The sequence below is a fragment of the Spirulina sp. LEGE 11439 genome (assembly GCF_059821285.1).
Map to the genome: position 1 here is coordinate 153,021 of NZ_JCAMRX010000002.1, position 115,343 is coordinate 268,363.

Genomic DNA, 115,343 nt, shown 5'->3' on the forward strand with positions numbered 1-115,343 from the left:
ACGGAGAAAAACTGCAAGCAATTTTAGAAGGAATTAAAACAGTAACAAATTTAAAAGAATTGCATCAAATCTATCATGTGAAATCATTATAAAGTTCACTTTTCTATTGATACAAATGCAATTCACGACAAAAAGAGGCAAAAAAACAAACTCACTTTTTTTAAATCAATTCAGTTTTATTAATCTAATTTCTCTTTTTTTGATTGCTGGCATTTTTTTAGGTGATTTTGGAAAAAAAGAGAAACTTGTTGCCCAAATTATTCCCGACAACACTCTCGATCGCGAAAGCTCGATTGCTAATCCTCAAGGCGGCCAAAATAATATCAACGTAACAGGAGGAGCAATTCGCGATACCGCTCTTTTTCACAGCTTTCAAGAATTCAATATCAATGCAGCGCAACAGGTTTATTTTGCCAATCCTAATGGAGTTTTTAATATTTTAACTCGGGTGACAGGCAATAACCTTTCCTATATTTTAGGAACATTAGGTGTGAGAGGAAATGCCAATTTTTTCTTGATGAATCCTAATGGTATTTACTTTGGAGAAAATGCTAAACTCGATCTTCGCGGTTCTTTTACGGCGACAACAGCCGATAGTATTTTTCTCGATAATTTTGAATTTAGTGCCGTACATCCTGAAATACCGCCACTCTTAAAAATTAATATCAATCCGGGGATTCAATATGGGAGCAATCCTCGCGATCGTGAAATCCAAAATACCGGGAATTTAAAAGTGGATTTTCAACAAAATTTAACTCTCTTTGGAGGCAGTATTATCAATACCGGAAATTTAACTGCACGAGAAGGAAAAATCGAAGTTTTAGGCGCAAAAATAAATTTATCTGATGGCAGCCAAATTGACGTTTCTGCATCAACAGAAGGAGGGATAATTCTGATCGGTGGAGACAGCCAAGGTATAGGTAATCTGCCTACAGCCGATCGCGTTTATATTGGAGAAGATGTTCTTATTAATGCTAATGCAGTGGGAGAAATTGGCAATGGAGGGAAGGTGATTATTTGGGCGAATGAAATGACAGGATTTTATGGCGAAATTAATGCGAGAGGAGGTTTCCAATCTGGTAATGGTGGATTTGTTGAAGTTTCTGGGAAAGAATATCTGATTTTTTCCGGTTTTGTTGATGTCAGTGCAGTCAATGGAATAAATGGAACAATTCTCCTCGATCCTCGAAATATTACTATTTCCAACGCGCCTAATTCTCCGTTAGTCATTCCAGCTTTAAGCGATAATCGCATCTTGGTTGGAGAACTTCCCAATACAGATATTAATATTCAGAAAAGCACTTTAGAGATGTTATTGGGAAACATTATTCTGGAAGCAACAGAAAATATTATCATTGAACCCGGAGTCGATCTGAACTTTACAATGGCTGATTCTATTGCTTTTAGAGCGAATGCAGACAATAATAACAGTGGCGATTTTGCAATGAATGCAAATAATAGTATTTCAACCCATGGAGAAAACTTAGAAATTCGAGGTAATAATCTCATTCTTGGCAATCTCAATACATCTGAAATAAGCGATAATGGAGGAGATATCTCTCTCATAGCAGCCGGTAATATTTCTACTCGAGATATTCGCTCTGGCTCAATTTTATCAGACGATGCAGGCGAAATTAATATCCTGAGTAATGGCGGTTCTATCGCTGTTTTAGGTACAATCAATGCCAATAGTCCAAACGATCGAGGGAATCAAGTTCAATTGGTCGCAGATGGCGATATTCGTATGATTAATCCTTCTCTTTTTGAACCGGCAATTGATACTCGGGGAGATGAAAAAGGAGGAGATATTAGCCTTGTTAGCCAAAATGGGACAATTTCTTTAACCAATGCAAATTTGATAAGCGGAACGCAAGAAGGAGATGCAGGCGATATTACAATTGTTGGTAATTCTCTTGAGTTAACGAATAGTATCATTGCCAGTCAGCTCGAAGGACAAGGAAAGACGGGAACAATTTCTCTAGAAGGGAATGAATCGATTTCACTTGAGAATTCATCCCTCATAACTAATATAGCACCGGGAAGCGTTGGAATGCCCGGAGATATCTTAATTAATGCCCCGCAAGTGACGCTTAATAATAGCAATGCGATCGCGCGATCGGGAGGATTACAAAATTCAGGAAATATTGAAATTACAGCAACTTCTTTCAACTTACAAAATGCTTCAACGATTGAAATTTTGAGTCCGAATAATGGCGGAAATATTAATATTACTGCTACCGATCTTGACTTGAGCGATCGCAGTCAATTAAGAACGCAAACTGGTGGTATTAATGACGGGGATATTAATATTAATGTAGAAAACTTGACAATGAGTAATAATAGTTCGATTTTTACAAACGTGCTATCGGCAACGGGAATCGGTGGTAATATTGAAATTAATGCCAGTGGCTTTATTGCTACCATTCTCTCGGAAAATAGTGATATTTTTACCAGTGGAGAACAAGGAAGACGAGGAGATTTAACCGTTACAGCGCGAACAATATTCGGTTTTAATATCGGAGACAATTTAACCGGAGACAGTGATATTTTAGGGACTGTCGAAGTCGTATTTAATGAATTGAGTAAATTTGATGAGTTTGATGATGAATTTGATGATGATTTCGATAATGATGATGCGAGAAATCCGCTAGCACTACGACAACCACGAGCAGAATTTGTTCAACAGTGTGGTATTAACGGGCAAAATGAGCTCGCGATCGCTGGACGCAATGGGACGAGAACAAACCCCAGTCAAATTCTGCGCGGAAGAGAAATTTGGGAAGATCGGCGAGATTTTTCTATTCCCCAAAATGCTCCAGAAACTGAGGAAATTGAAACGGATGAGACAAATAGCATGATTGAGTCATTAATCGAAGCACGAGGATGGAAAATCAACGCAAGTGGCAATCTTGAATTAATTGGCGACCAATTATCAATCAACAATTATCAATGCACAATGAATAATGCACAATAAGATTTTACCGATCGCATTGCATCTAAAGTATAGATTGTTTTAGTTTTTCAGTTTTATAACTTAATCCCTAAGACTTGGGTATGCGCCCCTCTCGCCTGCGTTACCCCAATTGTACGCTGTGCAGATTCGATCATGGGACGACGCAAACTTACCACAATAAACTGTGCTTGTTCTGCCTGTTTTTTAATCATTTTAGCCAACCGTTCTACATTTGACCCATCTAAAAACATATCCACTTCATCGAAAGCATAAAAAGGAGAAGGGCGATAGCGTTGCAGGGCGAAAATAAAGCTCAGGGCAGTTAAAGATTTCTCCCCGCCAGACATAGAACTGAGGCGTTGTACCGGCTTTCCTTTGGGATGAGCAATGAGGTTCAAACCTCCAGAAAAAGGGTCTTCTTCGTTATCTAAACCCAAATAACCATCTCCTTCTGAGAGGGTTGCAAAAATGCTTTGAAAGTTATCATTAACTGCATCAAAGGCTTCTCGAAAAGCGCGGAAACGCAGGGTTGTAAAATTCTCAATTCGCAGTAAGAGTTCCGTGCGTTCTCCTTCTAAGGTTGTCAGTTTTTCTGACAGTTCTTGTAAGCGTGCTTCCGTGCGTGCATGTTCCTCCAATGCCAACATATTAACTGGTTCCATCGCTTCGAGACGACGTTGGGCATTTTTGAGTTCTTTTTGCAATTGTTCGAGATGATTCGTATAAGTTTCTGCGGTGAGTTTTTCGCCTTCTAACGGAACGAGATCGGACACTTCCGGAAGCGGATCGGGAAGTTCTAATTCTTGTTCTTGACGCTGTTGTTGTAGAGTTATTAAAGATTCCTGTCGTTCTTGTTGATTCTCTTGGATTTTTTGCTGTTGCCAGATCGTTTTTTGTCGGCGATCTTGGAGACTGCGGAGAGTTTCTTCTGAGCGATCGCGTTCTTGTTTCGCTTCGATCAATTCACTGGATAAAAGTTGCAAAAGTCCTTCAGATTCTTGAATTTGTTCTTCAACTTTGGCTAAATCTTGAGTGACTTTAACTTGTTGTTGTTCTGATTCAATTTTCTTCTTTTCTTCGACAGCGAGAACTTCCCGCGATCGCTGAACTTTCTCTTGTAAGCGCAAGCATTGATTTTCCAGTTCTAAGAGTTTATTCTCTCCTTGTCGCAAAGATTGTTCTTTCCCTTGTAATTCTCGTTCTTGTTCCTTAATCAAGGTTTGAATTTCTTGCCATTCACTGGAAGTTTGGTTGGCTTCTAATTCAGCTAATTTTACTTGCTGTGCTTGCAATTGTTCTTCCAATTCAGGGAGAGTTTTTGCTAATTCTTGCAGGCGAATTTTCGCATTACCCGACTCTTGGCAATTATGGGTCAGTTGAACGGTTACTTGTTCCTTTTGTTTCGCGAGGCGATCTCGTTCTTTTTCTGCTTGTTCTTGACGTAAATTTTGTTCCCGTTGCTGCTGTCGAGTTTCCGTTAATTTTTGGCTCAATTCCTTGACAATTAAAGATTTATCAGATAGCGATCGCTCGCATTTTTCGAGAATAATTTCAATTTCATTTAAACGATTAGTTAGCGTATTAATCTCTTGAGATTTTTCTGGAACTGCTGTGCCAAAATGGAGAGAAGAGCGAGAATTAATGCTTCCTCCCGTCATTGCTCCACTACTTTCTAATAATTCTCCCTCTAAGGTGACAATGCGAGCTTTACCTAAATTCCCCCGAGCCTCTTCGAGAGTTTCAAAAACAACAGTAGTCCCGAAAACATAGGCAAAAACTCGCTGATATTGAGGAGCGCAATCAATTAAATTAAAGGCAAAATCGACAAATCCTCGTGCAAGATTCAAAGGTGAAGACTGTGGAATTTTTGGGGTTCTAATTTTATTTAACGGTAAAAAAGTTGCTCGTCCTCCTCGTTTTTGTTTTAGTAATTGAATTCCCAAAGAAGCAACCGTATCATCCTCAACGACAATATTAGCCAATCTCCCACCTGCAGCCGTTTCTAAAGCAAGTTTATAATGCGGTTCTACTTGTGCTAATTGTGCAACTAAACCGCAGACACCCGGAATATCGGCTTTGAGAATAATTTGAGATGCTTGAGTCCCTTGAGCTTCCTGCTGTGCTTGAACTTTGGCTTCTAATTTGTCTAGCGATCGCTGTTTTTCTCGCTGTTCGTTTAACAACCTTTTCTGCGTTTCTTCCGCAAGATTTCGCTCTTCCTCTGCCATAGATAGCTGTTGCGCGATCGCTTGAATTTCTATCGCTAATGATGTAGAATTAAAATTAGAGAAATCCTCATTTTGTGCCGTCAATTCTTCCTCAACCGATCGCAAAAGCTGAGTCTGTTCTTCTATCTTTTGTTCGAGTTGATTTTGGCGTTCTTGTAATTGCGCCCTTTCTGTCCGTTGTGGATCGATTAGTTTTTGCAAAGAGCCGATATGTTTACTTAAAGCAGCTTGTTGTTGTACCCAAATATCCGAAGCGGCGGCGAGTTCGTTGGCTTGTTCTTTATAAGCTGCTAAATTATTGCGATCGCGATCGCATTCTGCTGCTAACATCTCCATTGTTTCATTTTCCAGTACCGACTGCTCCTGACTGAGGCGATCGAAATCATTCCGAAATTTCTCGATCTCTTGAGTAGTGCGAGAAAGCGTTTCTTCAGTTTGTTGCAGAAGCGTTTTTAAATCTTGTTGACGTTGTTGTAATTGACTGCGTTTGAGTTTTTGACTGGCTAATTGAGAAGAGATAGAAAGTTGCTCATCTTCTCCTAATTCTTTTACTCGTGCATTGAGCTTCGTTAAATTTTCTGTGGCTTCAGCAATTTTTTCTATGAGTTTTTCTAATTTCTCCGCTAATTTCTCCAGTTCAGACTCTCCGGCGAAAATTTTCTCTTGTAATTCTCGTTCTTGTTGCTGTAAAGAACGCCAAAGAATAATAGCCTCCCATTGTTGCTTCTCGTGAATTTGCGCCTTGAGCTTTTTATATTTTTCTGCTTTAATACGATCGCCTGCCAATTTTTCGAGAGATTTCGTTAATTCCTGCTGAATAATATGACAGCGTTCTTCTTTTTCCTTAACTTCTTCTAGCGTTTTTTTCACCCGTTCTATTTTGCGATCGAATTCCGCAACCCCCGCCAACTCATCAATAATTTGCCGGCGTTCTTTGGAGTTCATACTAATAATACTGGTGACATCTCCTTGCAGCACAATGTTATAGCCTTCAGGATATATCCGCAGTTGTCGCAATTGTTCGTGTAAATCTCCTGCCGTAGCAGGCTCGTCATTGATAAAATAGTTTGAGGAATAACTTCCTCCCTTCGTCACCCGCAAACGCCGCGTTATTTTCCAATCTTTTTGAGTAATAGACAATGAGTTATTCTCTTCAGTTGCGAGAGAATTTTCACTATTTTCTGAAAACTCAGTCCCTCTATCTGTTTCTTGTTCTTCAACTGATGACTGATGACTGTTCACTGCTGACTGTTCGATCGCATCCGATAAATCAAACGTGACCGAAACGCTAACTTCTGAAGTCCCTTTTTGGTTAAGATAATTATGATTGACAAGATCGGGAAGCCGTTCTGCTCGCATTCCCTTAGAACTGGCTAACCCCAAACAAAACAGGAGTGCATCGAGAATATTGGACTTTCCCGACCCGTTGGGACCGGAAATTACCGTAAAACCTGTGAGTAATGGAACGTTCGTCGTCCCTCCAAATGACTTGAAATGAGACAGTTCGACGCTCTTAACATGAACCATTTATCAATGAGCAATTATCAATGAGCAATTATCGATTATCAATGCGATCGCACCTCAACGTACACAAGTATCGATCGATTTTAGCAAGGATAGTCGGGAAATGTGCGAATGACCAGGAAAATTTAGAGAATCTGTAGCGATCTGACTTGCTCTTGCTTATTTTAGTCGCGAGGGACTTTGCTAACGCGTCTTCAAGATTCAAGTTGTCATTGTTTGAATGTACTGGTGAAGAAAATTCATTTATCTTTATTCGATCTAATATGTTGACGGAGTTCTCTAGATCGTTCCAATAGTTTTTGAATATAGGTCTCTGTATTCCTCGACTCTTTTTCTTTTTGCTGCATTCCATCTAGAACATCTTGTAATTTTTGACGAAGACCTTGTTCGCGAGAGTAAACCACCTTAGCCATACGCTGGAAGATGCGAGCTAATTGTCCTAGCTCATCTCCGCGATCGGTGACGTTATTCAGTTGTTTGAATTCATGTTCATATTGTTGAGCAGATAGAGAACTAGAAGAATCATCTTCACTTAGATGCTTGGCGATTTTTGACATCGGTTGCAGAGGTTTAATAATAGTCCGTTTTAATAAGCTATTGAGAATAAATAAAGCGAGAGCAAAAATAGCCATAAAAATGCTAACAGCTAAGCGAGTATTTTGACCAGCACTTTGGAAGATTTGACTGGCTGGAACATAGATAATTTGAGCAGCAATAATTTCATTCAAATGCCAACCAAATCCTTTATCGGATCCATAAGTATTAATTAAACTTTTTGGCGCTTTTTCTGGGGTACTATGACAAACCAGACAACCTGATTCAGTAACGGCCAAAGGACGAGCTACATAAAAGAGAAGTTCTTGATTCAGAGTACGAAATCCTTCGAGCTCTTGCAAGTTAGAATCTTCTTTAAATTGGTTGACCAGTTGAGTTTCAAAATCATCAGATTGGTCGCGGGGATTAGTGGGATTTAAAGTCGCATCCTTGTAGAGATATTGTTGAAATTTGTCTTGTTGGCGGAATTTTTCAAACACTTGTCGAACAACATAACTAGGTACTAGTTCGGGAATAAATTCAGATGTTGCTTCTGTTTGCACGTCCATAAGAGGACGAATTTGGTTAACGTGATAAGTTCTCAGAGAGTTCAGCGTATTCATCAGGACAATAGCTTGTTTGTCCATAGTTTGTCTAGCTGTATTGGTTTGAATGTGGGCAAGAATAATATAGCTGAGCAAACTTCCACAAAGGAAAACTAAGCTAAGACCCAAGGTGAATTTAAGTCCGATTTTCAATTGTTTCCAAAACTTCTTCCAGCGTGCGATTATCATTATTTTTTCCTCTCGAATAAAGATTCAGATAAAGATCCAGATAAAGAGTTGATAGCAAGAATAATAAGATTGTCGATCGCATTCTCAACAAACTGTAACAAAACACCTTTAAGATTCTGTTAAGCTAATTTTGCAATATCTTTCACCTGTGGTGCGATCGCATCGGGAAGTACAAGGCAAATAGATGGGCTTCTGGGGAGCGACTGGATGAGTCCATCTCAGCTTATTATAAATCTTCTTTCTCTATTCGGCGAAATTTTTGGTTTCCTCGGGCGATCGCTGCGATTATCGAGAACCGATGCGATCGCTCTTGCTGCATCGTAACTGGTGGCGGTGTGCCAATTAATTGTCCCGCCACGACCGAATTGAACATTTTTCTGGTTCACAAATAGGTCTGCCCGGACATTTCCAACTCATCTTTGTTCCTCCTCAAGTTAAACAATATTGTAAGCGCGATCGCTGAAGAGTTGGGTAAGATGGAGAGCGAGCGAAAAAAAATGTTAAGCCTCTTGCCTTTTCAAGGATATCCCCAGAAAATCTTGCTGATGTTGAGCTTCCACCGTAAGCTATCGGTATTATTTGTTGTTCATCGTTTATTCTTCATTGCTTATTGAAATGACGGATATGTCTTCTGTTTCCTCCACAGATTTACGAAATCGCCGGGCGCAACTCAAGCGCCGTCGGCAGATCAAGTTTTGGCAAGGAACTTGGCGATCGCTATCGATCGTCGGTTTGACAGGGGCGATCGTCTGGGGGGTTTCTCTACCGGATTGGACGATCGACGCACCAGAAAAAGTTAAAGTAAAAGGGAATCAGCTGCTTTCGATCTCAGCAATTCGCTCGCTTTTACCGTTATCTTATCCGCAATCCATTCTCGAGATCGAACCGGAAAAACTCAGTCGCGAAATTGAAGCCAAAGCACCGATCGCCAAAGCCACAGTGACTCGCAAATTATTACCTCCCAGTTTAACGATTGAAGTCACCGAACGCAATCCCGTCGCGATCGCTTTGCCGGCTTTTTCTTCGCCAACTGCTAATAATCCAGAAGTGGGAATTGTGGACGAAAAAGGCTTTTGGATTCCTAAAAATAGCTATGCCGATCTCGAAAATACTCTCGAACTTCCCGAACTCATTGTTATTGGTTTGGACGAACAATTCCGACCCTATTGGCCAGACATTTATCGTGCGGTCAGTCGTGCGGGTGTTAAAGTTTTTGAAATTAATTTACAATCTCCCAGCAATCTCATTCTCAAAACAGAATTGGGTCAAGTTCATTTCGGATCGTATTCTTCATTTCATTTTCGCCGACAATTATGGATTTTAGCCAAGATGCGACAACTTCCCGATCGCGTTCGCACCAGTCAAATTGACTATATCGATCTCAGCAATCCTGATGACCCTTCGGTTCAATTAAAATAGTTATTGGGTCGTAGTTATTAATTATTGGTTTTTAGCCTTATTTTTCATTGTCAAGGTTTTGATTTGCCACGGGGAAATTGAGGAGATATTGCTATCATTTTGAGGCATTTCGAGGAGGTTAGTGGAAGAGGATATCTCAAACTTTAAATCTCCTTTAATTTTAATATCTGCCTTTTCTCCATGACATTCATAGCAGCGTAAAATATAGCTTTTATCATCGTCTTCGCTGGGCTTCAATGCCATGAGAATGATATTTTTTGCCGAGAAGTCTAACAAACTACTTTCAGTTGAAAGTGTCTTATACTTTTGGGTTTCCTCATTTTTACATTCTCCCACGATTAGCGGTAAATTTAATTCGTATCCCTTGCGAACAGTTTCAGCAACTTGCCAAGAATTACTGTGAGGATACAAGCAATAAGTAAAATGATGTTGACCGCGATCGGCTTGGGAGTCCGGCCAAACTGGACTTTTTAGTAAAGTCAAGCGCAAACAATTTGGGCTGCTATCATAGCCATATTTACAGTCATTTAATAAGCTTACGCCATAATTATCATCTCCTAAATCTACCCATTTTAAGGCAGGGACTTCCCATTTTGCTTTCTCGGCTGGAGTTTGGGGCTTAGTCGTGCGGGAAATTGCACCGCAAGGAATTTCATAAGTAGCGCGATCGGCTTCTAAATTAAGCGGAAACGCTGCTTTTACGAGAATGTGAGTTTCTTGCCAGTCTACATGAGTTTCTATGGTTAAATAGGGGGAATCAAGATCGAGAATATAATCTTGAGAGAATGTAGAGTTATTGATTTTCCGCACGACTCGGAGACGCGATCGAACTTTTCCATAATCTAACCATTCAATGGATTCGAGTTGGGTAGGAGGTAAAGGATTTTGTTGATAGTTAGGATCGATATTCCACGCATCCCAATATTGTCTCTCTTCCTGAAATGCTTGTAATTGATTGCCTTTTCCTTGTAATACTTCTCGTTGATTAATTTTGTCAAAAACGCGATCTAAATCCCCTGTTTTTGGTTCGACTTCAACGCGCAACATACTATTTTCTAAAATATATTCTTTCCTGTTGACTGTTTCTTGTTCCCTAACTGATGACTGATGTACGATCTCTTTTAGCCAAAATAAACGATAACCAATTGAAGGAATATTTTCAGCAAAGAAAAGTAAATCTGATTCGCTGGTCAATTGAGATTTCATGGGATTTCCTTCAAGATCGCAGATTTCCCAATCTTCCGAAGAAACCGAGAGTGAAACAACTTGCGATCGCGTCCAATTCAGAGAATTAAAAACCAGAATAGGTTGAGCATTGGGAAAAGGGGATGGGGGCAAAGAAATACAGCTTGCGATCGCGTCTAAAGCAGATGCTAAAATCTGCTCTCCTGTGGCGATCGCTTTTTGCCATTCCTGATTTGCCGTTACAAAGACTTCCGGAATCGAACTTCCGGGTAAAATATCGTGAAACTGATTGAATAATACTTTCTTCCAAGCGTTTTCTATTTCTTGCTGAGGATAGGTAAAATTAGCAATTATTTTTGCTAAAGTTGCAAACAATTCAGCTTGATATAACAACCCTTCGCATTGGCGGTTAAATTGCTTTTGATCGGCATGAGTCGTATAACTACCTCGATGCAATTCCAAATAGAGTTCGTCATTCCATGTCGGTAATGTTAGCTGAGAATCTTGCAGCGAATCTAGATATTTTTGTGCAGTTGTAAATTCAATTTTAGGAAAGAAAGGAGAACGATCCCAGCGTTGTTTGATCTCTAACATATCGCGAGTCGGACCGCCGCCATGATCTCCAACTCCGGGCAACCAAAAAATGTCTTGAATTCCGGTTTGCTTTTCCCAATCAATTGCAAAATTAGTCATGGTTATAGGATTGGTATCCATGACTCCTGTAAGATTGGGAGGAGACATTAAAGTTAATAGTTTTGTGCCATCGGGAGATTGCCACCAAAATACGCCGTAAGGAAATTCTGTACTATCATTCCAACGCAGTTTTTGCGTCACAAAATATTCAATTCCAGCTTGTTTAAAAATCTGAGGAAGTTGCCAACAAAACCCAAAACTATCGGTTAACCAAGCAACTTTGCTTATCTCGCCAAACTTTTCTCGGGTGTAATGCTGTCCGTAAAGGAGTTGCCGAATCAATGACTCTCCCGATGTCAAATTAACTTCTGGTTCGACCCACATCCCGCCCAAAGGTTCCCACAATCCGGCTTTTACCGCGTCTACAACGGCTGAAAATATCTCCGGATGATGTTTTTCTATCCATTCATAAAGAACGGGGCTGGTATGACAAAATGTTAAATCTGTAAAGTCTTTTTGTAAGTTTAAAACAGAGGCAAACGTTCTTTGAGCTACCTGATAAGTTTCTTGCTGTTCCCAAAGCCAAGCCATATCGAGATGAGCGTGACCCATTATTTTAAAACAGCGTTGTTTGAGAGAGTTTGCGAAGGGTTGTAAGTTGTTGCGAACAGAGAGAAGAGAAGTATGGAAGCGATCGCGATCGCTAACTCCGTCCCAATCTATTTTATTGCTTTCTTGGCGAATCGACGCGAAACGATCCGGCTCAAAATTCGCGATATATTTCTGCAATACAGCTAACTCATTGGCGACAAAACCCGGATCGATCGCATCGTAAGCAGATTCATAGAGACAATACGATCGCATCAAAGCACCGATATCGTGACCCGGACTAACTAAACGAATGGCCACCTGAAAAGTTTGACCCGGTGTAACCGAATGACTCAACAAGATGCGTGCGGAAGAATCAAATAAATCTCCTGCTTGGACAAACCTGCGATCGACAAAGATTTGCGTATCTTCACTCCACCACGTCAAACAGAGCCGCAAGGCTAAATTTTGTAACTGATAGCCATTGAGAGTGCGAGGAACAGTAATTTCTTGGATTAACCAGCGTATTTGTCGTCCTGCCGTCCAAACGAGATAACCTTTTTCATTGGGAGAAATTTTTTCACCCAACTCCGGATTAAGAGCGCCACAAATTCGATTTTCAGAATCATCAATCTCAAAATCTTCAGTAAAAACAGACCAATAATTCTGTACGTCAACTTGTACCAATTGCTGCAACTGCGTAATGATTTTCTCAATTTCTAAATTCATTATTGTCTTGTTGTTTAAGATTCACTGATAACTGATAACTGATAACTGTTCACCCGTTTGCGGTTAAAAACTGAATGCGGGGAATGAGAGGATCTTCAACTAAACCAACTCCAATAAAGCCCCAGCGCTTGATAATGCTTTTTAACTGCACATTGGAAACGGACTCAACACCAAAGCGATCGCGAATATTATCTCCATGAGCATGCAAATATCCGAGAGCTTCAAAATGTTCGCGAAACAGGAGTAAAAAGCCCGCCTCATCGCGATCGCCCCGAGGTCGAGCAACGAGATATTGACCGTCAAGATTAGAACGGATGAGATAATGTATTTCCACAAATCAACAGAATCGCAAAAAATGATTAACAGGTTGAGGGATGGCGAACTGAAATTGGCCCTTTCTTGACCTCGATTATCAACGAAGAATGAACAATTTTCAACAAAATCAACATTAAGTGTTATACAGGGAAAAATACCCGTTCTATATCTTGCAGCCAAAAGCATATGAGTTTTTCACGGACGATTCCGATCTATAATCTTAGGCGATCGCGATTTCTCTGATAGTGTTCGCTACTGAGAGCGCGATATTGAGAGCGAGATCGCTCGTTGCCCAACCCCGTGCCAAATTCCCAGAGGTTCAGTAAGCAAAATGTTGCAGTGGCTCAAAAATCTCTCTCAACAACTCAACCCGCAAACCGCGTCAACCAACGATTTTGTCCGAGATGGAGATGAAAGATTTGGAGACAAAGGAACGGAGTTCGGTCAACCTTTGACGGACAAAGATTATGAATTTTTATTTACCCAGTTATTGGAGGGGATCGCCCACGGTTGGCAAGCATCGAGAGTCGAACGCTTCATCGAGGCTCTCGGAAACCGAGGTACGAAAGAGCAATGGGTAGAATGGTTGCAGCGCTATGGGGCGCGAATTTTAGCCTCTCCTCCCCCAGATCCTGCCGTAGCAGAACGCATGGTCGCCTTGGGAGAAATTACGCGATCGCTTCCCTCTCTACAAAAATTGGGAGATACGGCAAGCGGAATCGGGCGCTTACTCATGGCTCGGGAAAAAGGCGGAGATAGCGATACGTGGTCTTATGAAGCCACTTCTCCCCCTGTCGTCCCCGCCAGTCCGACCCCGGAACCAAACGAACCCACTTCTTCCCGAGCAGAATCCCGCGAAGCAACAGAAGATTTATCTTTTCCCGTTTCCCCATCTCCCCCTGCTTCTCCCTCTCCCCCTGCTTCTCCCTCTGCCCCTGCTTCTCCCTCTGCCTCAGACTTCACTTGGGAAACCGCTCGGGAAAATGGCGCAAAAACCATTACCCTTGACGAACTTCTCGTGAAACTGCAACAAGATGAAAATCTGGTGCAGCAAGTGGCCCAACGTTTGGGGATCGAGAGTGAGGATCCCCAAGAAATCGTGCAGGAGTTGGTGCGACAAATCAATCAACGTCAGGTTTCTCGCCCTCCTGCGACCCCTCCTCCTCAAGAAGGCGATGAAGCGGAAGTCGCTTTTACCCAAGGGGTTCAACTCTACGAAACCGGGGAGTTTGAGAAGGCGATCTCGTCTTGGGACAAAGCCATCGAACTCAAACCCGATTATCATCAAGCTTGGGGCAATCGCGGCTTGGGGTTGAAAAATTTGGGACGCTACGAAGAGGCGATCGCTTCCTACGATCGCGCCATCGCCTTAAAACCGGATTTTCACAAGGCATGGTACAACCGAGGCTTGGCTCTCGACGAACTGGGACGCTATGAAGAAGCCGTGACTACTTACGATCGCGTTCTGGAATTGAAATCGGACTTTCACAAAGCATGGTACAGTCGCGGCAATAGTTTGGATGCCCTCGAAAAAAGCGAAGCCGCGATCGCCTGTTACGATCGCGCCATCGAATTGAAGCGAGATTTTTACAAGGCGTGGACGAGTCGCGGTAATAGCTTAAAAGCGATCGCCCGTTACTCGGAAGCCGTTGAAAGTTATGATGGGGCGTTAAATCTCAAACCCGACGACTACGATAGCTTATACAACCGAGGGGCCTGTCTGTTTCAGTTGAAGCGCTATGATGAGGCGATCGCTTCCTATGAAAGCGCCCTGCAACTCAAGCCCGAGGATTACGCATTGCTATGGTTGAGAGGCAATGCTCGCTTGGCTTTGGGAAATTATAGCGACAGTCTTGCCGACTTCGATCGCGCCGCCGCTATCAAACCCGATTTTGAGAAAATTTGGGAGTCTCGCGGGCAACTTTTTACGGAATTGGGACAAACGGAAGCCGCGATCGCCGCTTACGATAAAGCGATCGCCCTCAGTTCCAACCCCGAAGCTTGGCAAGGTCGCGGAGATTGCCTGAAAGCCGCCTATCGCTTCGCTGAAGCCCTCGAATGTTACGATCTCGCCCTGAGAATGGCTGCGGACTCTGCCGAACTTTGGGGCGCTCGCGGGTCGATTCTTTTAGAATTAGAGCGGGTGGAAGAAGCGATCGGCAGTTACGATCGCGCCCTGCAATTAAAGTCCGATCGCTGGGCGACTTGGCGCGATCGCGCTCGGGCCGTTCAACATTCGGGGGAAGCGGATTTACTTTTAAGTGCTTTAAGTCCCCTCGCCCGCGCTTGCCCCAAGCTCAATAAACGGAGAGAGGATGGCGTTCTCGCCAGCCTAGAGCGAGGATTGGAATGTTTGCCGCGCGATCGCTATCCGGAAGCTTGGGGCAGATTGCAGCAACATCTCGGACTCACTTACTATTATCAAGGCTTGGAGACGAACGAGCCGGGACGGTTTTGGCGTAAAGCCCTGCATTGTTATGAAGAAAGCCTCAGCGTTCTTACTCCCGAAGCCTTTCCCCTGCTCTATCCTCGCGTTCTGCAACAACAAATACAAACCTATTTGGGTTTAGAAGAAACTCAAACGGCCAAATCTCTTTACAAACAGAGCGTTAAACACCTGCAAAAGTATCTCGATACCGCCGATGAGAACAGCGATCGCCACCGGGATCTCGTACTGGCCCTCGGAGACTGCGATCGCTTGGGTGCAGATATTGCCTTACAACAAGGAGAACTCCTACAAGCCCTCGCTCGCTCCGAACGCAGTAAAAATAGCCTTTTCTCGTCCCGCCTCAATCTGCCTCGACTGCAAGAAGGAGGCTTTAAATGGAGCGAACTACAACAATTATTGAACCCTCGCACCGCAGCCATTGCTTGGCATTTAGGGTTTAACGGGCTAACCACCTTCATTCTCAAACCCAATACCCCCGAGCCGATCGTGCTGGGACATACCCCCAATGTCGTCTTAAATGTGGTGTTGAGTCCATCCTTGCGCTCGCGGGTGGAATTAGCCAAACAAAGCAGCGAAGAGTCTTTATCCATTCTCTTGGAACTTTTGGGACTGGACGAACACGATAATTCCTCTCCTGAGACGAACGGGAATGGCAGCGATCGCGCCAAATTAGAAGCCGTACCCCAACAACCAGAAGGTGGCACGGTAGATGAATCTGGCGCAGCCCGTCGGCGGGGACAGCGTTTTGAAACGTGGTGGCAAACTTGGCAGCAGCGATCGCGATCGAATGTGACCCTAACAGAACATTTAACCAACCTGCTCGAGGAATTAAGCGAAATCTTGCGAATTCCCGATTTGCTGCGAGAGTTCGAGAACGAAGAAATCGATACGCTGATTTTAGTTCCCGATCGCCAATTACACGCTCTCCCGCTTCATGCCCTCTTATCAGATCGTTTTAACATCACCTATCTACCTAGTCTCAAATTTGGCTCGATTTCTCCCTCTACTCCCGAGATGACCTTACCGGATCCTTGGCTCAAATCGGAGGGCGCAAAAGAAAACCCTGCCCCCATTGAGGCAGAAAATACAGCCAAATCGACCATTAACGCTATTCTCAGCGCCGGGATCGATGGGAATACACAGGAGAAAACAGAGGTATTAGCCACTTTACCTCATGCAGCATTAGAATCGGCAGCAATGTGTTATGGCTTTTCCGCCTCCCAGCACCTCACAAACCCGCAAACCGTCAAAGCAAGAATCCTTTCTGCCCTAACTAAAGGACAGCGATTTTGTCACTTTTCTGCCAATTTCACTTATAATCGAAAATCCCCCCAGCAATCTGCCATTTTGTTTCCAGGAAGCTCTCCTTTAACTTGGGGAGAATTACGCGAAGTATCCCTCTCCAACATTGAGTTATTGGGGTTGTCCGGCGTAGAAACCCCTTGTGGCGGTTTGGTTGCGCCGTCATCGCGGGACGATCTCGCGGGCTGGGGTGCCGCATTATTGGGCGCGGGAGTTGCCTATGTTCTCATGCCGCTTTGGTCTGTAGACTCCATCGCCCGCATTCTCTTCATGATTGAATTTTATCGCTGTCTCGCTCGTGGCTCGACTCCTCCCGTTGCCTTCAAACAAGCACAACTATGGTTGCGAACCGTTACCTATGCAGAATTAGTCGGCTGGTATGGCGATCGCCTCCAAGAACTAGGTAATACGAGCAGTTCCCATCGTGGGGTTTTCGAGGATGCGATCGCTCGTATCCAAAACGATCCCGCTAAACGAGAATCCACGAATCCACCTTATGCCCATCCCTATTATTGGGGGACATTTAAAATTTTTGGCAAACCCTCTCAATTATTAAGAAATTAACCAGAAACTGATAGCAAATTAAAGAGAACAATCTCAACCAGTAGCAGGATTATCAGATTCTCTTCAATCTGTAATGATAGGTTACAACAATAGATGATGTAGTTTTTCTCTCGATTCAAACCATGAGCGAAGTAAATTCCGGTATTGCTGAAGATCAACAACAGATGCCTCGCGAAATGCGGGTCACTCAACTGCAAAATCTCATAGAAACTCTTCGCATTGCCGAAGAAATTGCCAGTAAAGGCTATCTCATTAGCAGTTCTGAATTGGCAGATTTGATGGATGTCAATGCCAGTGCCGTGACCAGTCGCGGCGATAATTGGTCTTGGCGCAATTGGGTGATTTCCCGCGTGCGTCGAGAAGGAAATCAAATTCTCTGGCAATTAGAGCGGGTGGACTAGAAAAAAAGTAGGAGGCTTGAAACCTTACTTTTTGAGTCTGGCTTAAACCCAGATCTAGCCAGAGTTTTCCCATGACGAAGCGGGATAAACTCGCCCTCGCCATTGTCTCGGTTGTTGTATCGAAGAGAGGAAAATACGAAAAACAGCGAGGGGATCGGCCAAAGGGGAAAGCCAAAACAGCCAAGAAGAGAGAGTTTGCGTGACTCCCGCATAAGAGGGGGCGATCGCGATCGACATTAACCATCGCAGGAGGACAAGAAAGAAATTTAAAGCGATCGCGAGGGCAAGGACAAGGCTATGAGTGTCGAGGAGCCAAGCACTGGCAAAATAAAGGCATAAAGGCAATGGCAAGGCTTGTACCCCCGACAGCAGCCAGAGATCCCCCCAAATTTGACCTCGAGAAGACGCATCTTTGAGATCGAGCGATCGCCCCCACTCTCGCCATGTTTCCTTTGCCCCTTCATACATTCGTACTTGTAACACCCGCCGACCATCTAAAAAGCCGACTTTATAGCCTCGGGCGGCGATGAAACGGGCGAGGGTGACATCATCGCAAAATGACGCTTTCGCACTGTCATAACCGCCAACGGCTGCCAAGACGGAACGACGGCAAAAAAAACACTGTCCGTTCGCCATCACTCGTTCGGGGGAGGTTGCATCGCTCCCCGAAGGATGGAAACGATAGAGTAGGGTCATTAAAAGGGCGGGTTGCAACCACCATTCCCCGGGATATTGCAAGATAAATTGCGGTGAAAGAGAAATTAAATCATAATTTCCTTCCTCGGCAATGTCTAACAAACTCGCCACCAAACCGGGTTGCGGTCGAGTATCGGCATCGAGTCCTAAAACCCACTCACTTTCTGAGGAGCTTTGCAAAAATCCGTAATGCAATGCCCAAGGACGACCCACCCAGTCGGTGGGAAGGGGTGGATCGGTGACAAGGTGAAGTTTGGCAAAAGGGGTGGGGTGAGCCTCTGTTCCAGAAACGCGAATTTTTTCGACTAATTCCCGCGTCCCATCATGGGAATTGCTATCCACAACCAAAATTTCTCGCACAACTTCCCCTTGCTGGTTTGCCCCTGTCAAACAAGGGGCAATACGGCACACTTCATTGAGGGAGGGAATGACAATGCTCGCGGTTTGCGATCGCGCCACCGACTCCTGAGGAACGAGAGCCGGATGACGAAATGCGCCGGGTAACAAGCGCGACAACAAAATGAAAGTTGCCGGGAGAGTCCAAGCGAGGGATGCTAATGCGAGGGCGTTAATGAAGGGAAAGGGCATGGGGATGAGGGAGTGGGGAATGTACCTTGTTACTTGACGGCGAGAGGATCTTGGCTGCCCGTCATGCGGACTTCGGTGACGATGACATTTTGTTCGTTGTTCGCTTCGCGTAACTCGCTCTCAATTTGAACGCGAGATTTTGCCAAAGTGAAGAAAGCGATCGCGGGGATTGCCCCCACTAAAATCCCGAGACCGGCAGGAATCCAAAAACCGGCTCCCACGCTCATGACTAAGGCAAAGCCCAAATTCGTCAAATAAACTGTGAGGGGAAAAATTAATTGCGATCGCGACAACGAGATCGGCTCTTGCCGCCAAAATAGAGCGGCGACTGTCATAAATACCACCCCGGTTCCCAACCAACCGACAAAATTTTGATAGGGCATTCCGAAAAAGGCTCCCGGTTGTTCCCAAATCCAAAAGGGGACGCTCGTTTGACTCATGGCTGGGTCTAAAATAAAATCCCAAGAGGTTAAAAGGATGGAGCCAAAGGCGATCGCGCTCACCCAACGCAACCCCTCGGGAATCGCCAGTCCAGCCAATCCCGATCGCACCAGCAAGTAGGCAACAAAACCTAAATAAAACCAAGAGAGAGGGATGGTAAACGGCACTAAATCCGCGATTTTATAGCCTAAACCACTGAGATAGCGATAGTGGCCGAAGGGAAAACCGGTACTCGTGCCGAGGAGTTCGGCGCTTAAGGAAATCGCGATCGCCGGAATCATAAAGGTCAACCAACGTTTTACCCCCAGCAGGCGATAGGCATAAATCGCTACGGCTGTCGTTCCCAACAGCATATAAGTCACCCCGCCGTTAGCCATCGAAAAAGCAAAGGCTTTCTGACCGATCGGGGGCAAACTGACGATAAATTCCGTATTGGGGAGAACGAATAGCAAGCCTGCCAAACCAAAAACCATGGAAGCAATATGACCGATGAGAAGCGATCGCTCGATCGTTACCAATTTTTTCATGAATTCCAGCCCTCTTTAAGATATTGATGGCGATCGGAATCCTCGCAAGAATTTGACTCTTCGCGAGGCGATCGCGCCAGATGATAATTTTTTGCACAAGCACGCTAATCATCTAGTTTACATCTCTACACAATTTGTTTGAAGTTTTGTTGCTAAAAATGAGTAGATGGAGATAGGAATGGTAAAAAGCAAGGCTGTCAAGAGTAGATGATAGAATAGATTAAATCGATTGAAAGAACGAGAATCCCCCTGCTTCCTCGCCAAGTCGAGTAAAGATTTATGAACTTTTTCTCCCCCTCCAGCCACTCCTTCGTCATTCGTCCCTTGCAACTGCGTGATTTTGAAGCAGTACGAGAATTGATCGCGATGGCTTGGACCCGAGAGCGAGAGCGGGAATTGGTCGCTCTACAGGAAAAATTAGAGCAGTTTCAACAATGGTATGGAGTCTTAAAAATCCTGCGCTTATTGCCCAATCCCAGCCAGCACCAGTTTCATTTATACGTTGCCGAACGAGACGAAAAAGTGTGCGGATTAATTCGCGTTTCGCCGTTTAACCGCACGCGCAGTACGTGGCAAGTGCAGAATGTTCTCGTGAATTCTCTGGTGCAATGCCCCCAAGAAGCCTTAAATTTGAAGGATGTCGGTTCGCTATTGCTGCGCTATTGTTTCGAGACGATTTGGGAAGCGCGAACTTGGCTGCTGGAGGTAAATGTTAGCGATCGCGACACTTTGGCGCTTTATCGTCACAATGGCTTTCAACCCCTCGCACAATTAACGGCTTGGGAAATTGCGCCAGAAATTGTCGAGGAACTCGCTCAACACGAACCGACCCTTCCTAACTTGTTACCCGTCAGCAGTGCTGAGGCACAATTACTCTACCAATTGGATACGGTTTCCATGCCACCGTTGTTACGGCAAGTCTTCGATCGCCACGTCCAAGATTTTAAAACCCCGTTGCTCAAATCTGGTGCAACTAAGTTCGATCGCTTGGTCAATCACAAGGAAGTCATGAGCGCTTATGTCTTTGAACCTCAGCGCAAAGCTGCGATCGGCTATTTTAAACTCGAATCTTGTTTGGGGGATAAAAAAGCTCATAAAATCGATTTGACGGTTCATCCTGCTTATACGTGGCTGTATCCAGAACTCTTTTCTCATATGGCGCGTTTGGTGAAAGAGAAGATAAAAGAGGAATTTTTGCGATCGCTTTCAGTTGTTTCGGCGGATTATCAACCAGAACGGGAAGAGTATCTGGAAAAATTAGGAGCAGAAAGAAAGGAACATTCCTTGTTAATGTCGCGATCGGTCTGGCATAAGTTAAGAGAGACTCGTCGAGAAGGATTACAATTGTCCGATATGCTACAAGGTCTCAAACCCGCACGCACTCCGGTTGCCAGTCGCATTCACTGGTTAAAGTCTTTTCAGGTAAAATCCTCGGAGTCTCCTTCTCAGGAAAACAATAAACATAATCCTCCCGAAGCGACTTCTTAGCTATCTCTTTTCTATAACTCAACTTGCTAGTTATGAATCTCTATCAAGAACGACTAACGATGATGTTAAGCAACCAAGCTCTTGAAATGAGATTGCGGAATTTATAAGTGCGATCGCATTGTCTTCCCATAAAATGTCAAACAGTTGTCCTCAACAGAGTACAAATTAATGAAGATGAAGGTTAAAATTGCGATCGCATTAAATTAAGTATTTGCAACTATTCATCCCGAGGAACAATCGAACAGCAAGAGAGAAAAGGAGCTTGAGGAAGAGGGCTATTTTGACCGAATTCTCGTCTCAATGCTGTTTCCCAAACTTCTCGCAACTGTGGCGATCGCTGTTGCTCATCGGTTAGGAGCGCAAAAAAGTCATACCATAATCCTTCTTGACCGTAATATGTGAGTTGTGCGAGGGAAGAACTCGCACTAGCTTGAGCAGAAGAAGAAATACGTTCGATAATACCCACAGAAAGTGCATCTCCATGGCGATCGTTAATATCACAAATTAGGGCAAAATGCCATTCATAAGTTTTGCCTGCTTCTAAGGCAACGGGAAGGGAAAGACTAATAATTCCTGCTTCCTCGGGTAAAGGAAACTCCTGATAGTGAAGTTCTTTGCTCATACCGTCTTCAAGATGTTCGAGAAGGAGAAAATCAGCAGTTTCGGCAGTGGTTTCAGGAACATAAACGAACAGAGATGGAAAAGACTCTTGTGTGAATCCACCGCGTAGAATTTCCTGTTCGGACGATTGGGGTAATTTAGGCGCAAGAATGGTTAAGGGAGGACGATCTTGGGGATCTTTTAGGCATTGACCGCGACTGCCTCCGGCTCCAGTATTGCGAGGTTCCCCGATATGCTTGTCGGGAGGAGTAAATCCGATGGAGCTTTCAATTTGAGCGAGAAGGGGTAAGGAATGACCTAAAACTCCGCCGAAAAGGAGCAATGAGGCAATAATACCGTGAGAGAGACTACGAGGGAGACTACGAGAAAATTGACGCATGGTTCGTTAGAGGGAGATTCAGGCTATGTGGCCAAGAGTTGGGGTAGATGCAGCGATCGCAAGGTTAATGAGGCAAGGTTAACCAGATAAGATTGAAAATTGTGTTATTTTCTTTTCTATCTTAAACGCTTATTTGCTTTTGTGCTTTAATCCACGATCGCTTGCGGGAAGCTAGAATTAAAGAGTCAAGCAAGAATAATTTCTACCCGTTTATTTTTTGACGATAAGCCGCTTTTAATCGTTATCTGCGATCGCGCAACTTGATATTTTTTCGCCAAGACTTTAATTAATTCTTGATTGGCTTTACCATTCACGGGAGGAGATTTGAGATAGACGAACAAACTCCCATCGGTTTGTTCGATGATTTCTTGTCGTTTTGAGTTGGGCTTGACTTTAACTACTTTTTGCATGGGAAAAAAATCAAGAAAATATTTTTTTCATAGGAAAGAAATCAAGAAAAGGCTAAAATGGTCATTAGAGACCAATCAAGCCAATCTTAGATGAATCTTCCTACTCATTTTCATTCTCATCGCCTTCTAATCGTTGTCTCTCATCCTATTCCTTATATTATCCCTTTGTTTCGCCTCATGGTCAAACAAAAATGGGATTTTCGGGTGGCTTATTGTTCTCTGGAAGGGGCGAAATCTTACCGCGATCGCGATTTTGCTACGGAGGTAACATGGGATGTTCCTTTATTAGAAGGATATCCTTGGATTCATGTTCCTAATATCTCCCCTCAACCCGGATTGGGTAAATTTTTTGGCTTGGTTAACCCCAAATTAATGCAACTGGTTCGAGAAAGTGATGTCATTATTGTTTATGCGGGATATGCTTATGCGAGTTTTTGGCTGACGGTATTGGCTGCAAAATTGCAAGGAAAGGGGTTTATTTTTAGCACGGATACGAGTCGTTTATCCTCTCGAAGCGGTCAATCGTGGAAAGGAAAAATCAAGCCGTTTCTCCTCCCTAAAATTTACCATCTCGGCGATGCCATTTTAGTCTCGACTCGTTTTGGTCAAGAAGCGATCGCAGAGTTGGGAATTCCAGAGGAACGCATTTTTATCACGCCTTTTGTGGCGGATAATGATTGGTGGTTGACAAAGGCTGCCGAAATCGATGGCGCTAAGGTTCGTCAAAGTTGGCAAATTCCGATAGATGCAACGATTCTTGTTTTCTGTGCTAAGTTGCAACCGTGGAAGCGTCCGCAAGATATTCTCGAGGCATTTGCAAGGGCGAATGTTCCTCATAGCTATCTTTTGTATGTCGGCGATGGATCTCTGCGATCGCAACTCGAAGCACAGGTCAAAAAACTGGATATCTGCGATCGGGTAAGGTTCTTGGGCTTTTTAAATCAAAGTCAACTGCCTGCGGTTTATAAAGCAGCAGATCTACTTTGTTTGTGTTCTGAATACGAACCTTTTGGGGTCGTCGTCAATGAAGCGATGTTATGTGAATGTGCAGTCATTGTTAGCGATCGCGTCGGTGCGAGAACATTGGTCGAACCCGAAAAAACAGGATTTATTTATCCGTGGGGCAATATCGATAAGTTACGTGCCATACTACAATCTATTATACCTCAAAAGGAAAAATTAAAACAAATGGGGAAAAATGCAAAAAAAAGGATGGAAACATGGTCGCCAAAAGAGAATCTTCAAGCTCAACAAAAGGCAATTGATTTTATAATGGGTAATCGGGAATGAGTCATAGATTATTAATCAATAAACCAATAACAAAAATGCAGTTACTGACCTACTTAAATCGTCCCGAATATATTTTACAACCCCGACAAATTTATCGTCGTATTGGCCGTCCTCCCAATCAACCGATTGATGAATTTAAAAGCATTGAGTTACCTTGGGGAATACCTTTTCGCATTCGCCCCCATCCCAATGATAAAGTTGAATGGTCTCTGTGGATTATGGGGATTTACGATTTAGCTTTGAGTGAATCTCTATGGCGATTGACCACTCCCGGAGAGATAGCGATCGATATTGGTGCAAATATTGGCTATATGGCGGGAATTATGGCCGAAAAAGTCGGTAAATCTGGTCGAGTTATTGCCTTTGAACCCTGTCCGGGAATTTATGATGAATTAGAGTTTAATCTTCAAAGTTGGCGCGATCGCAAAGGTTGGAATTGTGTTGAAGTCAAAAAAATAGCATTGTCCAATAAAGTCGGCACGGGATTTTTAAGATTGCCGACTTATAATCGTGGAGAAGCAGCGATCGTTGAAACTCAGGAATCTATTGATGAAACAGAAACTTTAAATATTTATGAAGTCCAGTTAAATAAATTAGATAATATTCTCAATGATAACACAAAAATTGGTGTTTTAAAAATCGATATTGAAGGACACGAATTTCCAGCTTTTCAGGGTGCAGAAAATTTGCTCAGATCTCAACAGATTCGCGATATCTTCTTTGAATCTCATCAAGGCTATCCCACTCCTGCTTCAGAATTTCTAGAATCCTACGGCTATCAGATTTTTCGGCTATGGAAAGGCTTTTGGAAGCCTTTGCTCTATCCGGCTAATTATCCCGTTATTCACCCGTGGGAGCCGCCAAATTATTTAGCGACTTTAGAGAGCGATCGTGCCCAGAAACGCTTAAAACAAAGAGGCTGGTCGATCCTTACTGGAAAAACGAATCGATTTGCTTAAAAGAGAAAACAAGTCTAGCGATCGCATTTTTTGGCGATTGTGCTTTTTGAGGACAAAAGCCTGTAAAATCTTGAGATTCAAAGCACACAATTTAAACCCGAATATGAAAAAAGGATTTTTAGCCTTCCCTCCTTTGGGACGCTTTCTCAGTGTATTTTTCCTCTGTTTCTTCCTCGTTGTCGGTTGTAATACCACAACGCCAACTTCTCAAGAAAATCCCAATTCCCCTGCAACCAGAAATAGCGATCGCGTCACCCTCGGTACCACAGACAAACCTCGCACCCTCGATCCTGCCGATAGTTACGAAATTGCTGGCTCTGCGATTATTTATAACCTCTGTCAAACCCTCTATGCTTACGAACCTGGCACCACAGATTTAAAACCCCTCCTCGCTACAGAGATGCCAGAAATTAGCGAAAATGGGTTGACTTATACTATTTCTTTGCGAGATGATGTCACCTTCCATGACGGCACTGCTTTTAATGCCGAAGCGATGAAATTTTCCCTCGATCGCTTTATCAAAAATGGAGGAAAACCTTCTTTTCTCCTTGGAGATATTGTCGAAGCGATCGAGGTTTCTGACGAGACCACTTTAACGATTAAACTACAACAACCCTTTGCCGCTTTTCCAGCCTTATTAGGTTTTTCTGGAACCTGTGCAGTCTCTCCTGAAGCCTATGAAATTGGCGAAGGACAATTTAATCCCAGCGAATTGATCGGCTCGGGACCTTATACTCTTGCAGAATTTAATAGCGATACCATTCGTCTTGATGTCTTTAAAAAATACTGGGGAGATAAGCCCAAAAATAAAGGCATCGATATCCAAATCTATAATGATAATTCTGCCAATCTCTTCAATGCTGTCCGTACCTCTGCCATTGACATTGCTTCCCAATCTCTCGATCCCGACCAAATTTTCAGCCTATTAGAAGATACAGAAGCGGATAAATTACAAGTCATAGAAGCTCCCGGTACGGCAGTTGCTTTCATATCACTCAACCGCAACCAAGAACCGTTAGATAAACTAGAAGTTCGCCAAGCGATCGCGGCAATTGTCAATCGCCAATTGATTAAAGAACGGGTTCTTAAAGGTCAAGCGGATGAACTTTATAGCTTGATTCCCACTTCTTTTGATACCTACGAACCGACTTTTGAGAAAGCCTATGGGGATGCGAATGTTGACAAAGCCAAAGAACTCTTAGAAAAAGCCGGTTATTCCGCAGATAATCCCGCCGTAGTTCCCATTTGGTTTCCCGCTTCTTCTAATAGTCGTACCCTTGCCGCCCAAACCTTACAAGCCTTTGCCGAACAAGAGTTAGGCGGGGCATTAAAAATCGAACCAGAAACTGTAGACGGAGCGACTTTCTTTAAGAATGTTAAAGAAGGTATTTATCCAGCTACGATGGTCTTTTGGTATCCCGATTTTCTCGATGCCGATAACTACATGCAACCTTTTTTAAGCTGTGCGAAAGGGTCAGAAGAAGGCGGCTGTTCCGAAGGCGGATCCCAAACCCAAGGCTCGTTTTATTATAGCGATCGCGCCAATGAACTCATCGACGCACAACGTCAAGAAACCGATCCTGGTAAGCGCAAAGCAATTTTTAAAGAATTGCAAGAAACTCTCGCTGAAGATGTTCCTTACATTCCTCTCTGGCAAAACAAAGAATTTCTCTTTGCTCAAAATGGTATAGAGGGCGTGCAAATGGATGCAAGTCAAAATATTCCCTTCTGGGAAATTTCTAAAAGATAATACCTAAGACAAGGAGAAAGGAAAAAAGAAAGCGATCGCATCTGCAAACTTTTTAGCTAGAAATGCGATCGCTACAAAAAAATAGTACAATAACTCTAAGTTATTACGAGGTGCGATCGTGGTTATTGCTCCAACACATCCTCCCAATGTTATTCCAGATGCAACAGTACCTTGCATTACGCCAGATGAATACCGAGCAAGGGAAGAAATCGCAGAAGAACGCCATGAATATTGTAATGGAGAGATTATTGCTATGCCGGGGGGAACAGAAACTCACAGCGCGATCGCAACCAATATATTAATACATTTGGGATTTGTGCTGAGAGATACAGATTTTCGCTTGTATAATAGCGACTTGAGAATCTGGATCCCCCGTTTCAATTGTGGAACTTATGCCGATGTTTTTGTCCTTGATGGAGAACCGGAATTTAATAACAATCGTCAAGATGAAATTCTCAATCCTCGATTAATTGTTGAAGTGCTTTCTCCTTCAACAGAAGGATATGACCGAGGAGAAAAGTTCAGAAAATATCGATCGCTGGCCAGTTTTTGCGAATATCTTCTCGTCAGTCAAAGCGAAGCCTATGTAGAACGATATTACAACAGCGATCGCGCCAATGAAAATCGCTGGCAATGGCAGGTTTGCGATCGTCTTGAAGATGCGATCGTTTTACAAAGTTTGCATAATATTGAACTTCCGATGAGAGAAATTTATCGTCGCCTTGATTTTTAATTGAGCAAAAGACCGAGGTTTTTCGACCTTCTACGCATTCAAAATCAAAGAGGAATATCTTGCCAAGCCCGAGTAACTAAATCACTCAACCAACGTCTTTGGGTGCGATCGAGAACGCCCCGATCGCATAACACTTCCTCGGTTAGATCGTCTAAAGTTTGTCCCTGCGATCGCGCTACATTAACCACTCCTGCGATCGCTGTAGCGATTAATTCTTCATCAAGGGGACGTTTCTGCAAAGCGAGTATTTCTTCTGGACTTTTGGGGATGGAATAATTCATAATGCGATCGCGTTGAATAGTTTGGTTAAAATGTTAAGTTTATTAAAGAGTTTTAAGAATCGGTATCCGACAGTGTAGCGTAAATTGACCGCAACTCACTCCGTATTTTCCCTAAATTCAATTCCCGATAAAAAACAATGCGAGAACTTTTATATTTAGAGATTCCAACACCCAACAATCAAAAAGTTTGTGACTGGCTGCAACAGGAATGGCAACCTCGGGTTGGACAGAAAATAATAACACCCCAAGGAATTCGCTTGCAATTTACCAATAGGACTGAAAATAGTGCTTCACGACAACCCGTCTCAATTCCAGAAAGCGAACTGACAATTTTTACTTGGAGTCTTCAGCGTACCACTTATCTCAAAGTTTTTCGCTGGGGAGAAAAACCCGTTCCTTTAGAACGACAATTACAACAACAATTACAAACTGCGATCGAGACGCGCTTTCCCCAACAATATCCCCAACTTCCAGAAATTGATTTATCCCAACAGTCTATTTTTGAAGCTCTCACCCCCTATTATCCTCAAACTGTACGCTTTTTCCAAAAAATACCCCACGGAGAATACGATCTCAATCGTGCTTATTGGTGGGAAAAACGCTGGCGAGAAAGTGTCAAAAACCCTCAGCAACCTCAACAAGTTATCTTTCAAGATAATCAAAAATCAGAAAAGGAGCAACCCGAATACGATCTAATTTATATTGGCGGCGCATTGGGCGTTATTCATGCCGCAGTTATGGCACGATTGGGGTATCGCGTCCTTTTGGTGGAACGTTTAAAGTTTGGCCGCATGAACCGAGAATGGAATATTTCTCGCGGTGAATTTCAAAGTTTAATCGATTTGGGTTTATTTACGGTAGAGGAATTTGAATCGGTTATTGCACGGGAATACAAAGACGGATTTAATAAGTTTTTTGATGGTAATAATCCTGCTCATCTGAAGGCAAAAGTTTTGCATACGCCGACAGTATTAAATATTGCGATCGCTTCAGATAAGCTCCTGCACTTATGCGGGGAAAAATTAAAAGCAACCGGCGGAGAAATCTGGGATGAAACCGAGTTTATTCGCGCTAATATTGGCAAAAACAGCACGACGGTATGGCTCGAGAATCTCTCTACAGGAGAAGAAAAACAAGTCACAGGGCGCTTATTAATTGATGCGATGGGGACGGCTTCTCCGATCGCTTGGCAACTCAATGAGGGACGTGCTTTTGATAGCGTTTGTCCGACAGTTGGGGCAGTCATTGACAAGGGTTTTGCACCGGAGGTTTGGGATTCCACTTATGGGGACGTTCTCAATTCTCATGGGGATATTTCTCGAGGGCGACAGTTAATTTGGGAGTTGTTTCCGGGGGAAGGGGACGAATTAACTGTTTATCTTTTTCATTATCATCAGATTCATCCCGATAATCCCGGTTCTTTATTAGAGATGTATGAAGATTTCTTTACAATTCTGCCGGAGTATCGTCGTTGCAATCTGGATGAATTGGTGTGGAAAAAGGCGACGTTTGGTTATATTCCGGGGTACTTTAGCGTTGGCAGTCGCGATCGCGCCGTAGCTTTCGATCGCCTCCTTGCGATCGGCGACGCGGCATCCTTGCAATCCCCTCTCGTGTTCACCGGGTTTGGTTCTTTAGTGAGGAATCTGGGACGTTTGACGGATTTGCTCCATACCGCCTTAAAACACGATTTACTCACTCAAAAACATTTAAACCAAATCCGCGCTTATCAGAGTAATGTTGCCGTAACGTGGCTTTTTTCTAAGGGAATGATGGTACCGACGGGTAAAATTTTACCCCCTCAGCGAGTGAATGCGATGTTAAATACCTTCTTTGGTTTATTAGCCGAAGAACCGCCGGAAGTTGCCGATACTTTTATTAAAGATAAGTTTAATTGGCCAACTTTTAATCGTCTTGCCATAAAAGCAGCCTTGATGAATCCCTTATTAATTGTCTGGATTTGGAAACAAGCGGGTGCCAAAGATTTTCTACGTTGGATCGGCAGTTATTTGATCTTTACATTTGAGGCAATTTTAGGCTTTTGTTTTCAAGGTTTGCTGGCAAAATGGTTGCAGCGATCGCATCAGTGGTTAGAGTCAAAATATCCGGCTTTATGGTTGCGCTTGTCGAGTCTGAGCGATCGCTTATCGGCAGGAATGGGTTTATCTCCAGAAGTTGCCCGCAAACGACAACAAGCAGCTTTAAAACGTCAAAACAGTCTGCGATCGGCTTTAAAAACCACGTTAACTCATTAAAATTTGGCGATCGCTTCAATATCTTCCTCGCTAGACAATTCCCCCGAACGCGATCGCGACTGCCATAACTTCCTCCGATCCATTAAAATATGTAAAGCAAAAATTAACAGGATAAAGGGAATGCGGGTTGCGATCGTTGGCGCAGGACTGGCAGGAATGGCAACCGCGATCGATTTAGTCGATGCGGGTTGCGAGGTGGAAATCTTTGAATCTCGCCCGTTTGTGGGAGGAAAAGTAGGCAGTTGGGTCGATACCGAGGGCAATCATCTCGAAATGGGGCTGCACGTTTTCTTCGGCTGCTACTATAATTTGTTTGAACTCATGCAGAAAGTGGGAGCGATCGATAACCTGCGTCTCAAAGACCACGTACATACTTTTGTCAACACAGGGGGACGCATTGGGGAACTGGATTTTCGCTTCTTTACCGGAGCCCCTTTTCACGGTTTAAAAGCCTTTTTTACCACTTCTCAACTGAGTGCGATCGATAAAATTGCCAATTCCCTCGCCCTCGGAACCAGTCCTCTTGTCTGGGGTTTAATTGACTTTGAAGGGGCAATGAAAACTATCCGCGATCTCGACTCCATTAGTTTTGCCGATTGGTTTCGCAAACATGGCGGCAATAATGGCAGTTTAAAACGGATGTGGAACCCGATCGCCTATGCGTTAGGCTTCATCGACACGGAAAATATATCTGCAAGATGTATGCTAACCATTTTCCAATTTTTCGCGGCGAAAACCGAAGCCTCGATCCTGCGAATGCTAGAAGGTTCTCCCCAAGAATACCTGCACCAACCCATTCTCGACTATTTAGCAGCACATCACACCAAAATCCACACCCGTCGCCGCGTCCGAGAAATCCATTATACAGAAGGAGATTCCCCTCAAGTCACGGGAATAACCGTCGCTAACGGGGACACAGAAGAAACCATTACTGCCGATGCTTACGTCGCTGCTTGTGATGTCCCCGGCATTCAACGCCTTTTGCCTCAAGCGTGGCGAAAATGGTCGCAATTCGACAATATTTATCAGTTAGAAACGGTTCCTGTGGCAACGGTGCAACTGCGCTTTGATGGTTGGGTGACAGAAATGGGCGATCGCACTCAACGTCAACAACTCCAAAAAGCCGCCGGACTCGACAACCTTCTCTATACTGCCGATGCAGACTTTTCTTGTTTTGCCGATCTCGCCCTCACCAGTCCGGGAGACTATTACAAACAAGGACAAGGATCTTTAATGCAGTTGGTTTTGACCCCCGGAGATCCTTTTATTAAAAAGAGTAACGAGGAAATTGCTCACCATGTTCTCGAACAAGTGCGAGAATTGTTTCCGTCCGCGCGAGAACTCAATATGACTTGGTATAGCGTCGTTAAACTTGCTCAATCCCTTTATCGGGAAGCCCCCGGAATGGATGCCTACCGTCCCGATCAGAAGACTGCGATCGCTAACTTCTTCTTAGCCGGAAGTTATACCCAACAAGACTATATCGATAGCATGGAAGGTGCAACGATTTCTGGACGCAAAGCCGCCAAAGCAATCCTAGAAACAATTAAACAGTGAGGCAATAGGCAGCACTTCGGCAAAGCTCAGTGCAGACAACAAATAACCAACAATAAATAACTAACACAAATGACAGACTGGCTGGAACATAGCGTACAAATTGAAGTAGATGCCCCCATCGATCTCGTCTGGAGTTTATGGTCGGATTTAGAACAGATGCCTCGGTGGATGAAGTGGATCGACTCAGTGACCATTCAAAAAGATAATCCCGAACTCTCGCGGTGGAAATTGGCAACCACTGGCTTAGAATTTACATGGTTGTCTCGCATTCTCAAACTCGTTCCCGAGCAAATTATCCAATGGGAATCCGTCGATGGATTGCCCAATCGTGGCGCAATTCGCTTTTACGATCGCCATACCAGTAGTATCGTGCGTTTAACGATCGCTTACAGCATTCCGGGAATTGTCGGGCAAATTATGGATAATTTGTTTGTCGGTCGCGTGGTTGAGTCTACTATTAAGGCAGACTTAGAACGATTTCGAGAATATACCATTCGCGTTCGAGAAAACTCTTAATTTCGCAAACAATCTGGCGTTTACTGGCGTTTACTAAAAAGCTCATGGAATCACTGGCATATACCTATTCAGCACTGGCTTGGGAAGAAGAAACACCAGAATTGAGAAAGGTCAATTGGGTGGGGGCGACTTCTGCGTTAGCTGTTGTCGCTTCGGTTCATTCTGGGGTTGCTTATGGCAATGAAGTCCAGATTCCTCAAGCTTTTGATACGCCAGATTATACCCAGTTAGTCTCAGATTTTTCCGAGGATTTAGAGGCAGATTATTCCGCGTCAACATTTGCGGAAATGGCTGCACCAGAAGTATTTGAGCCAGAAGTACCCCAACAACCGCAAATTCAAGAGAATTTTACAGAAGCGATCGCGATCGCTCCTGAAACTATTCCTCCAGAAACCCTTTCTCCCGATTTTTCCTTAGAAAAACAAGCAAAACTCAACTCAGTTCAAATTCAAGAACAAACAACTCCAGAAGCGATCGAAGTTGCTAATAAAAGTTATGGCTATTATCCTCGCCCCTATTACAGCCGCACGAAAATTCCTGAAAAACTAAAAATTTCTCCGTTTAGTTTAGTTCACCGCGCTTATAATGGCGGCTTTCGAGATTCGGGGATTCCGGGTTACAACACTTTAATTCACTCTACTAAGTCGGGAAAAGTCAATGCAACGGATCTGATCCGGGCGGGCATTATTCAAGGACGATTGACAACACAAGATTTATACGATCCGGGCTATTTAAGTGCGGTTCGCGCTCATCTCAAGGATTTGGGGAGTAACTAGTAGATAAAATTGTTAAAATAACGTACATTTTGAATAAGTTAAGACTTGCAAATTCTTTCGATCGCGAACATTCTTAACTTCTCAACTGCATTGCTTCTTCATCAAATCTTTAATTTTCCTCTCGTCAATGTATTTTTTTCAATAAGATCGATCGCATCAATTTTCAAATCTAGAGGGAAATTCGTATAATTCATTCAGGGGTAGTAGTAATAAAGATGTAGCGATCTAGACACGCTATATCAAGGCTTACAGCTTCCAAAATCACTACTTATGTAACACTCCCATTCAACGGCATCCGAGGAGAGTTAATAGATGAGAGCCGACCAAAATTTCTTGTTTTTACGGAAAGCTAGCGATCGCGATCCTGAGTTCCCGACTGCATTTTCCAGTACATTCACTCCCATGCGGTATTCTAAGCTCCAAAATGTAACGCCTTTGCGCCCTCAGCACAAGAATTCTCTCGATCGCTCTGTTCGTCGCAACACAAAGGATTCTCAAACCGTAATTTGTAACTTTTTTACAGAAGTTGCCAGTAGCGAATCTCCCCAACGCGCGATCGATTACTTTAAAGATTTATTTATTCTTAAAAATAATCAAGTTGGTAAAGCGATCGAACAATCTTTATACGATTTAATCGTTCTCAATCGCGAAGAAGATTTCTTTACTCTTTTAGATCGGTGTTGCTGTATTTTAATCAAGCAATGGCTTGTGAGAAAACAAGAGAAATATATTGTCATTCTATTAAACCTATTAAAAAATGAGATAAATCCTTATAAAAATCTCCATCCCACTCGGAGAAGATTAAAAGAATGGGTTTTAGGGTTTAACCAAAGCAAATACTTTAAAAGTCTCCAGTTGTTTTTACCCTGCGATCGCCAAGAATTAGGAGAAAAAACGAGTTGGAAAAATCGTTACACTGCATATTTGTTAATGGCTCAATCTTTCAATTCCAACTATTCGAGAGAACATCGAGATGCAGCAAAATTGCTGGCTGCTAAATTTAATAAGCAATTTAAATTCAAATTGGCTTTGTGTTTAGCTCATGCCAATTTACCCAACTCTACCCAAAGAAGCGAGCGAAATCCGACACTTTTAAGCCTCCGTACTTTATGCCTGATTCAAAAAATTCTCGTCAAACGCAAAAATCACAATTATCGTGGAGTCGCCAACATTTTCCTCAAACAAACAGAAGGAATTATTTATCAAGATTTCAAACAAAGTCTTCTCAAGTATTTATTGTTTTCACTGAAACCCAGCAAAACATCAACATGGTTGCAAGCCAGTATTGCCAACTACTTAGAATCTCTTTATCCCCAATACAATGATAAAGTTGTCGATGGAAGTTTGTTGCTAAGAATCTGTAAGCGTTTAATTGCCTTCCTCCTCAAACCCGATTGGGAAAGTTCGAGCCATCCCTTTACACTTTTAACCAAATGTGGTAAGCATTTAACATTGGCAACCCTCTTACTCAAAATTATTCTGATCTGTCCGAGCAGTTACAAGCACCTCATCTTTTGTACGGTTGCCCTTATTAAAGAATGTGAGACCCAGCCCGAGGCAGAATGTCAATGGCTCATCGGTTTTCTCGAAACATTGCGGGTTGTTTTGACAATTACTCGCGACACGAAATTAGCCATAGAGAATGAATAAGCGATCGCTTGCCGTCCCTCTCTAGACTCGAAAAAAATAAAATTCTACAGATTGTCGAATTTCCTGATAAGATAATTCTTGCAGTTAAATTCGACACATTGTCAAAGATCATGTTCAAGAAACTTGGATTAGTTCTTTCTACCGTCCTTCTCGCGATCGCCGCCTTCGCCCTCTCCGCATCTCCGGCTGCGGCTGACTCTTACACCGTCAAAATGGGGACGGATACTTTCCAACTCAAATTCGATCCCGCCGAACTCAGCGTCAAACCGGGAGACACGGTAAAATTCCAAAACAATCAACTTGCCCCCCACAATATTATTTTTGACCAAGAACCCCTGACTTCCTTGGGAATGGCCCCAACGAAAACCTTAATTCGTCCCACAGATTCTCATTCCGTTACAATTCCCAACGATATTGCTGCCGGAACTTACACGTTCTACTGCTCTCCTCACAAGGGTGCCGGGATGACGGGTAAACTCGTTGTCGAGTAAAATTCATATCTTTCTCAGACAAAGGGAGGGGCATTCGATTGAATGCCCCTCCCTTTATATTTAAACTGTTGCAGCAGCCCCTAAAGCCTCTGATTTCAACAATTCAGCCTTATCGGTTCGTTCCCACGGTAGATCGAGATCCGTCCGTCCCAAATGACCGTAAGCGGCGATCTCTTGGTAAAAACGTCCGCCTCGTTCTTTGGGCAAACCACGTAAATTAAAGGTTTGGATGATACCAGCCGGGCGCAGTTCAAAATGTTTCTGTACTAATTGTAAAAGAATTTCTTCATCGACTTTACCCGTACCGAAAGTTTCCACCAAAACACTGACAGGACGCGCTACGCCGATCGCGTAACTGACCTGTACTTCGCATTTTTCTGCCAGTCCCGCCGCGATGATATTTTTGGCCGCATAACGACAAGCATAGGCCGCCGAGCGATCGACTTTGGTGGGATCTTTGCCGGAAAATGCCCCGCCGCCGTGACGAGAGTAACCGCCGTAAGTATCGACAATAATTTTCCGACCTGTCAAGCCCGCATCCCCTTGGGGTCCACCGATGACAAATTTGCCCGTAGGATTGACGAGAAAGCGAGTATTCCGATCGGGTTTGACCTCAATATCGGCAAAAACAGGTTTGACCACCGCTTCCATGAGATCGGTTTTAATTTTGGCTTGAATGGCTTCATTGTCCGTCAAATCGCCGATCGCGGGAGCGTGTTGGGTGGAAATCAAAATCGTATCGATGCCGACGGGTTTGCCATCTTCATAAATAACGCTCACTTGGGATTTGCCATCAGGACGGAGATAAGGGAGATCTCCGGTTTTGCGAACGGCGGCTAAGCGACGGCAGATCCGGTGTGCCAAACTAATCGGCATGGGCATCAATTCGGGAGTTTCGTTGCAAGCGTACCCGAACATTAGCCCCTGATCTCCCGCACCAATGCGATCGAGTTCATCATCGCTTAACTGATGCCGTTCTTCTTGGGCGCTAGTAACCCCCTGGGCAATATCGGGAGATTGTTCGTCGAGGGCGACGAGGACGGCACAACTATCAGCCGCAAAACCATTACTGGAATCAGTGTAGCCAATTTCAGCAATTTTTTTCCGCGCCAGATCGACAAAGTTAATGTGGGTCTGAGAGGTAATTTCGCCAGTGATCAGAACTAAACCCGTATTAACCACAACTTCGGCAGCAACGCGGCTGTATTCGTCTGCTGCCAGTAAAGTATCTAGGATCGTATCCGAAATTTGATCGCAAATTTTGTCGGGATGTCCTTCAGTGACGGATTCTGAGGTAAAAAGATAACGACGAGACAATATGTATTTCTCCTTTAGTTCATTAATTAAGATGCCAGCAAACACCATCATAATCTGAGTAGTCAATAATGACCTCTTCCCGATAATGAATGTTTAACGCTCTTCCTTTTGACAATATCATCCCCATATCTGAATTTTGTGACCATCGGTCAGAGAGGCGATCGCGATAATCCTTGGGGTTTATTCTCTTTAATCGCGGTTCTCTGTTTGTTGTTCCATTGATTGACAGACCTTCTCGCGATTTCATGACTCATTGATAATTATTCAACATTTCCGGATTAAACCGTTGCAAAATTGGGACGGCTTTGGTTTGGGTGGGTGTTGACCCTTGGACGACGACTAAATATTTACCTTCCTCCAAACGATTGCGATAGGGGAGTGCGTCCCCACCTCCTTGAGATAAGCCCACGCCGCCACCAACAAAAATACTGCCCATTGTTCCCCCCATTGCTCCCAAAAGTCCGCCGAGGATATTATTTCCTAACTGTCCCGTCCATGTAAAAACATTCGTGTGAGCGATCGCATTAAAGGTAAATCCTGCCGCAAAGCCAAAAGGAATCAGCCATGCCGCCATAAAAAGTGCTTGTTTCTTTGCCTGTTGCCCCGGGTCAATAAAGCCAAACTCATCAGCACTTTTGTAACCCCGACCTAAAATTGTGAGGAGATCCGTCGAGATGCCAACTTTTTCTAAAGCAGTATAAGCCTCTTCTGCTGAAATGCGATCGCGCAATACTGCGATTAAATAACTCATAAACCCTAGGAAATCCAAAATCTTTGCAATGAACTCCTTGATTATGGTGCATTTCTCGATACAATGCCTACTGCGTTACTGCAAAACTCATAACTCGTAGTTTCTTAAACTTGTTTTTATCGTTATGGCCAAAGTTCTTGTCTCCGACCCCATCGACCAAGCGGGAATTGACATTCTCTCCCAAGTCGCCCAAGTGGATGTCAAAACCAAACTCCCTCTAGAAGAACTCATAAAGATTATTCCCGAATACGATGCCCTGATGGTGCGATCGGGAACGAAGGCAACCCAAGAAGTCATTGATGCGGGAACGCAACTCAAAATTATCGGACGGGCGGGGGTAGGTGTTGATAATATTGATATTCCCGCCGCGACCCGTCGAGGAATTGTCGTGGTTAACTCTCCAGAAGGGAATACCACGGCCGCCGCCGAACACGCCCTAGCCATGATGCTCTCTCTGTCGCGCCATATTCCAGCTGCCAACCAATCCTTGAAGGAAGGACAATGGGATCGCAAGCGTTTCGTGGGGGCAGAGGTTTATAAAAAAATCCTCGGGGTCGTCGGTTTGGGGAAAATTGGTTCCCATGTGGCTACTGTGGCCAAGGCAATGGAGATGAAAATTCTCGCTTACGATCCATTTATTTCCTCCGAACGTGCCGAACAATTGGGCTGTCGTTTGGTGGATTTGGATTTTCTCTTTCGAGAGTCCGACTATATTACCCTCCACATTCCCAAAACTCCAGAAACGGCAAATTTAATCAATGCTGAAGCCCTCGCGAAAATGAAGCCCACCACCCGCATTATTAATTGCGCCCGAGGGGGAATTATTGATGAAGCGGCCTTGGCTGAAGCCTTACAAGCAGGCAAAATTGCCGGAGCCGCTTTGGATGTTTTTGATAGCGAACCGTTGGCAGAATCGCCGTTGCGAGATGTGGGAGAAAAAATCGTCCTCACTCCTCATTTGGGTGCTTCTACGGCTGAAGCTCAGGTCAATGTGGCGGTGGATGTGGCCGAACAAATTCGGGATGTTTTATTGGGACTTCAGGCGCGATCGGCGGTCAATATTCCGGGTTTAAATCCCAATGTGATGGAGAAACTCAAGCCTTATTTACAATTGGCGGAAACTTTGGGAAATTTGGTGGGACAACTGGCTGGTGGACGCATCGACCAGTTTACTGTCCGCTTACAAGGAGATTTAGCCACCGAACAAAGTCAGCCGATTATTGTGGCTTCCTTGAAAGGGTTGCTTTCCCAAGCGTTACGGGAACGGGTTAATTATGTCAATGCCAGTATTGAAGCTAAAGAAAGGGGCATTCGGGTGATTGAAACGAAAGATGCTTCGACTTCTGATTACTCTGGCTCTTTACATCTCGATGCCCACGGTTCTTTAGGAGAACATTCTGTAACTGGGGTCTTATTAGAAGATGGGGAAATTCGGGTAACCAATATTAATGGCTTCCCGATTAATTTACCGCCAAGTTCCCATATGCTCTTCACTTTGCATCGAGATATGCCCGGTATTATTGGCAGGTTGGGGATGTTGTTGGGGAATTTTAATGTCAATATTGCCAGTATGCAGGTGGGTCGCCAAATTGTGCGAGGTAATGCCATTATGGCCTTAAGTCTAGACGATCCTCTCCCGGATGGATTGTTACAAGAAATCACTGAGATTCCGGGAATTAGTGATGCCTATACGGTAATGCTTTAAAACAATGAATAGCGAACAATGAACAATTGGTGGGAAATTAATGTTCTGTGCGAGCCGATCTTAGAAGATCTGGTCTTTTGGCGGCTGGATGATTTTGGCTGTCAGGGGACGGCAAGCGAACGACAAGGGGAATCTTTGTCGGTGCGAGCATATTTCCCCCAAGAGTTGGCGCGTTCTTTGGATTTGGCGGCTTTGTCTCTCTGGTTGCGTCAAGATGCTCTCGCGATCGAGATGCCTCTGCCTTTGACTCAATGGAAGTTAATTGATGAGGAGGATTGGGGCAGCACTTGGAAACAATATTGGCAGGCGCAGGAGGTGGGCGATCGCTTGCTGATTTATCCGGTTTGGCTCACTCCTCCAGAAGATAGCGATCGCGCCATTATTCGCCTCGATCCAGGGGCTGCTTTTGGTACGGGAACTCATCCCACCACTCAACTCTGTTTGGAGGCTTTGGAAATGCGGCTCTCGGATGATGAGGATGCGATCGCGATCGCGGATATCGGTTGTGGTTCGGGGATTCTCTCCATTGGGGCAATTTTACTCGGTGCCAAGCAAGTCTATGCTGTAGATGTCGATCCCATGTCCGTTAAATCTACTACGGTTAACCGCGATCTCAATCAAATTGATGCCCAACAGTTAATTGTGCAAAAGGGAAGCATCGATCGCATTTCTCCATTGGCTGGCGGGCAAGTCGATGGTATTGTTTGTAATATTTTGGCGGAAATTATTATCGAAATGATTCCTCAAATGACAGAAATCACCAAACCCAAAGGCTGGGGCATTCTCAGTGGCATTCTTCTCGACCAAGCCAAGCCGATCGCCGATCGCCTCGAAGAACAAGGCTGGGTGGTGGCGACGCTCTGGAAGCGAGGAGAATGGTGCTGTTTTAATGTGAGGAAACCTTAATTGAATTTTTGAGAAGAGTCGCTCGACTCTTCTCTTTTTTTCCGCTCTATCTTGCCAAGTCGAAGTCATTATGACTATGATATAAAAAGCGAACTCGTTATGAGTTTGCTCTATGAGTTTGCTCTCATAGCCACAATTAATTTACGATTTCTGAAAAATTACAGACACTAACAAGGAGATGCGATCGTGACAGCAGCACAAGTCGTTCAGCCTCAAACCGATTTCTATCCCACGCGGATCGATCTCGCCGCCGATATTCGCACCACCGTGGTGAGTATTCTCAGTCAAACCCTCGCCAGCAGTTTGGATTTGAAAACCCAAACCAAGCAAGCACATTGGAATGTTAAAGGAATGGATTTTATTCAACTGCACGAAATGTTTGACGAAATGGCAGGCGAATTAGAAGAATTTGTTGATATGGTAGCAGAACGAATTACCGCCCTCGGAGCTATTGCGAAAGGGACGGCTCGCGTTGCTGCCGAAGCGTCAATCTTACCCGAATATCCTCTGAATGCCGTGAGTGGGAAAGAACATCTCGTTGCCCTCGCCGATCGCTATGCTGCCTATGGCAAACACCTGCGCGAGGCGATCGATAAAACCGATGCGGCAGGAGATGCAGATACGGCAGATCTGTATACAGAAATCTCCCGGGCGATCGATAAACGTCTCTGGTTTTTAGAAGCTCATTTGCTCGGGTAAAAAATCGGGTTAAAGAAAAAGTGAAGGAAGGCGATCGTCTTAAACTAGACTTTTGCCTTTCCCGAATTTGTCATGCTCGAATTTCTTATGGGGAACTGGTAATGGGTAATTCTTCGGCAAGATTGCCATCAAGTTCTGAACTTGTGTATTGACTGGCAGTTGTGGTTAAATTCTGAAAAGAATAACCCATTCCTCGTTCTGTGACTATAAATTCGGGTTGTTTGGGATCGGCTTCAATTTTGCCTCGCAACCGAGAAATATGAACGTCTACCAGCCGCAAATCTCCCGGTTGTCTGGGAGTATAGCCCCAAATGGCTTGCAAAATATTTGCACGAGAAATAGGCTCTCCAGATTGAGCAATAAGCAACTGCAAAATATTAAATTCAATTTCGGTTAAACGAATCGGTCGATCGCCAAGAGAAACCCTCCTTTTATTGGGATCGATCTGGAGAAGCCCCATTTGCGTGACACCGGGATCGCTACAATTTTGCCAGCCAATCTTTTTAAACCGACGCAAAATGGTTTGAATTCTTGCCTCTAATTCTTTGGGAGAAAAGGGTTTTACTAAATAATCATCTGCTCCAATTTGCAATCCTGCAATACGATCGGCTACATCAGCTAAAGCTGTTAGCATAATGATAGGAACTTCAGATTCTTTGCGAATTTCTTGACAAATATAATACCCATCTTTTTTGGGCATCATCACATCAAGAATTACGAGATCTGGCGTTTCTCGAACAAACAAAGCGAGTGCTTCTTCGCCATCAGAAGCGGTAACGACTTCGTAGCCTGCCATAGTCAGGCGAGTTGTAAGAATTCGTCTGACTGCTGGTTCGTCGTCTACCACTAGGATTTTCCCCTTGTGGTCTGTCACGTTTCGCAAGAATTAGTTAAACTAATTCAGATAATAAACTGAGTTTTTTACTATTCTGAATCATATCACGATCGCTAACCTTTAAGCAAACAAAATATTCCCTCTAAAACTCAAAAAATATTGTTTTTGTCTTTTTTCTGTCTGAGGAGAGAGATGAATTTTTCAGAAAGTTAACAAATATTTACATCAAAAGAATTGACAGGAGTTGAGAGGATGATTTATAGAAGTTATTTATAGTGATATTTTAGACGAAAGAGATAGATAGCTGCTATAAAACTCAGCAGAATATTTGTCAAGAAAATCATGATGATTTTTTTCAAGTCGTTTTTTCAAGTCAATTTTTTAGGTCTACAGAATGTTGGGTTTTCTCAACCTCAATAAATCTTCCGGATTCACATCCCATGATTGCGTGGCCAAGGTGCGGCGACTGCTCAAATTAAAGCGAGTCGGACATGGAGGGACTCTCGACCCCGCCGCAACAGGAGTCTTGCCGATCGCGATCGGCAAAGCAACTCGCTTATTACAATATCTACCGAAAGAGAAAGCCTACCATGCTAAAATTCGCTTGGGCATGCAAACGACAACAGACGATCTCGAAGGAGAAATTTTAGAACAGCGATCGCATTGTGCGATCGAGTTAGCACAAATTCGAGCAATATTACCGCAATTTATCGGCAATATTGAACAAATTCCTCCCATTTACAGTGCTATTAAACGAGACGGAAAGCGGATGTACGAATTAGCTAGAGCAGGGGAAAAGGTGGAAGTCCCAGCCAGAATCGTTGAAATTAACAGCATTGAGATTTTAAATTGGCATTTAGGAGAATTTCCCGAAGTTGAGTTAGCGATCGCTTGCGGAGGAGGAACTTATATTCGCTCAATTGCACGAGACTTAGGAAAATTACTCGAAGTGGGAGGGACTTTAGCAAAATTAGTGAGAGTGAAGAGTTGTGGTTTAGAATTAAAAGATAGCATAACTCTGGAAGATTTAGAAAATGCGATTCAAAAAGAACCATTTCAACCCATCGCCCCAGAAATTCCCCTCCAACATCTAGAGGCGATCGTTTTAGAAACAGATACTGCTAAACGATGGTGTCAGGGACAAAAAATTGACAGACAAGAGAAAGATCGAAAGCAAGAGAAAGTAGAAATATGTGTGCGAGTTTATGATGAAGAAAAGAACTTTCTTGGTATTGGTAAGCAAGTCAATCTTGATGGAGAATGGCAACTTATTCCCAAAACTGTTTTAGTTTAGCAAATAAAACAATTCTATATCCTTTCAAAGGAAAAGAAAGAAGAAAACCAATAACAAACAACTAATAACTAATAACCAATATGAAAAATCTTCTGATTATTTTCTTTTCTGGTGGACTGGGAAGTACGAGTCGGTATCTTGTCGGCACTTGGATCGGCGATCGCTGGCAAAGTAACTTGCCTCTTGGTACATTTACCGTTAATATTATCGGCTGTTTTTTGATTAGTTTTTTTATCGGCGCGATCGAAAGATATAATTTACCGCGCGAATGGAGTTTATTATTAGTAACGGGTTTTTGTGGCGGTTTTACAACTTTTTCTTCGTTTATTTACGAACAAAGTCTCTCTCTGAAAGATAAAGCTCATATCGATTTAATGCTCTACTTGATGTTGAGTATTTTTACAGGTTTGACAGCAGCATTATTAGGATTTGAGTTGGCTAAAAGATAAACTCGCTGATAATTGCTATATCAAGATGTTCTTTCATTATTTCTATCTTGCCATTGTTGTTCAAGAGTTTCGAGTTTCCATCTAATTTGTTTTATTTCTGTTTCTTTCATTTCCAACCATTGTTTTTCCTTTTTTTTATCACTGTAAATTGAATCTAGTTTAGAAATAATCAAGCAGATTATCATAAAAACAAAACATAATGTATACTGTTTTAAAAATAGAGCGATCAAATAAATTATCGTTAGTAAATCAATAATAACTATCGAGTGTTCCTGTAAACTGTTCAAGATGGATTTTGGTGTTTTTTTCTCTACTTCGATCGCTTTTTTCTGATTCATTTGACTTTCTTTTTTCTAGACTATTCTGTTGGTTTAGAATGGTGTTCTATTTTTTCTATTTGAATCTTTAGTTCCTGAATTTTTTCTTCCAATTGAACGCGATTTTCTCCATTTTTGACAATCCGAATGATATTAATAATCACGTCAGCAGCCAATAAAGAAAATAGGCTATACGCTCCTACTGTTTCCAAATTCATTAGACTTGAATTCCTTTTTTCTTAAATCTTAAAGTTTTATTTTTGCTTCATCTTTATCGTTGTCTGTTATTCTAACATAATAGACAATACCCCGATCGCGATCGCGCCACCGCTCCTGATGTCGATCTCTGGTTTAATGGAAATATTGTCATGACTCAACTCATAGTTGGTAATGCGTAATCGATCGTTGAGAGCAATAGCAAAAAAGGAGGGAAAATGCGAATTTTAATCATGGGTGGAACTCGTTTTATCGGGGTGTCGCTGACCAAGATTCTCGTCGATCGCGGTCATGAAGTTGTATTATTCAATCGAGGTAGCAAACCCGCACCCGTAGACGGAATTACACAAATTCACGGCGATCGCAAAAACGCCAGTGAGTTAAAAGATAAACTGAAAAACGAGAATTTTGCGGCTATTTTTGACAATAACGGGCGAGAAGTAAGCGATACGCAACCGCTTGTAGAATTATTTAAAGATAAAGTCCAGCATTTTGTTTATGTTAGTTCTGCTGGCGTTTATTTGAAATCTCAACAAATGCCCCATATTGAGGGCGATCCCGTAGACCCGAAAAGCCGTCATAAAGGCAAGCATGAAACAGAAAGCTACCTCGAAGAAATGGGACTCCCGTGGACTTCCGTGCGTCCGGTTTATATTTACGGACCCGGCAATTATAACGATGTCGAAGCTTGGTTTTTCGATCGCATTGTCCGAGATCGCCCCATTCCTATTCCGGGAGATGGTTTAGCCATCACGCAATTGGGTCACGTCCAAGATTTAGCAATGGCAATGGCGGCAATTTTAGGCAACGAAAAAGCAAAAGGACAGATTTATAATATTTCTGGCGATCGCTATATCACATTCAAAGGTTTGGCTTTAGCTTGCGCTGAAGCGGCTGGAAAATCGCCAGAAGACATTAAACTCGTTCATTTTGACCCGAAACAATTTGATTTTGGCAAGCGCAAGGCTTTTCCATTACGAGTCCAGCATTTCTTTACCGATATTCATAAAGCCAAAATAGAATTGAATTGGCAACCGAAATTTGACCTTGTTTCCGGCTTAAAAGACTCCTTTACTCATGATTATCTGGTCTCGGGACGCGATAAGAAAGAGATTGATTTCTCAATTGACGATGAAATTTTAAACGCAAATTAGCCGATCTGGCGATCGCATTTTCTGAACTCAGGGAATGCGATCCCTCAATAAAAGGATGAGAATTCATTAATATTTTGAGAATGTAATTTCCCCAAAAAGAGCGCAAAAAATGAGTAATTTAGTTTATTATGTGGCGACCAGTCTAGATGGCTTCATTGCCCGAAAAGATGGTTCTTTTAATGATTTTGAATGGGACGAGCAAGTTATCGCCGACTTTTTTTCGGATTTGGAAAGTTTTGGGACTGTACTGATGGGTCGCAAGACGTATGAAGTGGGGCTTCGCGAAGGAAAAACAAGTCCTTACCCTCATTTAAGACAAATCGTATTTTCACAAACTATGAAAATAAGCCCAGATAAAGCAGTTGAGTTAATTCAGAAAGATATCCCCAATTTTGTGCGGGATTTGAAGGCCACATCTGAAAAACCACTTTGGTTATGTGGAGGCTCCCATCTTGCCTCAACTCTCATGAATGAAGCATTAATCGATCGCGTAATTATTAAACTCAATCCTCTCGTTTTGGGATCTGGTATTCCTTTATTTCAAGAATATATTAACCCGTACAAATTAGCCTTATCGGATATGAAAAAATATGATTGCGGAATCGTTAAACTCTCTTACAATGTCGTTCCAAAGAATAACAAATAGTGAACGGAGAAAAAGAAATAGTACCGATCGCTCACAATTGATACTTGATAATTAATTACAATGCCTGCGCTCTCAACCATGCGATCGGGAGGTAGCACATTTTTGTCCATTTGGGAACAAAAGCACGCTGACTAAACACATCATAATCATTGCGCTCGATAATATCCAAAATCCCTTGATAGAGCATCAGCGCCGACCAAACCGGCCAGCGTGCATCCCGCGTCAGGGCGCTAATTCCTCGCTCTGCCGAGCGATAAAACTTGCGAGCGCGTTGAATCTCAAAACGCATTAACTCCCGCCAGCGATCGTCCACGACTCCATTCAATAAATCCTCTTCCGTATAATCAAATAACGCCAAATCTTCCAAGGGTAAGTAAATGCGCCCTCGTCCAGCATCTTCCCCGACATCTCGCAGGATATTAGTGAGTTGATTGGCAATCCCGAGAGCGATCGCTTCTTCGGTTGCCGTTTCTGTTATTTCACCTGTTATTTCGCCCACTTTGTTTTGATTCCAAGGACACAAAGCGCGATCGCTGGCAAAACCCAACACCGGACTCGTCATGAGTCCAACGGTTCCTGCGACGCGATAGCAATAAAGCTCTAATTCTTGAAATGTTTCGTAACGACAGCGATACAAATCCATGTGCTGTCCGGCGATCATATCGCGAAAAGGTTGAATTTCCACCGGAAAGCGCTCGATCGTATCGACAAGGGCTACATCGGGCAATTCTACTGGATTTCCCGCAAAGACCGATTCTAAATTTTTCTCCCAGCGCTCGAGAGTATCGGGAGTCGTCAACCGTGCCTTCGGACCATCGACTAACTCATCAGTGCGGCGACACCATTCATAAATTGCCCAAATTGCTCGACGTTTTGCCATCGGCATCAGTAAAGTACCGAGATAAAACGTTTTGGAATAAGTGGCCGTCACTTGGCGGCAGTATTCATAAGCCTCCGCGAGGGATGCGAGAGAACTTTGCGTTTTTTGTTCGGGTCTAGGCAGTTGCAGCATTCATCCGGTGAAACGTTTCCGAGGGAAGAGTGGGTGAGATTTTATTGACCGAAGGCAATTGGCCATTAGGATTGTCCCATTCAAGGGGGACTGAGGGAAATTTTAATTTCCAATCCAAGAAAGGTCAACGATTAAGGGGTTTATCCTTTCACGAGCAAACTGTTAAGAGTTTGCCAAAGAAAATTGAGGATTTCCCCGGGTTGTGGCATCTGTGGCGATCGCAGCCGCCGTCAGTTTGCCGGATAGGGTCGCGCCTTCCATACTTCCCAAATATTGTTGCATGGTATAGTCCCCACTCAAATAAAAATTTGCAATTGGGGTCACTTGAGAAGGACGATAGCTTTGGCGACCCGGGGTGGCTTTATAAACCGAGCGCGGAGTTTTGACGACATGGGATTTCAGCAACTGCGCCGGATTTTCCCCGGTAAAATGTTGTGGGAAAAGTTTTTCTAACTCCAACATTGTCGCGGCAATAATCTCCTTGTCCGGTTGGGAAATCCAATCTTTGGCCGGGGCGAGAACCAATTCCAACATGGAGCGATCGTCATTGGCATAAGCCTTACAGGTGTTGCTCATATCCGCATAAACACTCAGCAGAGGCGATCGCGAGAAAAGCAGGTGATCGATATCTGTGAGCTTGCGATCGAACCAGAGGTGCAGGTTAATCACTGGAACCCCTTCTAATTCTTCAAGCTGCTGGAAATAATCCATTTCTCGCCACGCTGAGGGCAAAATGACCTTGAGAGGGTCTACCGGCATGGCCGAGACATAGGCATCTGCCTCCAATGTCCAATCGGCTTGCCCGTTTATCCCCCGTAGGAGGAAGCCTTGTACCGAACCCGCTTCATTGAGGAGAATTTCCTTTAAAGGGGAATTTAACTTCACCTCACCGCCGCGATCGCTAATATAATCCACAATCGGCTGGCAAAGGCGCTCGGTAGGAGAACCATCGAGAAAAGCCATTTTCGAGCCTTCTTTCTCTTGCAAAAAGCGATTTAATGCCGTGAGCAGAATTGTGGCAGAAATTTCATCGGGATTAATAAAATTTAACGCCTTCGACATGGCAATAAAGACTTCTTTTTCCACCCGAGGCGGCACATTTTGTTTCTGCAACCATTCTGAAAAGCTATATCGATCCATTTCCTCCACATAGGATTGACCGCGAATCATCGCTGGAATTAAGCCAATACCAAAGCGAATTTTTTCTGCCCAAGTCAACATATCGTTGTTGCGAAGAATGGCAATTACCCCATTCCAAGGGGCGGGAAGATCGGGAAAATTAAAACGGGAGTAAGTTCCCGGGGCGTTGGGTTGATTGAAGATCATCGCATGCTCTTTCCATTGCAAGCGGTCTTCAATGCCCAATTCCCGAAACAATTGCAGAAGATTGGGATATGCGCCAAAAAAGATATGTAGACCGGTTTCGTACCAGTCCCCTTCTTCATCTTGCCAAGCCGCAATTTTCCCCCCCAAAACGTCCCGACGTTCGAGGACGATTGGGATATGCCCGGCATCCGTTAAATACTTCGCGCAGGATAATCCCGCCAAACCTGCTCCGGCGATCGCAACTCGCATTTGAGGATAATTCTTAAAATTTGTTTACATTTTTTTCATCTAGCCATTATACGTTGCAATTTGTTACATTTGCTCATTCTTCGGGGAATTTTCCTGAAAATGCGTTAAAAGCGCCTGCAATCGCATCCGCTCGATATAAGGCCAACCGCCAGTTTCTTCAATATCGCGTAAAACCCGAGCCAACTCTCGACGATTATCTGGCAAAGCCGCCAAAAATAACTCCTCGCGAATTTGGCGATGGATAGACTCGAGCGATCGCAAGATTGAAAGTAAAGCGCAAGCGTCACCGCGATAGTCTTGCGCTAAAGACCCAATCGCCTCTTGAATTTCCGCCAGTTGAGCCGCAAGCTGCTGCAATTCTAAATTCTCTGATTCGTTCATGGGTCTCCAATTCGGTTTCAGTTCTAGATTGCGCGAAAACGTCTCGGATTCCAAGGGGATATCGCCTGCGCTAGGGAAAAGCGGCGCTCCCGTGTACAATTCTCTATCAGTAGCTCAATAAAGCAATTTGAAATTTAAGAAACCCTGCTCGAATAGGAAACGAATCCTGTCGAGCTTACTTTTCGGGTTTCATTTTTGGAGTTATGGAGAAATCTTAAGACGCGATCGCATCTTGTTTCCCCATTATTCCCCAAACTTTTTCGACATTCGAGATTGACAAAAAAGAGGTTGATTATTATGAGATATTATCGGGCATTTATGGCTGCTTTCCTAGCCCTTTGTTTGGGTTTTCTCACAGCTTGTAGCGAACCCCCCAGCGCTGCCGATGCGACTTCGGGACGGCTGACCTACGATGAAATCCTGAATACTGGATTGGCAAATTTATGCCCCGCACTCGATGAAACCGCTCGAGGTTCCATTCCTCTCGAAGTCGGTCAAACCTATAACATTTCTGGAATGTGCGTGGAACCCCAAATCTATTTTGTAGAAGAGGAAGGTGCCAATCGCCGCAAAAAATCTGAATTCGTTCAGGGTAAAGTGCTAACGCGCTATACCTCCAGCCTCGATCAAATATCAGGAACTCTCGTCGTTGATTCAGAGGGAGTATTAACGTTTACAGAAGAAGACGGGATTGACTTCCAGCCCATTACCGTACAACTCCCCGGTGGCGAACAAGTTCCTTTCATGTTTACCATGAAAAAACTCGTTGCCAAGAGCGGGCCGGGATACGATTCCCTTAATGCTTCAACGGATTTAGAAGGCGAATTTTTCGTTCCTTCTTACCGAGGCTCAGTTTTCCTCGATCCCAAAGGTCGTGGGGTTGCTAGTGGTTACGACAATGCCGTTGCGCTTCCGGCTGGAGCCGATTCGGAAGAGTTTGAACGTGCCAACGTCAAGCGTTATGAAACTGGAACCGGGGAAATGTCTTTGCAAGTGACCCAAGTTGATGGGCGAACTGGAGAAATTGCCGGTAATTTCGTCAGCTATCAACCTTCGGATACGGATTTGGGAGCCGACGATCCTGAAGAAGTGAAAATCCAAGGCATATTTTACGCACGGGTTCAACCCTCCTTTGAGTAATCTGAGGGATTAGGATTCGGTTGAGGGTGTCGGATTTAGAGGGGCTCGATCGCCGCCAAAATCTGACACCCTCAATTATTGAGATTTTAAAGTTGTCATAAATCGTGTTGAGAGAATAAACTTGAAAAGCAGAAAAATAATTTTGAGTTCACTTCTTTTTGATGTTCGATCGGTGTTAACTGGGTGACTCTATCATGTCAACTTCTCTTTCCGATAATCTGAAATGCCAGAGTTTGCAGTTACTGCACGACTACAGTCAGCAACCGCAAACCCCCCCCATGCGCAATCAAATCCGCAACCAACTCGTAAAAATTAATTTGGGTCTCGTCCGCAAAGAGGCGCATCACTGGGTCGATCGCTGTAACGAAAGTTATGAAGATCTCCTACAGGTGGGATGTTTGGGATTAATTCGCGCCATCGAACGATTTAATCTCGATCGCGGTCATGCTTTTAGTTCTTTTGCCATTCCTTATATTCGCGGTGAGATTCAACACTATCTCAGAGATAAAGGATCTTTTGTTCGCATTCCTCGACGCTGGTTAGAGTTACGCCAACAATCGATCGGGATTGCCCGCAAAATGCGATCGCAACTCAACCGCCAGCCGAGCGATCGAGAATTAGCCGAGGCACTGAAAATCTCCCTAGAAGAATGGCAGGATATTAAACTCGCCCATCAAAATCGAGAACCCCTCAGCTTAGATCTTCCGATTGGCAATGAAGGAGAAGGCCGCACGAGTTTGGGAGACCTCGTTCCCGATCGCCGATATTACAGTTTTCAACTGGCAGAAGAAGACCGAATTCGCCTGCAACAAGCCCTCGTCCAACTCGAGACTAAAACCCGAGATGCGCTTGAATTTGTGTTTCTCCACGATTTAACCCACAAGGAGGCGGCAGAAATATTGGGAGTTAGTGTCGTGACTGTTTCGCGTCGCCTTAAAAAAGGACTGAACGCTCTCAAACAATTAATGGGAAAAGGATAAGATAATCGTAATGCCATCTAACAAGATCGCATTTTGCTCTCGCGATTTTTAGCTAAGATTGAAGTGTAAATGATTCTTTAATAATAATTTGCATCGTTGTTGGTCAAACGGGGAATGAATGATGAAGAAATTATCGATTTTGCTGGGTTTAACGTTCTTAGCTTTTGGCTTAGAGGGGTGCGAAACCTTATCTTCATTACCTTTTTTAGGAGGAGGATCGGAAGATGCTGGGGACGTTTCTGTTAGTCCGGTAACGACAGCCCCCAATACACTGCCCGCAAATCCTTCTGGAGAGAACGCTCCCGATGGTCAAGATCCTAATAATCCCGAAGCCGGCGATCCTGAATTTGAAGATCCCGTGGTTGAAGGAGAAGATGCAGAATTACCCGCCCCAGATGGTTTGATCCCCATCACCGATCGCGATACTGCTATCAAAATTCTCGAACAAAATCAAGGCCGACAAAATCCTTTTGCGACGCTTCCCGTTCCCGCAGAAGTTGCTCGGAGTTTTGCGGGAACCCTCAACCCCAAACTCCCTATTTTTCCCTATCCTCCGAGATCCCCTCGGGCTCAAAAGCGAACGCAGCCTTTTAATACACCAGGAGCAGGCTCTCAAACTCCCTTTAACACCCCACCACAAGAACCGCAGACTCCCGAACCACCGAAATTGCCAGTTTTTCCTTACCCTCCCATTCCACCTCAAGCTGAAGAACGCCCAGTCCCACTTCCACCTCAAGCTGAAGAACCTCCAGTCCCGCAAAGTCCCAGCAATACACCTTTGGAGTGGACTGGAGAAGATGAAGAATTCAACCCCGACGATCTTCCCGCTTTACCAGAACCGACGATTGCCAATGGTTTAACCGTGACGGGGGTGGTCAATCTCGGTGGGAGTGTTAAAGCAATTGTTCAAGATGGTGAGGGGAAAAGTCGCTATGTCAGTCCGGGGGAGTATTTAGGGAGTGGACAAGTACTCGTCAAGCGCATTGAAATGAATCGAGGACCGCAACCCGTTGTTATTTTTGAAGAGTTGGGAATTGAAGTCACGCGAGCGGTTGGAGAGCCTCCAGCCAATAATACGAATGCCTAAACGAGAAATAATCTCTTGTCAAAAGATGTCTCTTGCTATTTATCGCGAAGTCGCAGCGCACTTGCAGCAAGTTTTAGGTATGAAAGTTGAAATCTTATCTCAGTCTTCGCAAACTTTTGCGTATTCTCAGAGTCAAATTGAAGGATTATTGCTCGCCTATCCCCAGAGTTTCCCTGACAATTCTCCAGCCAAGACACCTTGCGATCTCCAAGAGCAAAATTGCCAAGATCGAGTTGAGGCCATTTTAGCTTATTACGCAAAGCGTCATGGCCAATGGGAACGTAATGAGGAGGAAGTTCAGAGAGAAAATTGAGCTTGTTATGAGGATTAATTGCTGCCCAAATTACCAATCGGATTCCCTTCACGAAATTCACCGTTATAGGTTCGTCCGTCAGCATAACGTATGGTTCCCATGCCGTGAGGCTGACCGTCTCGAAGTTCTCCAGAATAGCGATTGCCATTACTATAAGTACAATTAGCGCGACCACTTAGGGTCAAATCGTTAAATTGTCCCTGACAGCGATCGCCATTGGCAAACAGTAAAGTCCCGTTCCCATTGGGTTGACCTTTAAAAAACTGCCCCGACCACCGCTTGCAGCGTACTTGTTGTCCGACGACCGCACATTCGGAATAAGTAAAGGTTCCTTGACCGTGGGGCAAACCATTGCGAAATTGTCCATCGTAGCGATCGCAATGCGGAGAATCTCGATAAATTTCACAAGTTGCATAAACAAACGAACCTCGTCCGCTTGCTAATCCTTGGTTTATTTGCCCGTAATAACGATAGGAATATTCTCCTTCAGAGCCATAGATAAATAGACCCGTCCCGTGGGGCAAACCATTTTTAACTTCGCCATCGTAACGCATATCGTTGCCATAAATAAAACTGCCTCGTCCGTTGGGAAGACCGTCGCGAAAATCTCCTTCGTAAACGTCCGCATAAATTTCCGAAGGTAGAGGAAACGCAAAAATTGTCGAACCTTCCAGTGTATTTTCTATTTCAGGAACATTGAGTTCGGCTTCGGCATTATCGCGATCTCGAAAGTAGAATACCCCTCTCCCGTGGCGCTGACCGTTCAAAACCTGTCCTCGATAATAAGAACCATCTGTATACTCGCAGATACCTTGACCTGTATAGCCTTGAAATTGACCTTCGCAGCGCGTTCCATCGGGAAGGGTAATGATATACTGCGCTTGGACAGGACGGGACGCTTCCAAAGCGATCGCGCTGGATAAGCCAGCGATCGCAATTCCCAAACTCAGTTTCCGAATAGCGTTTAACATGGCTCGATGCAAGATGAATTAAAATTGACGGGAATTTAATTTCGCCCTGATTTTAACATCGATCGCGGCGAGGGAAGGTGAAGGGATATTTTTATCCCATGGCAAACTCAGTATAATGTCTCAGGTTAGGCGGATCGAATGCCAACACGATTTCTTGTGGAGAAACACCTAACTCGACTAATTGATTGGCAATTCCCACTTCAGTCCCATCTTGCTGTACCCAAATTTTGCCCTCAATGATATCGACATGAAGCACTACGCCATAAAACCGTTTTCCATCGCGCCAGCCCACATAAACCAATTGGTAGCGATCGCTTTGCAGATCGAAAATAGTTTCAGCTTGAATGCGTTTATCCCAAACTAACTCTGCTTGTTGAACGAGCAAGGTTTGGATATACTGCCGATAAGTTTCTAGGGTATCCATTCTTCAATTGTCTCCTGTTCGACATCATAAGTGAGAAGATAAAGCTGATTTTCTTGAATGAGCTTTTGAATAAAAAGGGTCAGAAAAAATTTTTCATAGATATCGTTAGAAACGGCCAAATAAAGCGATCGTTCTGGTTCTTGAAGACTCAAGGCAGAACGATAGGCGATAAATTGTCCTAACGCACTACAAAACTCAGAAATCTTTGAAGCTCCCAAAAAACTTTTAATTTTAACAGCAATTTTTTTGTCTTCTCGTTCGGCTGCAATAACTTTCTCTGCTCCTAGATCAATGGCTAAATTAAAACCTCCTGCTTGAAGTGGATAGGGATCGTGGGTAATGTTCCATCCATCCTTATTCAGTGCAGTTTTAACAACTTGATGAAAAGTATCTCTAGCCGACATTACTCTCTTCTTTTGCTACGAGCGATTGAGTTCTTCAAATCGTACCCGATCGCTTTACCTTTTCTAATTTTAACACAAAATGGCTCATTCTTTCGATTCGTTGCTTTTTCTTGATATATAACACTTCTCAATCAGAAATTTCTTTGTATTGTTTTCAAGCAGTGTATTCTAAATATCGACTGACCGTTTCTTCTGGCTCTCCTTCAAACATCAACTTTCCTCGATCCAACCAAATCACTCGCTCGCAATACTGTCGGATAAAATCCAAATCGTGAGAGACGACTAAAATCGTGGTATTTCCTTGCCAAAAGTTATTAATACGCTTTTTGCATTTCATTTTAAAATGTTCATCTCCCACGGATAAAACCTCATCGAGAATGAGAATATCTGGTTGTACGTCTGTCGCGATCGCAAATCCCAATCGGGCTTTCATTCCTGAAGATAGTCCTTTGACTGGCAGTAATTTAAACTCCTCTATCTCCGCAAATTCTAAGATTTCTTGCGCCCTTTGTTTCATTTCCGTGCGAGAAAATCCTAATAAAACCCCGTAGAGAATAATATTGTCATAAACAGAAATATCTTTATCAAATCCTGCTTCGAGTTCCAATAAGGGTGCAATGCTTCCTTTCACACGAACCTTTCCTTTTGTCGGCTCTAATATACCGCAAATTAATTTTAAGAGCGTCGATTTTCCCGAGCCATTAGAGCCAATAATCCCCACCTTTTCGTGAGCGCTCACCGTCAAATTAACGCGATCTAAAACCAAGCGTTTGACGGGTTTGCGATATTTTCCTTCTAAAATCGAAAAGAAGGTCTTTTTCAGATCGTAAGAGAATTCCTCTTGTGTCCGTCGCAATAGCGATATATTATCTAAACGAATTAACTCCATTGATTACAGAAGATCCATAAACTGCGATCGCCACCGTTGAAAACACAACCAGCCGACACTCAACACTAACATCCCATTGAGTAAAGAATGCACGATCGGGTACGGTGCGGGCAGCGTACCCGAAATAGCAATATCTCGCAGACTCTCTAAAATGGGATAAAGGGGATTGAAAACGAGAAATTGACGCAAATTTGCAGGCACGATTGTGGCAGGATAAAAGATTGGCGTACTCAATCCTAAAACAAAAACAATCACCTCGTAAAAATTGGGTAAATCTCGGAAAAAAACATAGAGTGCGCTGACTAAGAAAGCAACTCCCACACAGAGCAGGAAAAGCGATAAAACGGGGAAGACAAGTAATAAAACATTCAGAGGATTTTTGGAGGTAAAAAGAGTAACGATCGCCAGTAAAGGGACTACTCCCGCAACAAATTGAAACATATTCGCCATAACCATTGACACGGGAAAGACGCTGACAGGAAGGCGAATTTTATTGAGTAGTGGACTTCCCCAGACGACAATATTAACACTTTGGATTGTTGCTGAGGAATATAAATTAATCACCGTCAATCCTGTAAAGGCGGCGAGCATATAGTTTAATAACGAATTATCGTAATAGGAGGCAAAAACATTGCCGAAAATGGCGGCGTATAAACCCGTCATCACGAGAGGATTCAAAACCGACCAATATATTCCCAAAAAAGAGCCTCGATATCGCACCTTTAAATGTCGCGCTGACAGGACGTAAACTAAATCCCAGTAGCGGCGAAAATCTTCCCAAGTTGCATTGCGAGGAAGGGAAAGAGCCATGAACTTACCATAAACAGTTAACTCTCAACAATAAACAGTTAGCTGTCAACCGTCAACATGATTCAGTCACCTGTCACTCGTTAAGGAGGAAAGAAGCCTTGTATCCTTATATTTTTAATTCTTTATCCTTGCCAAAGTTATGAGTTTAGCTGACAAGTTAGAAACGCTGAAGTCTATCCAGAAAGAACAAGGGACGCTGAGGGCGATCGCTTTTCTGGGCGATCGCTTGTTTGCCAAGTTACGCGGGAAGATGAGCTATCAGCAATGGCGAAAACAGCATCGTATCACAGAGACAGATCGGCAAATCGCCCGAAAGGAAATCGCAACATGGTCTCATTTGCCCTTATTTTCCATTTTGCTGCCTGTTTATGATGTAGAAGAGGTTTGGCTCAAAAAAGCGATTCAATCGGTTAGAGCGCAAATTTATCCCCATTGGGAGCTTTGTATTGCTGATGATGCCTCCCCTGCTTCCCACATCCATCCCCTTTTGGAGCAATATCGGCAGTGCGATCGCCGAATTAAAGTGATTTTCCGCGAAACAAATGGGAATATTTCTGCGGCGAGTAATTCTGCTTTGACATTGGCGACGGGAGAATATATAGGGTTATTAGATCACGATGATGAGTTGGCGATCGATGCTTTATTTGCAGTCGCTAAACTGATTCAATCTCATCCTGATGCTGATTTGATTTACACGGATGAAGATCATATTGATACAAAAGGAAGACATTTCGATCCGGCGTTTAAACCCGATTGGTCTCCCGAATATTTTCATACTCAGATGTATACTTGCCATTTTGGGGTCTATCGCACGCAATTAGTTCGAGAAATTGGCGGTTTTAGAAGCGAATTTGATGGGGCGCAAGATTACGATTTGGTTTTGCGTTTAAGCGAGAAAACCAAGAATATTTATCATCTCCCTAAAATTCTCTATCATTGGCGTGCGATCGCTTCTTCTTCTGCATCTGGGGTAGAAGGAAAACCTCAAGCCTTTCAAAAAGGAAAAAAAGTATTAGAATCCATGTTAGCACGAAATAAATATTCGGGTTTTGTCGAAGAAACGGATATGGCGGGGGTGTTTCGCGTGCGCCGTCAGTTACAGGAAGAATATAAAGTTAGTATTATTATTCCCAGTGCGGGAAAACAAGTACAGGAAGTAGAAAAGACAGTTTGTTTATTAGAAAAGTGTATTCAGAGCATTTTAGCAAAAAGCACTTATCGCAATTTTGAGATTGTTGTTGTCGATGGGTTTGATATTCCTGATGAGATTTTACTGCGTTTGGCTGGAAAGATCGAATTAGTCCGCGATCGCGATCCTTTTAATTTCTCGACTCGCATTAATCTTGGTGCGGAAAATGCCCGAGGAGATATGCTGTTAATTCTCAATGACGATACGGAAATTATAACTCCGGATTGGTTAGAATCGATGTTAGAGTTTGCCCAACAAGAGGAAATTGGTGCGGTGGGAGCAAAACTATTGTTTCCCGATGGTAAAATCCAACATTCAGGGGTCGTTATTGTTGAAGAAGTTCACCCGATGCACGTTTTTTACGGTTATGAGGGAGCGCATCAAGGTTATAGTTTTTCTAATGTGGTGAATCGTAATTATATTGCTGTCACGGGTGCTTGTCTGATGATGAGAAAGGCACTTTTTGAACAATTAGGAGGGTTCGAAGAAGAATTTGCCTTAAACTATAATGATGTCGATTTATGTTTAAAAGCACATCAAGCAGGATATCGCAATCTCGTTACGCCTTATGCTCAATTAAGTCACTATGGATCCGCCAGTCGCAGCGATCGCAAAGTCAGACCGGAAGAGCGTCATAAACTCGCTGAGAAATGGGGGGAATACTTGCAAAAAATCGGCGGCGATCCTTATTATAATCCTAATTTTGCCCCCAATAATCCTAATTTTGAATTATAGGACAGTAAGAGATTCTCAGGCTTTTTACACGATTAGCCTTCTCCCGAATTTTCAAACAAAGAATTTTTCTTATGCTGCTTTACAAGTTGTTGGTTTTGGCAGACTTTCCCCAGTCGCTTCATATGCAATAACAAGAGATTCTAGGGCTTCAATTCCGTTTTGTATTGCTTCCTCGTAGGTTTCACCATGCGATCGCCACTTTTGACCCGGAAAATCAGGAAAACCAACTAAAAAGCAGTTATCTTCTTCTGACCATTGAATGAGGATGGGGTATTTAAGGTTCTTCATCATTTTGTTTGTCCTCAATTTCTGCGATCGCGTCATCCACGATCTTTTCTTGATAGGGTTTTGCATCCGATCCATCTTTGCCAGAAATAGTTAATTTCCCAGCATATAATGGGTGTATCCAGTTAGTGTGACTTCCTTTTCCCGGAAGTTCTGTAAAACCTATTTTACGGAGTATTTTTTTTAATTCCCGTATCTTTTTAGGCATCGTATTAATTGTAACTTGGTTAATCAAAAAGGGCGCAATTGCTTGCGCCCCTACGAACTATTCTGCCCCTTCAATAGGTGCAAAACCCTGACGTTGAATATTTTCCGTTACCGATCGCGGTTCCAAAAACTGCAATAAATAATCGGGACCTCCTGCTTTTGACCCCACCCCAGATAACTTAAAGCCTCCAAAAGGTTGACGGGCGACAATGGCTCCGGTAATATTACGATTCACGTACAAATTCCCGACTTCAAACTCCTCAGTTGCTTGTTGAATATGAGAAGGAGTGCGGGAATATAAACCCCCAGTTAAGGCGTAATTTGTGCCGTTAGCAATGTCCAATGCTTCAGCAAAATTTTTGGTTTTAATCACTGCAACCACGGGTCCGAAAATTTCCTCTTGAGCAATAGTTGCATCCGGTGCAACCTCGGTGAAAATGGTGGGAGGAATGAAAAAACCCGTTTCTGGAATTGTCCCCTCAAAGGCTAATTTCGCCTCCTGTTTGCCCTTCTCGATATATTCGCGAATGCGATCGCGTGCCTTTTCATCTACCACAGGTCCCACGGTGGTGCTGGGAATATCCGCAGCCCCAACATTAAGAGATTTTGTCGCCTCAACTAAGCGACTCACAAAAGCATTATGTACGGGTTCGAGAACGACAACTCGCGAACAAGCCGAGCATTTTTGTCCCGTATAACCAAAAGCCGAAGAAACAACCCCTGCTACAGCTTGATCTAAATCTGCACTTTCATCGACGATAATGGCATTTTTGCCCCCCATCTCGGCAATGACTCGTTTGAGATGCTTCTGTCCCGGTTGTAACTTAGCTGCCTCTGCATAGATATGACAGCCGACTTCCTGCGACCCGGTAAAAGCAATTAAGTGAACGTCGGGATGAGTCACTAAATGATTGCCGACCGTTGAGCCACGTCCGGGAACATATTGGAATATACCTTTAGGAATGCCAGCCTCGACCAGAATTTCGGCAATTTTGGCAGCAATAACGGAGGATGGGGCGGCGGGTTTAAGTAAGGCACAATTACCCGTGACTAAGGCAGCAACTGTCATTCCCAATGCGATCGCGATCGGGAAATTCCAAGGCGAAATAATGACGGCAATTCCTCGAGGTTGATAGAAATAACGGTTAGTTTCTCCTGCTAAATCATAACTTGTTCCCTCATCTAATCGCTCCATTTCATCGGCATAATAGCGACAAAAATCGATCGCTTCTGAGACTTCTCCATCGGCTTGTGGCAGAATTTTTCCGACTTCAAAACAGAGCCAAGCATTTAACTCGTGACGGCGAGATTCCATGATTTCCGCAGCTTTTCGCAGGACTCCAGCCCGTTCTCGTACTGAGGTTTTCTTCCATGCAGGAAAGGCATTTTTTGCAGCTTTTAATGCCTCTTCTGCTTGTTCAATGGAAATCTGCCCAATCTTGCCTACAACCTCCCTTGGATTGGCAGGATTGACCGAATCCAATAACTCAGAAGTTTGCAGGTATTCCCCATTAATTAACGGCAAATAAGTTTTACCCAAACTATTGCGAACTTTGGTTAATTCTTGTTTGGCTTTTACGCGTAAATCCGTATTCGCATAGTCAGTATTGGACGCATTCGGCCAAGCAGATTTGGCAATTAAAGGACGTTCTGATGCTATTTTAGGCAGGGAAATTAACTCTTCAATGGGGCGTTCCTCCATATTTTGTCGCAGGAAAGAACTATTTGCTGTATTTTCCAATAAACGACGGATTAAATAGGACATTCCGGGTAGTAAATCCCCATAAGGTGCATAAACTCGCACTCGATGTCCGCGTTTAACTAATGCTTTTGCGAGTTGGTCGCCCATCCCGTATAAAACCTGCATTTCAAAACAACGAGAAGGAACGTTTAACGTCTCTGCGATCGCGATCGCTCGTGCTTGCGTGCGAACATTATGAGACCCGATCGCAGCATATAAATGCTCGTGATTTTCTAGCAATAGCTGCATTAAGTTTTCATAATTGCGATCGGTTGCCGCTTTCTGGTTGAAAACCGGTTGCGGCCAGCGCTCTTGTATGGCGATAATAGTTTCTTGATCCCAATATGCTCCCTTTACTAAACGAATGGTTATTGGTTTTCCTCGCTGTTTTGCCCAGTCGATAATTCCTTTTAAATCTGCTTCCGAGTCTTGCAAGTAACCTTGAATTGTCATACCGATATCCGTGCGATCGCAAAACTCTTCTTCCATTAACAATTCTTTCAAAATGGCGAGCGTAATATCTTTATAACGATATTGTTCCATATCGAAATGAATAGCAGCACCGACTTCTTTAGCACGACGCAAGAGGGTGCGAATGCGATCGCAAACTTTAGCTTTACTTCCTTCAGGATCGAGGGGATCGAATTGGGAATAAAATGCAGTTAATTTAACCGAAACTTGAACCTTCGCTAAAGCTTCGCCGTCTGCTGCATCAATTTGAGGAATAGAAGACCATTTTTTCGCCGCTTCTCCTAACTCTTGAATCAGATCGAGATAGCTTTGTAAATACTTCTCTGCCTCAGACTCGGTTATCACGGCTTCTCCGAGGAGATCGAGAGTAAATGCCATCTTATCTTTTCGCAGGCGATCGATGGTTTTCAAGACTTTAGGAACAGTCTCTCCGGCAATATATTTATAAGCAAGGGTTTTTACAGACTGTTCTACTGTTGTCGCTGCAATTTGTGCGGGAGGAGAGTTCGCATCGGCAAAATTCATCATTTTTTTGAGCATTTCCGGCAATTCTACGGATTCAACGCTCATATACTCTTGAAAATGACGGGCAATCTCGCTTTTACTCCGCAATGCGGGCAAACAGTCGATAAAGCTAAAGAGTTGATAGCGCAATCCCGGATTGGCCATTGCCCAGTCTAGGAGCTTATCATCGAGACGCATCTGGTCTTGCATCCGTGCGAAAAAAGAACGTTTTTCGCGGGTTGCAGCGATGAGTTCTTTGGCAATTTCTTGGGTTTTGCTTTCGTACTGAGTTTGAGGAATTTCGATAACCACGGCTTGTTTAACTCCTGAATCTTGCATGGTAGAATGCGAAAACTGCATATTAAGATAGTGGAATTATTTTCTTGATTTTGGAGTTGCACTCTACACAAACTTCCTAGCTTATCTTCTATTGTCGGTTCTGAAAAGAATATTATGCAGAATAATGGATAAAATGTTACGATGTTTAACTTTTGTTCAAAAAATAAAAGAATTTCGGTTTTATTCGGTTAGTTCTATGTTAAGAGTTTTTCTGACCCAATCAAAATGCTCTTTAATGAATATTGATGAAAGAATATATTTTTTGAACCTTTTTTCTACAAATTGTTTCAGATATTTTTTACAACGATATTTTGTTTTTTTATGATGAGTGTTCCCAAAACGAAGAGTCTCAGCCAAAGAACTTATCAATGCCTAAAACTTCATCGCGAATAACGCAGGGCTAAATATTTATTGAAGGCTTACTGAAGGCTTTAGGACTAGCACTAAGATATAGTGGGGTGCATAAAAATCAATGTCAGAGGAGAGAAAGCCCTCTGCATTGGATTGGGGTCGAGGGACGGTGAATCGAATTCAGCATCCCTCGCGCTCATGTCCCATCGCCATCTTTCTCTGCATCTTCATCGTTCCGAGAGCCAGACTAATATTAATATAGATAAGTCGCTTTGTTCTGGGGAGCCAACCGTGCGAATTCCGCTCGACTACTATAGGATTTTAGGGGTATCCATTCAGGCAACCGCCCCCCAACTCGGTCAAGCCTACCACGATCGCGCTTTGCAATTGCCGCGTCGGGAGTACAGCGATATTGCAATTAATTCTCGCAAGCAGCTACTCGACGAAGCCTATTCGATCTTGTCCGATGCAGAAGGGCGATCGGAATACGATGCGAGTTTTTTGGCCAAAACCCAACCCCTTTCTACTCAACCCCTTCCCCAAGATTTGGCTTGGGAAAATGAAAGAAACGCCCCGACAGCATGGCTGGAAATTAACAACGAGCAATTTATCGGTGCCTTATTAATTCTCCAAGAACTCGGAGAATACGAACTGGTTATCAGTCTGGGAACCCCTTTACTCGATCGCGAGAATTTGGCCCCAGAACAAGAACGGCTGATTAGTTCCGAACTGGTTCGCGCCGATATCGTTTTGACCATTGCCCTCGCCTGTTTAGAATTGGGACGGGAACAATGGCAGCAAGGGCAGTCGGAACGCGCGGCCGCCTCGGGACGCGTAGGACAGGAGTTATTGCTACGAGAGGGGGTATTCCCCAGCATTCGCGGCGAAATTCAGGCGGATATCTATAAACTCCGTCCCTACCGCGTTTTAGAATTACTCTCTCACGAAGAAACCGCCGTCAACGATCGCCTCAAAGGGGTACAACTCCTACAAGAAATGCTCCAAGAACGCGGCGGCATTGATGGCAATGGCGACGATCGCTCCGGGTTGAGCGTTGACGACTTTTTACGCTTCATTCAGCAAATTCGCGGCTATTTAACCGCCGCCGAACAACAAGAAATTTTTGAACTCGAAGCGCGGCGACCTTCTGCCGTCGCGACATATTTAGCCGTTTATGCGCTGGTGGCACGAGGATTTGCTCAATTCCAACCCTATCTCGTCACCCGTGCCAAGGAAATGCTACAAGTCTTGGGGCGGCGACAGGATGTTTATCTCGAACAAGCCGTCTGCGCCCTGTTATTGGGTCAAACCGAAGAAGCCAGCCGCGCTTTAGAGTTAAGTCAAGAATACGAACCCCTCGCCTTTATTCGCGAACATTCTCAAGGATCGCCGGATCTGCTGCCAGGATTGTGTCTTTATGGAGAACGATGGCTGCAAACAGAAGTCTTTCCTCATTTTCGCGACTTGGCCGAGTTGCAAGCTTCCCTGAAAGATTATTTTGCCGACGAACAAGTGCAAAGTTATTTAGAGCAACTTCCCAGCGAAACGGAAAATCCCGATCGCTGGTCCGTGGTCGATCCTCACCCTGTTGAAGTTTCTCCCTCCCAGCAAGGGAATATAGGGACAACGGCCGCAGAACGTACTCTTAAAGGGAGAACCGCTACAGGAGCAGCAACCTTGACCCCTCCTTTAGCCGCCGAACGCATTTCCCCACCCTCTCAACCCCATTCCCCGAGATCGCGTAGCGTCTCCAGAGGAGAATCGCAATCTGCACCCACCGCCCAACGTCAAACCCTTTCTCAACCTCCGCGACGACGAGGACGAGAACGACAAGAAGAAGGAGAAACGGGAACGCCTCCCGTAGCACGGCGCAGCAACCGACGGAGATCGCGTTCTGCGAGCAATTCTCAATGGGTTCGCTGGCTCTTATTTGGTGCAGGGGGCATTGTGGCAATTTTTCTGTTGTGGTTGGCGATCGCGCAAGTTCTCAAAGTCTTAGTGGGTACAACAGATAATGTACCGGGGTTAGAGGCCGAGCAACCGTCTATCTCTCTCAACAGTCCTATCGTTGCCATTCCTGAAGAAACTGAGGAAATTGCCCCTAATGCCGCACAAGGCGCATTAACCGAAGAACGGGCCCGCGACATTGTGGCCATGTGGTTATCGGTTAAGAAAAAGGCATTGGGAGAAGAGCATCAGATCGCTTTGCTGGAAACTATTCTTGCCGAACCCACATTAGGAACTTGGCAGGATACGGCACAATCTCTTCAACAAGAAAATGCTCATCGAGAATACGATCATAACGTTCGCGTAGAAAATGTGGATTTTAACGCCGATAACCCCAATGTGGCGAAAGTTGATGTTGCTGTGCGAGAAACAGCCCGTGCTTTTCGGGGTGGACAGCCAGATACAGGTAAATCTTACGATGATAATTTACGGGTTCGCTATGAGCTAGTCCGCCAAAACGATCTTTGGCGCATTCGCAGCATGACAGTGCTTTAAGATGTTGCGATTCACAAACCTCTGAGATGAAAATGAAAGAGCGATCGCGAGAACTGGCTCGGTTCTTTTTTAAGTTAGGTGTTATGGGTTTGGCTGTGGTGATTTTTTTATCGCCTCAGCAGTCCTGACGACAGGAATTTTAGGAATTCTGAGGGCAACGGTGGCGATATTAGGGATTTTTCTGCCTTCTTTCCTCTTAGTCGCAATTTTAAATCCCATCGTTCCCCTCTTACGGCGATCGCCTTGGAGTGCTGCTTTTTTGGATGCCGTGAATGCCAGTGCCGTTGCCTTGATGGTCGCAGTCGCGATAAGATTGGTGCTGGCCATTGTGGGGCAACCGAATTTAGGACTGCCTTTCGATCCAGTGGCTTTATTCATTGTTGGCTTGAGTGCGATCGCCCTCTTTCGCTTTCGACTGAAGGCGATTTGGTTGGTCATGGGAGGGGCTGCGATCGGATTTCTCTCCTCATTAATTCTCTGAGTTTTGCGGTTTCCAGACTGTGAAAATAGCGATCGCAAGCTAAAATTGCAAATTAAAGTTAAAAGTGTTCGTAATGTTTGGAAAAATTCCCCTCGCTTTACTCGGTCTCTCAGTCGGCGGTCTCTTAACAATTATGGGATTTGTGGCTTACGCACTCGGAAAACCTACCCTAAACTTAATTGGCTTTTTTTACGGACTGCCTTTATTACTCGGGGGTTTAGCGCTGAAAGCCTCAGAACTCAAACCCACGCCCTACAGCCAACCAACTTCCCCGGAAGTGTTAGCTTTGCGCGAGGAACAAGCAACAGAAATTCAAACTAAACTTCGCAAAGATGTCACCCGTTACCGCTACGGCCAGCAAGTTCATCTCGACTATTCCCTAACCAAACTCGCGATCGCCCCTTCTGATGACGAACTCCCCAACCTTCAGGCATTACGAGAAGAAGCGATCGACGGCAACTATACATTAATTTTAGAATTTTACTCCCCTTTTGTCACCTTAGAGCAGTGGCAAGACAAACAAGAAAAAATCGAAAAATTCTTTGGTCCCGGCATCCGGACTACCCTGACTCAAGCCCAAGAAGAATGGATCGAACTCGCACTCATTAATACAACGAAAGAGATTGAATAATTAATACTCGTTTTCTGTTCGCTGTTTACTTTTTTTCTAATCTTGTCACGTACCATTGTAAGTATTGACCGGGAGCAACATCAAATTCGCAAGCCGTATCTAATAAATATTGCGCTTGTTCTGCAAAAGAATTAAACTTTTGCAGATCTCGTGGTAACTCTTCCTGTTGTCGTAGAATGTCCTGCAATTTTTCTAATAACTCTTCTTTTGAGAGAAATTTTTCCGGGCGATCGGGTTCGAGGATAACATAACAATCCTCTTGATACATAATTGAATCTGCCATCTTTTTCAGTAAATAGTTATCAGTAAACAGTAAGCAGTGAATAATGTTATTATTCTATTAAACTATAAAGGAAATTTGCCTCCACACGATCGCTAATTTTTCATCTTTCACCATTCATTCTTCCTATGAATCCTTTTCTCAACCTTAAGTACGAAACTGCGATCGAAGACTTAGGCGACGATTATAGCGATCGTGTCTCTGCGGCTTCCTTTCCTGAATATACTTTGCGCTTTAGAGGCGATCGCCTTCTCCCTCTCATTGATTTAGATCCCCAAAATGTTAGCGATGATGACTTTATCGAAGCATTTGGCTTATTCCAAGGGGTACGTCCCTTTCTCGCCTTACGTTATCACGGTTATCAATTTGGTGAATACAATCCCTTTCTCGGGGATGGAAGAGGTTTTCTCTACGGACAAGTCAGAGGGACGGATGGGGAGTTATACGATTTTGGCACGAAAGGTTCTGGGAGAACGCCGTATTCAAGAACCGCAGACGGACGCTTGACCCTCAAAGGCGGGGTTAGAGAAATTTTAGCCGCAGAAACTTTACATCAACTCGGGGTAAAAACGTCCCGATGTTTGAGTTTAATTGAAACCGGAGAATCTCTATGGCGAGGGGATGAACCCTCTCCGACTCGCTCTTCCGTGATGGTGAGATTCAGTCTTTCTCATATTCGTTTCGGTACATTTGAGCGACTGCATCATATCAAGCGTCCCGATTTAATTAAGAAACTCCTCGATCGCGCGATCGAAATTTACTATCCAAATATTGCTCAAACTGAAGAGAAATATGCTCGATTTTATACTGAATTAGTACAACGTATTGCAACTTTAGCAGCACAATGGATGGCAGCCGGATTTTGTCATGGGGTATTGAATACAGATAATATGTCAATTACCGGAGAAAGCTTTGATTACGGTCCCTATGCTTTTATCTCAACCTATAATCCTCGTTTTACTGCTGCTTATTTTGATTATGGCGGACTCTATTGTTATGCCAATCAACCGGGAATTTGCAAGTTGAATTTAGAAAGATTGCAAACTCCTTTAGCAATGGTGATGGAGAAATCAGATCTTGAAGCCAGCTTAGCTCGATTTGAGGACTATTATTACAATGAATATTATCGTTTGATGGCGAGCAAGCTGGGTTTTACTTCATTACCGCGCCCTCAAGCACAAGAATTAGTGTGGCAAACGGTTAAGGTTTTAGAAGAAACACAAATCGGTTATCATGCTTTTTTTAGCGAGTTAGCTGAATTATTTTCGACCTACTGGCGCAAAGATGTCGATGAAGTGTTCAAAAATGCTTCTTTTTTTTTAGAACCTTGGGAAATCTGGCGAAAGTTATATTATCAACTCTTAAATGATTTCCCGACCGAAGAAATGAACAAGATCAAAAGTCATCTCCAATATCAAAATCCTAGAACTGCATTACTCAGACCGATTATTGAGTCCGTTTGGGAATCCATTACTCAGGAAGATAATTGGCAACCTTTTGCAGATTTACTGGAGACAATTTGGGCACGAGAATAAGTTAATTCAGAAATATTTTAGGTTCAGACTAAGCTTGGCCTTCGATAAGCCTTTTTTAAGTTTTCTGGGATATAAGGCAGAATTTCGTCAATGGAACAATTCAGTCTTTTGGAAGCAGTGATGAGGGTCTCATCAAGCTGTTTGGGATCGTCGGGAATGTAGATCATAACATCCCAAACTTGCCTTCCCATTGCTTGACAGATTTGGTTAAGAGTCTCAAAACCTACTCCTCTGGCTTTACCTTGTTCGAGTTTGCCAATAAGTTGCTGAGAGCGATCGCTCAACTCGGCTAACCTTTCTTGAGTTAGTCCGCATTTTCTTCTAGCAATGGGTAAAACAATAATAATCGGCATTTTTGTACTGGTTTTTATAATGAGTAATTCGTCTGGAGAGGCGATCGCCGGACAATCTCGGAGCGGTCAAATATTTCGCCCAAATACGCGGCTGCTCGCTGCTGATTTAAATTTAAACCAAAAAGAATTATTTTGCAATCCTTGTCAGAAAAAATTTATCAAGTATTCTGGTAGAAAGTGGTTTAAATTGAAACGATGGCAACCGTGGAATCAGAAAATTTCCCGCACCCGATTTGCGAACGGACTTACCAATTCATCAATAAAAAGCGTGGCGATCGCGGACTCAATGCGTTTATGAGAGAATGTGGCTTAAGCAAAAGCCGCTATCATAACTTAAAGCGATCGATTCCAACAACAGATTTGTTGTTGGACTTGCTGAAAAAACTCGGTGCAACTCAGCTAGAAATCATGGAAGTACTCGGTCTGACTGAAGAGAATATAAATGAGTCCGGCAACGGAAAGAAAAGTGAGGGACATGAAGGGGGGGAAGCGATGCTGAAAATGATGACCATCCTTTTAGAAGTTCGCAATGATATCAAAACTCTAAAGGAGGCCAATGTAAACAATCGCGTATCGGAAACAGCAAGCAGTAGATTGACGGAAATGATTTCTGAATGTATCGTCGGTAAAACTGATGATGATTTAAAGGCACAAATGGATTTCCTCTGTCTTAAAAAAATTAATTGGGAAACCTTTCAGGCAATAGCGATAGGCAAAAAACAGCCTGACAATATAACAGAAATTGAGGAAATTAAAGCAATAGTAGATCCTGAAAATCCCGGAAAATATGCACTCCGTGAGTGGTTTTGTGCATTGGTGACCAATAATAAATAGATATAGCAGTTCTATTGATTTTGTGCAGCTACTTAGCTTGCTCCGCATTCACGTATCATTTAAGATTGCTATAGCCAGATTTTTATGGGCAGATAACATTTAGCCCGCAAAGCACTTTGATTAATCCAAAAAACGTCTGGTTTCTTCAGCCCTTAAGTCGATACCTATTCGACACTCAACATTACCAAAATCTATCTTTTGGTAATTTGCAACAAAGTTCATTTCTTTTCGCCGCCATATCCCATCATCATTATACCAATTCATTGCTTTGTATTCATAGTTCGTTAATTTCCCATCCAATCGGAGCATCCGATGCCGATACTCTAATTCATCTGGATAGCTTAGAGCCGCAACATTCTCCCCAATAAACTCATCGGGTTTTTTTTGATTCGCTAATAATGCAGCCGGGTTGGCGAACAGAAGTTTATGATTGTGCATTGCTACGATGAAAACAGGATCTGTACAATGATACAAACTGTTTAAATCTATCTCTAGATTACTCATGGCCTCAAGAATAAAAATATAGTTTGAAAATACTCGAAAAAACCGATTTCTAACATTGATTTGTATTTCTGCTAGATTTAATCTTTGCATTGCCGCAATAAAGATACTGTAATGCAAGATTATTTTGTTCGCAAGAAAAGAATCCGAGCAATCAATTATAACTCCATAGTAACAGGGATCGATAGAGGTTATTTCGAGTGTTATCGTATTCGTATCGATTCCTGCATACATTTCGGGAATCTCGCACAAATCAATAAATGTTTGGATGAGAGCGCTAAAGAGCTTCATTTCTATTTTAAGGAAGGATTGATAAGCAGCTATTTACCAGTATACTTCTTTTGGTTGTTATTTTACGTGATATTTATCTAAAGTGGTAGCGCGTCTGACCCAAATTTAGTCTGAACTGACTCAAGGTTAATCCGATCGCATGAAATTGTCAAACAAATCGATGTATTATTCTCAGTAGCCACTTCTAGATGTTTAGTAACTTCCCTAGGAACATAAAGTTTTACGTCCCTACGGATAAAAACAAGAAAAAAGGGGAAATTGGTTATGATTTTTCTCTATCACTTAATTTTCAGATTGAACTTGCATCGCTTCTTCGATCCAACTGTCAAAGATTTCTTGATTCTTTTCAATCCACTCGTCTGCATGACGAGAAATATCTTCCGGTTTGTCTTCTCCTTCCCGCATTCGTAAGTTTTGAGCACTAATATCTTCAATGGGAATTTCAATGAGTTCAAATACTTTTTTTGCGGCAGGATTGGCGGCAATAAATTCTTTATTGGCAGTAATCCGAATGCGATCGATGGCAAAACCGAGATTTTTACCTTGGGCTGTGGTGTCTTTTGTTGAGATATCTCCTTGTTCTTGTGGTAAGTCTGTATAGGGAACTTCCAACCAAAGAGTATCTTCACCCGGTTTTAAGACTTGTCCTAACCACATGGGAATCCAAGTGTAAAATAAAACTGATTCTTCTTGTCGGTACCGAGCGATCGCATCGGCAATTAAAACAGCATAAGTTCCTTGATCGAGTTCTACGGTATCGCGCAAATCGTAAGCATCTAAATGATGCTCGACAACTACCTCACAGCCCCAACCTAGAGGACATCCAGTTAAATTGGCTTTGCCATTGCCATCGCTGTCGAAAAGTTTAGCAATTTCAGGATCTTTGAACTGGTCTAAATGAGTAATGTTATATTCCTCAGCCGTTTTTTTATCAATTTGATATCCTTGTATTGTATTGGAAACGATAACACCTATTTTTGCTAATTTTTCATCACCACCACTCTTCTCATAAAACTTGGTGAAGATTCGTTCCCAATGAACTGGTGTATAATCTACATCTCCGTTAGTAAGGGCAGTAAATAGGAGAGACGGTGAGGAAACTTCGGCGGTTTCTTCGATCTTGTAACCTAATTTTGCTAAGGCTTTGTTGACAACTTCGGTTTGAAAGTGATCTTCCGGTACGCTGATACGAATGGGTTTCACGGTTATCCCTTCTCCTGGAAGTTCTTTTGAGGAGGGTGAAGAAATTTTGTTGTTAGAAGCTGTAGGTTGACAAGCGATCGCGCCCGATAGCAAACTAGCAAAAAGAACTGTAAGTGTGAGTTTTTTCATGATGCCCTAGGTTATAAATTATAAATATATTCCCTTGCTTTTCTCCTTATTGTCAATTCTTAAATATTTTCTCGCTTCTTCAACCTAAGCCTCACCATTTTCTTGATTCTTTTCGATTGACTCGTCTGCGTGATGAGAAATATCCTCGAAAGTTCTGTCTCACTTTTGTAATCGAAAGGATAAAGCCAACGAAGCCGCGCTTTTGCCAAGGAAGGGCATGGGGTTTACCTAGGGCTTGAGTAAAGCGATCGAGTAGAATTGCGATCGCGACGATACCGATCCCTCCGACAACAGCCAATCCGACATCCAATTGCCCAATTCCTCTCAATACTGTCAATCCTAAGCCTCTAACGGAAATCATGGAAGTTACGACAACCATAGCAAGGGCTTGCATGATCGTTTGGTTCACTCCGACCAGAATAATGGGCATTGCGAGGGGAATTTGTATTTCCCAAAGAACTTGGTTAGAGTTTGCACCAAAGTCAAGGGCTGCTTCGACGACTTCAGGAGAAACTTGGCGAATGCCAACACTGGTTAAGCGAATCAAGGGGGGAAGGGCAACAACCAAGGTGACAATCACTCCAGGAACTTCTCCGATGCCAAATAACATCACAACGGGGACGAGATAAACAAAGGAAGGAAGGGTTTGCATTGCGTCGAGAAAAGGACGCAAGATTTGTTCAAAGCGATCGCTCTTTGCCGCGATAATCCCCAAAGGAATGCCGAGAACAAGACAAAAAATAACTGCGGTGGTGACAAGAGAAAGGGTGGTCATGGCTTCTGGCCAGACTCCGATAAATCCCACAAAGCTGAGCGCTGATATACTGTAAATCGCGATCGCCCAGCCGACGAGTTGCCATGTTAATAATCCCAAGACGCTCAGAAATATCAGAGGAGGTATTCCTCGCAAGCAGGATTCAATTCCCTCGAGAACAAAGCCAACAGGAATACTCACTGTTGTTTGCAGGAAGGGACGAAAGCGATCGACAAGAACATCAATGAGCGGTTCGATCCAGTCTGCTAATGGAATGGTGTAGAGTTCAAATGGGTTCAACATCATGCGGGATTTTCGATCGCTGATTATCCATTTGAGTTCTAACACAATTCTGTGATTTTTGTCAACAAATACAACTTAAGATATATTTGCAAAAAAAATCAAAAATTCTTTTTTTGAGAGCAAAAGTTGCCATAAAAATTATCTCTCCCCTTGCTGTCGCACTCGTTCTTTGGTTCGCTGAATAATACTATCTTTATACCAATTGAGTCGGATGTGACATTCTCTGAATATTCTTATTTTTTCTTCTCGTGATAGATGGTGCAAAAACAGATGTTTTTGAGTTAATTGTTCAGTACGATCGCTCATTATCCAACAATATTAAATAACATTTTAAACATGAAAAAAGGCGAGCATTGCTCGCCCTCTAAGATTATTTCCAGCCAGCACGATCCATGACTTTAACTGCATCGGCATTCTTTTCACCGTAACTTTCTACGTCAAGTTCTGACTCTTTGAAATCCCCTAATGCTTTGACGATTTCATTTTCGGAAACCCCTGCAACAGCAGGATATTCATTATTACCATCAGCAAAGATCTCTTGTGCTTCCGGAGTCGTCAAATATTCAATAAAGGCGATCGCATTTTCTTTATTGGGAGCATTGGTTGTGACTCCTGCACCGCTAATATTAATATGAGCGCCTCCTGATTTTTGGTTGGGAAAAAATGCGCCAATATTGGCAACAATTTCTTGTTTTTTGGCATCGTCAGAACGCTGCAAGCGGGCAACATAATAACTATTAACTAACGCTACATCGCATTCTCCAGAAGCAACAGCTTCAATTTGCGCCGTGTCGTTTCCTTCGGGTTCGCGTGCAAAGTTTTCTACCACTCCTTTCACCCATGTTTCGGCTTCTTCTTCGCCCAATTCAGCAACTTTTGAAGCAACAAGAGATTGATTGTAAATATTACTCGAACTGCGAATACAAATCCGTCCCTTCCATTTCGGATCGGCTAAGTCTTCATAAGTCGATAATTCTTCAGCTTTGACTTTATCTTTGTTATACACGATCAGTCTTGCCCGTTTGGTTAACCCAAACCAATGCCCTTCATCTTCTCGTAAATTGGCTGGGATATTCTCTTCTAAAACATCTGAAGAAACGGATTGTAAAATTCCTTCTTCTTGTGCCCGCCATAAATTGCCAACATCAACTGTAATGAGAAGATCGGCAGGGCTATTTTCACCTTCACTTTTAATCCGTTCGATTAATTCATTTGCTTTTCCTTCAATGAGATTAACTTTAATCCCTGTTTCTTTTGTGAAGTTATCATAGAGTGCATCGTCAGTATCGTAATGGCGAGAAGAGTAAAGATTAATTTCTCCACCTTGACTAGAGTTACTATCCGTGCTGACAGGTTCGCTGCTGCTGCAACCCACAGCGATGAGCAAACTCAGTCCGGTAGCAAGGGATAATAGAGTACGGGTTTTAGGGATCATTAACGTTGTCTCCAAGGTTATTCAGTATTGCGATTTCCTATTGTACGTTTAATGCAACTAATTCTCAATTGAAAAACAAAATTTTTTCTAAAATTTCTCGTTAAGGAGTGAAAAGCATTGGAGAAAGAACGCGCCTACTGGGTGGCTTGGTCGCAAATTTCAGGAGTGGGTCCAACTTCCCTCAAACGCATCCAAGAACATTTCGGCAGCATGGAAATAGCATGGAATGCTCCCACACAAGCCTTTTGGGAGATTAATAACTTTGGCGAAAAATCCACCCAAGGGATTGCCACGGAGCGATCGCGCCTTCATCCAGAAGAATTGTTAGAAAGATATCTCGCCAAAGGCTTTACATTTTGGACTCCTGCAGATCTGGATTATCCTTCCTTATTGCTAGAGATTCCTAGCCCACCGCCAGTGTTGTATTATCGCGGACAAAAGGAGATTTTGGGTTCTAGCCAACCCGCGATCGCGATGGTCGGGACGCGCAACGCCAGTGAATACGGGAAGCGATGGACGCGAAAAATTAGCCGCGCTTTAACGCAACATGGATTTGCGATCGCCTCGGGGTTAGCGGCGGGGATCGACACTGAAGCCCATAAAGCCTGTTTGGTTGCAGGGGGAAAAACGATCGCTGTTTTGGGAACCGGGATCGATGTTATCTACCCCCAACGCAATACCGGCCTTTATCACAAAATTTGCGAACAAGGCTTAATTCTCAGCGATTATCCTCCCGGAACTCAACCCGACGGGAGAAACTTTCCCCCGCGCAACCGCATTATTGCCGGCATCAGTCGTGCCATTTTAGTGATGGAAGCCGCAAGGCGATCGGGGGCTTTAATTACCTCCCGCTACGCGAATGAATTCGGGCGGGATGTTTATGCCTTACCGGGATCTCTCGATAGCCCTCAATCCTCCGGCTGCCTGCATTTAGCCAACCAAGGAGCGCATCTGATTTTAGGAGAAGAAGCCCTATTAGCCATGCTGGGGACAATTCCTCAATTGGATCGCAGCGATCGCCAACCTCCTGCCGATCTCAGTCCCGAATTAAAACAAATTTGGGATAATATCGCCCTGCAACCGACTCCCTTTGATGCGATCGTGCAAAATTGCGGACGGCCACCGGGAGACGTATCCAGTGACTTATTAACCTTAGAATTGCAAGGATTGGTAACGCAATTACCCGGAATGCAATATCAGAGATTATGATAAAAAATAGTGCTTCTCAAAAGCGGAGTTGTTGAACGATGACCCAATCCCGTCCCCCGGCCCCTCCTCGCCGTCCCCCGGCCCCTCCTCCCGGACGACCTCCCGGTGCAAAAGCCGCTCCTACTGATGCCACTCAACAAATGTCGAGAAGACCCTCTGTCCCTCCTCGTTCTAGTGGCATGCAACAGGCCAAACCTAAAGGGCCTCAACGTTCCCCCGGACAACCCAGTATGGAGGAAATTATTAACCGCGCTCACGAGGATGGCTATTCAGATATTCACTTGGGAGTTGGCGAACAACCTCGGGTTCGCGATCGCGGCGAAATGAGCAATCTAGAGGATTATCCCGTCACCGACGAGCCTACGTTTTGGAGTTGGATGCACGAGATCGTCAGCGAGCAAGAAATTCAGCAATTTAAGGATACAAAAGAACTCGACACGGCAAAACAATACGACTTTGCCCGGGTACGGATCAACGTTTTTGACAGTCTCACAGGTCCTTCCATTGTCATGCGGTTGATCCCGTTGAAAATTCTGACAATGGAACAATTGCGAGCGCCGGAAGTGCTGCGAGATATTTCGGATGCTCATAAAGGTTTGGTTTTAGTGACAGGTCCAACGGGATCGGGAAAATCAACGACGATGGCAGCCATGATTGACTATATCAATAAGGAACACGCCAAGCACATTATTACGATTGAAGACCCGATCGAATTCATTCACAAAAGTCGTAAATCTCTGGTCAAACACCGGGAAGTGGGAACGCATACTTTGCTATTTGATAATGCCCTCAAAGCGGCGTTGCGGGAAGATCCGGATTTGATTCTGGTGGGGGAAATGCGCGATCGCGGCACCGTCAATACAGCCCTGAAAGCAGCACAAACCGGTCACTTGGTTATGGGAACGCTCCACACCAATAGTGCGGTCAAAACCATCGAACGGATTCTCAACCTTTATTCTGCGGAAGAACAGCATTCTATGCGTATTGCTTTAGCAGAATCCCTCGTCGCAATTATTGCTCAAGGTTTGTGCCGAACAACAGATGGCAAACGGGCTGCCTTTCACGATATTCTCATTAATACGGAAACTATGAAGGAATATATCGGGAAAGGGCAGTATGAAGAGATGCACGAACTGATGAATCAAAGTGAATATGATGGCATGACCACAATGAATAAATCCCTTTACAATCTCTATGAAGAAGGTCGCATTACGGAAGAAACAGCGTTGGAAAAATCCCCCACACCCAATGAAATGGCACAAATGTTACGCGGTCGGATTTAGCATAATTTCCGAGAATCCCTCTATCGTAATCTTTGATTCGATAGGGGATGAATCGGATAAAAAATTGGGTTCGATGCCCAATTTTTTATGGAAAACTCTTGTATTTAACCCTGAATTTCGTTAAAATATTGCTCAGACAGTTCGATTGATAAAATGCTGAAAGCAATCAAAGTTCGATTATATCCAAATCCAGCACAAAAAGAGGCTTTGTCTCGGTCTTTTGGTTGTGCGCGTTGGTATTGGAATTTTGCGCTTAACGCTTGTATTCAGTATTATCAAGAAACAGGTAAAACCTTAAAATTATCTGTCTACAAAGGAATGCTGCCTCAACTAAAAAAAGAGTATCCTTGGCTAAAAACAGACTGTTACTCTGCTGTTCTTCAGTGTGTAGCCATTAATTTAAACAAGGCTTACAAAAATTTCTTTGAAGGGAGAGCCAAATTTCCTCGATTCAAATCCAAACATCACAAGCAATCTCTTCAATATCCTCAAAATGTTGTTATTGTCAACAATTGCTTAAAAGTTCCGAAAATCGGTGAAATCAAAGCAGTCTTTCACCGAGACATTGTTGGCAAAATCAAAACGGTGACAATTAGCCAAACCCCATCAGGCAAGTATTACGCATCTCTCTTACTTGAAGTAGAAAAAGAAACCCCAACAACTAGCACTGATGGAAAAGTGGCAGGAATTGACCTTGGATTAAAAGATTTTGCGATTGTCAATGATGGAGAAAAAACAGAAAAGTACTCTAATCCTAAACACTTAGCCAAACATGAAAAGAATCTCAAACGCAAGCAAAGAAAACTTTCTCGAAAGAAGAAAGGCTCTAAATCGAGACAGAAAGCGCGTAAAATTGTAGCCAAAGTTCATGAGCGAGTCAGCAATTCCCGCCAAGATTTTCTGCATAAACTTAGCAGAAAACTGGTAGACGAAAACCAAGTCATTGTCGTTGAAAATCTCAATGTGAAGGGGATGGTAAAAAATCACAAACTCGCTAAAGCTATCTCTGATGTCGGTTGGGGAATGTTCGTTAATTTCCTCGATTACAAACTTGCCAAAGAAGGCAAAGTATTAATCGAGATTGACCGATGGTTTCCGAGTTCTAAAACTTGTTCTGAATGCGTTCATCAAATGGACTCAATGCCCTTAGATGTAAGAGAATGGACTTGTCCAGAATGTAAAACTTTGCACGATAGGGATGAGAATGCCAGCAAAAATATCAGAGCCGAAGGCATCAGACAATTATTATCCTGTGGAACGCAGGATACTGCGGATGGAGGGGATGTAAGACTTGCTATCAATTCTGTTGATGGACAGCAATCCCCTATGAATTCCGAAGCCGCTCATCTATCCGTAGGATGATGAGTGGTAGTTCACTTAACGATCGGTTATCGGTTAACAGTTATCAGCTATCAGTTAAATATAGTTTGATAGCTGAGACTATTCCTAGCCAAACAACACCTAATAATGACAACTAACCCATAAAAACTTTGTCAAAACTGTTCAAAGGAATTGCTTTATTTACCCCGGCTGGGGATTTGATCTATGCGATCGATCCTTCTAAACAAGATCAATGGCACGCACATCTCTGCGTCGGTTTGCAGGAGTTATTGGGATTAACTGAACCCCCTCATTTTTTGGTACCGGCTTATACGGCAACTGTCGATCGCTGGTTCGATCCCAAAACCCAAACAGTACAGACAATCGCAGAGGCATACCCTACAGTAATGCGCTATCGGACTTTCCTCAATGCTGTTTTTGACATCCAAGAAGTCGGATGGCAGACAGCAGAATGGCGGGAGGAAAGTTGCGAACCGATGATTGTGGAAAGTTACCGCGATCGCTTTCCGCAACTCTGGGAAGAACAGGATCTCGTGGTGGCTTACGATCGCTGGCAACAGAAGAATGGCAATGGCGGTGGGAGAGAAAACGACGCGATCGCCTCGGACGATCCGAGTATTAATTACGTCCTGCGCTTATTTGTTTCCGGAAATACCCCCGCAACGGAACAGACGTTAAAAACTCTCCATCAACTCTTAGAAAATCGTCTCCATTCGCCCTATACTCTCAAAGTTATTGATATTTTTAAACATCCCGAACAAGCAGAAATCAATCATGTTTCGGCTACTCCTACGTTAGTTCGGGCTTGGCCGCATCCGGTACGCCGCATTGTGGGCGAGTGGGGAGATTTGGATCGGGTGCTGCAAGCGATTCGGATCGGGTGAATTTTCTCCCCTTGAACCCTCAACAATCCCTACTTCTGAGCCGAAAACTCAAGCAAAAGCATTGAGCGATCGCTTTAATGTTCCTCTCTGTATATTTATTTAGAGGTAAAGAAGAAGAAACGCAAAAATACTGGATTTAAATGCCCAAAATCACTTCAATTAATTCCACAAAAATTTTAAATTCAGGGAAAACCCAGAAAGAACATCGTCTCCCAAAAGAAAATTAGGAGTCTTGAGAATGGTCACTGACTTTCCTCGTTGATACACTTCTACTTCTTGGTTGTGAATATCGATTAACCATCCTAAGCGTAATTGGTTGGCAACGTATTCATCCATTTTTCCTCGTAAAACCACCACACTATCCGTACAAGTACAAAATTCTACAACGCAATCCGGACACAAAGGCGGAAAATTTTGTTGTTGTTCCGGACTGAGAAAATTCCAGCGATCGAGACTAACCCAAGCGATACTGGTAGAACGTTGAGAACCATTAGGTAATTGAAAAACCGTTGGGGAACTAAAAACAACCCCTAGCCCGGTCTTGTCATTCCAATTGACGAATTGCGCCAGCAGTTTTGCCGTGTACTGTCCAACATTTCCTCCCGTGGGAGCCATAATGATTAATTCTCCTGCTTGAGTCCGTTCTAAACGTAAACTTTGGTTAACTTGCGTTAGCCTAGAAAATTGTTCTTGGGTGAGTTGAAATCCGTCAGGTAAGTACAATGAAGCTAAATTCATGATTAGAAATATTAAGTGCTTTAATTAATATTATCTGTTGATTTTTGTACAAACCGCATCACTTCAGTCAATAAAAGTGGTGATCTCCCTCACCTCTCTCCTTTTTTGAGACTTTTTGCATCACTTTTTAGGTTAATTCAAGGAAGAAAAGAGAAATTTAATTTTATAAAAAGGAGAAGACACAAAAAAATAAGTTTTGTAAAAAAAAATCGAAGTAGAAACTGAGTAAAATATCTACTTCGACTATCTATAGCGATTGCTATTTTGAGTATGAGTTAAGCAGCATCGGCAAGAATGGATTTTACATTGAGTAGTTCGATAGCTGCTTGATATTGAAGGTCGCTTTCACTGCCGATTTCAACAACAGAAATCGGCTCTTGGGGAACAATTCGATCGGGAGTAATGCCCAACTTATTAATATCGTGATGGCTGGGGGTTTCATATTTCGCCACCGTGACCGCCAAACCCGAATCATCGGGGAGTTCAAAGAGAGACTGAATTAACCCTTTGCCAAAGGTTTGTTCTCCGAGTAATTGAGCGCGATGGTTGTCTTGCAATGCCCCGGCTAAAATTTCACTGGCACTGGCAGAACCTTTATTCACTAAAACCACAAGAGGGGAATTAACGAGAGCGCGATCGCCAGCCTCAAAACTGCCTAACATTCCCCGACGATTGACGGTATAAACGATGGGAGCATCCTCGAGCCAAAGACGTGCGACCCCAACACCTGCTTGCAAAAGTCCCCCCGGATTGTTGCGTAAATCGAGAATATAAGCGGCAGCCCCTTGCGCTTCGAGATCTGCGATCGCATGAGCCAATTCTGCGGTCGCATTGGCGTTAAATTGAGCGAGACGCAGATAGCCGATCGGAAGCGTTCCACGGGTATCGAGATGAGCGGTGACGGGGTTGAGGGCAATGCGATCGCGGACGATTTCTACAGTTTCTCCTTGAGGTTCGCTATCTCGTTCGAGAGTCAGTTGTACCCGCGTCCCGATTTCTCCGCGCATTTTCATCGCCGCTTCATCCAAAGAAATCGCTTGAGTAGAAACACCATCAATTTCGAGAATGCGATCGCCCGCACGAATTCCGGCTCGTTCTGCCGGAGAACCTGCGATGGGGCTAATCACCTGCAATTGCAGGGTTTTGGGTTCGAGATTGATTTGCACGCCAATTCCGGTTAATTCCCCCGAAGTACTCACCTGCAAACTGCGATACTCTTCCGGACGCAGCAAGCGCGTATAGGGATCGTCCAAACTGGCCAGCATTTCGTCAATCGCTTCGTAAGCGTCAGGGCGATCGCGAAAGGGACGGCGCAAATACCGTTGGCGCATAAACCACCAATTTTGCCCGTTAAAACTGTCATCGACATAAGCCTGATTGACGATCCGCCATGCTTGCAAAAAGACCTTCTGATCCTCCGTAAACGCGAATGCGGTTGGAGACCAAGCCAACCCAGACACCAACACGGCGATCGCCATCAACCATCCCAACCAAAATCTTTGTTTCCCCATGAGTCATCTTTAAACTAATTTCTTACATTTTAGTCATGAAGCTCAGAACGGGTGACGGGTGACTGCATAACTGGTGACGGGTGACTGCATAAATCGTGTTACATTTTTTAAAAGGGAGTTTAAGAATTCTTGCTCCTCGGCGATCGGGGCCTTGTTCCCCAGTCATTTATACTTTTTTCATCTCGTTCCAACGTCCTCAAGTGGTAGGAATTGGACGAACAACATTTTTCCTTAAGGAATTCGGATTTCATGTTTATTAAGCAAGCAAGAGAATCAAAAACCTATCAGTGGTTTCAAGAACGCTTGGACATTCAGGCGATTGAAGATGATATTGCCGGCAAATACGTTCCCCCTCATGTAAATATCTTCTACTGTTTGGGCGGCGTGACGTTGGTTTGCTTCGTCATCCAGTTTGCCACGGGTTTCGCCATGACCTTTTACTACAAGCCTACGGTCACGGAAGCCTTTAACTCCATTCAGTACATTATGACTGAGGTTAACTTCGGTTGGCTCATCCGTTCCGTTCACCGTTGGTCTGCCAGCATGATGGTATTGATGATGATTCTCCACGTTTTCCGGGTTTATTTAACGGGAGGTTTCAAAAAACCTCGGGAATTAACTTGGGTGACGGGAGTTGTCCTCGCTGTGATTACCGTTAGTTTTGGCGTAACCGGCTACTCTCTCCCTTGGGATCAAATGGGATTCTGGGCGGTTAATATTGTCTCTGGCGTTCCTGCTGCTATCCCCGTTGTGGGCGATCAATTGGTCGAACTCATGCGCGGTGGTGTATCCGTTGGACAAGCAACCCTCACTCGCTTCTACAGCTTGCACACTTTTGTTTTGCCTTGGTCGATCGCGGTCTTCATGTTGGCTCACTTCTTAATGATCCGCAAGCAAGGTATTTCCGGACCTCTCTAAACCTCGGTAAAACTGGCGATCGGGTGAGAATTTCCCTACAAGCGGCCAATCTGACCCGGACTCGTCTTAGTTCTTAAATGCAAACTCGCGATCGCAATATTGCGTGAATTCAGGAGACACCTATTCATCATGTCAACCCTTAAAAAACCGGATCTCAGCGATCCCAAACTCCGTGCCAAATTGGCCCAAGGTATGGGTCATAACTATTATGGCGAACCTGCATGGCCGAATGATTTACTTTATGTGTTCCCCATCGTGATTATGGGAACCATTGCGTTAAATATCGGTTTAGCAGTTCTCGATCCTGCAACCGTTGGCGAGCCTGCAAATCCTTTCGCAACGCCATTAGAAATTTTACCTGAATGGTATCTCTATCCTACATTCCAAATTTTGCGGATTTTACCCAATAAATTATTAGGAATTGCCGGTATGGCGGCTGTTCCTTTAGGTTTGATATTGATTCCTTTCATCGAAAACGTCAACAAGTTCCAAAATCCCTTCCGTCGTCCTTTAGCAACGACTGTTTTCTTATTTGGTACTGCTGTTACCCTCTGGTTGGGTGCTGGAGCGATTTTCCCTTTGGATAAGTCTTTAACCTTGGGTTTGTTCTAAATCATAACAATTGAAGCATTAAAAAAACACCTGCAATTTCTCGCAGGTGTTTTTTTTGCGATCGTTTGAGATCGTCCCGAGCGAAATTTTCGCTACTTTAATTCTATTTTTTCTACTTGGGATGACAAAAGCAAGATAAAAAATGCAATAGATTTGGGAATTAAATCTCAAAACTAACTATTCAACCCAATTTTTTATCTCAGCATCCGCTAAAGGGGTTTCTAATTTGAGATATTCATTTTGGGTTGCTTTTAAAATATGCTTCATGGTGACAGGGTTGCGATCGCCTTTTTCATTAATGGCTAAAAAGACAGCATTAATGGCAATATTACGAATCGTTCCCCCGGCTACATTTAATTGTGCCAATCGGCGATAATTTAATCCTAATGTTGGTGTTTCTGAGGGAAAAACGCGCTGCCAAATGGCACTTCTTTGTTTTAAATTGGGAAAGGGAAATTTAACAATAAAACGAATTCGGCGCAGAAAGGCATTGTCGATCGCATCTTTTAAATTCGTCGTTAAAATCGCTAAACCTTGGTATTCTTCCATGCGCTGTAAGAGATAACTCACTTCTAAATTAGCATAGCGATCGCGGCTATCTTTAACTTCACTGCGCTTACCAAATAAAGCATCGGCTTCATCAAACAATAAAATTGCCCCTCCTGTTTCTGCAACATCAAAAATACGGCGTAAATTCTTCTCGGTTTCCCCAATGTATTTACTCACCACGCGACTGATATCGATCCGATATAAATCTACGCCTAATTCCTTCGCTAAAACCTCCGCAGCCATCGTTTTTCCGGTGCCGCTAGTTCCGGCAAATAAAGCGCTAATTCCTAACCCTCGCGCACCCTTGCCTGCAAATCCTAAATCATAATAAACTGTAGTGCGATGGCGAATTTGTCCGGCAATTTCTTTGAGGGTTTCTTGTTGGGAAGGAGGAAGAATTAAATCCTCCCAAATAGCAGTTGATTCAATACGCTGAGCTAAATCTTCTAACTGGGGGCGTGCTTGAATACGACAGCTTTCCCAGATTTGTTGTTGCAATTCTTTTTGCGGAAGAGAAAGATTTCCTTTCGCGATCGTGCCGACAGATTCAATAGTATTTAAATTCAGATTAAATTGCGCTGTGATGGCTTTGACAATGGGTTCGCGATCGCGTTCTTCAATATGACCTAAAATATGATGCCAGTTTTCTCTTTGCTCTTCTAAGGTTGCGGTTTGAACTTCAAAGGTTAATAAATAACGTCTGCGCGGAGAAAAGCGATCGCGAGTCGCAATGATAAGCGGGGTGTCAATGCGATCGATTAACAGAGAAATTGCTTGTTGTCTTGCTGCATCTTCCCCGCGAATATCGTCGATTTCCAACAACAAAACTGAGCCTTGGAGTTGTGATTCTCTCTCCCACAGTCGTAAAAAATTTGCAAATTCTACGCCGTCGGTTGGCAGTAAATGAGAAGCGATCGCATAGAGTTTTCGCCCTTCTTTCTCGCAAAATTTTCCTGCGATCGCTCTTAAATGTCCTAAATTTTGTCCGCAAAGCTGCACGACAGGAATATTAGGATATTCTTCTTCTTGCCAAATATGCAATAATTGTTCGACAAGCTGTTGATGGGATTTGACTAAGGAATTTTTAGCGGAAACTGGCTCTAATAAATGCTCTAATCGTTCATCTAAGAAAGATGAACCGAGTAGATAATGAAACACCCATTCATCAATTTTCAAAGGACTTTGCGTAAATATCATTCTCTTTTCGACTGCGATTAATTGCCAGTATCGTAGAGGAGAATCTGGTCTTAAAGCGCCCATGTGGGGCTTTTTAAAGAGTATCAATGCTAGATTAAAAGTTGGATAGTTTTGTTTCTGATTTTCCTGTGCGATCGCACATAATCCCGCCCATTTTGACTTGACTTCCATCCCCAAACAAAACAGTAAAATATCGCGCTCAAAAGAGGTTAGCTGAAACTGTTGGCAAATTCGAGCTAAATGAAGGTGTTGCGGCAATTGGTTATGAAGATGGAGGAGTTTCTCACGTGCCGATGCGACATCTGGATTGGTCATTTCAGTAAACAGTTATCAGTAAACAGTGAGGCTTGAAATCTTAATTATTATTTTGGTCATGGGAATTTTCTGGAGTTAAACTTCACACATACACCCGACTGGTGCAATTATTCTAGTATCGAAGCGCGATCGCCTACAATAAGTTCAGATCGATATCGACTCTAAAGAAATTTTGCGATATACTGAGCGGATGCGATCGCGGGTCGGCAAGTGTAACAGTTTGTGAAATTCTCTGGAGATCTCGAAAAAGAGAAGGAGAGGCTAGACAGATGGTAAAGGCTTTGGTGCAACCGAAAAAAGCGGGCGTTCTTCCGGCTAAGGGCAAGTCGTCTAAGTCTCCTTTTGCTCGTCGTCCCGTTTCTACGGGTAATGACGAATTTTCGAGGGATGAGCCTTTCCCGGTTTCTGAGTCGGTACAGCCGGACTGGGGATCAATTCCGATTGATGCGCCTGATTCTACGCCACCAGTACAAACGCAAGAAGAGACGGAAGAAAAGGAAATTCAAGAGAAAGAGGATAAGGAAGAAGTTCAATTGAAGGAGAATGCGATCGAGTCTTCTGAGGAAGATGAGGAGAAGATTCAAGCAAAAGAAGATGAAGAGGTTCAGTTAAAATCTGATGAGGAGGAGAAAGTTCAAGCTAAGCAAGATGAAGAGGAGAGAATTCAGGCCAAGGAAGAGGAAGAAGAGGTTCAGTTAAAAGTGGAAGATGAGGAGAAGGTTCAAACGAAGGAAGATGAAGAAGTTCAATTGAAAGCTGAGGATGAGGAAAAAATTCAGGCTAAGGAAGATGAGGGAGATGTGCAACTAAAAGCTGAAGAAGAGGAAAAAGTTCAAACAAAAGAGGAAGAGAAGGAAGTTCAGTTAAAGAAAATTAATGATGAGGAATCGATTCAAACAAAGCTGAGTATCGGGAAACCAGGAGACCAATACGAGCAGGAAGCCGATCGCGTCGCCAGAAAAGTCATAGAAATGCCCGATCCTGCGCCTAAAGAGTCGGTGCAGAGACAGCCAGAAGCCTCTAAAGAGAAAGAAAAACCGGAAATTCAGGCAAAAGGACAATCTGCTAGTGCAAACGCTGATTTCGAGCAGAATCTCTCGCAGGGTCAAGGGGGCGGCTTTCCTCTCGGCAATGAGACCAAAGGTTTTATGGAGTCTCGCTTCGGGACGGATTTTAGTAGCGTGCGAGTGCATACGGACTCAAATGCCGTGCAGATGAACAAGCAAATCGGCGCACAGGCATTTACTCACGGGAAGGATGTTTATTTTAATGCCGGAAAATTCAATCCGGGGTCGAGTTCGGGGAAAGAGTTGCTGGCTCACGAGTTGACCCACACGATTCAACAGACGGGGGGTACGCCTCGAGCTAAGTCTTTAGATGCTTCAGAAAAGAAGGAAAATAAGGTACAGGCAAAGGCGCTTTCTTCTCTGTCTGGGGGGTTGAGTGCGATCGTTCAGAGGAGAGAAGACGCGATCGCGGCTCAACCCGTCGAGGCTGCTCCCGCACCGGAACAAAATGCCCCTACATCTACTGAGGAAGGTTCGGGAGGAGGTGGAGAAACCGCTCAAAATGCTCCAGAAGCCCCGCAACAAGAGGCGGCTGCTCCTGCACCCCAAGCACCTCAAGAAAAAGCTGCACCTCAAAGGAATGCGCCCCAAGCAGCTGCTCCCGCACTGTCAGGAGGAGAAACTTCCGCACCAGCCTCCCCAGAAGCCGATCCGGATTTTCAGGCAGTTGTCACTAAGACTCAGGGGGTTGCAGAGGAGAAAAAACAACATAATCCCGCCGAATCTGAGGCAAAAGCGGCGCAAGAAGCGGCGGAATCTCCGGCAAATGAGGTGGAGAGTCAAGCGCAAGATGTGAAAGTGGAGGAAATGGAACAAGAACCCACGGGAAGTTTTAATGGGGAGAAGTTTAAGCAAGATTTGCTGGCTAAGATTAAAGCAGTTTTGCCCGATACAGAAGAGAAAGCAGAAAATTTCAAAAACAGCAATCAACTTGATTCGGTTAAAAATGATGTGGCTTCTGGGGTGAAACAGGAGCAGGAACAAGCCGGGGCATCCCTCGAACAAAAGACCCAAGAAGCACCGGATACGGGCAGTATTGAACCCCGCGTCGCAATGCCCCTAGAACCCAGTCTGGCGAGTCCCTCACCCGGAGATTTGGGCGGAGAAAAGGCTGTTCCCAAACCCAAGAGCGAGAGTGAGGTTTCTGCACCCCTTCAGGGGAATAGCCAAGCCCTCGATACTCAAATGGCGGAAGCTGGGGTGACGGAAGAACAACTGGAAAACTCCAATGAACCGCAGTTTGTCGGTGCTTTGGCGGCAAAACGGGAAACGCAGGCACATGGATCGACTGCGCCTGCAACTTATCGCCAACAGGAGCAGGGGGTTATTACTCAGGCTCAAGGACAGGCAAAAGCGACGGTAGATACGCAAACCCAAGCCATGCACGGAGAGCAAGAACAGGCTCTCGCTCAGGTGACGGGGCTACAAGGGACGACGAAAGGAAAGGATGAAGGGAAGCGATCGGAAATTGCCGGACAAATTAATCAGATTTATGAAGATACCAAGGACAAGGTTGACACAGCGCTCAATGGTTTGGAAGGAGATGTTTCGAGTAAGTTTGATACGGCTGCGAGTACCGCCAAGCAAAAGTTTGAGAATTATGTTGATGCCAAAATGACAGCGTATAAGGAAGAACGCTACGGCTCTTGGTACAACGTGGGTGGCTGGGGAAAACGCTTGAAAGATTCTTTTGTGGGTTTACCCCCCGAGGTCAATCAGTTCTTTGTGGATGGGCGACAGTTGTATCTTGATGAGATGGATATTGCTCTGACAGATATTTCTAATTTGGTGGCGGAGCGTTTAAATGAGGCGAAAACTGCTATTAGCGAGGGCAAACAGGAGATTCAAGATTATATTGCCGGTTTGCCGGAAGAACAACGACAAATGGGAGAGGAAGCGGCGCAAAATATCCAAGGAAAGTTTGACCAACTGGAAGCAAATGTCAATAGCAAGCGAGAGGAACTTCTCAATAGCCTAACCCAGCAATATAGCACCAGTTTGCAGGCGGTTGACCAGCGTATTGAGGAGATGAAGGAGGCGAATAAGGGACTGTACGACAAGGCGAAAGATATGATGTCTGGGGTGTTTGAGACAATTAAACAAATACGGGATATGATTAGCGGCGCTCTTGCGAGTGCGGCGAGTGCGATCGGGGCAATTATAAGCGATCCGATTGGCTTTTTGAGTAATTTGATTGATGGAATACGCCAAGGATTTAATAATTTCAGTGCAAATATCGTTAAGCATTTACAAACGGGTCTGATTAGTTGGTTAACTGGGACGATGAGTTCGACGGGAATTCAAATTCCAGAAGATGTGATGAGTCTCAAAGGGATTTTTAGCCTTGTCACGCAGGTTTTGGGGCTGACTTGGGATTATGTCCGAGGTAAAGCGGTGAAAATGTTTGGCGAACCCGTCGTGAATGCGATGGAAACAGGGGTAGAGATTTTTCAGGTCTTGCGATCTGAAGGTTTGTCGGGAGTTTGGCAATACATGCAAGAAGAGTTTACCGATTTGAAAGAGTCGGTAATGGGATCGATTAGGGAAATGGTGATTACGGAGGTTATCAAAGCAGGAATTACTTGGATTTTCAGTTTGTTGAATCCTGCGAGTGCGTTTTTGAAGGCGGCTAAGGCGATTTATGATATTGTCATGTTCTTTATCAATCGCGGTAGTCAGATTGCGGCTTTGATACAGGCAATTTCTCAATCAATTAGTGCGATCGCGAGTGGTGCTTTAGGTCAAGCAGCAAAATTCATTGAAGATGCTTTAGCGAAGTCGATCCCGGTAGTGATAGGTTTATTAGCTTCTCTAGCGGGTTTGGGCAGTTTGACAACTAAGGTTCAGAAGATTATCGGGAAGATTCGCAAGCGGGTTGATAAGGCGATTAATAAGTTATTGAAGAAAGCTAAAAAAGCAGCAGGAAAACTATTGAAAAAACTCGGTTTGCGTGGTGAACAAGATGAAAATGCTGAGACTGAAGATCCAGAACATGACGCGAAAGTTAACAAAGGATTGCAGGAAATTGATGTAGAAGAAAAGAAATATATGAAGAATGGTAATAAAATCACGAAAGAGGATGCAGGAAAAGTTGCCACCACTGTTAAACAAAAACATCCAGTTTTCAAGAGTATCAAAGTCAGTGATGGAGGTGATACATGGGATTATAAGTATGTTGCCAGTAAAGGAGAAAAGAAAGCTCAAACTAAAATGAAGCAGGCGAGTTTGATTTTCAAGTGTAATACTAAATATTTTGATAGTCAAGAGTTTGCAAGGCAACTGAAAAATCAAGAGAAAGGTTTGAACAAAATGAAAGTAAGTGATTGGGAGAAAAATCGATACTTGTACGAGGAGCGAAAATCACAAGGAAAATCTGGACGTTCTAAAGCTGGAACTAAAGCACAAAAGGCTTTTAGAGCGCAAAAAAGACTCGAGCTAATAGACAAAGAAGTTAAGGAACAAGAAAAACAAGGTCTTTCTCTTGAGCAAGCGAAAATAATTGCTACAGAAAAAGTCGATAAGTTTATGAAAACACAAGCTGCTTTACATGACCCCGATCAAGTAGCTGGTGGGGATTCAACAAAAATCACAGGTCTTGGAGATGCTAGGACAAATAGCTCAATTGGTGCTCAATGGAGAGGTCAAGTAAAAATACTTGAACCGAAAGTTAAAGAAATTAAAGGAGATAAAACAAAGCTATATATGAATGTAAAATTAAAAATGGAGCTATTTGGGAAATAGAAAGTAGCAAATTTAATTCTTAGATAAAGTTCTGATAAAATATCTATGATTTCATTTGCAATCTAGGAAACACAAAAATGACCAATTTCAGTGCATTTAAAGAAAAACATGGCTTACCAGAACAATATCAGAAAGTTCCTTCTGTTATTGTAGAACAATATAAAAATTTATTGCCAGAAATGCTCCTGAGCGAATGGAGTGAAATAGGTTGGTGTAGTTATGGGAAAGGATTAATTTGGATAGTTCATCCTTACGACTTCCAAGATATTTTAAAAGAATGGATCGATGATTTTGAGTCATCGTTTGTATTTGCACGCACATCGTTTGGAGATATGATTATATGGAATGGAGAAACAATTAAGTACATTTCCGTATTATACAAAAATGTATTTAATATTTCAGACGACTTAAGAGTATTTTTTGATGTTGCTTTGTGCGATCAAAACTATCTTGAAGATGCTTTAGATATCGAACTACATCAAGAAGCTATTAAAAAGTTGGGAGGACTGAAATATGATGAATGTTATGCATTTGAACCTGCTTTAGCATTGGGTGGATCGGGTGAGATCGAAACTGTTCAAAAAGCAAAATTTCGTGAGCATTTATATTTTCTGTCCCAACTTTAAGTCAACATAATTAATTCAAGCGACGGATTTTTTGCTGTTGTCCTTCGAGAGACGCGATCGCCATTACAAAGTATCCGGATCGACCCCTAATTCAATTAAGCGATCGCGCATTTTTTGCTGTTGTTCTTCCAGAGATGCGATCGCCTCTTCCTTCTCCTGTCGTTCTTGTTCTAAAGTAGACTCAGCGAGTTCTGCTCTTTCTCGTTCCTGTTCTGCTTGTTCCGTCCCCAATAAAATCAAATTCCCGTCGGGATCGTAAAACCGTACCCAAGTCGCCACCTCTCGCAAAATCTCTCCTTCCCACAGTCCCATCCATAACCCCAACGTCTCGCACCACAACCAGCCGCGATCGTCCAGTGCGATCGCATCATAACGTCCATTCGATCCCAAATGCCATCCTTGCAAAGACTCGCGATCGAACGGATCGTAAACAAAATAATCTCGCGTCTGAAAAGTTTGTTCGTAAAGCCTTTTTTTCGCTCCCGTATCCTGACTTGCTGTCGAAGAAGACATTAGCTCAACAATAACATTGGGATAGCGTCCCATCTCTTCCCACAATATCCAACTGCGGCGTTCTCGTTGTCCATCCACATTCAACGTTACAAAAAAATCAGGACTGCGAAAATCCCGAGTGGGTTGTTCTTGGACGAGTTTGGCTGACATGGTGAAGTCTTCCCAATATATTGAGTATAAGTGTATTGTAGCTCTCAACTCTTGTCAACTCAGATTGCAGAAAAATTCATAAATCCTTGCAAGTGGATAAAAAGGGCAATGAGATCGCGCCTTTGGTAAAAACAGAATAGGTTAAGAGTGCGATCGCGTTTCTGGTGAAAATAAGATAGGTTGGAAGTGCGATCGCTTCTCTAAAAACTCTTTATTTCTTAATTTGTTTTTATGACATCCGAAATCATATTCTCAACTCCAACCAGTGAAACGCTTTCCCTGTTAGTCGTCAAATTAGATCTCAATCGTCAAGGCGATCGCCTCATCGAATGCTGTTTAACTGGAGAAATTGCCCCTCAAACCTACGAAAAAATTGACACAGAAGAACTCTTTAATCTCAAAACAGCCGTCCGTACACCCATCGAAAATGGAGAATTTCAAAGCGATCGCACCTTGCAAATTAAACTTTCCCTCAAACCCGATCTGCTTCCTGAATTTGGCGATGACTCTATCGATGAAACAAGAGCATTAAACAGACTCGCAGAACCCAGCAGCGATCTAAAAAATCTCCTCAATACTGACAGTTGGCTTTGTCTCCACGTCAGTCAACAACAAGATACAAAAGAAGTCGGCTATCGTACCTTCTGGTCTTATATTAGTCCCGAAGCACTCATTAACGGACTGCCAGACCAAGAGAAAATTTCTCAAGGAATTGTTGACTTTTTCTCCGAACTGACAGAAACCAATCTCAACGAAATTACCAAAAACTTTTCTGATGGGGCTGTGGGTGCGATCGGTGCATTTTTCCAAGAATTGGATCGCGAATTTCAAGAACCCGAAGAAGAGACCACTCTACGCACTCTCCTCGAAACTACAATTCAATTTTTTCTCGAAGATGATTGGTCATTTCAGCGTATTGAAGGAGAAAATGTTTTACGCTTGGGTTTTGAAGGAAATAACGGTCAATGGACTTGCTTTTTGCAAACGAGAGAAGAACGCCAACAACTTATTTTTTACTCTAGTTGTCCCCTTCCCGCTCCTGAAGAGAAACGCTTCGAACTGGCTGAATTTATTACTCGTGCTAATTATGGAACGATTTTAGGCAATTTTGAGTTAGATTTCGATGACGGAGAAATTCGCTACAAAACCAGTATCGATGTAGAAGGCGATCGCCTCACCCCCGCTCTTGTGGAACGAGTTGTTTACCCCAACGTAATGATGATGGATGAATACCTCCCCGGAATACTCGCCGTTATGAATGGAGAAAAAACACCCCGAGAAGCGATCGCGCAAATCGAAGGCTAACTAACTAAGTATCGCGCGATTTCTTCCCATTCGCCGCAATGCGATCGCGTTGCATTGCCCGAGTCCGTAATATTGAAGAATGGAGAAAACCTCTCCCCCCATAACAAAGTACAATTATTCTTAGTGAATGTCGCGATCGCAATTCTTTCTTTATGACTGATACTTTCCTCACTATCGACGAAAAACCCATTCCTCTCAAGCAAACTCTCGGCTATCTTCAAGCCGCCGGAAAGCTCCAGAGTTTTATCGTTGAGATTCTCCGACAATACATTCTCGAAAAAACCCTCAAAGAGGAAGAACTTCCCGACAGTACCGCGATCGTCGAACAAGCTGTCATTAACTTTCGCCTGCAAAATCAACTCAGCGAACCGAAAACTTTTAATGAATGGCTGGTTAAAAATAATCTAACTTACGATAGATTTCACGGGCAAGTGGCTGGGGGCGTGCGAATGGCGCAACTGAAGGTGAAAATAGCCGAACCCAAATTGCAAGAGCATTTTATCGATCGCAAACTCACCCTCGATCGCGTCGTTCTCTCTCGAATTATCGTCGAAAATCGAGAACTGGCCGAAGAACTACACCTACAAATTTTGGAAGGGATTTCCTTTGAACAGTTGGCGAAAAAGCATTCTTTAGGGGAAGATCGTATCGTAAACGGAATGCTGGGACCCGTCAGCCGCGCGACTTTGCCCGATCGCCTTCGCGCTGCGATCGATGATGCCAACCCGGGAGATATTGTCGGACCGTTAAGTTTAGAAGAACGTTGGTTGATCTTCCGTATCGAACAATTTCTTCCCGCCTCCCTCGAGGATAATCAGATCAAAGAAACCCTGCAAAATGAGATTTTCGAGCAATGGTTAGCGGAAAAAGTCCGGGCGTTGAAAGTCAAGATCGAGGCCGAATAGCGCCAGAAAAACCGCCGTTTTGCTGGCTCGATCTCCAACAACAGCAACGCATTGAGGAACAACTAGAAGTTCGCGAGTATACCATTGGCGAGAAAATTTGGGAAAGCGACGGTGTTGATACAGTTTCTCTAGGAGAGAAGCGCGATCGGGCAATCTATCTTTTAGTTTCTGGTAAGGTGCGCTTGCGACGCGAAGATCCCCCCCAACCCCTCTTTACTTTAATGGAAGGGGACTGGTTTGGGGATCTGCTGGCATTGGGGGAAGATTGCAAAGCAGTTGCCTCGGGAGAAGTGACGGTATGGCGGTGGAATGCAGCTTTATGGGACAACAAAAATGAGGAACTCAAAGACTTTTGGCAAGCAACAACTGCTCGTTACTTAGGAGAAACACCTCAAGATTCTCCTCGGGATAACCTCCCTGTTATTGCTCAACCGCGTCAAATTCTGCACAACTCTTCCGTAGAAAGTGAAGATGCCGTTACGCCAGAAGTTGAGGAAACTAAAGATGCAGGAGCGATCGTCAAAGCCTTAAAAGGGGTGTTATGGGAAGGATCGGAAGCGGAAGCCGGAGAGACTTTAGCACGGGTACAGGAAATTTTGCGCGATCGCCCGTTAGTTCCTTTTGAACCCTCGGAACCCAGCCGACAACCCAAACTCATTCAACAGGATATTTCCCCTTATTCTAAATATCCTTTTCTTTCCAGTAAAAACTCGGCGGCGGCTTGTTTGTCGATGGTGGCACAGTATTTTAACGCCCCAGCAGCTTTGGAATGGGTGCAAAGACAGTTGCGAAGCGATCGCCCCCATCATCTCGTGGATGCAGGAGAAAAGTTGGGGTTGCAACTACGAGGGTTAAAGGTGCGTTGGGTCAATTTAGCCCGCCTCTCGACTCCTCTCCTGCTGCAATGGCAACCGCCTTATGTGAAAAGCGATCGCAAGTTTGATATTCGTCACAAGGTATTTTGGGCGGGACGCAAACAATTGCAACCATCGGATAGCGATCGGTCTCAACGATGGATCGTCCTCTACGAAATCAAAGGTAGTAAAGCCATTATCGGCGATCCGCTTAACCCCCGTCTCTGTTGCGAACCCATCTCTCGCAAGCAGTTAGAAATGGGTTGGAAAGGGCGCATCTGGCAAGTAGAACCCATTCGCAAGCAAGAAACTTTCAATCTCAGTTGGTTTTTACCTGCGGTTTGGCGCTATCGAGGACTTTTACAAGAAGTTTTACTCGCTTCTTTTACCTTACAGCTTTTAGGTCTGGGAACGCCAATTATCACGCAAGTCATTATCGACAAAGTGATGGTACAAGAGAGTCTGGCGACCTTGGATGTCATGGCGATCGCAATGGTTAGTATTGCAGGTTTTGAGTCTATTTTAGGCATTTTGCGCCTTTATATCTTCACCCACACCGCCCGTCGCTTAGATTTGTCCCTGTCCGGACAAGTATTTCGCCATCTTATGCGCCTTCCTCTCGCTTATTTCGAGTCCCGTCGGGTGGGGGATACTGTGGCAAGGGTACAAGAGTTAGAAAATATTCGCCAGTTTCTCACGGGAACAGCCCTCACAGTGGTTCTTGATAGTATTTTCGCCGTCGTTTATTTGGCGTTAATGTTTTATTACAGCGTAGAACTTACTTGGGTTGCCCTTGCTATTCTGCCTTTATTTGCCCTGTTAACCTTGCTTTCTACCCCCATTTTACGCCATTGGCTCAACGAAACCTTTAATCGCAATGCTGACAGTCAATCGTTTTTAGTCGAGACGATTACCGGAATTCGGGCAGTCAAGGCACATGCTGCAGAAGGGAAGGCTCGCGATCGCTGGGAAGGGTTATTTGCTCGCTACATTCGCACGGGATTTCGCGCTTCGACGACTTCTAATATTAGCAATAATATCGGTAGTTTTTTCACCAATCTTTCGACTTTATTAATCCTATGGTTTGGAGCAAAATTAGTCATTAATCGTGAACCGGGGAGCGAATTTACCATCGGAATGCTTATCGCTTTTCAAATGCTTTCCGGGCGCGTTACTGCTCCTTTATTGCGCCTCGTGCAGTTATGGCAGAACTTACAACAAGTTTTACTTTCTGTAGACCGCATTGGCGATATTTTAAATGTTGCCCCAGAAGCCGAACCGGGATCGGGTTTAGTATTGCCTAGATTACGAGGTCAAGTCGTTTTCGATCGTGTCTTTTTTCGCTACAAAGAAGAGCAAGAACCGATTATTCGCGGGATTTCTTTTACGGTACAACCGGGAATGTTTGTGGGAATTGTAGGACGAAGCGGCTCGGGAAAAAGTACCTTGTCTAAACTCTTACAGCGATTATATAATGTAGAATCGGGACGAATTTTGCTCGATGGATTTGATGTTAAAAGCGCGGATCTGGCTTCTTTAAGACAACAAATTAATGTCGTTTTGCAAGATGATTTCTTATTTAATGCCTCCATCTTAGAAAACATCACTTTCGGACATCCCGATATTAGCGCCGAACAAGTCGTAGAAGCAGCCAGAAAAGCCGCCGCTCACGATTTTATCAGCGAACTGCCTCACGGTTACGAAACCAATGTCGGAGAGCGAGGAACGGCATTATCGGGAGGACAAAAACAGCGTATTACTTTGGCGCGTTTGTTTCTCTCTCAAGCTCCAATTGTGATCTTAGATGAAGCAACAAGTGCGTTAGATGCAGAAACAGAACAACAGGTCTTGACAAATTTACAAGAGTTTGCAAGGAATCGCACGGTTTTTATGATCGCTCATCGTTTTGACCCGTTAAAAGATGCAAATTTAATTTTAGTGATGGAAAAGGGAATTTTAGTGGAAAAAGGAACTCACGCAGAATTATTAAATATGAAAGGATTATATTTTTCTCTTTATGAAAGACAGAAAAATAATGAAAGCTAAAGTCATTTCAGTTATCAGTTATCATTATTTTGGTCATATGAGAATCCCATTAGTTTTCTCTTGTTTCTACTGCAAGTCGAAAGAGCAATAAGCGGACTGCATTATCTTCTGAATTTTGCTGTTGCAATTCTTGAAGAATGGCTCGGGCTTCGTGAGTTTTGGCGCGATCGCATAAATTAACGGCTTTTTCAAATAATGGTTTAGTTTCCGTTTTAAAATCTTTTAATTCGGGTGGATCGGCTTCGTAAATTTCATAAATTTTAATCGGTTCTTTTTTTCCTTTGACTAAAATCTGTCCCAGAAAACGATAAGCATATTCATGAGTATTTGGCAAGCGATTTAAAGTCTCTTCGCTCATCAAAATACTCGCACCACATTGCTTGGTTGCTGTCTCTAAACGAGAAGCTAAATTGACAGCATCAGCAATCACTGTTGTATCCATCCGTTGCTTTTCGCCTACGGTTCCTAGCATTAAATGACCGCAATGCAAGCCGATACCGATTTGAATAGCGGGATAGCCTTTTTCGTGACAGTCTTGATTAAAGAGTTTGACTTGATTTTGCATTGCGATCGCGGCTTTAACGGCGTTTTCTGGAGTATGATAAAATAAAGCCATAATGGCATCGCCGATATATTTATCAATGAAACCGTGATGTTCGCGAATAATCGGGCTAACTTGACAAAGATAAGCGTTGAGAAAGTTGAAATTTTGTTCGGGGGACATTCTTTCGGAAATACTGGTGAAAGAGCGAATATCAGAAAATAACACTGTCATTTCTTGATGAATGCGATCGCCGAGTTGAATGTCAATAATGCTCTTTTTTCCTAAGAAATTGACAAATTCATGAGGAATAAAGCGACTCGATGCTAAGTTATAAGCCTTAAGATAGTTTTGTGCTTCCGTAAAACGACGTTCGAGAATAAAAGCCAAACATAGTAAAAAGGCTAACATTCCCCAATAATAAAGCTGAATATTCCAAAGTGGAAAAGGTGAAATATAGATAAAAATATCATGAATTGACAATAATAAAAACAGAGAAAATCCGAAAGTAAAAACTTTTGCATCCTGTCTTCCTCCGAAAGACTGTTGTACCGCGATCGCAATTAAAACGATCGCGCTAATAATGCCTAAAATTTGGGTCGGATAAGCAGCATCAGCCCATGTCACGATCTGATTTCCTGCTAGAATTAAAGCTAAGGTTGCGTAACTCAGATGAATTTGCCAAAGACGGCGGGGAATGGCAAAACGCCCAACTCCAAAAAGATGTTCAAAAAAGAGGCAAATACTAACAGGGATTAAATGAAAAGCCGCATGATGAAGATAAGTCCAACTGACTTGATAGTCAAAGAGAAGACGGATGATTTGTGTGGGAGTTATAGTATAGATTCCAATTAATAAGGAAACTAAGCCAAAGGAGAGATAAATATCAAATGTCTTTTTGAAAATGGCGATCGCGATCGGTAATAACCCACAAAATACAAATAATAATCCGAGGGCAATTTTGATACTATCTCCAAGGATTAGTGTTTTTATCAAATCGGGTTTATTGCCAATGGTTAAAACCCCATTTAATCCTAAAGGAATGGGTAAATTATTTTTAATATAAACTTTGAGAAAAATGTTTTGATTTTGCCAGTTAGACTTGAGCGGAATAATAGGAAATTCTCCTTCTTTTTCTTTGAGTTGACCAAGATCGTTTAACTCATCGAAAATATAGATTAATTCGCCTTGAAAATAAACTTCTAAGAGATTAGGAATTCCTCGAACATAAAGGCTGGGAAATGTCCAATTTCCTTGCGGTAAAGGGACAGTTAACCAAAATATCTTCTCTTTAGGAGGTGGAGATAGTTTACTAGGAAATTTTAAAGATTGCCAGTTTGAAATTTGAGGGTTTTCTAAGACCCATAACGGAAAACCATATTCATTTTGAGGAGAATCTCCCCAATGAACTTGCCATCCTTGTTTTATCTCAATCGGAGGCGAATTGGTGTGATAAAATTTTGCTTGGACAGGGATTGCGAAAAGGAGTAAGAAGATTCCCAGACACAATAACAGTCGGACGGGGGTTAAAAATCTAAACCTCATTCGGAAGTCCTCCTCATGCAAAATGTGCCTGAATTGCGTTATTTTTAAGCTCGCTAATTTCCTTTCAAAGTGCGAAAATTGAGAGTTACTATTTTAATATACCCTCGCGATAGAAAAAAAGTAGATACGATCGCAAAAAGATAAGCGATCGCGATCGCCGGACGAATGGTAATTGCGATAATCTCTCAATAACCATTGAACTACACACCCTGATTCTAGAAAGGCGATCGCGAATTAACTATTTGCAGCTTGAGTTTGGGTTAAGTTTATTTATGTTCAAAAATTCCTTGAAATTGCCGTAAATCTAGTTCTACAAATACGGGCAAGCAAGCAAAACAACGCAGTGCTAATTCTAATCTTTCTTCTCTTGCTAACATCTCAATGAGTTTTTGTCGCGCACCAATTAAATAGCGTACATCGTTGGCAGCATAGCTCAATTGTTCTTCAGTGAGATTCTTAGGATTCCCCCAGTCAGAGCTTTGAGAAGATTTGTCAAGTTCTATTCCTTCTACTTCTTGAATTAATGCTTTTAAGCCATGAGATTGAGTATAAGTGCGAGCGAGTTTACTGGCAATTTTAGTGCAGAAAACAGGCTTTACATCAATAGCAAATGTATTTTTTAATTGTGCCAGATCGAAGCGGGCATAATGAAAAATTTTGACAACATTGGCATTCTCCATCAACATTTTCAGGTGAGGGGCTTCTGTTTGACCGCGATCGATGCGAAGGACGGTAACAAGTCCGCGATCGTCGCATAACTGCACCAAACAAAGGCGATCGCGGTGAGGAATTAATCCCATTGTCTCTGTATCTACTGCGATCGCTTCGGCCTGAAGATATCGTGTTAAAGTTTCCTCATCGAGATCGCGATCGCAGATTTGAAAGTCATTGATCATAAGTCATTGGTAATAAGTAATGGGTCATTGATGAAAAAATGCTCTTTATTTTTGATAGGTATCCAAGAATTTTGCCACGGTTTGCACATCTTTGTCGCCGCGTCCCGAACAATTGATAACGATGCGCGGACTCCCTTCTAATTGGGGGCAAAGGGTTTCGAGATAAGCGATCGCGTGGGAGGTTTCCAAAGCTGGAATAATCCCTTCTAAGCGAGATAAACGTTGAAAAGCGTCTACGGCTTCGGCATCAGTCACATTATAATATTCCGCTCTTTTTGTCTCTTTTAAATAGCTATGTTCGGGACCCACTCCGGGGTAATCTAAGCCCGCACTAATGGAATGCGCTTCAATGATTTGCCCTTCCTCATCTTGCAGGACGTAACTCATGGCACCGTGCAGCACGCCCGGAATTCCTTTTGTGAGAGTCGCTGCGTGTTTTTCTGTCTCTGCCCCTTCTCCGGCTGCTTCGACCCCGATCAAGCGTACAGAAGTATTCGGAAGAAACTCATAAAATAATCCCATTGCATTCGATCCACCTCCGATACAAGCCAACAAAATATCTGGGAGTCCGCCCCATTTTTCCTGGCATTGTTGGCGGGTTTCGCGACCGATGACTGCGTGAAAATCTCGGACCATCATGGGATAAGGATGGGGACCCGCGACGGAACCTAAAATATAGTGGGTGGTTTCTACATTTGTTACCCAGTCCCGGATCGCCTCTGAGGTGGCATCTTTGAGCGTTCCCGTCCCTGCTTCTACTGGTTGCACTGTCGCCCCTAACAAGCGCATCCGAAAGACGTTCAAGGATTGGCGTTCCATGTCGCACACGCCCATATAAATGACGCATTCTAGCCCAAAGCGGGCGCACACTGTAGCGGTGGCAACCCCGTGTTGTCCCGCCCCGGTTTCGGCAATGATGCGGCCTTTCCCCATACGCTTTGCTAGTAACACTTGAGCGAGGGCATTATTGATTTTGTGCGCCCCGGTGTGATTCAAGTCCTCTCTTTTGAGATAGATCTGCGCTCCCGTGCCGTCGGGCTTGGCGTAATGTTGGGTTAGGCGTTCGGCAAAATATAGAGGGGAAGGTCGTCCCACGTAGTCTTTCAATAAGCCGTCGAGTTCTTGCTGAAAGTCCGGATCTTCCTTATATTGAGCGATCGCGTCTTCTAATTCGCTTAAAGCGGGCATGAGGGTCTCGGGGACGTATTTACCGCCAAAGGTGCCGAAACGGCCAAGGCGATCGGGTTGGGTGGAGGAGGGGCGTAAGGGAGTTGCGGTCACGGTAACAGGGATTTTACGTTCGACAAGATTTTTATTATAGGTCAAGGGGTCGAGGAAGTGCGATCGCATCTCAATTATTTTCGGCTTTGCAACCAATTTGACAAGGCTTCTAAGTTGGTAAAGTCCAAACTTGCTGTTACTAATGCGTCTAATTCTGAGAGAGAAAGTTGTGCGATCTCTCCTTCAATTTCTGCTGAAAGCTGTCCCAACCTTGCGAGAATTTGGAAAATCACGCTTAATTGTCCTTCTTTTCTACCTTCTTCTCGCGCGAGAATAATAGAACCGCGTTGATCTTCAATAAACATTTCTCGTTTATCTAGCTTTTCTAATTCTTCAATACTTAAATTAGCTTGATTGGCAATATTAAGCGCTCTTTCCATTTCAGGGATTTCACTCAATGTGGGCGGGATGAGTTCTAATGAAGGAGCTTCCTTCATAAAGAATATCCATTTTTCCGTTAAGTTTTGCAATTCTGCGAGTTTTTTCTTGAATTTGGGCAACTCAACGAAAATCATTTCTAATTCACGATCGCGATACTCAAAGCCTTCTCCTTTTTCTCGAAAACTAAATTCTGTAATAATTTTTTCTGTATTCTCAAAGAGTTTAAAGTCGGTTATCGTCAAGGCAATGACAGGTTTAAGATAGGTATAGCCTTGACCAGCTTTTAATTGATTGCTGTAGGTTTTGGCTAAGTTATAAATCACTCGTTTTTCAAAAGCCGCGACATTTAAAACTTGCATTTCGATAATTACTGTCATCCCATCAACAAGAACGGCTTTGACATCTAAATAACTATCTTTTAGATCGACAGTATTTCCGCCGGTATAGGGATCGAGAATTTCTAAATCTTGGATCTGCGATCGCCCTCCATAAACCAAGGCATTTAAGAAGCTAATGAGAATATCTTTACTCTCGTTTGAGCCAAAGATTTTCTTAAAGGCAAAATCGGTTTTAGGACTAATAAATCTCATGGATGTTGTTTTATAAATAGAATGAATTAAGAAGGAGCAATACTCATTTCAAGCAACGCCTCGATTATTCTGAGTTCGACAGTCATTGGCTTGAATGGTAATGGCTTTGTGATAAGATACTCGCGCTTCTTTATGCTTTCCCAACTTATCTAACGCAACACTTCGGTTATGCCAAGCCTGACAGCCATTGGGTCGAATAGCAATCGCTTTGTCGTAAGCTGCGAGTGCTTCTTTATATTTTCCTAACTCATTTAGCATCCAACCTCGACCATTCCAAGCCCAATAATCACTAGGTTGAATGGCAATCGCTTTATCGAAAGAGACGAGTGCTTCTTCGTGTTTTCCTAACTTATTTAGCGTCCAACCTCGACCTCTCCAAGCCCAATAGCTATTAGGCTGAATGGCAATCGCTTTGTTGTAAGCTGCGATCGATTCTTCATATTTTCCTAACTTATCTAGCACAACACTTCGACCGCTCCAAGCCTGATAGTCATCGGGTTGAATGGCAATAGCTTTGTCGAGAGAGATGAGTGCTTCTTCATGTTTTCCTAACTCATTTAGCGTCCAACCTCGGTTAATCCAAGCCTGATAGTCATCGGGTTGAATAGCAATAGCTTTGTTGTAAGCTGCGATCGATTCTTCATGTTTTCCTAATTTATCTAGCACAATACTTCGACCGCTCCAAGCCTGATAGTCATCGGGTTGAATGGCAATCGCTTTGTCGTAAGCTGCGATCGCTTCTTCATGTTTTCCTAACTTATTTAGCACCCAGCCTTGGTTAATCCAAGCCTGATAGTCATTGGGTTGAATGGCAATCGCTTTATCGAGAGAGATGAGTGCTTCTTCATGTTTTTCCAACTTATTTAGCAACCAGCCTCGGTTAATCCAAGCCTGATAGTCATTGGGTTGAATGACAATCGCTTTATCGAGAGAGACGATCGCTTCTTCGTGTTTTCCTAACTCATTTAGCGTCCAACCTCGGTTAATCCAAGCCTGATAGTCATCGGGTTGAATGGCAATCGCTTTGTCGTAAGCTGCGATCGCTTCTTCGTATTTTCCGGACTCATGTAGCGTCCAACCTTGGTTAATCCAATTTTCAGCAGTGTTGGCTGCTTTATCGAAGGAGGCTAACGCTTCTTCATGTTTTCCTAGCTTATCTAGCGAAATACCTCGGTTATACCAAGCCAGATAGTTATTGGGTCGAATTACAATGGCTTTGTTATAAGCAGCGATCGCTTCTTCGTATTTTCCAGACGCTTGTAGAGAAACGCCTCGACTCACCCAATCTTGAGGGGTATTGGTTTGAGCGCATCCTGCGAGAGAGACTAAAGTAATAACGATTGTCAATAAGCCACGCCACACGATCGCTATGCCTCCATCGAAAGACCATCTCTAATTTTACAAAATTTTCTACGCGGCCAATCGCGATCGTTACAATAGTATGCGATCGCATTTCTTAAAGTGACTCTGATTTCAATGCGGTCTCGACTTTATTCAAAAAGACAAAGATTCAACTGCCAAGACAGATATAACCAAAGTTGCGCGATTTACCTAAAGAAATTTACTGAGATTCATTAATATCAAAAATCATCGCAAAAAACAGCGAAAAATTACAGATTGTTAAGCGCAGAATCTTCACAAGTTTTTCACAATTTTTGGTTATATTCAAAAAATAATAACCCTACTCTGGGTGACAAGCTCACTAAATCTTTCAATCGAGTAGAAAGATAAGCGATCGGTCGTATTAAACGGTAATGCCAGATTCCCTTTATTTTTGAGTCAGATGAGACAGATTATCGCCCCATTCTTCAAAATTCGCTCCCTGCTAACTTTAGTTATTCTTATTATTGCCGGCTTAGCGGGTAACTATTTCAAACTACCTTTTGCCTTTAGCGTTGACTTCCTCTTTGGGAGTATTGCAACTCTCATCATTGCCCGACTCTACGGGATTTTTTGGGGAACCCTTGCCGCCGCTCTTGCGAGTGCTTATACTCTGGTTGTTTGGCATCATCCTTATGCGTTGATTATCTTTACCATAGAAGCTCTATTTGTCGGTTGGGGGCTGCGTCGTAAAAGTAGCGATTTGCTGCTCTTAGATACACTCTATTGGCTGTTGATTGGAATGCCTTTAGTTTGGATATTTTATAAATATAGACTTGAATTAAGTATTCTTCCGACTCTTATTATCATGGTCAAACAGGCTGTTAATGGTATTTTTAATGCCTTAATTGCCAATCTAATTATCTCATTATTACCTGTATATCGCTGGTCATCGCGTCCGACAGTCGCTCAAAGTCGCTCCTTTGAACAAACCTTAATTAATCTTCTCGTTGCCTTTGTTCTTTTACCTGCCTTGCTACTCATTGCCCTCGATAATCGAGAGGCAATGAGCTATGAAGAAAACCTCGTCGATACGCGCTTAGAAATTGCCGCTACGGACTTAGCCCATGAGTTTCAACTATGGTACGACCAAAATGAGAGAGGATTGCAAGAATTAGTCGCAATAGCAGCAAAATCAAACTTTAAATCTAGCGATCGCTTACAAGAAAGTACGGAATTTACTCAACGCATCTTTCCTGCTTTTACAGCCGTTTCTTTGCTCGATCGCGATGGAAAGGCGATCGCAACCTCTTCCTCTCTCGAAAACGCTAACCTGACCGATTTTAACCACAAAATCAGCGAAAAATCGGGATTGCAAACCATTCAATACGCCGGACAATCCCAAATTATTTTAACCGTAACTCATAACGAAGGCGTTGCGATCGCCCGGATTTCTCCAGACTTTTTAACCCAATTTCTCGAGGCTGCAAATTTACCCAGTACCTTGATCGATGCAGACGGAAAAGCGATCGCCACCGCCCGAGCAGATTTAGAACCCCAAAAAGACTACGATCGCCGCACAGGAGAAAACATTCGCACTCTCCCATCAGGAGTCTATCATTGGCTGCCCGATCTACCCGGAAAACCGACATTAGTTCTTTGGAAAAAATCTTTTTATATCCGTGAAATTCCCCTCATTAGCGGTAATATTGGCTGGAAATTAGCCGTAGAAGCGCCCACTGCACCCCAGATCGCTCACCTACAAAAACGTTACATTAATAGCCTCGCAATTTTATTTGCGATCGCCGTTTTTTCCATTCTTCTCGCTCGCTTTCTCAGTCATCGCCTCGTCACCCCTATTCTCCAATTGGCGCAACTGACGAGCAATTTACCCAATAAACTTTTAGAGTATCAAAATGTTAGCTGGCCGAATCGTTCCGTCATGGAAATTGAGGCTTTAGTCGCCAACTTCCAAACAATGTCCGAAACTTTAGTCCAGAAATTCCAAGAAATTCAACGAACCGGCGAACAATTGCAACAGGAAAAAGAAAAAGCAGAAGTTGCCAACCATGCCAAAAGTAACTTTCTTTCCAGTATGAGTCACGAACTGCGAACCCCCCTCAATGGTATTTTGGGTTACGCTCAGATTTTAGGACGCGATCGCGATCTGTCTTCGCAGCAAACTGAAGGTTTAAACATTATTCAACAAAGTGGAAAACACTTATTAACCTTGATTAACGACATTCTCGATCTCTCCAAAATCGAAGCCGGAAAAATGGAAATTTATCCCACCGATCTCCACTTTCCCAGCTTTTTAGACAGCGTAGCTGGTATTATTCGCATGAGAGCATTAGAAAAAGATATTCTTTTTGAATGTAATTTTGCTGCCGATCTTCCAGAAGGAATTCAAGCTGACGAAAAACGACTTCGACAAGTTCTCCTCAATCTCCTTGGTAATGCGATTAAATTCACCGATGCCGGAAAAGTCACATTATCAGTTACCCATCACCAATCAACTAACAGCCAACAACAAATAATAAATAACCAAATCTATTTTGAAATTCAAGATACAGGAGTAGGTATGAGTGAAAAACAACTCCAGAAAATTTTCCAACCTTTTGAACAAGTCGGCGAGGTTAAACGCCGTGCAGAAGGAACGGGATTAGGATTAACGATTACGAAACAATTAGTCGAGTTAATGGGTGGAGAATTGCAAGTTAAGAGTGAGTCCAATAAAGGTTCTCAATTCTGGTTCGTTCTTTCTTGTCCGGTTGTGAGTTCTCCCCTTGTCCGCGATCGCCAAGAAATATCGGGACAGATTACCGGATATCAAGGTCACAAACGCAAGTTACTCGTTGTTGACGACCATTTTGCGAACCGTCTCGTTTTACAAGAAATGCTCGAACCGCTAGGTTTTGAAATCATTTTGGCAGAAAATGGACAAGAGGAGATCGATCTCGCTCGTCAAATTCAACCGGATTTAATTTTGACAGATTTAGTGATGCCTGTTAAAACAGGATTTGAGGCGATACAAGAAATTCGTCAAATTGCGGAAATTGCGGAGATTAAAATTATTGCTGTTTCTGCTAGCGTCTTAGAAGGCGATCGCCATAAAAGTCGGATTGCAGGATGCGATGCCTTTTTACCCAAACCTGTAGATGAAACCATGCTCCTCCAAATTTTAGGCGAACAATTACAGTTAGAATGGATTTATACTGCAATAACAGAGAATAGTAACGAGAACCACTCAACTCAATCAAAGATGGCAGCCAACGAGTTCATCGTTCCGTCCCAAGAAGAAATGGAAATTTTATACGAACTCGCCATGTTGGGAAACATGAAAAAAATCCGCGATCGGGCTGCTTATTTAGAAGGACTTGACGCGCAATATATTCCGTTTGCCAAACGTATCAAAGACTTAGCACGAGGATTTAAGGAGAAAGCGATCGTTGCTTTAGTTCAAGAACATATTAATTTAGGAGAAAAGTAATGATGTTAAATGGCAACAATTTTAACCTTGAAAATTATACCATTCTCCTAGTTGATGATAATCCAACAAATTTAGCGGTTGCTGTCGATCATTTAGAAGATTGTGGGTTAAATGTTTTGGTGTCTCAAGATGGAGAAAGTGCCTTAAAGCGAGCGAAATTTGCCCGCCCGCATCTGATTTTACTCGATGTTCTCATGCCCGGAATCGATGGCTTTGAGACCTGTCAACGCTTAAAAGCCGATCCGGATCTTTGCGAAATTCCTGTCATTTTTATGACGGCTCTCTCCAGTGCTGATGATAAAGTGAAAGGGTTTGAAGCAGGAGGGGTAGATTATATTACTAAACCAATCGAACAACGAGAATTATTGGCTCGGGTTACGACTCATCTTAAGATTTATGCTCTCACTCAAAACTTGGGAGAACAAAATCAATTCTTACAAGAAAAAGTGAACGAACGAACCCAAGAGTTAGAAGCAAATTTGGCAAAATTACAACAATCTCAACTGCACCTCATCCAAAGTGAAAAAATGTCTTCTCTCGGTCAATTGGTTTCGGGAGTTGCCCACGAAATCAATAATCCGATTGGTTTTATTAAAGGAAATTTATCTCACTCTGCCAATTATATCCAAGACCTTTTTGACTACTTGCAATTGTATGAAAAGTATTATCCTAATCCCGATCGCGAAATTTTAGAATGTGCTGAAGATATCGATCTGGAGTATTTGCGAGAGGATCTTCCTAATGCTATTAGTTCTATGAAAGATGGTGCCGATCGCTTGCAAGATATCTCTCAGGCATTACGAACCTTTTCTCGGGCGGATACGACAGAAAAAACGAATTTCGATCTGCATCAAGGCTTAGAAAGTACCTTATTAATTTTAAAACATCGCTTAAAAGCACAAAACCATCGCCCGGCAATTATCACGCATCAAAACTACGGAGAATTACCAGAAATCAACTGTTTTCCGGGGCAACTCAATCAAGTTTTTATGAATATTTTATCCAATGCGATCGATGCTGTAGAGGAAACGAATGCAGGGCGCTCTTTTGCGGAAATTCAAGCAAATCCCAATCTGATCGCGATCGCAACTGAAATCGCCAACCAACAAGCTATCGTCCGCATTCGTGATAATGGTTCGGGTATGAGTGAGGAAATTGCGGAGCGCATTTTCAACACTCACTTTACAACCAAGGCGGTTGGTAAAGGAACCGGACTGGGTTTAGCGATCGCAAAGCAAATTGTTGAAGAAAAACACCACGGAACCTTGACTTGTCGCTCTCAAGTCGGAGAAGGAACCGAATTCGCGATCGCTTTACCGATCGAAGATGAGAATTAGGAATTTAGCAAAATACCGAATAGGTGGCGATCTCAATAGTTGAAAAAGAATCTAAAGGAAGGCTAAAATAGGCGAATGGTATGCTATTGAAGTTGAAAAGAAGTTTTTAAAAACCAATGAGTGTGGCAATATCGGCATCCAAGCGAGCGATGGCAGTCAATACCCCTATTCTCGCAACCAGTCCGACGATCGCGCCGGATCGAGCAAAACAAACCATTCGCAAACCCTATCCCAATTATCGAGTCATCGTCCTCAATGACGATTTTAATACCTTCCAGCACGTCTCGGACTGCTTGCTAAAGTATATCCCCGGCATGACCAGCGATCGCGCTTGGAACCTCACCAACAAGGTTCATTTTGAAGGACAGGCGACGGTATGGGTAGGACCCCAAGAAACCGCAGAATTGTATCATCAGCAGTTAAGTCGCGAAGGATTAACAATGGCACCTTTGGAGGCAGTCTAGTCTCATGGGTAAACCTGCAAAAGGTAAGAAGCCAGAAAAAGGTCGTTTGGTTTGGAATCATTCCACCCATATTCCCACCTTAATTCCCGTTTTAGAACGCTTAATTGCCCTCGGAAACGTCACGACAGTAACCCCCGGGGTGATTAGCCGTGCTAGAGGGAATACACCTCAGTTAAAATTGCGGGTTTCCGTCCCCATTCGTGGTGGCTATAAAGTTATTGCCCGTCATCATAAAAGCGTACAGGAAGTGTTTATGATTACCACGTTGAGTCAGCCGGAATTAGAAGAAGCGATCGCGCAATGTTTGTAAATATTTACACCTTTTACTTAGACATTTGATTGATTGTAGCAATTAGATTTATGGTGCGATCGCTTGACTAAATCTTAACGCTATACTAGATTATCGATCGTTCAAAATCTGAACTAAGGACAACTGGATAAATTAGCTGAATTAGTATCTGATAAAGTCGAGGATATAAATAAAGGAACACCTCCAGTAGGAGTCAAAATACTGACGCTGGTATTAGTAAAATTATTGTTACTAATAATATTAGTGCGATCGACAATTTTAAAATTTGTTGCAGTAGTTGATGAAACGTGTTGGAGATATAGATCGACATCCGCTAAACCAGCAGCAGTGAGTATACCAGGATTGTTTAGAACTGGGTTTGGAGGGTTTATGCTTGTATTTCCTGATATGTTTATACAAACATTACTTCCATTGCTAGAATCTTCAATAGCAACTCCAATATTGCCACCAATATCTGTCCCACTCGCTTTCACTCCAGCCCCATCAATAGAATTATTGGCAATAGTAGCATTAGCAACAGTAGAACCACTTGAAGCCGCTAAACCTAAACCAGCAATTTCAGTATCAACACCTACCCCAATTCCAAAACGCCCAACATTACTAACATTATTGCCAGTAATTGTTGCCAGAGAAAGTGTACTATTTTGACTTGCTCCTACCGCAATGCCATCGTTATCGACATTGCTCACCGTATTACCTGAAATTGTGACATCAGTAATCGTACTTCCTCCTGAAACACCAACAAAAATCCCATCATATAAATCGTCCGTCGAGCCACTTCCACCACCAATATTACTTAAAGTATTATTTTTAATTAAAATACCGCCAATACTACTACCATTATCAACACCTGCTCGAATTCCATAGCCATCGGTTATATTACTAATTGAATTCTCTTCAATGGTAAATCCAGTGACATTCCCGGCAAAGATGCCATTTCCCGTTATATTATTAATATCAAAACCCGAAAGAACGCTGTTATTTCCCATTGTCACCGTAGCATTAATTTGCGGTCGCTGACTCGTTCCTGCACCCGATGAGGGCAATTGTATCGTTCCTTCTTGCGTGTTTATTGTTTGCGTGGGCGCAATAGAAAGGAGTTGAATATTGTCGGGAATTGTAATGGCTGTGGTATTGGCAATATTATTGCCAAACTGCACGTAAACAATTTCATTTTGATTATTGGTACTATTCGTATTGGCCTCACTTATCCCTTGAGCAATCATATTAAAGGGATTTTCAAATGTACCATCTCCTCCACTTCCTTCTGTATTATTGACGTGCTGAAAAAACCACTGTTCTCCCGTGACTGGATTCAGGGCAATCGTTTCAAAAGTTTCCGAAGATGTTGATATATCGGTTTGTTCGTCAATAATAATTGCGTTATTCCGCGTCACAAACTCCCCCATCCTTGCCAGTAATTCATCTTCCTTCTTTTCCGCAGAAACACCGCCAAAGTTTACCCCAAAGTTAAAGATAAAATTCGTCCCAAAAATGGCATCGTGTTGCACTCCCAAACCAACAGTATAGTTATCTAAGGCTCGTGCTTCTAACCTCGCTCGCCATCCTAACGCCGTGCTGTTGGCCGCGTCGAGATAATATAAACCGCCATATCCGCGCACTTCTCCAAAATCATTAATTTCGGCCAGTTTGCCCCCGGCTTCGCCATCGATCGCTAACATGGCTGCTTCATATTGACGGGTATCCGTGCGCGTCTGCGTCCCCGAAAATAATAGTAAATGCTCTTGGAAAGCAAAACTGGAAATACTGGCATTACTCGTGGTTGAAACCGTCGAACCTACTTGCTTGCGATTCTCACCAATGGGAATGTAACTATTTAAGCGCAAATCCCAATCTTCTCCGAGGCGTTCAAACCCGAAACCCAACTGATTAAAACGATTGTTTCCCGTATCTTGACTATCGTAAGCAATATATCCTCCTAAAACGCGATCGCTTTCCCCATCGTGAGAACGATAGCCCAGAGTCAAACTCGTTCCCACTCTTTCATAATCCAACCAAGATAAACGCCCTTCCAGAAATAAGATATCTTCCCCCGGTGTTTGCAGGAGGGGCGCGAACCCTTCAATATGGGAAAAACGCGGAATTCCCGCCCCCGATGTACTCACGCCGCCGCCGATACGGGGTTCGATAACCAGATCGCGAGCCGAGGTACTTTCAAGCGGAGCAATTTGAGCCGTTCTTGTTTCGAGAGGCTTCGCCAACGCTGGAGCTAAACAACCGAAAACAATAATTCCAGTACAACCAAAAGGGAGCAACTTATTCACAATTCTATGACACGGATAAAGAGTAATCGAACCATCCCAAACGCACCCAACTCAAAAAAGATTAACTTGTTGTGAGCATAAATTTAGCGAAAAACGAACGCGATCGCAAGATTTAACCCCCGATAATCCCTAACCAATCACCAATAACCAACCTAAAATAAAGAAAAAATTTATTCCCAACTTTCCCCTCCATGAACGAACAACCCAAACGGATCGGCATCCTTGGTGGTGGTTTTGGCGGACTCTATACCGCTTTGCGTCTCAGCCAACTCCCTTGGGAAAACGTTCCCAAACCGGAAATTGTCCTTATCGATAAAAACGATCGCTTTCTCTTTTCTCCCCTGTTATACGAACTCCTCACGGGAGAATTGCAAACGTGGGAAATCGCCCCACCGTATTCCGAACTTCTTGGTAATACTGGCGTTCATTTTCTCCAAGCCCAGATTACCGGCATCGATCCCCACGATCGCCAAGTTCACCTCGAAAATCGCCCCAGTATCCCTTGCGATCGCCTCGTTATCGCCCTTGGCGGCACAACTCCCTTAACTTTTGTCCCCGGTGCCAAAGAATACGCCATTCCCTTCCGAACCCTTGAAGATGTCTATCGCCTACAGGAAAAACTGCGCTTTCTCGAACAGTCCGATCGCGAAAAAATTCGCATTGCGATCGTCGGTGGCGGCTATAGTGGGGTCGAACTGGCTTGCAAACTCGCCGATCGCCTCGGGGAAAGGGGTCGCCTCCGCATTATCGAACGCGGCGAAGATATTCTCGCCACCGCCTCGGAATTTAACCGCCAAGCTGCCCACCAGAGCCTCGAAGAACGGGAGGTATGGCTCGATTTAGAGACCACCGTAGACGAAATTGGTGCAGAAAGCCTTTCCCTACTTTATAAGGGTCAAACCGACGAAATTGCCGCCGAAATCGTGCTTTGGACCGTAGGAACGAAAGCCTCACCCCTCCTTGACTCCCTCCCTTTCCCCAAAAGCGAATCCGGCCTTATTCAACTGACACCGACCTTGCAAATTGCCGGATATGAAGGCATATTTGCTGTGGGAGATATTGCGACGACGGGAGAAAAAATTCCCGCCACGGCTCAAAGTGCCATTCAGCAGGCCGACTACTGTGCGTGGAATATTTGGGCTTCCTCGTGCGATCGCCCCTTGCTACCTTTCCGCTACAATTCCCTCGGAGAAATGATGGCCTTGGGAATTGATCATGCGACTTTAACGGGATTGGGCATAGAATTAGATGGCATCTTAGCCTATTTAGCTCGGCGAATGGTTTATCTGTATCGCCTACCCACCTTAAACCACCAGCTTGCCGTTGGGTTTAACTGGATTTCTCAACCATTAATTGAATTTTTGTCTTAAAAGGGTGAATTGAGTGCGATGTCCAAACCAAAAGTCATTTTTCTCGATGCGGTCGGTACGTTATTCGGCGTAAAAGGAGGCGTAGGACAAGTCTATAGCGCGATCGCCACGGACTTTGGCGTTGAGGTGTCCCCCAAAGACCTCAACTCAGCCTTCTATCAGTGTTACCAACACGCCCCACCCCTTGCTTTTCCCGATACCAGCATTCTTCATATTCCCGAGCAGGAATATTATTGGTGGTACGACTTGGCCAAAGCAACTTTTGAAGAAACGGGGGATCTGCCTAAGTTTGAAGATTTTGGGGCGTTTTTTCAACAACTGTACGCGTACTTTACAACGGTCGATCCTTGGGTTGTGTATCCCGATATTCTCCCCTCTCTGGAAAAATGGCGTAGAGAACGTATCGAATTAGGAATCATCTCAAATTTTGATTCTCGCCTGCACGGTTTGCTCGGCGCTTTGGGACTGGATAAGTTTTTTACCAGTATTACCATTTCTGCGGCAGTTGGAGCGGCTAAACCCGAAACCAAAATTTTCGAGATTGCCTTGAAAAAACACGGATGCGAGGCAGAAAATGCTTGGCATATTGGGGATAGCGTCGAAAATGATTACAAAGGCGCTAAAGCTGCCGGACTGCGATCGTTTTGGCTGGATCGCAGCCGCAAAAAATAGGGGCTTAAGAGGGTTTTGCCGAAAGGATCGCATTTTCAATTGCGAATTGCTATTGAGTTGGGAGAAATGACGTTGGATGCCAATCACCAGAAAATCTTAGGCTATTTCATTGAGGAAGCACGAGAACACCTCGAAACCCTCGAACATGGGCTAATGGATTTGTCTAAGGTCATTAATGACCCCGAAGAATTAAACGAATTATTTCGGGCGGCGCACTCGGTGAAAGGAGGCTCGGCCATGTTGGGCTATAACAGCATCCAAAAAACGGCACACCGTTTGGAAGATGGGTTTAAAGTCCTCAAGGAAAATGAAGTTCCTGCCGATCATAAGTTGGAAACGCTCTTTTTAAAAGGGTATGATACCCTTCAGTCCCTCATCGAACAGCTCGAGAGTCCTTTTGGCCTGCGGGATGAAGATGCCGATCGCATTACTACGGAAGCCGAACCCCATTTTATCGAATTGGAGAGCTATCTCAATCAATTAATGCGGGGAGAGGTTGCGACAGCTGCACCGACATCTACATCCGAACCCACCTTTGACGCGATCGCCTCTTTCGACTCCGAACCCCAACTTTCACCAGAACAAGAAAAATTCGCTCGAGAAGCGAAGGAACTCTTGAAAAAATTGCTAGCAGGTTTCAAGCAAAAAGCAACCCCTGAAGGACGCAAAGCATTACAAGGATTCTGCGTGCGTCTCGCAAAATTGGCTTCAGGAGAAAAAAATTGGCAAAAGGTCTCGAAGGCTTGTTATAAAGCGATCGGCAATCCTAAATTTTCTTATCGCACTCTCGCCCCGATTGTGATTAAAGAACTCAAACAAGGCAGCGATGCGATCGTGTTAGGAAATGGAGAAGAAATTCAGGTCAGCGAACCCTTAAAACAGTTAGCGAGTGCTAAAATGCCACAAGTTCTCATTCCTGTTGAACCCAAAGCTGCCGCCAAAGCTCTTACCCGCGTTTTTAACCCAAAACAACTTTCTCAATTAGTGGAATTATTAACAGTGAATGGTAAACAGTGAACAGTTATCAGTTATCAGTTATCAGTGAACAGTAAATAATCAACCAACAACCAGTCAAAAAGCTCATGTTTCAACTTTTATATTCTCTTTTTCATTTTTTCGATCCTTTTCTCGTTCCTTTGTGTTTTATTGTTGCTTGGGGGATGACGATCGCAGCCGTTTTAGGAATCTTTAGCGCCATGCGAGATGCGATCGCCCGAAGTCAGGAAATGCACGCCATTCCTTGCACAAGCTGTCGTTTTTTCACCAACGACCACCGCTTAAAATGTACGACTCAACCTTTTATTGCCAATACTGAAGAAGCCATTCAATGCCGAGATTTTCAAGAAAAAACTAATAGTTCGTATTCATCCAATATTGTTCATTAATAATTTTTTATCGATCATTGATTAATGGTTGTTTCTTCTGTTTCTTTTCCCATTAAAACCGTGAATTTATCTCCCGGTAGCCATCTCCTTGTTGAGAATGTGACTTGGGAGCAATATGAAGCATTATTAAAAGAATTGGGAAGCGATCGCGCTATTCCACGCATTAATTATTGCGATCGAACTTTAGAGTTAATGTCACCTTTACCCGCTCATGAACGTCCCCATCGTATTATTGCTGATATTGTTAAAGTTCTTTTAGATGTGCGCGATCGCAACTGGGAAGATTTTGGCTCGACGACCTTTAAAAAAACAAAAAAAGCAGGTTTAGAAGCCGATACTTGTTTGTATATTAAAAATGCCCCACAAGTTCGCAGTTTGTTACGGATCGATCTCGATGTCGATCCGCCTCCCGATCTGGCCATTGAATCTGATGTGACTTCTAAAACTACTTTAGAGGCTTATGAAGCGATCGCCGTCCCAGAAGTTTGGATTTATGAAAATAACAAGTTAAAGATTTATATTTTACAGTCAGAGAGTTATCAATTGAGTCAAAAGAGTGCAGTTTTTCCGAGCTTCGATATGTTAGAAATGATACCGCGTTTAATCGCACAGGCGTATCAAGAAGGAACGAGTCAGATGCTGCGACAACTTCGGAGAAATGCAATCGCTTCTTCTTAAACTCAAATTTAATCCGACATCCGCTTGATAAAACTGAGTTGCAATAACAGGCATAATTTTAATTTTGAACTCAATCAATAAATCTTAACGAAAAAACGCGATCGCACTTCCTAGGAAATCGCTTCCTCATAAGACATAATTGAAGAACAACGCCCATAACCGATCGCGGAAAAGATGAGCAAAAAAACAATTATTGGCATGGCCAGCAGCTATGAAGGACTGGTACAAGGAGATTGGTTGTGGAAGCAGACTCCCGAACCGATGGGGTTTTGGGGCAATGTGCAAATACTGGCACGACGGGAAAACCCAGATTTTCTCTTACTGTATAACTTAAATACTTTTCCCCAAGATGCTCCTTTTACCCTACCGTGGCATAAAGCATGGCGGCGCAGCGAACAAAGCGCATTGCAAAAACGGAAAGACCTCGATACGGCAACGCGAGCGCGCCTGAGTCAAGTCCCTCGCGATCGCACAATTTTCCTTTGGCGAGAACCTCCTTTGGATGAGGTGGTCGAACAGCATAAAACACTTTATCAAGACGCACAAAAGTATTGTAGCTACGTCTCCGGACCAGACGATCTTGCCCCCGTCCCCAATTATATGCCCGCGATTTGGTATCATAGTGACTCATTTCGGGAATTAAACGCAATGCCGATCCCGACGAAAACCCGTCATTGTTCTTGGATTACCTCTGGTATCTCCCGCACGGCCAATCATCGCAAGCGGCTGGCTTTTTTAAAATTACTCGTGAAAAGCGGTCTCGAGTTAGATGTATACGGACGCAACTTACCCAATTGGTCCTACGGCTACGGACAGATTGACAATAAAGCCCATGCCCTCAACCCGTATTATTACAACCTCGCTATTGAAAACTACGCCGAAAATGATTGGTATGTTAGCGAGAAACTGTGGGATTCCCTCTTGGGGTGGTGTTTGCCCATTTATTATGGCGGCTCGGCGGCCGATAAATTATTACCCCCCGGTAGTTTTTTGCGCCTTCCTTCCCAAGATGAAAAGGGTTTGGCTTATATTAAAGAAGTAACATCTACTCTAGATGCGTGGCACGAGGCAAAAGACGCGATCGCAGAAGCCAGACAGATTATTTTACATAAACTCAATCTTCTCGAATGGCTCTCTCAATTCGTTGCCCAACACCGCTAAATCCCATCTCAATCCCTCAAAATCTCTCATAAATAATTTTAATGGATGGAATATGTACTCTTGCTAACGACCGGGTTTGCGATCAGGCGATCGCACTCCTGAATAGTATTGAGGCAATTTTAGGGGCAGATTTTCCTGTTTGTATTTATCCCTACGATGATAACCTCGAGCAATTGAGTGCTGCGATCGCCCACCGTCCCCAAGTGGAAATTTACAGCGATCGCGATTCGATGGCAGCATGGGATAGTTTTGCGAGAGCCGCATGGGATACCCATCCCACCGCATTTCAGCAGTGGAGCAAAGCCGGAAGTCAAGGCTATCATCGCTTTGGCACTCATCGGCGTTACTATGCCTTTGACGCACCCTTCGATCGCTTTCTCTATATGGATGCCGATACACTTTTACTGGACGATCCTGCCCTCATTTTCGAGCAATTAGAGAACAACGATTGTGTGGTTTATGACTTTCAGTTTAAAGATTTAAGTCATGTTTACGATCTTAATTCATCCCAATTAACGCAAGTTTTCCCGCAGCAGCGACTCGATCGCGAGATATTTTGCTCGGGATTATATGCCAGTAAAAAAGGCGAATTCTCACCAGAAAAACGACAGGAGATTGTCGAGAGATTAAAAGCAGGAGATGCTGAAATTCTCTATCCAATGGCTCCCGATCAAACATTAATTAACTATATGATGATGCGATCGGGCAAATCAATTTACAATTTAGCCTTGGAATTACCGAGCGATCGTATTACAGGCTGTTGCGTTACATCTTCTCATTTTCTAGCCCGCGATAATCTCGTTTACGACAAAGGTAACCGTTTAATTTATTTACACTATATTGGCATTTCTTCTCGCTTTTTTGTTCGACTTTGCCAAGGAGAAAATATTGACTTTCCCTATCGCGATATTTTTCTATACTATCGCTATCTCCACGAACCTGAAAAACGCCCAAAACTTTTGGGAAAACCCAAACCATATAACGCATCGCCTAGTTTTTTAGACAAAGCAATGCAAAAATTAGGACTAAAAAATTGAGAGGTTTGCAAAAATGACTCGCGGTATTTATATTACAGCTAACGATAAAGTAATCGAACAAACGATCGCTCTTCTGAATAGTATTCGCTATTACGATAGCGATACACCAATAAGACTGATTCCTTTTGACGACAATTCTGACGAGATCGTTAAACTCCTTGGAAAAGAATATGGCGTTACACTGTATGAAGATCTAGAATTTATGAATCGCCTTGCTCGCAAACTCTACGAAATTTTTGGCGAAGGCTTCTTTGCCACTCCCAATAAACTTCGCAAGCAAGCTTGTTGGTTTGGTGAGTTTGATGAGTTTCTCTATATCGATACGGATATTGTTGTTTTTGACAAGATTATCGATAACTTGAGTTATTTGCGAGATTACGATTTTCTCTGTTATGACTATCAACATACAGGAGGAATTACGAATGTTTTTACTCCTCAAGTCTTTACAGATGGAGTCTTAAAAAAAGAAGATATTCAAGGA

The 115,343-nt window shown here is 43.5% G+C and carries 99 protein-coding genes and 1 pseudogene (2 of these 100 cut by a window edge); 56 read left to right on the forward strand and 44 right to left on the reverse strand.

All coding sequences use genetic code 11. The features are described from left to right. Positions 1-92, forward strand: a pseudogene (locus AC6RV6_RS02065) (hypothetical protein); it begins 483 nt to the left of the window's first position. Positions 93-199: 107 nt separating this feature from the next. Next, complete coding sequence (locus AC6RV6_RS02070; protein ID WP_500238594.1) at positions 200-2,974, forward strand: two-partner secretion domain-containing protein; 2,775 nt, start codon at positions 200-202, stop codon at positions 2,972-2,974. Positions 2,975-3,027: 53 nt separating this feature from the next. On the opposite strand, the gene smc is transcribed toward AC6RV6_RS02070, so the two are convergent. From smc to AC6RV6_RS02085, 3 genes are all read right to left on the reverse strand, one after another. Then, on the reverse strand, positions 3,028-6,708 hold the full coding sequence (gene smc, locus AC6RV6_RS02075) for a chromosome segregation protein SMC (RefSeq protein WP_500238595.1): 3,681 nt from the start codon (positions 6,706-6,708) through the stop codon (positions 3,028-3,030). A gap of 236 nt (positions 6,709-6,944) precedes the next feature. Then, the gene (locus AC6RV6_RS02080; protein WP_500238597.1) at positions 6,945-8,033 is read right to left on the reverse strand and encodes a c-type heme family protein; all 1,089 of its coding nucleotides are present in this window, start codon (positions 8,031-8,033) and stop codon (positions 6,945-6,947) included. A 226-nt stretch (positions 8,034-8,259) separates the two neighbouring features. Continuing rightward, a complete protein-coding gene (locus AC6RV6_RS02085) occupies positions 8,260-8,406 on the reverse strand; it encodes a hypothetical protein (protein ID WP_500238598.1) in 147 nt (48 codons plus the stop codon). A gap of 242 nt (positions 8,407-8,648) precedes the next feature. On the opposite strand from AC6RV6_RS02085, the gene AC6RV6_RS02090 reads away from it, so the two are divergent. Beyond that, a complete protein-coding gene (locus AC6RV6_RS02090) occupies positions 8,649-9,452 on the forward strand; it encodes a cell division protein FtsQ/DivIB (RefSeq protein WP_500238599.1) in 804 nt (267 codons plus the stop codon). 21 nt (positions 9,453-9,473) lie between these two features. On the opposite strand, the gene AC6RV6_RS02095 is transcribed toward AC6RV6_RS02090, so the two are convergent. Continuing rightward, positions 9,474-12,587, reverse strand: a complete 3,114-nt coding sequence (locus AC6RV6_RS02095) for an alpha-mannosidase (protein ID WP_500238601.1) — start codon at positions 12,585-12,587, stop codon at positions 9,474-9,476. A 49-nt stretch (positions 12,588-12,636) separates the two neighbouring features. Then, on the reverse strand, positions 12,637-12,921 hold the full coding sequence (locus AC6RV6_RS02100; protein WP_500238603.1) for a hypothetical protein: 285 nt from the start codon (positions 12,919-12,921) through the stop codon (positions 12,637-12,639). Positions 12,922-13,233: 312 nt separating this feature from the next. On the opposite strand from AC6RV6_RS02100, the gene AC6RV6_RS02105 reads away from it, so the two are divergent. Then, positions 13,234-17,217, forward strand: coding sequence for a CHAT domain-containing protein (locus tag AC6RV6_RS02105; RefSeq protein ID WP_500238605.1), 3,984 nt, complete (start codon positions 13,234-13,236; stop codon positions 17,215-17,217). Between the two features lie 122 nt (positions 17,218-17,339). Beyond that, positions 17,340-17,618 (forward strand): hypothetical protein, encoded by a 279-nt coding sequence (locus AC6RV6_RS02110; protein WP_500238607.1) that lies wholly within the window; start codon positions 17,340-17,342, stop codon positions 17,616-17,618. A gap of 54 nt (positions 17,619-17,672) precedes the next feature. Here the strand turns inward: AC6RV6_RS02110 and AC6RV6_RS02115 are convergent, their stop codons facing one another. Together AC6RV6_RS02115 and cruF are read right to left on the reverse strand one after the other, a co-directional pair. Beyond that, positions 17,673-18,902, reverse strand: coding sequence for a glycosyltransferase family 2 protein (locus tag AC6RV6_RS02115; protein WP_500238609.1), 1,230 nt, complete (start codon positions 18,900-18,902; stop codon positions 17,673-17,675). Positions 18,903-18,931: 29 nt separating this feature from the next. Beyond that, positions 18,932-19,870 (reverse strand): gamma-carotene 1'-hydroxylase CruF, encoded by a 939-nt coding sequence (gene cruF, locus AC6RV6_RS02120; RefSeq protein WP_500238610.1) that lies wholly within the window; start codon positions 19,868-19,870, stop codon positions 18,932-18,934. 279 nt (positions 19,871-20,149) lie between these two features. On the opposite strand from cruF, the gene AC6RV6_RS02125 reads away from it, so the two are divergent. Beyond that, positions 20,150-21,358: a GNAT family N-acetyltransferase gene (locus AC6RV6_RS02125; protein WP_500238612.1), complete on the forward strand. Its 1,209-nt coding sequence runs from the start codon at positions 20,150-20,152 to the stop codon at positions 21,356-21,358. Positions 21,359-21,575: 217 nt separating this feature from the next. Here AC6RV6_RS02125 and AC6RV6_RS02130 read toward each other — a convergent pair whose 3' ends face one another. Both AC6RV6_RS02130 and AC6RV6_RS02135 read right to left on the reverse strand, forming a co-directional pair. Beyond that, positions 21,576-22,358 (reverse strand): DUF928 domain-containing protein, encoded by a 783-nt coding sequence (locus AC6RV6_RS02130; RefSeq protein WP_500238614.1) that lies wholly within the window; start codon positions 22,356-22,358, stop codon positions 21,576-21,578. Positions 22,359-22,543: 185 nt separating this feature from the next. After that, a complete protein-coding gene (locus tag AC6RV6_RS02135) occupies positions 22,544-22,768 on the reverse strand; it encodes a DUF167 domain-containing protein (protein WP_500238615.1) in 225 nt (74 codons plus the stop codon). A gap of 90 nt (positions 22,769-22,858) precedes the next feature. On the opposite strand from AC6RV6_RS02135, the gene AC6RV6_RS02140 reads away from it, so the two are divergent. From AC6RV6_RS02140 to AC6RV6_RS02155, 4 genes are all read left to right on the forward strand, one after another. After that, positions 22,859-24,058 carry a glycosyltransferase family 4 protein gene (locus AC6RV6_RS02140; RefSeq protein WP_500238616.1) on the forward strand — a complete coding sequence of 400 codons (1,200 nt, stop codon included), beginning with the start codon at positions 22,859-22,861 and terminating at the stop codon, positions 24,056-24,058. A 35-nt stretch (positions 24,059-24,093) separates the two neighbouring features. Next, the gene (locus AC6RV6_RS02145; protein ID WP_500238618.1) at positions 24,094-25,017 is read left to right on the forward strand and encodes an FkbM family methyltransferase; all 924 of its coding nucleotides are present in this window, start codon (positions 24,094-24,096) and stop codon (positions 25,015-25,017) included. A 103-nt stretch (positions 25,018-25,120) separates the two neighbouring features. Further along, positions 25,121-26,767 (forward strand): ABC transporter substrate-binding protein, encoded by a 1,647-nt coding sequence (locus tag AC6RV6_RS02150; protein WP_500238619.1) that lies wholly within the window; start codon positions 25,121-25,123, stop codon positions 26,765-26,767. A 118-nt stretch (positions 26,768-26,885) separates the two neighbouring features. Continuing rightward, on the forward strand, positions 26,886-27,500 hold the full coding sequence (locus AC6RV6_RS02155; protein WP_500238621.1) for a Uma2 family endonuclease: 615 nt from the start codon (positions 26,886-26,888) through the stop codon (positions 27,498-27,500). Positions 27,501-27,544: 44 nt separating this feature from the next. On the opposite strand, the gene AC6RV6_RS02160 is transcribed toward AC6RV6_RS02155, so the two are convergent. Then, the gene (locus AC6RV6_RS02160; RefSeq protein WP_500238622.1) at positions 27,545-27,781 is read right to left on the reverse strand and encodes a hypothetical protein; all 237 of its coding nucleotides are present in this window, start codon (positions 27,779-27,781) and stop codon (positions 27,545-27,547) included. Between the two features lie 137 nt (positions 27,782-27,918). Between AC6RV6_RS02160 and AC6RV6_RS02165 the strand changes: the two genes are divergently transcribed. The 6 genes from AC6RV6_RS02165 (at position 27,919) to petE (ending at position 35,026) form a co-directional block, all read left to right on the forward strand. After that, positions 27,919-30,036: a flavin-dependent dehydrogenase gene (locus tag AC6RV6_RS02165; protein ID WP_500238623.1), complete on the forward strand. Its 2,118-nt coding sequence runs from the start codon at positions 27,919-27,921 to the stop codon at positions 30,034-30,036. A 120-nt stretch (positions 30,037-30,156) separates the two neighbouring features. Continuing rightward, entirely contained in the window at positions 30,157-31,593 is a 1,437-nt protein-coding gene (zds, locus tag AC6RV6_RS02170) for a 9,9'-di-cis-zeta-carotene desaturase (protein ID WP_500238625.1), read from the forward strand. A 69-nt stretch (positions 31,594-31,662) separates the two neighbouring features. Then, positions 31,663-32,109: an SRPBCC family protein gene (locus AC6RV6_RS02175; protein WP_500238628.1), complete on the forward strand. Its 447-nt coding sequence runs from the start codon at positions 31,663-31,665 to the stop codon at positions 32,107-32,109. 44 nt (positions 32,110-32,153) lie between these two features. After that, a complete protein-coding gene (locus tag AC6RV6_RS02180) occupies positions 32,154-32,885 on the forward strand; it encodes a hypothetical protein (RefSeq protein WP_500238632.1) in 732 nt (243 codons plus the stop codon). Positions 32,886-33,197: 312 nt separating this feature from the next. Further along, complete coding sequence (locus AC6RV6_RS02185; protein ID WP_500238633.1) at positions 33,198-34,535, forward strand: Sll1247 family protein; 1,338 nt, start codon at positions 33,198-33,200, stop codon at positions 34,533-34,535. Between the two features lie 110 nt (positions 34,536-34,645). Next, entirely contained in the window at positions 34,646-35,026 is a 381-nt protein-coding gene (petE, locus tag AC6RV6_RS02190; protein WP_500238634.1) for a plastocyanin, read from the forward strand. A 60-nt stretch (positions 35,027-35,086) separates the two neighbouring features. On the opposite strand, the gene metK is transcribed toward petE, so the two are convergent. Continuing rightward, positions 35,087-36,343 carry a methionine adenosyltransferase gene (gene metK, locus AC6RV6_RS02195; RefSeq protein WP_500238635.1) on the reverse strand — a complete coding sequence of 419 codons (1,257 nt, stop codon included), beginning with the start codon at positions 36,341-36,343 and terminating at the stop codon, positions 35,087-35,089. Between the two features lie 250 nt (positions 36,344-36,593). Continuing rightward, the gene (locus AC6RV6_RS02200; protein ID WP_500238636.1) at positions 36,594-37,094 is read right to left on the reverse strand and encodes a hypothetical protein; all 501 of its coding nucleotides are present in this window, start codon (positions 37,092-37,094) and stop codon (positions 36,594-36,596) included. Positions 37,095-37,218: 124 nt separating this feature from the next. Here AC6RV6_RS02200 and serA point away from each other — a divergent pair, with 124 nt between their 5' ends. The 3 genes from serA (at position 37,219) to dps (ending at position 40,404) form a co-directional block, all read left to right on the forward strand. Beyond that, entirely contained in the window at positions 37,219-38,799 is a 1,581-nt protein-coding gene (gene serA / locus AC6RV6_RS02205) for a phosphoglycerate dehydrogenase (protein WP_500238637.1), read from the forward strand. A gap of 18 nt (positions 38,800-38,817) precedes the next feature. After that, positions 38,818-39,705, forward strand: a complete 888-nt coding sequence (prmA, locus tag AC6RV6_RS02210) for a 50S ribosomal protein L11 methyltransferase (protein ID WP_500238639.1) — start codon at positions 38,818-38,820, stop codon at positions 39,703-39,705. 186 nt (positions 39,706-39,891) lie between these two features. Beyond that, positions 39,892-40,404, forward strand: coding sequence for a DNA starvation/stationary phase protection protein Dps (gene dps, locus AC6RV6_RS02215; RefSeq protein WP_500238642.1), 513 nt, complete (start codon positions 39,892-39,894; stop codon positions 40,402-40,404). A gap of 85 nt (positions 40,405-40,489) precedes the next feature. On the opposite strand, the gene rpaB is transcribed toward dps, so the two are convergent. Then, positions 40,490-41,278 carry a response regulator transcription factor RpaB gene (rpaB, locus tag AC6RV6_RS02220; protein ID WP_500238644.1) on the reverse strand — a complete coding sequence of 263 codons (789 nt, stop codon included), beginning with the start codon at positions 41,276-41,278 and terminating at the stop codon, positions 40,490-40,492. A 355-nt stretch (positions 41,279-41,633) separates the two neighbouring features. Between rpaB and truB the strand changes: the two genes are divergently transcribed. Together truB and crcB are read left to right on the forward strand one after the other, a co-directional pair. Then, positions 41,634-42,533 carry a tRNA pseudouridine(55) synthase TruB gene (truB, locus tag AC6RV6_RS02225; RefSeq protein WP_500238646.1) on the forward strand — a complete coding sequence of 300 codons (900 nt, stop codon included), beginning with the start codon at positions 41,634-41,636 and terminating at the stop codon, positions 42,531-42,533. Between the two features lie 80 nt (positions 42,534-42,613). Continuing rightward, complete coding sequence (gene crcB / locus AC6RV6_RS02230) at positions 42,614-42,982, forward strand: fluoride efflux transporter CrcB (RefSeq protein WP_500238649.1); 369 nt, start codon at positions 42,614-42,616, stop codon at positions 42,980-42,982. Between the two features lie 20 nt (positions 42,983-43,002). Here crcB and AC6RV6_RS02235 read toward each other — a convergent pair whose 3' ends face one another. After that, positions 43,003-43,320: a hypothetical protein gene (locus AC6RV6_RS02235; protein WP_500238650.1), complete on the reverse strand. Its 318-nt coding sequence runs from the start codon at positions 43,318-43,320 to the stop codon at positions 43,003-43,005. Between the two features lie 20 nt (positions 43,321-43,340). Continuing rightward, a complete protein-coding gene (locus tag AC6RV6_RS02240; RefSeq protein WP_500238651.1) occupies positions 43,341-43,517 on the reverse strand; it encodes a hypothetical protein in 177 nt (58 codons plus the stop codon). 216 nt (positions 43,518-43,733) lie between these two features. Here AC6RV6_RS02240 and AC6RV6_RS02245 point away from each other — a divergent pair, with 216 nt between their 5' ends. Further along, a complete protein-coding gene (locus AC6RV6_RS02245) occupies positions 43,734-44,669 on the forward strand; it encodes an NAD-dependent epimerase/dehydratase family protein (protein ID WP_500238652.1) in 936 nt (311 codons plus the stop codon). 109 nt (positions 44,670-44,778) lie between these two features. Next, positions 44,779-45,315 (forward strand): dihydrofolate reductase family protein, encoded by a 537-nt coding sequence (locus tag AC6RV6_RS02250; RefSeq protein WP_500238653.1) that lies wholly within the window; start codon positions 44,779-44,781, stop codon positions 45,313-45,315. A gap of 55 nt (positions 45,316-45,370) precedes the next feature. On the opposite strand, the gene crtB is transcribed toward AC6RV6_RS02250, so the two are convergent. The 3 genes from crtB to AC6RV6_RS02265 form a co-directional block, all read right to left on the reverse strand. Further along, a complete protein-coding gene (gene crtB, locus AC6RV6_RS02255; protein WP_500238655.1) occupies positions 45,371-46,327 on the reverse strand; it encodes a 15-cis-phytoene synthase CrtB in 957 nt (318 codons plus the stop codon). 162 nt (positions 46,328-46,489) lie between these two features. After that, positions 46,490-47,902 carry a 15-cis-phytoene desaturase gene (pds, locus tag AC6RV6_RS02260; RefSeq protein WP_500238656.1) on the reverse strand — a complete coding sequence of 471 codons (1,413 nt, stop codon included), beginning with the start codon at positions 47,900-47,902 and terminating at the stop codon, positions 46,490-46,492. A gap of 63 nt (positions 47,903-47,965) precedes the next feature. Further along, positions 47,966-48,283, reverse strand: coding sequence for a hypothetical protein (locus AC6RV6_RS02265; protein ID WP_500238659.1), 318 nt, complete (start codon positions 48,281-48,283; stop codon positions 47,966-47,968). Positions 48,284-48,580: 297 nt separating this feature from the next. Here AC6RV6_RS02265 and AC6RV6_RS02270 point away from each other — a divergent pair, with 297 nt between their 5' ends. The 4 genes from AC6RV6_RS02270 (at position 48,581) to AC6RV6_RS02285 (ending at position 51,803) form a co-directional block, all read left to right on the forward strand. Beyond that, a complete protein-coding gene (locus AC6RV6_RS02270) occupies positions 48,581-49,423 on the forward strand; it encodes a photosystem II manganese-stabilizing polypeptide (protein WP_500238660.1) in 843 nt (280 codons plus the stop codon). Between the two features lie 194 nt (positions 49,424-49,617). Then, positions 49,618-50,403 carry an RNA polymerase sigma factor SigF gene (locus AC6RV6_RS02275; protein WP_500238663.1) on the forward strand — a complete coding sequence of 262 codons (786 nt, stop codon included), beginning with the start codon at positions 49,618-49,620 and terminating at the stop codon, positions 50,401-50,403. Positions 50,404-50,521: 118 nt separating this feature from the next. After that, on the forward strand, positions 50,522-51,490 hold the full coding sequence (locus AC6RV6_RS02280; protein ID WP_500238664.1) for a hypothetical protein: 969 nt from the start codon (positions 50,522-50,524) through the stop codon (positions 51,488-51,490). Between the two features lie 25 nt (positions 51,491-51,515). Further along, positions 51,516-51,803, forward strand: coding sequence for a hypothetical protein (locus AC6RV6_RS02285; protein WP_500238666.1), 288 nt, complete (start codon positions 51,516-51,518; stop codon positions 51,801-51,803). A gap of 14 nt (positions 51,804-51,817) precedes the next feature. On the opposite strand, the gene AC6RV6_RS02290 is transcribed toward AC6RV6_RS02285, so the two are convergent. From AC6RV6_RS02290 to AC6RV6_RS02310, 5 genes are all read right to left on the reverse strand, one after another. Beyond that, positions 51,818-52,774, reverse strand: coding sequence for an MORN repeat-containing protein (locus tag AC6RV6_RS02290; protein ID WP_500238668.1), 957 nt, complete (start codon positions 52,772-52,774; stop codon positions 51,818-51,820). A gap of 91 nt (positions 52,775-52,865) precedes the next feature. Continuing rightward, the gene (locus AC6RV6_RS02295) at positions 52,866-53,198 is read right to left on the reverse strand and encodes a XisI protein (RefSeq protein ID WP_500238671.1); all 333 of its coding nucleotides are present in this window, start codon (positions 53,196-53,198) and stop codon (positions 52,866-52,868) included. Continuing rightward, entirely contained in the window at positions 53,186-53,602 is a 417-nt protein-coding gene (locus AC6RV6_RS02300) for an element excision factor XisH family protein (protein ID WP_500238673.1), read from the reverse strand. Before AC6RV6_RS02300 ends, AC6RV6_RS02295 begins: the two co-directional genes overlap by 13 nt. Before the next feature lie 154 nt (positions 53,603-53,756). Continuing rightward, positions 53,757-54,491 carry an ABC transporter ATP-binding protein gene (locus AC6RV6_RS02305; protein ID WP_500238674.1) on the reverse strand — a complete coding sequence of 245 codons (735 nt, stop codon included), beginning with the start codon at positions 54,489-54,491 and terminating at the stop codon, positions 53,757-53,759. Between the two features lie 3 nt (positions 54,492-54,494). Next, complete coding sequence (locus tag AC6RV6_RS02310; protein WP_500238675.1) at positions 54,495-55,301, reverse strand: ABC transporter permease; 807 nt, start codon at positions 55,299-55,301, stop codon at positions 54,495-54,497. 139 nt (positions 55,302-55,440) lie between these two features. On the opposite strand from AC6RV6_RS02310, the gene AC6RV6_RS02315 reads away from it, so the two are divergent. Further along, positions 55,441-57,225, forward strand: a complete 1,785-nt coding sequence (locus AC6RV6_RS02315) for a glycosyltransferase family 2 protein (RefSeq protein WP_500238676.1) — start codon at positions 55,441-55,443, stop codon at positions 57,223-57,225. A gap of 69 nt (positions 57,226-57,294) precedes the next feature. Here AC6RV6_RS02315 and AC6RV6_RS02320 read toward each other — a convergent pair whose 3' ends face one another. From AC6RV6_RS02320 to pruA, 3 genes are read right to left on the reverse strand one after another with little or no spacing between them, the layout of a single operon-like run. Continuing rightward, on the reverse strand, positions 57,295-57,513 hold the full coding sequence (locus AC6RV6_RS02320) for a type II toxin-antitoxin system HicB family antitoxin (protein ID WP_500238776.1): 219 nt from the start codon (positions 57,511-57,513) through the stop codon (positions 57,295-57,297). After that, entirely contained in the window at positions 57,500-57,718 is a 219-nt protein-coding gene (locus AC6RV6_RS02325) for a type II toxin-antitoxin system HicA family toxin (RefSeq protein ID WP_500238677.1), read from the reverse strand. The genes AC6RV6_RS02320 and AC6RV6_RS02325 overlap by 14 nt, the downstream gene beginning before the upstream one ends. A gap of 57 nt (positions 57,719-57,775) precedes the next feature. Then, a complete protein-coding gene (gene pruA / locus AC6RV6_RS02330) occupies positions 57,776-60,772 on the reverse strand; it encodes an L-glutamate gamma-semialdehyde dehydrogenase (protein ID WP_500238678.1) in 2,997 nt (998 codons plus the stop codon). 642 nt (positions 60,773-61,414) lie between these two features. On the opposite strand from pruA, the gene AC6RV6_RS02335 reads away from it, so the two are divergent. From AC6RV6_RS02335 to AC6RV6_RS02345, 3 genes are all read left to right on the forward strand, one after another. Then, complete coding sequence (locus AC6RV6_RS02335) at positions 61,415-63,625, forward strand: IMS domain-containing protein (protein WP_500238680.1); 2,211 nt, start codon at positions 61,415-61,417, stop codon at positions 63,623-63,625. A 136-nt stretch (positions 63,626-63,761) separates the two neighbouring features. Next, entirely contained in the window at positions 63,762-64,106 is a 345-nt protein-coding gene (locus tag AC6RV6_RS02340; protein WP_500238777.1) for a chromate transporter, read from the forward strand. Positions 64,107-64,179: 73 nt separating this feature from the next. Continuing rightward, complete coding sequence (locus tag AC6RV6_RS02345; protein ID WP_500238682.1) at positions 64,180-64,737, forward strand: DUF2854 domain-containing protein; 558 nt, start codon at positions 64,180-64,182, stop codon at positions 64,735-64,737. 25 nt (positions 64,738-64,762) lie between these two features. Here the strand turns inward: AC6RV6_RS02345 and AC6RV6_RS02350 are convergent, their stop codons facing one another. Further along, positions 64,763-65,020 carry a CRR7 family NDH-1 assembly protein gene (locus AC6RV6_RS02350; RefSeq protein ID WP_500238683.1) on the reverse strand — a complete coding sequence of 86 codons (258 nt, stop codon included), beginning with the start codon at positions 65,018-65,020 and terminating at the stop codon, positions 64,763-64,765. Positions 65,021-65,145: 125 nt separating this feature from the next. On the opposite strand from AC6RV6_RS02350, the gene AC6RV6_RS02355 reads away from it, so the two are divergent. Next, positions 65,146-66,552 (forward strand): protein adenylyltransferase SelO, encoded by a 1,407-nt coding sequence (locus AC6RV6_RS02355; RefSeq protein ID WP_500238684.1) that lies wholly within the window; start codon positions 65,146-65,148, stop codon positions 66,550-66,552. A gap of 23 nt (positions 66,553-66,575) precedes the next feature. On the opposite strand, the gene AC6RV6_RS02360 is transcribed toward AC6RV6_RS02355, so the two are convergent. After that, positions 66,576-66,905 carry a helix-turn-helix domain-containing protein gene (locus AC6RV6_RS02360; protein WP_500238685.1) on the reverse strand — a complete coding sequence of 110 codons (330 nt, stop codon included), beginning with the start codon at positions 66,903-66,905 and terminating at the stop codon, positions 66,576-66,578. Positions 66,906-67,100: 195 nt separating this feature from the next. On the opposite strand from AC6RV6_RS02360, the gene AC6RV6_RS02365 reads away from it, so the two are divergent. Next, positions 67,101-67,739, forward strand: coding sequence for a hypothetical protein (locus AC6RV6_RS02365; protein WP_500238687.1), 639 nt, complete (start codon positions 67,101-67,103; stop codon positions 67,737-67,739). Between the two features lie 120 nt (positions 67,740-67,859). Here AC6RV6_RS02365 and AC6RV6_RS02370 read toward each other — a convergent pair whose 3' ends face one another. The 5 genes from AC6RV6_RS02370 to AC6RV6_RS02390 all read right to left on the reverse strand — a co-directional run bounded on the left by AC6RV6_RS02370 (position 67,860) and on the right by AC6RV6_RS02390 (position 72,355). After that, on the reverse strand, positions 67,860-68,474 hold the full coding sequence (locus tag AC6RV6_RS02370) for a hypothetical protein (protein WP_500238690.1): 615 nt from the start codon (positions 68,472-68,474) through the stop codon (positions 67,860-67,862). A 339-nt stretch (positions 68,475-68,813) separates the two neighbouring features. Then, on the reverse strand, positions 68,814-69,863 hold the full coding sequence (gene proX, locus AC6RV6_RS02375) for a glycine betaine/L-proline ABC transporter substrate-binding protein ProX (RefSeq protein WP_500238692.1): 1,050 nt from the start codon (positions 69,861-69,863) through the stop codon (positions 68,814-68,816). A gap of 91 nt (positions 69,864-69,954) precedes the next feature. Then, positions 69,955-70,923, reverse strand: coding sequence for an ABC transporter permease (locus AC6RV6_RS02380; protein WP_500238694.1), 969 nt, complete (start codon positions 70,921-70,923; stop codon positions 69,955-69,957). A gap of 135 nt (positions 70,924-71,058) precedes the next feature. Beyond that, entirely contained in the window at positions 71,059-71,226 is a 168-nt protein-coding gene (locus tag AC6RV6_RS02385; RefSeq protein ID WP_500238697.1) for a hypothetical protein, read from the reverse strand. 64 nt (positions 71,227-71,290) lie between these two features. Next, positions 71,291-72,355, reverse strand: coding sequence for a Fe(3+) ABC transporter substrate-binding protein (locus AC6RV6_RS02390; protein WP_500238699.1), 1,065 nt, complete (start codon positions 72,353-72,355; stop codon positions 71,291-71,293). Positions 72,356-72,472: 117 nt separating this feature from the next. Here AC6RV6_RS02390 and dprA point away from each other — a divergent pair, with 117 nt between their 5' ends. From dprA to AC6RV6_RS02410, 4 genes are all read left to right on the forward strand, one after another. After that, positions 72,473-73,564 (forward strand): DNA-processing protein DprA, encoded by a 1,092-nt coding sequence (gene dprA, locus AC6RV6_RS02395; RefSeq protein ID WP_500238702.1) that lies wholly within the window; start codon positions 72,473-72,475, stop codon positions 73,562-73,564. A 38-nt stretch (positions 73,565-73,602) separates the two neighbouring features. Then, on the forward strand, positions 73,603-74,847 hold the full coding sequence (locus AC6RV6_RS02400; RefSeq protein WP_500238703.1) for a type IV pilus twitching motility protein PilT: 1,245 nt from the start codon (positions 73,603-73,605) through the stop codon (positions 74,845-74,847). 153 nt (positions 74,848-75,000) lie between these two features. Then, positions 75,001-76,209 carry an RNA-guided endonuclease InsQ/TnpB family protein gene (locus AC6RV6_RS02405; protein ID WP_500238704.1) on the forward strand — a complete coding sequence of 403 codons (1,209 nt, stop codon included), beginning with the start codon at positions 75,001-75,003 and terminating at the stop codon, positions 76,207-76,209. A gap of 128 nt (positions 76,210-76,337) precedes the next feature. Beyond that, positions 76,338-77,072, forward strand: a complete 735-nt coding sequence (locus AC6RV6_RS02410; protein ID WP_500238705.1) for a circadian clock KaiB family protein — start codon at positions 76,338-76,340, stop codon at positions 77,070-77,072. Positions 77,073-77,231: 159 nt separating this feature from the next. Here the strand turns inward: AC6RV6_RS02410 and AC6RV6_RS02415 are convergent, their stop codons facing one another. The 3 genes from AC6RV6_RS02415 to AC6RV6_RS02425 all read right to left on the reverse strand — a co-directional run bounded on the left by AC6RV6_RS02415 (position 77,232) and on the right by AC6RV6_RS02425 (position 79,487). Beyond that, a complete protein-coding gene (locus tag AC6RV6_RS02415) occupies positions 77,232-77,810 on the reverse strand; it encodes a Uma2 family endonuclease (RefSeq protein WP_500238706.1) in 579 nt (192 codons plus the stop codon). A 275-nt stretch (positions 77,811-78,085) separates the two neighbouring features. Further along, positions 78,086-79,321: a carboxyl-terminal processing protease CtpA gene (ctpA, locus tag AC6RV6_RS02420; RefSeq protein ID WP_500238707.1), complete on the reverse strand. Its 1,236-nt coding sequence runs from the start codon at positions 79,319-79,321 to the stop codon at positions 78,086-78,088. Between the two features lie 22 nt (positions 79,322-79,343). Next, the gene (locus AC6RV6_RS02425; protein ID WP_500238708.1) at positions 79,344-79,487 is read right to left on the reverse strand and encodes a hypothetical protein; all 144 of its coding nucleotides are present in this window, start codon (positions 79,485-79,487) and stop codon (positions 79,344-79,346) included. An 83-nt stretch (positions 79,488-79,570) separates the two neighbouring features. On the opposite strand from AC6RV6_RS02425, the gene petB reads away from it, so the two are divergent. Next, complete coding sequence (gene petB, locus AC6RV6_RS02430; protein WP_500238709.1) at positions 79,571-80,239, forward strand: cytochrome b6; 669 nt, start codon at positions 79,571-79,573, stop codon at positions 80,237-80,239. Between the two features lie 129 nt (positions 80,240-80,368). Next, a complete protein-coding gene (petD, locus tag AC6RV6_RS02435; protein ID WP_500238710.1) occupies positions 80,369-80,851 on the forward strand; it encodes a cytochrome b6-f complex subunit IV in 483 nt (160 codons plus the stop codon). A 177-nt stretch (positions 80,852-81,028) separates the two neighbouring features. On the opposite strand, the gene AC6RV6_RS02440 is transcribed toward petD, so the two are convergent. Next, positions 81,029-82,912, reverse strand: a complete 1,884-nt coding sequence (locus AC6RV6_RS02440; protein ID WP_500238711.1) for an ATP-binding protein — start codon at positions 82,910-82,912, stop codon at positions 81,029-81,031. A gap of 269 nt (positions 82,913-83,181) precedes the next feature. On the opposite strand from AC6RV6_RS02440, the gene AC6RV6_RS02445 reads away from it, so the two are divergent. Together AC6RV6_RS02445 and AC6RV6_RS02450 are read left to right on the forward strand one after the other, a co-directional pair. Continuing rightward, complete coding sequence (locus AC6RV6_RS02445; RefSeq protein ID WP_500238712.1) at positions 83,182-87,720, forward strand: eCIS core domain-containing protein; 4,539 nt, start codon at positions 83,182-83,184, stop codon at positions 87,718-87,720. A gap of 77 nt (positions 87,721-87,797) precedes the next feature. Next, complete coding sequence (locus tag AC6RV6_RS02450) at positions 87,798-88,346, forward strand: GAD-like domain-containing protein (protein ID WP_500238713.1); 549 nt, start codon at positions 87,798-87,800, stop codon at positions 88,344-88,346. Between the two features lie 63 nt (positions 88,347-88,409). Here the strand turns inward: AC6RV6_RS02450 and AC6RV6_RS02455 are convergent, their stop codons facing one another. Then, positions 88,410-89,009: a Uma2 family endonuclease gene (locus AC6RV6_RS02455; protein WP_500238714.1), complete on the reverse strand. Its 600-nt coding sequence runs from the start codon at positions 89,007-89,009 to the stop codon at positions 88,410-88,412. Positions 89,010-89,240: 231 nt separating this feature from the next. On the opposite strand from AC6RV6_RS02455, the gene AC6RV6_RS02460 reads away from it, so the two are divergent. The 3 genes from AC6RV6_RS02460 (at position 89,241) to AC6RV6_RS02470 (ending at position 94,119) form a co-directional block, all read left to right on the forward strand. Beyond that, positions 89,241-90,314: a type III secretion system chaperone family protein gene (locus tag AC6RV6_RS02460; protein WP_500238715.1), complete on the forward strand. Its 1,074-nt coding sequence runs from the start codon at positions 89,241-89,243 to the stop codon at positions 90,312-90,314. 152 nt (positions 90,315-90,466) lie between these two features. Continuing rightward, positions 90,467-91,219 (forward strand): peptidylprolyl isomerase, encoded by a 753-nt coding sequence (locus tag AC6RV6_RS02465; RefSeq protein ID WP_500238716.1) that lies wholly within the window; start codon positions 90,467-90,469, stop codon positions 91,217-91,219. Beyond that, positions 91,168-94,119, forward strand: a complete 2,952-nt coding sequence (locus AC6RV6_RS02470; protein WP_500238717.1) for a peptidase domain-containing ABC transporter — start codon at positions 91,168-91,170, stop codon at positions 94,117-94,119. Before AC6RV6_RS02465 ends, AC6RV6_RS02470 begins: the two co-directional genes overlap by 52 nt. A gap of 49 nt (positions 94,120-94,168) precedes the next feature. Here the strand turns inward: AC6RV6_RS02470 and AC6RV6_RS02475 are convergent, their stop codons facing one another. The 5 genes from AC6RV6_RS02475 to AC6RV6_RS02495 form a co-directional block, all read right to left on the reverse strand. Continuing rightward, positions 94,169-96,205, reverse strand: a complete 2,037-nt coding sequence (locus tag AC6RV6_RS02475) for an adenylate/guanylate cyclase domain-containing protein (protein ID WP_500238718.1) — start codon at positions 96,203-96,205, stop codon at positions 94,169-94,171. Between the two features lie 266 nt (positions 96,206-96,471). Then, positions 96,472-97,101: a ribonuclease H-like domain-containing protein gene (locus tag AC6RV6_RS02480; protein WP_500238719.1), complete on the reverse strand. Its 630-nt coding sequence runs from the start codon at positions 97,099-97,101 to the stop codon at positions 96,472-96,474. Positions 97,102-97,146: 45 nt separating this feature from the next. After that, a complete protein-coding gene (gene trpB, locus AC6RV6_RS02485) occupies positions 97,147-98,382 on the reverse strand; it encodes a tryptophan synthase subunit beta (protein WP_500238778.1) in 1,236 nt (411 codons plus the stop codon). A 74-nt stretch (positions 98,383-98,456) separates the two neighbouring features. Next, positions 98,457-99,353: an Rpn family recombination-promoting nuclease/putative transposase gene (locus AC6RV6_RS02490; protein ID WP_500238720.1), complete on the reverse strand. Its 897-nt coding sequence runs from the start codon at positions 99,351-99,353 to the stop codon at positions 98,457-98,459. 48 nt (positions 99,354-99,401) lie between these two features. Then, positions 99,402-100,715 carry a tetratricopeptide repeat protein gene (locus AC6RV6_RS02495; protein WP_500238721.1) on the reverse strand — a complete coding sequence of 438 codons (1,314 nt, stop codon included), beginning with the start codon at positions 100,713-100,715 and terminating at the stop codon, positions 99,402-99,404. A 421-nt stretch (positions 100,716-101,136) separates the two neighbouring features. Between AC6RV6_RS02495 and AC6RV6_RS02500 the strand changes: the two genes are divergently transcribed. The 4 genes from AC6RV6_RS02500 (at position 101,137) to AC6RV6_RS02515 (ending at position 106,274) form a co-directional block, all read left to right on the forward strand. Continuing rightward, a complete protein-coding gene (locus AC6RV6_RS02500; RefSeq protein ID WP_500238722.1) occupies positions 101,137-104,163 on the forward strand; it encodes an ATP-binding protein in 3,027 nt (1,008 codons plus the stop codon). Next, on the forward strand, positions 104,163-105,500 hold the full coding sequence (locus AC6RV6_RS02505) for a hybrid sensor histidine kinase/response regulator (RefSeq protein ID WP_500238723.1): 1,338 nt from the start codon (positions 104,163-104,165) through the stop codon (positions 105,498-105,500). Before AC6RV6_RS02500 ends, AC6RV6_RS02505 begins: the two co-directional genes overlap by 1 nt. A gap of 116 nt (positions 105,501-105,616) precedes the next feature. Continuing rightward, entirely contained in the window at positions 105,617-105,964 is a 348-nt protein-coding gene (gene clpS / locus AC6RV6_RS02510) for an ATP-dependent Clp protease adapter ClpS (protein ID WP_500238724.1), read from the forward strand. A 4-nt stretch (positions 105,965-105,968) separates the two neighbouring features. Then, entirely contained in the window at positions 105,969-106,274 is a 306-nt protein-coding gene (locus tag AC6RV6_RS02515; RefSeq protein ID WP_500238725.1) for a DUF2103 domain-containing protein, read from the forward strand. 113 nt (positions 106,275-106,387) lie between these two features. Here AC6RV6_RS02515 and AC6RV6_RS02520 read toward each other — a convergent pair whose 3' ends face one another. Further along, the gene (locus tag AC6RV6_RS02520; protein ID WP_500238726.1) at positions 106,388-108,559 is read right to left on the reverse strand and encodes a right-handed parallel beta-helix repeat-containing protein; all 2,172 of its coding nucleotides are present in this window, start codon (positions 108,557-108,559) and stop codon (positions 106,388-106,390) included. 191 nt (positions 108,560-108,750) lie between these two features. Here AC6RV6_RS02520 and AC6RV6_RS02525 point away from each other — a divergent pair, with 191 nt between their 5' ends. From AC6RV6_RS02525 to AC6RV6_RS02560, 8 genes are all read left to right on the forward strand, one after another. After that, positions 108,751-109,929, forward strand: coding sequence for an NAD(P)/FAD-dependent oxidoreductase (locus tag AC6RV6_RS02525; RefSeq protein ID WP_500238727.1), 1,179 nt, complete (start codon positions 108,751-108,753; stop codon positions 109,927-109,929). An 18-nt stretch (positions 109,930-109,947) separates the two neighbouring features. After that, positions 109,948-110,601, forward strand: a complete 654-nt coding sequence (locus AC6RV6_RS02530; RefSeq protein WP_500238728.1) for an HAD-IA family hydrolase — start codon at positions 109,948-109,950, stop codon at positions 110,599-110,601. Between the two features lie 66 nt (positions 110,602-110,667). Then, on the forward strand, positions 110,668-111,618 hold the full coding sequence (locus AC6RV6_RS02535; RefSeq protein WP_500238779.1) for an Hpt domain-containing protein: 951 nt from the start codon (positions 110,668-110,670) through the stop codon (positions 111,616-111,618). Between the two features lie 65 nt (positions 111,619-111,683). Then, positions 111,684-111,986 carry a hypothetical protein gene (locus AC6RV6_RS02540; RefSeq protein WP_500238729.1) on the forward strand — a complete coding sequence of 101 codons (303 nt, stop codon included), beginning with the start codon at positions 111,684-111,686 and terminating at the stop codon, positions 111,984-111,986. A 24-nt stretch (positions 111,987-112,010) separates the two neighbouring features. After that, on the forward strand, positions 112,011-112,664 hold the full coding sequence (locus AC6RV6_RS02545) for a Uma2 family endonuclease (protein ID WP_500238730.1): 654 nt from the start codon (positions 112,011-112,013) through the stop codon (positions 112,662-112,664). 174 nt (positions 112,665-112,838) lie between these two features. After that, positions 112,839-113,825, forward strand: coding sequence for a glycosyltransferase family 10 domain-containing protein (locus AC6RV6_RS02550; protein WP_500238731.1), 987 nt, complete (start codon positions 112,839-112,841; stop codon positions 113,823-113,825). 41 nt (positions 113,826-113,866) lie between these two features. Continuing rightward, positions 113,867-114,862, forward strand: a complete 996-nt coding sequence (locus AC6RV6_RS02555; RefSeq protein ID WP_500238732.1) for an Npun_R2821/Npun_R2822 family protein — start codon at positions 113,867-113,869, stop codon at positions 114,860-114,862. A gap of 13 nt (positions 114,863-114,875) precedes the next feature. Continuing rightward, positions 114,876-115,343, forward strand: partial view of an Npun_R2821/Npun_R2822 family protein gene (locus AC6RV6_RS02560; RefSeq protein WP_500238733.1) — the 5' portion only. The gene runs 453 nt beyond the window's last position; 468 of the gene's 921 nt are visible here — the first part of the coding sequence; it begins with the start codon at positions 114,876-114,878; the stop codon falls past the right edge of the window.

Coding starts and splice junctions, on each gene's coding strand:
- AC6RV6_RS02345 (WP_500238682.1), top strand. CDS start 64,180: ATGTTTGGAAAAATTCCCCTCGCTTTACTCGGTCTCTCAGTCGGCGGT.
- AC6RV6_RS02460 (WP_500238715.1), top strand. CDS start 89,241: ATGACATCCGAAATCATATTCTCAACTCCAACCAGTGAAACGCTTTCC.
- AC6RV6_RS02455 (WP_500238714.1), bottom strand. CDS start 89,009: ATGTCAGCCAAACTCGTCCAAGAACAACCCACTCGGGATTTTCGCAGT.
- AC6RV6_RS02140 (WP_500238616.1), top strand. CDS start 22,859: ATGAATCTTCCTACTCATTTTCATTCTCATCGCCTTCTAATCGTTGTC.
- AC6RV6_RS02285 (WP_500238666.1), top strand. CDS start 51,516: ATGTCTCTTGCTATTTATCGCGAAGTCGCAGCGCACTTGCAGCAAGTT.
- AC6RV6_RS02280 (WP_500238664.1), top strand. CDS start 50,522: ATGATGAAGAAATTATCGATTTTGCTGGGTTTAACGTTCTTAGCTTTT.
- AC6RV6_RS02400 (WP_500238703.1), top strand. CDS start 73,603: ATGACCCAATCCCGTCCCCCGGCCCCTCCTCGCCGTCCCCCGGCCCCT.
- AC6RV6_RS02450 (WP_500238713.1), top strand. CDS start 87,798: ATGACCAATTTCAGTGCATTTAAAGAAAAACATGGCTTACCAGAACAA.
- AC6RV6_RS02090 (WP_500238599.1), top strand. CDS start 8,649: ATGACGGATATGTCTTCTGTTTCCTCCACAGATTTACGAAATCGCCGG.
- AC6RV6_RS02445 (WP_500238712.1), top strand. CDS start 83,182: ATGGTAAAGGCTTTGGTGCAACCGAAAAAAGCGGGCGTTCTTCCGGCT.
- AC6RV6_RS02165 (WP_500238623.1), top strand. CDS start 27,919: ATGCGAGAACTTTTATATTTAGAGATTCCAACACCCAACAATCAAAAA.
- AC6RV6_RS02305 (WP_500238674.1), bottom strand. CDS start 54,491: ATGGAGTTAATTCGTTTAGATAATATATCGCTATTGCGACGGACACAA.
- AC6RV6_RS02355 (WP_500238684.1), top strand. CDS start 65,146: ATGAATCCTTTTCTCAACCTTAAGTACGAAACTGCGATCGAAGACTTA.
- AC6RV6_RS02320 (WP_500238776.1), bottom strand. CDS start 57,513: ATGAAGAACCTTAAATACCCCATCCTCATTCAATGGTCAGAAGAAGAT.
- AC6RV6_RS02405 (WP_500238704.1), top strand. CDS start 75,001: ATGCTGAAAGCAATCAAAGTTCGATTATATCCAAATCCAGCACAAAAA.
- crtB (WP_500238655.1), bottom strand. CDS start 46,327: ATGCTGCAACTGCCTAGACCCGAACAAAAAACGCAAAGTTCTCTCGCA.
- AC6RV6_RS02245 (WP_500238652.1), top strand. CDS start 43,734: ATGCGAATTTTAATCATGGGTGGAACTCGTTTTATCGGGGTGTCGCTG.
- AC6RV6_RS02150 (WP_500238619.1), top strand. CDS start 25,121: ATGAAAAAAGGATTTTTAGCCTTCCCTCCTTTGGGACGCTTTCTCAGT.
- AC6RV6_RS02160 (WP_500238622.1), bottom strand. CDS start 27,781: ATGAATTATTCCATCCCCAAAAGTCCAGAAGAAATACTCGCTTTGCAG.
- AC6RV6_RS02470 (WP_500238717.1), top strand. CDS start 91,168: ATGGTTAGCGGAAAAAGTCCGGGCGTTGAAAGTCAAGATCGAGGCCGA.
- AC6RV6_RS02550 (WP_500238731.1), top strand. CDS start 112,839: ATGAGCAAAAAAACAATTATTGGCATGGCCAGCAGCTATGAAGGACTG.
- zds (WP_500238625.1), top strand. CDS start 30,157: ATGCGGGTTGCGATCGTTGGCGCAGGACTGGCAGGAATGGCAACCGCG.
- AC6RV6_RS02325 (WP_500238677.1), bottom strand. CDS start 57,718: ATGCCTAAAAAGATACGGGAATTAAAAAAAATACTCCGTAAAATAGGT.
- AC6RV6_RS02095 (WP_500238601.1), bottom strand. CDS start 12,587: ATGAATTTAGAAATTGAGAAAATCATTACGCAGTTGCAGCAATTGGTA.
- AC6RV6_RS02370 (WP_500238690.1), bottom strand. CDS start 68,474: ATGTATGCAGGAATCGATACGAATACGATAACACTCGAAATAACCTCT.
- AC6RV6_RS02440 (WP_500238711.1), bottom strand. CDS start 82,912: ATGACCAATCCAGATGTCGCATCGGCACGTGAGAAACTCCTCCATCTT.
- AC6RV6_RS02110 (WP_500238607.1), top strand. CDS start 17,340: ATGAGCGAAGTAAATTCCGGTATTGCTGAAGATCAACAACAGATGCCT.
- AC6RV6_RS02535 (WP_500238779.1), top strand. CDS start 110,668: ATGACGTTGGATGCCAATCACCAGAAAATCTTAGGCTATTTCATTGAG.
- AC6RV6_RS02315 (WP_500238676.1), top strand. CDS start 55,441: ATGAGTTTAGCTGACAAGTTAGAAACGCTGAAGTCTATCCAGAAAGAA.
- AC6RV6_RS02270 (WP_500238660.1), top strand. CDS start 48,581: ATGAGATATTATCGGGCATTTATGGCTGCTTTCCTAGCCCTTTGTTTG.
- proX (WP_500238692.1), bottom strand. CDS start 69,863: ATGAAAAAACTCACACTTACAGTTCTTTTTGCTAGTTTGCTATCGGGC.
- AC6RV6_RS02475 (WP_500238718.1), bottom strand. CDS start 96,205: ATGAGGTTTAGATTTTTAACCCCCGTCCGACTGTTATTGTGTCTGGGA.
- petB (WP_500238709.1), top strand. CDS start 79,571: ATGTTTATTAAGCAAGCAAGAGAATCAAAAACCTATCAGTGGTTTCAA.
- AC6RV6_RS02240 (WP_500238651.1), bottom strand. CDS start 43,517: ATGAATTTGGAAACAGTAGGAGCGTATAGCCTATTTTCTTTATTGGCT.
- AC6RV6_RS02390 (WP_500238699.1), bottom strand. CDS start 72,355: ATGATCCCTAAAACCCGTACTCTATTATCCCTTGCTACCGGACTGAGT.
- petE (WP_500238634.1), top strand. CDS start 34,646: ATGTTCAAGAAACTTGGATTAGTTCTTTCTACCGTCCTTCTCGCGATC.
- cruF (WP_500238610.1), bottom strand. CDS start 19,870: ATGAAAAAATTGGTAACGATCGAGCGATCGCTTCTCATCGGTCATATT.
- pds (WP_500238656.1), bottom strand. CDS start 47,902: ATGCGAGTTGCGATCGCCGGAGCAGGTTTGGCGGGATTATCCTGCGCG.
- AC6RV6_RS02180 (WP_500238632.1), top strand. CDS start 32,154: ATGGAATCACTGGCATATACCTATTCAGCACTGGCTTGGGAAGAAGAA.
- serA (WP_500238637.1), top strand. CDS start 37,219: ATGGCCAAAGTTCTTGTCTCCGACCCCATCGACCAAGCGGGAATTGAC.
- clpS (WP_500238724.1), top strand. CDS start 105,617: ATGAGTGTGGCAATATCGGCATCCAAGCGAGCGATGGCAGTCAATACC.
- crcB (WP_500238649.1), top strand. CDS start 42,614: ATGAAAAATCTTCTGATTATTTTCTTTTCTGGTGGACTGGGAAGTACG.
- AC6RV6_RS02505 (WP_500238723.1), top strand. CDS start 104,163: ATGATGTTAAATGGCAACAATTTTAACCTTGAAAATTATACCATTCTC.
- AC6RV6_RS02480 (WP_500238719.1), bottom strand. CDS start 97,101: ATGATCAATGACTTTCAAATCTGCGATCGCGATCTCGATGAGGAAACT.
- AC6RV6_RS02265 (WP_500238659.1), bottom strand. CDS start 48,283: ATGAACGAATCAGAGAATTTAGAATTGCAGCAGCTTGCGGCTCAACTG.
- AC6RV6_RS02360 (WP_500238685.1), bottom strand. CDS start 66,905: ATGCCGATTATTATTGTTTTACCCATTGCTAGAAGAAAATGCGGACTA.
- AC6RV6_RS02415 (WP_500238706.1), bottom strand. CDS start 77,810: ATGAATTTAGCTTCATTGTACTTACCTGACGGATTTCAACTCACCCAA.
- AC6RV6_RS02185 (WP_500238633.1), top strand. CDS start 33,198: ATGAGAGCCGACCAAAATTTCTTGTTTTTACGGAAAGCTAGCGATCGC.
- AC6RV6_RS02555 (WP_500238732.1), top strand. CDS start 113,867: ATGGATGGAATATGTACTCTTGCTAACGACCGGGTTTGCGATCAGGCG.
- smc (WP_500238595.1), bottom strand. CDS start 6,708: ATGGTTCATGTTAAGAGCGTCGAACTGTCTCATTTCAAGTCATTTGGA.
- AC6RV6_RS02545 (WP_500238730.1), top strand. CDS start 112,011: ATGGTTGTTTCTTCTGTTTCTTTTCCCATTAAAACCGTGAATTTATCT.
- pruA (WP_500238678.1), bottom strand. CDS start 60,772: ATGCAAGATTCAGGAGTTAAACAAGCCGTGGTTATCGAAATTCCTCAA.
- AC6RV6_RS02125 (WP_500238612.1), top strand. CDS start 20,150: ATGAACTTTTTCTCCCCCTCCAGCCACTCCTTCGTCATTCGTCCCTTG.
- AC6RV6_RS02290 (WP_500238668.1), bottom strand. CDS start 52,774: ATGTTAAACGCTATTCGGAAACTGAGTTTGGGAATTGCGATCGCTGGC.
- AC6RV6_RS02295 (WP_500238671.1), bottom strand. CDS start 53,198: ATGGATACCCTAGAAACTTATCGGCAGTATATCCAAACCTTGCTCGTT.
- AC6RV6_RS02300 (WP_500238673.1), bottom strand. CDS start 53,602: ATGTCGGCTAGAGATACTTTTCATCAAGTTGTTAAAACTGCACTGAAT.
- AC6RV6_RS02540 (WP_500238729.1), top strand. CDS start 111,684: ATGTTTCAACTTTTATATTCTCTTTTTCATTTTTTCGATCCTTTTCTC.
- AC6RV6_RS02175 (WP_500238628.1), top strand. CDS start 31,663: ATGACAGACTGGCTGGAACATAGCGTACAAATTGAAGTAGATGCCCCC.
- AC6RV6_RS02115 (WP_500238609.1), bottom strand. CDS start 18,902: ATGCCCTTTCCCTTCATTAACGCCCTCGCATTAGCATCCCTCGCTTGG.
- AC6RV6_RS02145 (WP_500238618.1), top strand. CDS start 24,094: ATGCAGTTACTGACCTACTTAAATCGTCCCGAATATATTTTACAACCC.
- AC6RV6_RS02465 (WP_500238716.1), top strand. CDS start 90,467: ATGACTGATACTTTCCTCACTATCGACGAAAAACCCATTCCTCTCAAG.
- AC6RV6_RS02310 (WP_500238675.1), bottom strand. CDS start 55,301: ATGGCTCTTTCCCTTCCTCGCAATGCAACTTGGGAAGATTTTCGCCGC.
- AC6RV6_RS02425 (WP_500238708.1), bottom strand. CDS start 79,487: ATGACTGGGGAACAAGGCCCCGATCGCCGAGGAGCAAGAATTCTTAAA.
- AC6RV6_RS02515 (WP_500238725.1), top strand. CDS start 105,969: ATGGGTAAACCTGCAAAAGGTAAGAAGCCAGAAAAAGGTCGTTTGGTT.
- AC6RV6_RS02525 (WP_500238727.1), top strand. CDS start 108,751: ATGAACGAACAACCCAAACGGATCGGCATCCTTGGTGGTGGTTTTGGC.
- AC6RV6_RS02135 (WP_500238615.1), bottom strand. CDS start 22,768: ATGCAAAAAGTAGTTAAAGTCAAGCCCAACTCAAAACGACAAGAAATC.
- petD (WP_500238710.1), top strand. CDS start 80,369: ATGTCAACCCTTAAAAAACCGGATCTCAGCGATCCCAAACTCCGTGCC.
- AC6RV6_RS02235 (WP_500238650.1), bottom strand. CDS start 43,320: ATGAATCAGAAAAAAGCGATCGAAGTAGAGAAAAAAACACCAAAATCC.
- AC6RV6_RS02130 (WP_500238614.1), bottom strand. CDS start 22,358: ATGCGTCAATTTTCTCGTAGTCTCCCTCGTAGTCTCTCTCACGGTATT.
- AC6RV6_RS02365 (WP_500238687.1), top strand. CDS start 67,101: ATGGCAACCGTGGAATCAGAAAATTTCCCGCACCCGATTTGCGAACGG.
- AC6RV6_RS02530 (WP_500238728.1), top strand. CDS start 109,948: ATGTCCAAACCAAAAGTCATTTTTCTCGATGCGGTCGGTACGTTATTC.
- AC6RV6_RS02380 (WP_500238694.1), bottom strand. CDS start 70,923: ATGATGTTGAACCCATTTGAACTCTACACCATTCCATTAGCAGACTGG.
- prmA (WP_500238639.1), top strand. CDS start 38,818: ATGAACAATTGGTGGGAAATTAATGTTCTGTGCGAGCCGATCTTAGAA.
- ctpA (WP_500238707.1), bottom strand. CDS start 79,321: ATGGGGAAACAAAGATTTTGGTTGGGATGGTTGATGGCGATCGCCGTG.
- AC6RV6_RS02250 (WP_500238653.1), top strand. CDS start 44,779: ATGAGTAATTTAGTTTATTATGTGGCGACCAGTCTAGATGGCTTCATT.
- AC6RV6_RS02200 (WP_500238636.1), bottom strand. CDS start 37,094: ATGAGTTATTTAATCGCAGTATTGCGCGATCGCATTTCAGCAGAAGAG.
- AC6RV6_RS02350 (WP_500238683.1), bottom strand. CDS start 65,020: ATGGCAGATTCAATTATGTATCAAGAGGATTGTTATGTTATCCTCGAA.
- AC6RV6_RS02500 (WP_500238722.1), top strand. CDS start 101,137: ATGAGACAGATTATCGCCCCATTCTTCAAAATTCGCTCCCTGCTAACT.
- AC6RV6_RS02080 (WP_500238597.1), bottom strand. CDS start 8,033: ATGATAATCGCACGCTGGAAGAAGTTTTGGAAACAATTGAAAATCGGA.
- truB (WP_500238646.1), top strand. CDS start 41,634: ATGTTGGGTTTTCTCAACCTCAATAAATCTTCCGGATTCACATCCCAT.
- AC6RV6_RS02105 (WP_500238605.1), top strand. CDS start 13,234: ATGTTGCAGTGGCTCAAAAATCTCTCTCAACAACTCAACCCGCAAACC.
- AC6RV6_RS02385 (WP_500238697.1), bottom strand. CDS start 71,226: ATGAGCGATCGTACTGAACAATTAACTCAAAAACATCTGTTTTTGCAC.
- AC6RV6_RS02490 (WP_500238720.1), bottom strand. CDS start 99,353: ATGAGATTTATTAGTCCTAAAACCGATTTTGCCTTTAAGAAAATCTTT.
- AC6RV6_RS02275 (WP_500238663.1), top strand. CDS start 49,618: ATGTCAACTTCTCTTTCCGATAATCTGAAATGCCAGAGTTTGCAGTTA.
- AC6RV6_RS02085 (WP_500238598.1), bottom strand. CDS start 8,406: ATGTTCAATTCGGTCGTGGCGGGACAATTAATTGGCACACCGCCACCA.